Here is a 115,343-nt window from a genome sequence, read left to right as displayed (position 1 = left end):
CAAGACGATAGCTCTAAGAGTACTTTTGGAACAACACGTTTTCAAAAGCGCTTTGGGAGAACCTACACAAGGTTTGGTATAGATTATAGTATATCGCCAGTAAGTGAGCTTGTTAGTTACGAGGCTGAGTTTAGCCGCAACTTGGGCCGAGATTTACAAGCGGAACTTACTTTAACTGATTCACTTCGTAATAATATTCAATCGGCCGAATTAGGGCTCAATTGGCAAAGCGACAAGTTTAGTTTAACGAGTAACTTAAACTACAACAGTAACGATGATTGGCGGCTCGGTATTTATAGCCGTTTTAGCTTAGGTTTTGATGTTGAACACAATACATATTTTGTCTCTAAGCGCAGCTTAACTAACACGGGTAGCTTAATGTTACGCGTATTCTTAGATCAAAATAATAACGGTATTATGGATGATGATGAGCACGGCGTTGCCGGCGTAAAAGTAAAAGGCGTTCACAATTATCGTCAAGCAATTACAGACGAACACGGCGTTGCGCTATTAACTTCAATGCCAGCAAATCGTACAACAGATATAATACTTGATAGAAATAGTTTTGAAGATCCGTTTTTAATACCAGCTAACGAGGGTTTTTCTATTACCCCAAGGGCTGGTTTTGTAGAGTATATGGACTTCGCATTAAATAATGCCAGTGAAGTGGAGGGAGTTGTTTATCAACAAAAAGGTGATACAACACAGATCCAACCCTTTGCAAATATAGCGCTGTTGAATGAGAAAGGGGATCAAGTTGCACAAACTCAAGCAGCATATGATGGCTATTATTTATTTACAGACCTTAAACCGGGGCAGTATAAAGCAGTAATTGATGATGAATATAAACAACGCAAGCAGCTAAAAAACACTCAAAATATAACAGTTAATTTATCGCCTCAAGGAGATGTAGTAATGGGCGTTGATTTAACGTTAAAGGCGCTCAGTGCAACAACTGGAAGCATTGCCAATGCAGGAAGTTTTAGTTCGTTAAATATCTTAAAAATTTATTACCGTTTAATAGCACCACGAATAGAGCAGCAAGAAGCTTTTTATATGCATGATAAAGCTAAAAATAAATTTATTTTAGCCTTAGCGTACGCAACAAACAGTTCGCCAGAGCTTATTTCTGTATGCGACTCAGTAAAAGCGCAAGGATTAAAGTGTGTTGTTGAAACACATAAAATACTCCATTAAAGGAATTAGGATGAAAAGAGTTCAATGTATATTTTTAATCAGTGCAATGTTGCTAAGTTATGGTTGTGCGAATAATAAAGCAATTGATGGTAGTGCTACTCAGACCAACGTAACTGACGAAAAAAGCTACGTAAAAATAACAAAGCAAGAACTTGAAACTTTAAAAATAAGCTCCCAGCAGTGGCAAAATATGAAGCCAGAACTTGCGCGTTTATTACTTATTGAAGAAGACTTAAGCTTACTAATATTGCAACTCAATACAATTGCAAAAGAAAATGAGCAGAAAAACGCACCAGTAATAAAAGCAGAAATAGTTAATAGCAACACAATTAATTGCTCCAATTTACAAGTAACAAAACCAGTTGATCCTAAATTTGCTTTACAAGTGCTTTCAATAACGCAAAAAGAACAACTCTCTTTAGCTTTTAGGCAACTTCAAAAAAAGCTTCCTAGCTTACTAGGCGATAATTTTGTGATGAATGTTGAAACAATAAATGTAAAAGGAGTTATGTATAACCGCTTAAAGCTAGGCGCATACATAGACAAAAAAAACGCTATGGGTGACTGTCAAAAATTAAAGAGCCAAAATATAAATTGTTTAGTTAGTTATTACGTAGATCAGCCCTTTACCGCACAATAGCTAAGTCGGCATACAAATTGCTTCATCCTCAGTATGTTTTGAAGAGGATGGCAATTATGCGCCTTTTACTGCCTTTATTATTTTTAAATTTAGCTGCTTGTAACTTGGTGCCGCCGCCAGAACCAAGTGTGCCTACAGATGCACCTAAAGCAGCCATGGCTCCTTTTACGGTTAATGACTATGTAGTTAATTTAACGTCGCAACTTAACCACCTAAACGGAGCATTAAATGCTAATGCACGTGTTGGCGTTAGTAGCTTCTTTTATGCAGATGCACTAGATACAAAATTAGTGACAGGGCAAGCCTCAGGCTTAAGTCAGCAGATCCAAGAAAGTCTGCTTACACAATTTACTCAACTGGGTTATCACACCGTTGAGTACAGACTTGGGAATAACCTCTCTTTATCAGAAAACTCAGACAGTATTTTAAGTCGCGATTTAAGTAAATTACGTAATCGCCAAAATATTGACTTAGTTATCACAGGAACAGTGACTCGTCAGCAGCATGCATACATAGTTAATGCACGACTTGTGAATATAGAAAATAAACAGGTGCTCTCTGCGGGAAGTACCGAGATCCCAATTAATGTAATGTGGGGCAATGAGAAAATTCAGCAGCGTGACGGACTTTTATACCGAAGCGAATACTAATTTGGAGCACAAAATGAAAAACCTATTAATTACATTATGCTTACCACTGGGCTTTGGTTGCTCTCAAATACTAGGCACAATGAATACAGACACCGCAACACCACAAAGTGAGCAAAGCAACCAACTGGTGAGTAACCAACGCGACGTTGCAGCACCTGTTTCTGACGATAACTTATTTCAGTCAGGAATGGCTCCACAAGATAACTACACAAAAGCAACACCGCCAATGCGCAAAAATATTAACCATTATGTGCGCGGCATAATGCAAGACATGGTTGAAAACTTACAGTACGTAAGTGAACAAACACCGTTAGCTGTTTCGAGTTTTATTTTTTTAGATGAAGACTACAACGATGGTAGCTTACTAGGAAACCAAATTGCAGAAAGCTTCATGCATGAATTACACAGCTTTGGTGTACCCGTTATTGATTTTAAAACAACTGATTATATGCGTGTTACCTCAACAGGCGACTTTGTATTTAGTCGCGACTATTTAGAGCTAAATCAAGATCAAAACTTTAAGTATGTACTAGCCGGTACACTTGTAAACCATCAAGGTGGTGTACTTGTTAATGCACGTATTGTTGGGCTAGAAAGTAAGGCCGTGGTAGGTTCTGCACAAGGGTTTATTCCACAGTCGGTTGTTGATGCGCTTAATAGTAGCTATCGCACTGATGGCATAATGTTAAAACAAGCAAGCAAGTGAGATAATTATGTATAGTAAATTATTTAACCGCTTTATCATTTTTTTTACTTTAGTTAACTTAGCAGGTTGTGCCTTTACTCAAAATAATGAAAGTGCTGAAATGAATGCATCTTCAACCACACAAGTAAATTATGACTTAGCAAGCATGCTTAAAACAGCCGAGCAAAAATCAACTCAAGATAATGTTAACGGCAATCAATTTACACCACTTAAACACCATAAAACACTTGCTAACTATGTAGAGCAAATGGCGCTTGATTTGGTTGATACGCTTGAGTTTGAAAGTGATACCAACGCCAATATTAATATTGCCGTTACTACCTTGGTCGATCTTGATTCATCGCTTACTAAAAGTAATCAATTGGGTAATCAAATATCTGAGACGTTAATTCATCAGTTACAAAAGTTTGGTTATGGCGTGGTTGATTTTAAAACCACTCAAACAATAGATGTAAATAGTCGTGGTGATTTTGCTTTCTCGCGTGATATTGAAAAGCTTAGCGAAGATCAAATGGCGAGCCATGTATTAGCGGGTACATTAATTTATCGCAGTGATGCTGTTGTTGTAAATACACGTGTAATTAACGCGCATACAAAAAAAATTGTCGCGAGTAGTCGAAAACTAATCCCAATTTATGTACTAAATAAAGAAGATATATACTTATCAAGCAATTAAGTTCAGTTGTCGCTTGATATAAAAAACCAGATGCCGTTATAATTCACACTTCTAAGCACACAGCTTATTTGTGGCCTCTTAGTTAAATGGATATAACGGCCCCCTCCTAAGGGGCAGTTGCAAGTTCGATTCTTGCAGGGGCTACCAATAAAATCAATGAGTTATATTTTAACCTCCCTCCCTTATACTTTGTGTATATCGTATATGTAGTAGTGTTGCACTTTTTAATTGAAGGCGTTTAAAGCTTCTTGCTCGCATTTTTCACGCTCTGTAATCATGGCTTCAAAGTCAGTTTGAATTTGTGCTAGAACAGTTGGTGGGTTAAGTCGTTTGATTCTTTTAAATTGAATACTTTCTTCTTCATTATAGGCGAGTATTGCTAAAGTAATTTTTTCGCGTTCGATACCATTTGAAAATATTCCTTCGGTATCTAATTGTATGAGCACTTTCTCCATGGTTGTAAGCCATTGATGCCAATTATCCATTGCTTCTATATCTGATTGAAACAAATCAATGCTGTTTTCTAGTTTTTGACACTCTAGAGTTGTTTCATCAAAGTATTCGGAATAATCCTCAAGCGTGGGGTAGTCTTCTGGATTCCATTTAGCCATGTAAAAACTACTTACATCATTGCCGTACTCTTCTTCAAATACTTTTTTTAAATCCGATAAGGTATTAAACATTGGAAGTAGTGAGTAGCTACCTGTGTGGTAAAAGCCCATTACATAAAGATCGTTACCGTATTTTTGTATAATGTTTTTAAACGCTTTTTTGGTATCTTGATAAAGTGTTTTTTCGAAGTTTTTAGTATCTAACATGAGGTCATTATTTCTTTTATTATTACAGAAATTTATATGAAAAAGAGATCGATTAAAGCTCACTCTACTAAAATAAAATAACCAGAGCTATTATATGACTCTGGTTATTGTAAGTTAATATTAGCCATCACTTGTAATCGTATTGATTAGCTCACTAAGTACGGCTTCAGATTTACTTGTTTCTACTTGGCAAGTACCTGCATTTAAATGGCCACCACCGCCGTATTTAAGGCACAGTTCGCCAACATTCGTGTTTGAGCTGCGGTTAGTGATTGATTTACCAACGGCATAAACTACGTTTTGTTTTTTAAGGCCCCACATTTTATGAATCGAGATATTGCAGTCGGGGTACATTGCATAAATAACAAATCGGTTTGTGGCGTAAATTGTTTCTTCTTGGGTTAAATCAAGGACCACTAAGTTTTTATGGACGGTAGCGCATTGAGAAATTTGCTCTTTGGCTTTTTCGTTATGCTCGTTATATAAAGCAACACGTTCGGCTACGTCTTCCATTTGTAGGATTTCTTCGATGCTCTGATCTTTACACGCATCAATCAGTTTCATCATTAATTGGTAATTTGAAATTTTAAACTCGCGAAAACGGCCAAGTCCAGTTCGCGCATCCATAATAAAGTTCATTAAGACCCAATCGGTTGGGTTTAATATTTCGTCTTTTGAAAACTGAGCAGCATCGCCTTTATCTACCGCGTCCATCATTTCAACAGAAATATTTGGAAGTTTTTCAGCGCCGCCATAATAGTCATAAACTACGCGAGCTGCTGATGGGGCTTCTGGATCAATAATATGATTTTTTATGTCGCTTGAGTTACGAACGGTTTCGCTAAGGTGATGATCAAATGCGATGTGACAGCCTGCAACGTAGGGGAGGTTGGTCGTAATATCGTTTTCGGTAATGTCTATTTTGCCATCTTGCATGTCTTTTGGATGAACAAACAAAATATCGTCAATTAGGTCTAAGTCTTTAAGCAATACGGCACAAACTAAGCCATCAAAATCGCTGCGAGTGACTAGTCTAAATTTATTATTGGGCATAGCTATTCCATCTTTTTAATTGAATTACCAATTAAGTGTAACAGCTAAATTTTTTTTTGAGAGGTCAGCTTAAAAAAATTATAAAAAAAAGCCAAAACGTTAGTTTTGGCTTTTGCTAGCAAGTTTGTATGTGTGGCAAATAGTTTATGCGCCTGGGCCACATTCCATACATGAATTTACAATGTCTGGGCCAAATTTAAGTTTGGCGTTTAAATCGCGAAGGGCGGTACGTAACCCTTCTTCAATTACTGGGTGGTAAAATGGCATCTCAAGCATTTCTGGTACGGTCATTTTGTTTTGTACAGCCCATGCTAGTAAGTGAGCGATGTGTTCGGCTTGTGGGCCAATAAATTCTGCACCTAAAAATAAGCCTGTACCTTGCTCTGCATATACACGCATATGACCTTTGTTTTTAAGCATTACTCGGCTACGGCCTTGGTTTTCAAAGCTGACTTCGCCTACTTCAAAACAACCACATGGGCCTAAACGGTCGGTAATTTGCTTGTAGCTTTCGCCTACCATTGCTATTTGTGGGTCGCTAAATACAGCTGCAATTTTAGCTCTGCGCAGACCTATACGCACATCTGGGAAGCGCCCGGCATTTTGACCTGCAATAGCACCTTGGTCTGATGCTTCGTGTAACAATGGGAGCATGTTACTCGCATCGCCTGCTATAAATATGTTCGATTCACCACACTGCATTGTGTGTGTGTCTGCGTGCGGTACGCCGCGTTCATCAAGTTCAATGCCTGTGTTTTCAAGGCCTAGTTTATCTACGTTAGGTACTCGGCCTGTGGCTGCAAGTACGTAGTCAAACTGTTCGGTGTGTTTTTCACCTTGTTTGTCGGTGTAAGTTAGCTGTGCTTTGTCACCAACTTGCATCATGTCAGATACGTTTGAGTCGGTATCTACAAAAAATTCTTCAGCAAAAACAGTATTTGCATAGTCTTTTACTACTGGGTCTGTAAGTGGGCCAATTGCGCCGCCTACACCAAATAGTTTTACATTTACGCCTAGTCGGCTAAGTGCTTGGCCAATTTCAAGACCTATTACACCAGGGCCAAATACAGCGACTGATTCTGGTAGGTCATCCCAATCAAATACGTCGTCGTTTATAATAAGTTTGTCGCCAAAGTTATTAAATACGCCTGGGTACGAAGGGCGTGAACCGGTGGCAATTACAAAGCGTTTTGCTGTAATAATTGTGTGGTCGTCTATTTGTATGCGGTTTGTGTCTAAAAATTTAGCGTAACCACGAATTTTATCACCATCTGGTAATTCATCTACGGCTTCTACTACGAATCCTGCAAAACGATCTCGTTCACTTTTAACGCGTGCCATAACTGCTTTGCCATCAATGATAGGCTTTGAGCTATGAACACCAAATGCAGGTGCCATTTCAATTGCGTGTGCAGCTTCAGCGGCTGCAATCAATAACTTACTTGGCATACAACCAACACGTGCACATGTGGTGCCGTATGGGCCTGATTCGATCATTAATACATTTTGTGTGAACTGTTTAGCATTACGATAAGCACTTAAACCAGCAGTGCCTGCGCCTATAACAACAACATCGGTTTGCAATTCTTTCATAGTATTTTTTCCTCTAATAAATAGGGGCATAAAAGCCCCTATTTTTTACCTACTAACGTTAGGTATTTAATTTACTTATTAATTAAGCAAAGTATTTTTCTAAGTCGTCCGAACCACCGATGTGTTTACCACCAATGAATATTTGTGGAACAGTGTCACGACCAGATACAGCTTTTAAACTTGTTAGTGATGCGCCTGCACCCATAACAATCTCTTCATATGCGAAGCCTTTTTCTGCAAGAAGCTCTTTTGCTTTTTTACAGAAAGGACAGCCAGGTTTAGTAAAGATGCTTACTGGTTCTGGTTTAGCTTGCTTAGGGTTGATGTAATCAAGCATTGTGTCTGCATCAGATACTTCAAACGGGTCACCTGGTAAATCTGGTTCGATGAACATTTTGTCAATCACGCCATCTTTAACAAGCATAGAGTATCTCCAGCTGCGCTTACCAAAGCCTAGGTCGTTCTTGTCTACTAACATGCCCATGCCGTCAGTAAATTCGCCGTTGCCGTCTGGTAATAAAGTAATGTTTTGCGCTTCTTGATGTTCAGCCCATGCGTTCATTACAAAGGTATCGTTTACTGATAAACATACAATTTCGTCAACGCCGTTTTGCTTAAGTACGCCTGCTAATTCGTTGTAACGTGGTAAGTGAGTTGATGAACATGTTGGTGTGAATGCACCTGGTAGTGAAAACACTACAACAGTTTTACCTTTAAAAATGTCATCTGTTGTTACTGATTTCCAATCGTTATTTTGACGAGTTGCAAATGTAACACTTGGGATTGTTTGACCTTCGATATTGTTTAACATAGTTTTTGTTCCTCTTGATTTGTTGATAGCCATTATGGTGAATAATTAAATATAGTTCCAATCGTTTGTTTGTATTAAACTGATAGTTATAAACTATCACATAGAGCTGAATATGAACTTAAAAGATTTTGAATATGTAAAAGCAATAGCGCAATATAAACATTTTCGCAAAGCTGCCGATGCATGTTTTGTAAGCCAGCCTACATTAAGTGGTCAAGTAAAAAAACTCGAAAATGAGCTTGGCGTTACTTTGTTTGATCGCTCAACCAAGCAAGTTACCTTAACAGCAAAAGGTGAACGTTTGTTGACGCAAATAGAGATTATTTTAGAACAAACGCAAATACTCAAAGAACTTGCTGCTACTTCTAACGAGCCTCTACAAGGTAAATTAACTATTGGTATTATTCCTACCATTGCGCCTTACTTGTTGCCTGCGTTATTAACATCGATGAAAGCGGCATTTATTGATAGCCAGTTTTCGTTTATTGAGATGCAAACAGCAACAATTTTAGAAGCTTTAAACAAGGGTGAACTCGACTTTGCTATTTTAGCCGATGTGCCAGAGCTTATTAATTACCATACGGTTGCTTTATACAAAGAAGATTTTTTAGTGGCGGTATCACACGATAACGCGCTGTCTAAGCATAAAAAAGTAGCGCTGAGCGATCTTCAAGGATGCAGCCTATTAATGTTAAGTGATGGTCATTGCTTTAAAGATCAAGCCCAAAAGTTTTGTTTTTCTGCAGGAGTCGATGTATCTAACCAGTATAAAGGTAATAGTTTAGAAACATTATTAGCGTTAGTGGCCATGGATGACGGTATTACATTTGTACCAAAGTTGGCATGTACCGACCGTGTAGGGATTGATTACTTGCCTATATTCCCTAATCAGCAGCGTAATGTGGTGTTTGCATGCAGAAAGCATTATCCGCATTTATCTGGTGTAGAACAATTGGGCGAGTGGTTATCGGCTCACCCTAATTTAAAAGCTAAATTAACTAAAAAAGTTAATTAAATATTTAAAGGTTTTGGCTGATTATTTCTACAACATCGTTAATTTGCACGCCAGGTAGTGGTTTGTCATTAATACTGACAGCTACAGCAGTTTGCTGATAAAGCTGTTCTACACGGATTTTATTAAGTGTGGTAATAGTGTGCGGCATAACATTACCTGCGGCATCGGTTAAATAGTTATGGTGAGCAATGCTTAGCATCTGGCCTTTTTTCAAACCATGAGCTTTGCCTAAATTAATAACTATTTTGCTGTTTTCCATATGCATTATTTTACCTTGTGTAGGTAAACAAGCCATGGCAGCTTGAATGTCATAACTTACCGCTTGATTGATATCGGTTATGCTTTGCCCATAAGGCGATTGCCAAAACCTATCACTATTAACGTCAACTATGGCTGTTTTTTCAAATGGCCAAATTGCTTGAGTATGGTAACTATTTTGCCAAAGTTGCTCATAGGTAGTGCCATCAAACAGTGCAAACTCAATGTTGTAACTGCGCTCATACGCCTCGTCTTGCCAAAATGCATAATCGTTATTGAGTTTGTCGCTAGTCGAAAGGCTGGTTATTTGGCTAAGCAGAACATATTGAGCGTTACTTCGCGAAGATATTTCTTCTAATTGAGCGTTTGAATAGTCGTGCTGCTGCGAAAAGTACTTATCAACGCTTATTGCATTATTATAGTAAGCAATAGGTACTGCGCTCATTTTTGATTTTTGCAGGGAAGTAAAAATATTTTTGCTAATCGCTTTGCTTACGTCAAATATTTGACCCATTTTGGCGTGTTCACGATGAACAAGTTGGCTTTGTGTAACGGCCACAAACTTATTAAAACTATTTTGTGGGCATTGCTCTGTTTGAGAAAAAATATCGAGTCGTAATGTAACGGCAAATTTATTGTCGTATTTATTTTCGCTGACCAGTTCAATTTTTTGAATTTCGCCGTGGCTGCTAATTTTTAGCTGATCTTGCATTAACACGCCATCTACCAGGGTTTGTACAGAGCTAACCCGTGCGCCAGAGAACACTAACGCTTGTGTAATCGCATCTTTTATAGCGGCAGATTTAGCCGCGCTTGTATCACCATTTTGAACGTTCGCATGGCCCGTTGATTCATACCACTGCGCTTTAGTAAAAGTGGAGAACGTTAATAATGCCGTTGCACTTAACCCTGCAAATGCCAATGATAAAAACGACTTCATACTTTTACTCCAATTAAACGTTAGCTATTAACTAGGTAGAGCAAGGACTGTACCAATGTTATTTGGTAATTATTAGTAATGCTATAAATGGCATTAAACGTGCATATGTACTGCTAATTACTATACAAGGGCTAAATGCTATGCGAGCAATTTCATTACTTATTACACTTGGGTGTTTAACCTTAGGTGGTTGTAGCAGCGTTTTTGATAAGCATGTTGAATATAAATATGTAGAGCCAAATAATTACCCCGTTTTAAAAGCGATAGGGTATGCACCTATTAGCTTGCAAAAAGGCGCTAACGCGTCGCAAAAACAACTTATGGCCATTAAGGCTTCTAAGCTTGAAGCTTACCGCGAGCTTACTGAGCAAGTATATGGGCAAAAAATTACCGCAGGAACAACGGTGGAAGGTTCAATTGCTCAAGACGATTACTTAGAAAGTAAAGTGCAGGGGCTTATTAAAGGTGCACAAATAATTAAAACTTACGCGGTAGATGACACTTACGTGACCGAGCTTGAGCTTAATATGAAGCGTGTGCACGATTTATACATAGGTGAAGTAAAACCACGCGAAGTTAAAAAAGTAACTTATTACTAAATAACCCAGTTGATTAAAAAAGTTATTCAAAATATCTCATCCTCTTATATTGAGTGCTATGCTGTTGTTAGGATTAATTTTTAAGCAGATTGCGTAGTGCTCAACAGATGTATTTTATTGCCACTTATATTAACAGTGGCTCTGTAAATGGCGTTTAAGCCAACTCATTTAAATCCTAAATTATTTATATGGTGCAAAGCCAATTTGCGCTACCTATTACTGTTTTTTGTACTCTCTAGTGGTGTGCTTGCAAGCCGACTAACTATTCAATTTAATACCTTTATTGAGCTGATGGGTCAAAAATATGGACCTGCGCGAGCGGCTGTTGCACGTAACTGGCAAAGTATGTTGGTACAAACTCAAAACAAACCAGAGCAACAACAAATTCTTATTGTTAATGATTTTTTTGCGCGTAATTTACGCTACCAAACTGATATTTTGCTATGGAAACAAAACGATTATTGGGCAACCCCTTTAGAAACGTTAGGCAGAGGCCTAGGTGATTGTGAAGATTACGCAATAGCAAAGTATATAAGCTTGAGAGCCCTAGGGGTGAGTGACGACAAGTTACGCCTTATTTATGTAAAAGCAAAAATTGCGGGCACTAACAAAACGCAAGCACATATGGTGTTAGGTTATTTTGCTACACCAAACGCTCAGCCACTTATTTTAGACAGTTTAATAACAAAGGTTTTACCTGCTGCAAAACGTGTAGATTTAAGCCCTGTTTTTAGCTTTAACAGCCAAGGTTTATGGGCTAATAATTCAACCAAAAGTGTAGCCAGCCCAACAGCAAGACTTTCACGCTGGCGTAAAATTTTGGAGCAGACAACCAAAGAAGGAGTTATGTGGTAATGGCATCATTTTCCTTATCTAAGTATCTTAAAAAACGAAAAATAACACTCAGGCAAGAGCTGTGGATTGCATTATTAATTGTTATTTTTGTAGGCTTTATAAGTAGTGTTTTAATTAGCACTAATTCGGCTAAAAGTTATTTTTCGACCCAGCTGTACTTAAAAAATGTAGATAACGCCAGTTCACTCGCGTTAATGATCAGCCAATTAGACAAAGACCCTGTTGAGCTTGAATTATTAGTATCGGCCACATTTGATACCGGTCACTATAAGCGAATAGAACTACAAAACCCTAATGGTGAGGTGATTGTTAAACGCACGTTTACCGATGAACTCGAAGCGACGGCTCCGCAGTGGTTTAGAGCAATGTATGGATTAAATGTACAGCCAGGGGTTGGGCAAGTAAATGATGGTTGGCAGCAGTTTGGTACTTTGTTTATAGAAAGCCATAGTCAATATGCTGAGCAAGCCTTATGGGAAAGTGCGCTTAAATTATTTTTTAGTTTTTTAATTGTCGCTTTTTTTGCTTGTATAGTTAGTGCTTACTTTTTAAGTAGGATTTTAAAACCATTAGATGATGTTGTGTATCAGGCTAATGCATTTGGTGAAAAACGTTTTATTAAATCCACTGTTCCTCGTACATTTGAGTTTGCACGTTTAGTGCAGTCTATGAACCAATTATCTACCCGTTTTAGTCGTATTATTAAAGAAGATAGTAAACGTTTAGAAGAGCTTAGATTTAAATCGCAACACGATGAGCTAACTGGTTTAGCAAATAGAGAATACTTTGGTGCAACGCTTGAGGCTCACTTACAAAAATCGAAAGATCATGCCCATGGTGCTTTGTTTTTATTTAGGGTTGTAAACCTCGATCGCGTAAGTGAGGAAGTGGGACGAGTAGAAATGGTTAACTTTCTACGTCGATTTTCACAGATGTTGGTTAGCTTCTTAGAGAGCAACCAAGAACACTTTTCTGAAAATTACATTGCACGTATTTCTCACAGCGATTTTACAGTTTTATTTAGTGATATTGATGATATTCAAGCAATCAGTGAACGTATTTTATTGATGCATCAATCGTTTGTTGAAGAGTATAAAAACGTTAAGCTAGCGATACCTCACAGCTGTACTTATATTCAAAAAGACGACACGCGATTTGATGTATTAAAGCGTGCGGATGAACTTTTAAAATCATCGGGTAAACGATCTGATGTACAAGCAAAAGTAGCTCAAATCAAGCAGGAAAGTGAGCTGTTTGATAATGCAACTAGCTGGAAAAATGCCATAGAAAAGGCACTCAACAATAATAATTTAGAAATAAATACTTATCCAGTAACTAGCTTTACAGGGCAGGTAATGCAAAATCAATTAGGGTTGAGCCTAAAGCTTGGTGGGCAAGTATACCGTGCTAGTTACTACTACCAGTGGGCTAATCGATTAAAGTTATTAGCGCGTTTAGATTGGGGTTTAATTAAGGCGTTGGTGGCTCATTATAGTATTGAGCCACCAAGTGAACTGATTTCGGTTGAATTATCTGCTCAAACGTTACTTGATGATGCTGCACTTGCTTCGATTCTTACGTACCTTTCGGCGTTTCCTGATTTAGCCTCTAAAATTTGTTTTGATATTCGTGAAAGTATTGCCGTTAGCGAAATTGAGATATTTAAAGATTTTTGTGAGCAGGCTCGATGTATGGGCGCTAAGGTAGCATTAAAACGTGTGGGCCCTGAATTTACTAAAATTAATAAAATTCAGGAGTTTGGGCTTGAAATGATTAAGGTTGATAGCGTTTACGGACACAATATTAGTTACAGCCAAGATAACCAAACATTCTTGCGGGGAGTGTGTACGTTAGCGCATTCTATTGGCATTAAAGTGGTGGCTCAAGGTGTAACAAGCCAAGATGATATAGATACGCTTATTAACTTAGGTTTTGATGGGGTTATTAAAGAGTAAGTAATAGGCATTAACTGTGCGGTTAATGCCCTTTTACAACTAACATTAATTGAATACGGTCGCGAACTTTTAGCTTATTAAATATAGAGCTCATATGCTCTTTAATTGTGCGTTCTGTAATATTTAAAGATTCTGCAGCTTGCTTATTAGTTGCACCTGTTACAACAATATCGACTACTTGACGTTCTCGCTTTGTGAGTACATCAAGCTCGCATGTGCTCGCATATTTAAACGGTGTATTTGATAAAGCTCCTACTAAGTTAGATAGTAATTGCCCAGGTAACCATATTCCGCCAGCACAAATTGTCTCCAGTACTTGTTCAATAATTACTTTAGTAGCGAGTGCTTCTACGTACCCCCTAGCTCCTGCTTCAAGCGCACTTCTTAGTTGATTTATTTCTAGTTCGTTGGTCATAACTATAACCAGTAAACGTTGCTGAGAATACTTTTTAACAAGCTCAAGCCAATTAGGTGTGCCGGCCAAAACCCAAATAATACTTGATGCCGTGACTCTGTTTGGTTCTTTTGTGCATATTAAACAACCAGGAAACGCTGTATGCCAGTGTTTCGATTCAAATTCAGGCTGTGTAATAAAAATACTTTGGCGCATTACTTCTCCATTTATAAAATGTTTTAACGCTCTGTCATTGCTTGCGATGTAGCTCTAAGAACCGGTTTTAAAATATACTCAAGTACGGTTTTTTTACCGGTAATAATATCCACTTGAGTGGTCATTCCTGGAATAATAGTCAGCTCTTTTGAAAAATTATTTTTGGTGGTTTTTAGTTGCACCAAATAAAAGGTATTCTCGCGGTCATCTGTAATTGTATCGGCGCTAATATGTAATACTTCGGCTTCAAGGCCACCATATACGGCAAAGTCGTAGGCACTAAATTTTATCATTGCAGATTGACCAGGGCGTAAAAATGCAATGTCTTTAGGCGGGATTTTTGCCTCTACTACAAGTTGAGCGTCAAGCGGGACAATTTCCATAACATCACTACCTGGCTGTAAAATACCGCCAACTGTATTAACTAATAATCGTTGTACAGTGCCTTTAACAGGAGAGCGTATTTCAGTTTGAGTTACTTTATCGGCTAAGCCAGATTCAGTTTCTTTAATTGAATCTAGTCGCAGTAGCGCTTCGGAGAGTTCATTGTTCCAGCGGTTAATCATAACGAGCTCAACTTCGGTTACCTTATTTTTAGCTTCGTTAATGGCCGAAAGACTCCTATTTATAACTGCCTTGGTTCTGTTTATCTCGCCGTTTAAATCAACTATTTGACGCTCTAAACGAATAATATCTATATCCGAAATGGCACCGGTGCGTAACAATGGACGGGTCACTTTAAGCTCCCTGTTTGTTAAGTGTAGCGCACTGGTATGCTGCTGAAGTGCCGCTTTTGCTTCAATATAATCTTGGTGTCGCTGTTCTAGTTGGCGTTTGTGAATACTTACCTGTTGCTCCAACTCTTGGCTGTTACTCAAATAAAGAGAGCGTTCGTGTTGAACCACCTGAGGTGCATTTTTTATAACATCTTCGTTAAATACGAGCTCCTTTTTTTGAGTGAGCGCTCTGAGCCTCGCAACTTTTGCACTTAACGATTCAACCTTGGATTGATTTTCCCTAAAGCTAGAAATAAAGCGGGTAGGGTCTATTTTAATGAGTACATCACCCTCGTTTACTATTTGGCCTTCTCGGACATTTATTTTTTCGACCATACCACCATCATAAGATTGAATAAGCTGTAATTTATTAGAGGGAATAACACGACCCTCGCCACGAGCAACTTCATCTAAATTAGCAAAGCCAGACCACACAATGAGGCATATAAACGTTAAACAAATTAAATAAAGCAGTAACCTAGCGCTTGCTGGCTCTTGCTGCATTTTTTCCCACTGTGCATCTACTACCCAGTCTTGAGTATTTGGCGGTGAGATCCATCCTTTAAATAGTTTATTAAATACGGATGGCTTACCTTGTTTTCTTGCTTCTATTGCTTTGCTAACAGATTCAAAAGAGCGTTGTTCAAGTGGTTTTTTGTTATCACTCATGAGGCTTGCTCCACGGTTTTATTATTTAACGCCGCAATTACTTTTTGTTTTGGTCCATCAGCAACTACTTTTCCGTTATCTAAAACTATAATACGGTCAACAAGCTCGAGTAATGATGAGCGGTGAGTCACTACAATTAGGGTTTTATCTTTAGAATAATTTTTTAAATTGTTAATAATTTTACTTTCACTATTGTGATCTAGCGATGAGGTTGGCTCATCTAGTAATAGTATTGGTGGGTCGTTAATTATGGCTCTTGCCATACCTACAGCTTGGCGTTGCCCTCCTGATAATTGGCGGCCTTGCTCGCCTACTTGTAAATCAAATCCGTCTGGGTGCGAATTAATTAAATCAAATAATTGGCTTCGCTCACAGGCTTCAATAATTTGCTCGTCTTTGGCATGCCAAGCGCTTATCGTAAGGTTGTCTTTTAAGGTCCCATAAAACAGGGCTACGGTTTGCGGTACATAACCAATATTATGGCGAAGCTCTGCAGGGTCAATTTGATGTATATCGTTATTGTCCATCAAAATTGCTCCTGAACAGGGTTCATATAGCCCTAAGATAAGCTTTTCTAATGTACTTTTACCAGAGCCATTACGTCCTAAAATTGCGACTTTTTCACCGGCTTTAATTTTAAAACTAACGCCGTTGAGTGCATTATGAGATTCGTCAGAGTATTTAAAGCATACATCTTTAAATTCTATATCGCCCTTTAAAATAGGGTGTCTTAACCAATGCTTACCAGGTGGGCGCTCGACCTCTTTTTCCATAATCTCATTTAGTGATTGCATTGCTATTGCGGCATGATGATATTGCGCTAAAACAGCGGCTGACTGCCCAATAGGGCCCATAGCACGAGATGATAATAAGTAGGCTGCAATTAATCCGCCTTGAGTTAGCTCACCTTCAATAACGAGGTGTACGCCTATTATCATTATTATCACGCCTACACATTGCTGTATCCACGATGCTGTATTTGATATAGAGCTAGAAACGAGTCGACTTTGTGCGTTTACTTGCGCAATGTAAATGGTCGACTTTTCCCATACAGATTGTGTTTTACACTCTGAGTGAAAGCTTTTTACATCTTCAATATTGGTTAAACTTTCTACTAATACTGCATTTCGCATTGAGCTTGCTTTCATTGTTTGCTCTGAAAGGGCTTCAAGTTTGCGGTGTGCGGCTATAGCGTAAGCTAATAATATAAGTGCGCCCGCGATAATGGGTAAACTTAGAGGTACGCCAATAATGGCGATAACAATTAAATATAAAACTACGAATGGTAAGTCGACTAATGCGACAAGCGTTATGGAGCTAAAAAAGTTACGTACAGCTTCAAATGATTGAATATTGCTAGCAAAGGAGCCAGCTGATGATGGACGGTTTTTTAGTTTCATACCTAATACCCGCTCCATAATTACAGCCGATACTTTGACATCTATTCTGCTTGCAGCAAGCTCTACAAAATAGCCTCTTACTAAGCGTAAAACAAAGTCAGCAGTGAGTGCTATTAAAATACCAATGGCAAGTACCCAAAGGGTTTCTGTTGCATGGTTAGGCACTACGCGGTCATATACATTCATTACAAATAAAGGCATAGCAACCGACAAAAAGCCCAAAGCAATAGCTGAAATGATTACGTCTTTATAAAGTGAGCGGCATTCTTTAATTACTCCCCAAAACCATCCGTCTTTTGATAGTTTTTCAAGTACAGGTGTTCGCTCATCAAATGCAAATTCTGGTTGTGCATAAATAATTAAACCAACACTGTTGCCTGCTAATTCATCAATGCTTTGTTCGATAACTGATTCGGTAAGCTCTGGGTAAATTACACTCACCACCTGCTTATCGTAATCAATAGAATTAATAACACAGGCTTGATTGTCTTTTAAAATTAAGATGGCAGGCAGTAGTGCTGTATTAATTTTTTGTAGTGGCTTATTAACTACTTTCGATTTAAAGCCAATGCGCTTAGCTGCGCGCGAAAAACCTGATGGAGTAAGATTTCCATCAGTTAGAGGAAGTCCATTTAATAGTGCTTCTCTTGAAAACTCTTTATCATGATGGCGACATAAAACTGCTAGGCAGTCAACGAGTATGCCACCATGATCAAGTACATCGTTTAATTCCATAAACCATCCAATGTTATGTAGAACTGCATGCGGTTGTTACTACTAAACCTAAACTCGAGAAATAAATTTAGCTTAAATATTTCAAGCCGAGTTTAGGTTATTTACATAACGTTAATTGACTTAGCTATCAGTAATTACAGCTTCGATACGTCGATTCGCAGCATTCGCTCTTACTGATATTTCGTTTACTCGAGGTTGATCAATACCGTACCCGAACGATTTAACACGTTTTGGTTTTATATCGAATTGTTTAATTAGAATTTCAGCAACGGCAAACGCACGTTTTTCAGATAGTTTGCGGTTATATGTTCGATCTCCATCTAGAGATGCATGACCTCGTATTTCAACCTGCTTATTTGGGTTTTCTTTTAAAAAATCTGCAAGCCGACTAATTTCTTGAATATATTGAGACCTTACATCGCTTGAGTCAGCAGAAAAAGGGATACCAATCTCTATATTCGAGGTTGATGCGCTATAAATTGTACAGCCAGATAAATCAACATTAGTTGACAGCGGTGTACTCGGACAAGTGTCTTGCTCGTTTGGTACGCCGTCACCATCATCATCTAAAAAGTTACTTGGTGTAGTGTCGGTTTCCAACGGTATATCTAAGTACCTTGGCATAGCGGTTACACTCATGTAGGCATTATCTTGCTTCGCTTTTTTTTGTAGAAATGCCTTGCGGCTAAAGGTGGTTGCTACATCGTAACTCGGACAAATATTTTGTGCGTTATGCACAATAGGATCGTCAGTTAGCTCTTTTAATGTAGGGTATTTACCTGACATTACGTCAAGTGCTGGCAATAATTTCCCCATTTCTTTTAGCATAGTTAAAATAGCCGATTGGCGGTCGTATAGCGCAACTATGTATGAACGTGTTGATTGGAACGATTCGTTTTCGGCATCAAGCACGTCTAGTAGAGTTCGTTGGCCTATATCAAATTGATCTTTATATGCAATTTTAACTTTAGTTGATGATTCGCGGTGTTGATTAAGCGCTGGCAACTTTTGCTCTAGTATAGTGACGTTGTAGTAGGCAATTTGCAGACTTTGACGAATATCAATACAGGCTTGATCTCGTTGATATTTTGCAATGTTTATATCTTGATAAGCTTGTTCTAAATTAGCGCTATCTAGACCACCGTTATACAAGTTATAACTAATATCTATGCCGACTCGCGCTTCTGTTCTGGTTTCATTTTGACCAAGCTCATCTCTATCTTGGCTACCGTAGCGGGCAGATAAATCTACGTTAGGGTGAAAGGCCGCTTTTTGTGCTTTGGCGTTCGCTTTTTGCGCTTCAATATTATACAAAGAGGCATAAAACGAAGGGCTGTTTTTGTAGGCGACGTCTAGCGCTTGGTTAACCGAAATTGGTATATTGTTTTCATCAAGGTCAGCTTGCTTTATATCGTTCATAGGCAGCTCACCTACAACCCTTAGGTAGCGAGCGCTTACATCATGTAAATTTGAGTACTCCGTTAATACATTAGATTGCGCTAGAGATAAACGGCCACTAATTTGTTCTAGGTCTGCTGCGCGCGCTACACCGGCGCCTACGCTTTGCTCTATTTGTTGGTATACAGACTCGTGCTCTTGTAAATTAGCTTCTGCAAGTTGTACTAACTCTTTGAATTTTTGTACGTCAAGTAGTGCAATCGAGGCTTCAAGTGCTGTTTGTTCTGTTTGAGAAATAAGCTCAAAGTACCTAATAAGTTGAATACGTTTAAAACGGTCAACTGTATTCGATGTTCTAAAACCGTCATAAAGCATTTGAGTAACGCTTAATTCGGCTGTATTACGGTTATATTCTTCTTCAATACCGTAATTTCTTCTTTCATATCCTGCACTTGCTGATACATCAACACTTGGTAAATAACCTGAACGGGCAGCATCCACTCCATAAATAGAAGATTTAAAAGCATGCCATGCTTCTTGTACTTCAGGATTGTTTTCAATCGCTTTACTTGAAACGTAGGTAAGTGGCATTGCTGATTGTTCGTTTGCATGCACGTAGTTTGATAAAGTTACGGCTGTAATCGCTAATCCGATTAACATAGTCCCTTGGTGCTTTTTAAAAGTGTTTTTTATAATCATTTCTTCCTCTTAGATCCTGTTAAGACCAAAAATACTCTCTTAAATATTTAGTAAAGGAGTACTTATTTTGCAAGTAATCTTTTCGGGTAGCATAAAAAAAAATTTCTACCACTTTTTTGTTGATTTTTTATTTTTGAATTTTTCTTCTAAACCTGTACTTGAGTCCAGTATCTATGTGCTTTTTTTGTTCTACCTTTAACTTATTAGATTGTTATTTTAAAAAGTTTGAGGGTACCTAAATGGAAGCAAATCAACTTGTAGTTATTGATATTCAGGGTTCGGCGGGTGTTGTGTTAGATGATGGATCGGTAAGAGCCTTAAACGTGGGTGACATTATTACCGTAGGTGATTTAGTTGTTACTGCTATTAAGTCGTCGTTACAAATAGATGTGCAAGGTGAAACCTTATCTATACCCGCAAATCAAAAGGTAAAAATAACACCAGACCTATTAGCTAAAGAAGCAAGAGACGCTAGCGAAACAACTGTTTTTGATGAAAGTTTAGATGAAGCAATCGCAAGCTTAGGTACAGAACAAGACTCATCAACAGCAGCTAATTCAGACGTTACAGATTTTTTAGATGCATTAGAAGGTGATGGAGACCTTTTAGATAGCTTAGAAGCAACAGCTGCTGGTGGCGGCAACGCTGCTGGTGCAGATGGAGGCAGTTCGTTTGTACAGTTAACCCGAATTTCTGAAAGTGTTGATCCTAGTAGTGTTACTTTTGATTCATCTTTTGATCAAAGCGCTACTGAAGCTTTTAATTTAAGAGATACCTCTGATGGTATTGTGCCTGACGCAACTTCAGCTTCTATTTCACTTAATGAGCTGGGTGTTACCAATTCATCACAACCAACAATTACTGGTACGAGCGAAAACTTAATTGGCGAAACAGTTAATGTAACGGTAACTGATGTTGATGGAAATTCTCAAGTAGTTAGTGTTGTGATTGGCCCTGATGGTACCTTTGAAATAACCCTACCAACTCCAGTTGCGGATGGCCCTGTGACCGTTGTTGTTGAAGCAACAGATCCTGTTGGCAACCCTATAAACGACACTATTTCTATAGAAATTGATACAACACCTCCACTTATTGCTATTGATCCTGTTGCCGATTCTGCTTCGCAAACAGTGACAGTAACAGGGACTGTATCTGGGTTGAACACTGGGGATAATGTGTCAGTCACGTTAACGGATAGTGCAGGTACGGTACAAACAATTGTTACTCAGGTTGATGCGCTAGGAAATTGGGTTATTACTACTACCTCACCTTTATCTGAAGGAGAGTTTAACGTAAGCGCAGTGGCGATTGATGCCGCTGGAAATCAAGCTGTAGATCAAGCTTTAGCGAATGTAGATTTAACTGCTCCGGTAATCACAGTAAATGTAACTGATGAAACAAATAACGCGACACCACCACTTGTTGGAACAACAAATGGGGTTCCTGAAGGCACGCAAGTAACAATTACTGTTACAGATAGTGCAGGACAAATACAAACATTAACAGCAGTTACTCAAGCCGATGGAAGCTGGAGTGTAGAAGTTGGGACTCCTTTGCCTGAAGGTGATTTTACGGTTGATGCACAAGTAAGCGACAGTGTAGGAAACTTAGCATTAGCAAGTGATTCAGGAGTAGTTGATTTAACGGCGCCTACGGTACAAATTAATAATATTAACGACACTCAAGACACCACGCCAACTATTACAGGTAACGCGCAAGATGTACCTGCTGGCTCTATTATTAGTGTGGTTATTACCGATTTTGATGGTCAAACTCAAACATTATTAACCCAAACTAACGCTGATGGGGATTGGTCTATCGACGTAACTACGCCATTGGCTGAAGGGCAGTTTGAGGTTGATGCAAGTGTAAGTGATGCTGCAGGTAATCAAGCCCAAGCAAATAACCAAGGTGTTGTTGATTTAACAAACCCAGATATTACCGTTACCGCAATTGCTGATACTAACGATACTACACCAACATTTTTAGGTAGGGTGGAAGACGCTCCAGCGGGCTCTGTAATTACAGTATTAGTAACCGATATTAACGGTAGCGTACAAACTTTAACTACTTTATTAAATGAAGATGGCACATGGAGTGTTGATGCTAATGAAATCTTGCCAGGTGGTGAGTTTACCGCAACTGCGTCAGTAACCGATGTAGCAGGTAATGAGGCTACTGCGCAAACAAACGGCGAAATAACGTTTGCTTCTATTTCAATTCAAATCGATGCAATTGCTAATACTAACGATACCACTCCATTTTTAAGTGGTAACACCGGTAATGTGCCTGCAGGTACAACCATTACTTTAACTATTACGGCAAGCGATGGGAGTACATTTACATTACTTGCAGTGACGCAAGAAGATGGTTCGTGGTCTGCACAAGTAACAACTCCTCTGCCTGAGGGCGACTTTACTGTAGTTGCAGCGGTTATAGATGACTCGGGCAATGAGGCGCAAGCAAGTGCAGTAGGTAATGTTGATTTAACTATAAGCATTAATTTTATTATTGATACTAACGATACAACACCAACAATTAGCGGCTCTACACAAGACGTAGAACCTGGTGCGTTAGTAACCGTTACATTTACAGGAAGCGATGGCGTAGCAGAAACCGTGCAAGTAGTTACTGGTGCTGACGGAAGCTGGTCAGTTGAGGCAAGTAATGAATTAGTTGAAGGCCAGTTTAATGTGGTTGCAACTGTAACTGATGCTGCGGGTAATACAGCTTCTGCAAGCGAAACTGGAGAAATTGATTTAACAGATCCTGCAATCACGATTAATCCTATTGAGGATACGAATGATGTAACTCCATCAGTAAGTGGTAACGTAATTGATGTACCAGCAGGAACAGAAGTTACCTTAGTAATAACTGACAGTGAAGGCAATGAACAAACACTCACAACACTTACAAATGCCGATGGTACATATACAGCGGATATTATTGCAGATCTCAGTGAAGGGGATTTCACAGTAACAGCGAGTGTTAGTGATACTGCTGGCAATAGCAGTACTGCAACTGTTACAGGTACGGTTGATTTAACCGCACCAAGTGTGACTATTAACAATATTGCAGATACAAACGATACAACACCTACTCTTACCGGCTCTACCCAAGGATTAGCATCGGGCAGTGAAGTAACTTTAATTGTTACCGATAGTCTAGGAGCTGAGCAACAGTTAGTTACTACTATAAGTGCGGATGGTACTTGGAGTATTGAGATTCCAACTGCTTTAAGTGAGGGGGATTTTACAGTAACAGCTAATGTATCTGATAATGCGGGTAACGCAGCTCAAGATTCACAATTAGGCACAGTTGATACCACCCCTCCTTTAGTTGCAATAAATGACTTTGCTGATTCAAACGATACAACACCTACATTTAGCGGAACAACGAGTGATGTAGCTCCGGGTAGCCTTGTTAGTGTTTTAGTTACTGATGCAAATGGTGAGTCTCAAACATTGACGGCGGTTGTGTCAGAAGATGGAACTTGGCAAGTAGGTGCAACTCAAGCTATTGCTGAAGGCGACTTTACAATTACGGCAACAGTAACAGACGCTGCAGGTAATGAAGCAAGCGATACCGGTACTGGAACAATTGATTTATCAGCTCCAATTATAGCAATTAATGCAATCCCAGATAGCGCCGATACTACTCCAACAATTTCAGGTTCCGTACAAAATGTACCAGCCGGAACAACGGTTACGTTAACATTGACGGACGCTGGTGGTAATACACAAACAATTACAACACAAACGTTAGCTGATGGTACCTGGACAGCTGATGCTATTAATGAGTTAGTTGAAGGTGACTTTGGCGTTAATGCCATCGTTAGCGATGAGGCAGGTAATCAAAGTGAAACTTCAGCACAAGGAACTATCGATAATACCGCACCAACTATTACGATTGATGCACTCGCTGATAGCAATGATACAACACCGACAATTTCTGGCACTGCAACGGGCGAGCCAGAGGGCACCGTTGTTACTATTACCGTGACTGATGAAGCAGGTAACCCACAAACCATCACTACAGAAGTACTCGCTGACGGCACTTTCACTGTTGATGTACCAGATGAATTAAGCGAAGGCGAATACAGCGTAGACGTATCAATCACTGATACTGCTGGTAACGAAAGTACAGAAGTAACAACGGGTACTATTGATACCTCAGCTCCTGTTATTACGATTGATGCACTGGCAGATAGCAACGACACCACACCGACAATTTCTGGCACAGCAACAGGTGAGCCAGAGGGCACAGTTGTTACTATTACGGTAACTGATGACGCTGGTAATCCACAAATAATTACTACTGAAGTACAAGCCGATGGCACCTTTAGTGTTGATGTGCTGAACGAATTAAGTGAAGGTGAATTTACTGTTGAGGTATCGGTTACAGATACTGCGGGCAATGAAACCACAGCAACTACGACTGGCGAGGTTGATACTTTAGCACCGGTGATCACGATAGATGCACTGGCTGATAGTAACGACACTACCCCAACTATTTCAGGTACAGCAACGGGCGAGCCAGAAGGCACAGTTGTTACTATTACCGTGACTGATGAAGCAGGTAACCCACAAATCATTACCACTGAAGTACAAGCCGATGGCACCTTTAGTATTGATGTGCCGAACGAATTAAGTGAAGGTGAATTTACGGTTGAAGTATCGGTTACCGATACTGCAGGGAATGAAACTACCGCAACAACAACAGGCGAAGTTGATACTGCCGCGCCAACAGTTATTATTGACCCCGTAGGTGATACTAACAACACCACCCCAACTATTTCAGGCACCGCAACGGGTGAGCCAGAGGGCACGGTTGTTACTATTACCGTAACTGATGAAGCAGGTAATCCACAAACTATTACCACAGAAGTACAAGCCGATGGCACCTTTAGTGTTGATGTACCAAATGAATTAAGTGAAGGCGAATTTACCGTTGAAGTATCGGTTACCGATACCGCAGGTAATGAAACCACAGCAACAACAACAGGCGAAGTTGATACTGCCGCGCCAACAGTTATTATTGACCCCGTAGGTGATACTAACAACACCACCCCAACTATTTCAGGCACCGCAACGGGTGAGCCAGAGGGCACCGTTGTTACTATTACTGTAACTGATGAAGCAGGTAACCCACAAACTATTACTACTGAAGTACAAGCCGATGGCACCTTTAGTGTGGATGTACCGAACGAATTAAGTGAAGGCGAATTTACTGTTGAAGTATCGATTACTGATACCGCGGGTAATGAAACCACAGCCACAACAACGGGAGAAGTTGATACCACAGCGCCAATAGTTACTATTAATGCACTAGGCGATACGAGTGATACAACACCGACCATTTCAGGCACAGTTAGCGGGGAGCCTGCTGGTTCAACCATAACTTTAACAGTGACCGATGCTAATGGCGCAGTACAAATAATTTCAGCACAAGTAATTGCTGATGGAAGTTGGACTGCAGAAGTATCCGCGGCTTTAGCTGAAGGAAGCTACTCTGTAGATGCAAGTATTAGTGATAGCGCTGGTAATGAAGGCACAGCAAGTGCTTCAGGCACAATTGATACAAGCGCATTGACCATTACCATTGATATTATTGGCGAAACTAACGATCAAACACCTCAAATAAATGGTGATACTTTTAATGCACAAGCTGGCTCTCAAGTTGAAGTTCAGATCACTGACTCAGCGGGTGCAATAATTACTTTAACCACAGTTGTTGATGAAAACGGTCTTTGGAGTGTTACTCCGCCTGCAAATTTAGCTGAGGGCACCATTTTAATTAGTGCAACAGTAACAGACATAGGTGGTGGAACGGCTAATGCAGAGCTTGATGCTGTAATTGATATTACGCCTCCAACCATACAAGTAAATGAACTAGAAACAAGTAATGATACAACACCGGTTATTTCTGGTAACACAACAGACGTAGTTGCAGGCACAGTTATAAATTTAACGGTTACTGATTCTCAAGGGGTTGTTCGCACATTTAGCACTACAACGGATGTAGAAGGTAATTGGAGTGTTGAACTTTCTCAAGAGTTGGCCTCGGGCGATTATTCTGTAGAAGCTGAAGTATCTGATGCTGCAGGAAATAGCGCTTCAGATACGGCTACAGGTAACATAGATACATCAGGACCTAGCTTAACCGTTGACTTTGAAGCTGTAACCAACGACTCAACGCCTACTATTTCAGGCACTAGTGATGCAGACGTTGGTACCAGTATCACGGTTGTTATTACAGATGAAAATGGAGTTGAACAAACACTTAGCACCACAGTAGATGCAAATGGTAACTGGGAAGTAACTCCACAAACAGATTTAAATGAAGGTGATAACACCATCGAAGTGAGTGTATCTGACGAAGCAGGAAATACGACAACAGTTACAGATACAATTACGTTAGACACACAAGCGCCAATACTCACCATTCAAAACGTAGGCGATGTCAGCGATTTAACACCTGAGCTGCAGGGCACTAGTAATGAAATTGGCGGCACCGTAACACTGACCATCACCGACAGCCAAGGCGCTGAGCAAACCTTCACCACCACCGTTGAAAGTGATGGCCACTGGAATATTGAAATTCCAGGTGCCCTTGCACAAGGTGACTTTAGCGTTGTTGCCAGCATTACTGATGCTGCAGGCAACGACACCACGGCCAACAGTAGTGGTAATGTAGATACCATTACACCGGTTATCACCGTTGATGCACTGGGTTTAGGCAACGACAGCACCCCAGTTGTTAGTGGTACCTCAACAGAGCCTGAAGGCACCGTTGTGAATATTGTTATCACAGACAGTAACGGCGATGAAACACCAATTACAGCCACAGTCGATGCGAACGGCAACTGGCAAGCAATCAGCCCTGAATTACCAGAGGGCAGCTACAGTGTGCAAGCCAGCATTACCGATGCCGCAGGTAACACCGATAGTGCCGTGCAATCGGGCACCATTGATAGCCTCGCGCCAACGCTTGTGCTTGATACCGTGGGCGCAACGAACGATAGCACCCCGACTATCAGCGGAAGTACCAATGCGCCAGCGGGGACTGTTATTAGCATCAGCGTGAGTGATGGCACCACAACAGAAACGTTCACCGCGACAGTACAAGCTGATGGCAGCTGGTCAGCGGATGTACCGAATGCACTGAGCGATGGTGAGCTCACCATTGAAGCTAGCGTTAGTGATAACGCCGGTAATACCACTACATTAAGTGAAACCGCAACACTCAACACCACGGCCCCAAGCATTAGTATTAATGCATTGGTTGATACCAACGACACTACCCCAACCATTAATGGTACAAGCGATGCGGCAGATAACACCACCATTAGCTTAACGTTTGAAGACAGTGCAGGGAATATTACGACTGTTGATACGACGGTAACGGGTGGCGTCTGGAGCGTTGATGCACCAACTGATTTAGCCGAAGGTGAATACACGGTGACCGCAGAGGTAGACGATGGCCTAGGTAATATCGGCAGCGCCACCGAAACAGGTCAGATAGACTTAACCGCACCGAGCCTTGTTATTACCGACAACGGCGTAGGCAACGATACCACCCCAACTATTACCGGTACTAGCGATGCACCGCAAGGCAGTACGGTAACGGTTATAGTGACAGATACCAGTGGCACACCACAAACAATGAGCGCCACTGTACTTGCCAATGGCACGTGGTCAATCCCTGTACCGGTAGCACTTGCAGAAGGTGCATACACCATTAGCGCGAGTGTTGAAGACACCGCTGGTAATGAAGCCACCGCCACAGGCACTGGTGAAATAGATACCACCGCACCGACACTTGTACTTACCAGCTCAGGCTCAAGTAACGACATCACCCCGACACTCAGTGGCACAAGCGATGCCGTTGAAGGCACGGTTATTAACTTCACCGTAGTGGACGATCAAGGCAATACACAAACCTTCACCACCACTGTGGGTGCTGATGGCAACTTCTCAGTTGAAGTACCGATTGCACTGGCAGAAGGGCCGTACACGATCACCGCCAACATCAGCGATGTGGCAGGTAACAGCACCAACATTACAGGCATTGGCACCATTGATACCACAGCACCAAGTGTGAGTGTGGATGCGCCAGTACTCACCAACGACACCACACCAACTGTGACTGGCACCAGTGATGCACCTAACAGCACCATTACGGTTACATTTACAGACGCAGCAAATGCCACCCAAAGCATTGATGTACAAACCGATGCAAATGGTAACTGGAGTGCGACACCAACAGGTACATTAGCTGAAGGTAATTACAGCGTCAGCGCCAGCATTACCGATGCCGCAGGCAATACAGGCACGGGTACAGACAGTGGCGAAGTAGATGTTACACCACCAGATTTAGCGTTTACACCTACCTTCTTATTAGGTTCATTGGTGTTATTAAACGGTACCTCTGATTTACCGGCTGGCAGTGAAATTACCATTACCGAGCAACTGGTAGGCGGTGGCGTAGGACTAAGTTACACCACAACCACAGATGCCAATGGTAACTGGTCATTAACTGGTATCGACATCTCATTACTGAACTTAGGCTCCGTGATCGCAACAGCGACCGATGCAGCAGGTAATACCCGTACAATTAGCTCAGATGACTTTGATAATACACCGCCGACACTCACTGTTGATGTTGCAGCACAAAGCGACAGCAACACGCCAATCATAAGCGGTACAAGTGATGCGGGTGAAGGCGCGCAAGTCACTATTGTAGTGACCGATAGCGATGGTAATTCACAAACTATCACCGCCCTTGTGGATGCAAACGGTGATTGGATCGCCACTCCAACCACACCGCTAAGCGAAGGTGAAACGACCATTGAAGTAAGTGTGCGCGACAGTGTCGGCAATGAAACCACCGTGAGTGACACCACGACTATCGACACGCAAGCGCCACTACTCACCATTCAAAACGTAGGCGATGTCAGCGACTTAACACCAGAGCTTCAGGGCACCAGTAATGAAATTGGTGGCACCGTAACACTCACCATCACCGACAGCGAAGGTGCTGTGCAAACCCTTGAGACCCTAGTTGGCAGCGATGGTCACTGGAATATTGAAATTCCAGGTGCCCTTGCACAAGGTGACTTTAGCGTTGTTGCCAGCATTACTGATGCTGCAGGCAACGAGAGCACCGCGAGCAGCAGTGGCAACGTGGATACCATCACCCCGGTTGTGAGCGTGGATGCACTGGGCCTTGGCAATGACAGCACCCCAGTGATTAGTGGTACCTCAACAGAGCCTGCAGGCACGGTTATAAACATTGTTATTACCGACAGTAACGGTGATGAACACCCAATCACCGCTACTGTGGATGCAAACGGCGATTGGCAAGCAACCAGCCCTGAATTACCAGATGGAAGCTACATCGTGCAAGCCAGTATCACCGATGATGCAGGCAACACCGGCGGCGCGACACAAACGGGCAACCTAGATACCTTAGCGCCGACACTGACGTTAGACACAGTCGGTGCAACCAACGACAGCACCCCAACAATCAGCGGAAGCAGCAATGCGCCAGCGGGCACAGTGATAAACATCAGTGTAAGCGACGGCACCACAACAGAAACGTTTACCGCAACAGTGCAAGCCGATGGCAGCTGGTCAGCAGATGTACCGAACGCGTTAACTGATGGTCCATTAACTATTGAAGCAAGCGTCAGTGACAGTGCAGGCAACACCACCACGTTAAGTGAAACCGCAACACTCAACACCACAGCCCCAAGCATCAGTATTAATGCATTGGTTGATACCAACGACACCACCCCAACCATTAATGGTACAAGCGATGCGGCAGATAACACCACCATTAGCTTAACGTTTGAAGACAGTGCAGGGAATATTACGACTGTTGATACGACCGTAACGGGCGGTGTATGGAGCGTCGATGCTCCAAGCGTACTAGCCGAAGGCGAATATACTGTCACCGCAGAGGTAGACGATGGCCTAGGTAATATCGGCAGCGCCACCGAAACAGGCGAGATTGACTTAACCGCACCAAGCCTTGTTATTGCAGACAATGGTGTTAGCAATGACACGACACCGACTATCTCCGGTACAAGCGATGCGCCACAAGGCAGTGAAGTCACTATTATTGTGACAGACAGTGCCGGTGCACAGCAAACCATTACCGCGACAGTTGGCGGAAGTGGAGCGTGGTCAGTTCCTGTTACGACAGCCCTTGCAGAAGGTAACTTCACCGTAAGCGCAAGCGTGAGCGATGCCGCTGGCAACGACACCACCGCCACAGGCGCAGGAGAGCTGGATACAATTGCACCGACCCTCGTACTTACCAGCCCTGGTTCAAGTAATGACATCACCCCGACACTTAGCGGAACAAGCGATGCCGTTGAAGGCACGCTTATTAACTTCACGGTTGTGGACGATCAAGGTAATACACAAACCTTTACCACCACTGTGGATGCAGACGGCAACTTCTCTATAGAAGTACCGACTGCACTGGCAGAAGGGCCGTACACGATCACCGCCAATATCAGCGATGTGGCAGGTAACAGCACCGATATTACAGGCAATGGCACCATTGATACCACTGCACCAAGTGTGAGTGTGGATGCGCCAGTACTTACCAACGACAGCACGCCTACAGTGACAGGGACTAGTGATGCACCTAACAGCACCATCACGGTTACGTTTACAGATGCAGCAAATACCACTCAAAGCATTGATGTACAAACCGATGCTAATGGTAACTGGAGTGCGACACCAACAGGTACATTAGCTGAAGGTAATTACAATATCAGCGCCAGCATCACTGATGCTGCAGGCAACACAGGCACCGGCACGGACAGTGGCGAAGTAGACGTAACCCCGCCAGCACTTGCCTTTACACCAACGTTTGAACTTGGTTTATTAATTACCCTAAGCGGTACGTCTGACTTGCCCATTGGCAGTGAAATTACTATTACCGAGCAACTTGTTAACGGTGGTATTGGTGCAACATATACCACTACAACGGATGCGGATGGCAACTGGTCATTAGTCGGGTTGGATGTATCTTTACTTGATGTTGGCTCAGTGATCGCAACAGCGACCGATGCCGCAGGTAATACCCGTACAATTAGCTCAGATGACTTTGATAATACACCGCCGACACTCACTGTTGATGTTGCAGCACAAAGCGACAGCAATACACCAATCATAAGCGGCACAAGTGATGCGGGCGAGGGGGCACAAGTGACTATCGTGGTTACTGATAGCGCAGGCAACCCACAAACTATCACTGCGCTTGTGGGTGCGGATGGCAATTGGAGTGCCACTCCAACCACACCGCTGAGCGAAGGCGAAAGCACGATTGAAGTGAGTGTACGCGACAGTGTTGGCAACGAAACTACAGTGAGTGACACCACCACTATCGACACGCAAGCGCCACTACTCACCATTCAAAACGTGGGTGATGTCAGCGATTTAACACCAGAGCTTCAGGGCACCAGTAATGAGATTGGTGGGACAGTCACACTCACCATCACCGATAGCGAAGGCATCAATCAAACCCTTAGCACTGTTGTAGGCAGCGATGGTCACTGGGCAATCGAAGTATCGACAGCCCTTGCACAAGGTGACTTTAGCGTTGTTGCCAGCATTACCGATGCCGCAGGCAACGAGAGTACCGCAAACAGCAGTGGTAATGTGGATACCATTACACCGGTTGTCACCGTTGATGCACTGGGTTTAGGCAACGACAGCACCCCAGTTGTTAGTGGTACCTCAACAGAGCCTACAGGCACGGTTATAAACATTGTTATTACCGACAGTAACGGTGATGAACACCCAATCACCGCCACAGTGGATGCAAACGGTGACTGGCAAGCAACCAGCCCTGAATTACCGGATGGCAACTACACCGTGCAAGCCAGTATCACCGATGATGCAGGCAACACCGGCGGCGCTACACAAACAGGCAACTTAGATACCTTAGCGCCGACACTGACGTTAGACACAGTAGGCGCAACCAACGACAGCACGCCAACAATTAGCGGGACATCGAACGCGCCAGCAGGCACGGTTATAACGATTAACGTCACGGATGCAAATAATACAGAAACGTTCACTGCAACAGTGCAAGCCGATGGCAGCTGGTCAGCGGATGTACCGAACGCGCTAACTGATGGTCCACTCACTATCGAAGCAAGCGTCAGTGACAGTGCAGGCAACACCACCACGTTAAGTGAAGGCGCAACATTAGATACCAACGCACCGAGTATTAATATTGATGCATTAATGGATACAAATGATACAACGCCGAATGTGAGCGGTACCAGCAGTGCAGCAAATGGCACTATTATCACCGTCAGTTTCACGGACAGTAATGACATAACAAACACGGTACAAACAACTGTTACAGACGGTATCTGGAGTGTTGAAGCTCCTGTTGACTTAGCTGAAGGCAGTTATGAAGTTGAAGCGAGTGTTACAGATGGAAGCGGCAATACAAGTACAGCAACAGAAAATGGCGTAGTGGATACGACCATTCCTAATATTGCCGTAAATGATGTAACCGTGACTGATGACACAACACCTACGATCACCGGCACAGCGAATGCGCCACAAGGCAGCACCGTGAGCGTTGAAATCACCGACAGTAATAATATTACTCATACCGTAACGACCACATTAGGGGTTAATGGCACATGGAGCGTAGCAGCCACGCAAGTACTGGCTGAAGGCACCTTTACACTGAGCGCCAGTGTGAGCGATGCCGCAGGCAACGAAGCCACTGCCACAGGCACTGGTGAAATAGATACCATTGCACCGACACTTGTACTTACCAGTCCAGGCTCAAGTAGTGACATCACCCCAACACTCAGCGGAACAAGCGATGCGGTTGAAGGCACGGTTATTAACTTCACCGTTGTGGATGATTTAGGTAGCTCACAAACGTTCACCACCACTGTGGATGCCGATGGCAACTTCTCTATAGAAGTACCGACTGCACTGGCAGAAGGGCCGTACACGATCACCGCTAACATCAGCGATGTGGCAGGTAACAGCACCAACATTACAGGCAACGGCACCATTGATACCACAGCACCAAGTGTGAGTGTAGATGCGCCAGTATTAACAAATGACAGCACGCCAACAGTGACAGGCACCAGTGATGCACCTAATAGCACCATTACCGTTACGTTTACAGATGCAGCGAATGCTACTCAAAGCATTGATGTACAAACCGATGCTAATGGTAACTGGAGTGCGACACCAACAGGTACATTAGCTGAAGGTAATTACAGCGTCAGCGCCAGCATCACCGATGCCGCAGGCAACACAGGTACAGGTACATATACGGGCGAAGTAGACGTAACCCCGCCAGCACTTGCCTTTACACCAACGTTTGAGCTTGGTTTATTAATTACCCTAAGCGGCACCTCTGATTTGCCAGTAGGCAGTGAAATTACTATTACCGAGCAACTGGTAGGCGGTGGTATTGGTGCAACATATACCACTACAACAGATGCGGATGGCAACTGGTCATTAGTCGGATTAGATGTATCATTACTTGATGTTGGCTCAGTGATCGCAACAGCGACCGATGCCGCAGGTAATACCCGTACAATTAGCTCAGACGACTTTGATAATACACCACCGACACTCACTGTTGATGTTGCAGCACAAAGCGACAGCAACACGCCAATCATAAGCGGTACAAGTGATGCGGGCGAGGGGGCACAAGTGACTATCGTAGTGACCGACAGCGCAGGCAACCCGCAAACCATCACCGCCTTAGTGGATGCCAATGGCAACTGGAGCGCCACACCAGCGACACCATTAAGTGAAGGTGAAAGCACGATTGAAGTAAGTGTGCGCGATAGTGTCGGCAACGAAACCACCGTGAGTGATACCACCACCATCGACACACAAGCACCCACTTTAACCATTCAAAACGTAGGCGATGTTAGCGATTTAACACCTGAGCTGCAGGGCACCAGTAATGAAATTGGTGGCACTATTACACTCACCATCACCGACAGCGCAGGTGCTGTGCAAACGATTGAGACCCTAGTTGGCAGCGATGGTCACTGGAACATTGAAATTCCAGGTGCCCTTGCACAAGGTGACTTTACTGTAAGCGCGAGTATTACCGATGCGGCAGGCAATGAGAGCACAGCAAACAGCAGTGGTAATGTGGATACTATTACACCGGTTGTCACCGTTGATGCACTGGGTTTGGGTAACGACAGCACCCCAGTGATTAGTGGTACCTCAGCAGAGCCTGCAGGCACGGTTATAAACATTGTTATTACTGACAGTAACGGTGATGAACACCCAATCACCGCTACTGTGGATGCAAACGGTGATTGGCAAGCAACTAGCCCTGAATTACCAGATGGAAGCTACACCGTACAAGCCAGTATCACCGATGATGCAGGTAACACTGGCGGCGCCACACAAACTGGCAGCTTAGATACCTTAGCGCCGACACTGACGTTAGACACAATAGGTGCCACTAATAACAGCACACCAACAATTAGCGGGACATCGAACGCGCCAGTAGGCACGGTTATAACGATTAACGTCACGGATGCAAATAATACAGAAACGTTCACTGCAACAGTGCAAGCAGATGGCAGCTGGTCAGCGGATGTACCGAACGCGCTAACTGATGGTCCACTCACTATCGAAGCAAGCGTCAGTGACAGTGCAGGCAACACCACTACATTAAGTGAAAACGCAACACTCAACACCACGGCGCCAAGCATCAGTATTAATGTACTGGTTGACACCAATGACACCACGCCAGAAATTCGCGGGACAAGTGATGCAGCTGATGGCACAACCATTAGCTTAACGTTTGAAGACAGTGCAGGGAATATTACGACTGTTGATACGACCGTAACGGGTGGTGTATGGAGCGTCGATGCACCAATTGATTTAGCCGAAGGTGAATATACTGTCACCGCACAGGTAGATGATGGACTGGGCAATATTGGCAGCGCCACAGAGACAGGTCAGATCGACCTAACAGGTCCGAGCCTTGTTATTACCAACAACGGTGTAGGCAACGACACCACGCCAACGATTGCAGGTACCAGCGATGCATCGCAAGGCAGTACGGTAACGGTTATCGTGACCGATAGCAGCGGTGCAGCGCAAACAATGAGCGCCACCGTACTTGCTAATGGTACGTGGTCAATTCCTGTACCGGCAGCCATTGCAGAAGGTGGATACACCATCAGCGCAAGCGTGAGCGATGCAGCAGGCAATGACACCACCGCTACAGGCACCGGCGAAGTAGACACCACCGCACCTACACTTGTACTTACCAGCCCAGGCTCAAGCAACGACATCACCCCGACACTCAGTGGCACAAGCGATGCGGTTGAAGGCACGGTTATTAACTTCACCGTGGTGGACGATCAAGGTAATACACAAACCTTTACGACCACTGTGGATGCCGATGGCAACTTCTCTATAGAAGTACCGACTGCACTGGCAGAAGGGCCATACACGATCACCGCCAACATCAGCGATGCAGCAGGCAACAGCACCGATATTACAGGCAACGGCACCATTGATACCACAGCACCAAGTGTGAGTGTAGATGCGCCAGTATTAACAAACGACAGCACACCAACAGTAACGGGTAGCAGTGATGCACCTAACAGTACCATCACCGTTACGTTTACCGACGCTGCCAATTCAGTTCAGATCATTGATGTACAAACGGATATCAACGGTAACTGGAGCGCGACACCAACGACTGATTTAGCCGAAGGGAACTACAGCGTCAGCGCCAGCATCACCGATGCTGCAGGCAATACAGGCACGGGTACAGACACTGGCGAAGTCGATATAACCGCTCCGGATCTTGAAATTATTCCATCGTTTTTATTAGGTAATTTAGTTTCTCTTTCGGGGGATTCTGATTTACCGGGAGGCTCTGTAATCACTATTACAGAGTACCTAGTTGGTGGGTTAGTTGGCGCAACTTATACAGCGACAACAAATCCTGATGGTACGTGGGGGCTTGCAAACATAACAGTACCTTTACTAAGTCTTGCTTATGTAACTGCAACAGCAACTGATGCAGCAGGTAATATTGCATCAGTCAATACGCTTGATTTTGATAACGTAGCGCCAGAACTAACCGTTAGTGTTGATGCTTTATCGAATGATAGCACCCCAGTAATTACCGGCACCACCGATATGGGGCAAGGCACTGTAATTGACGTGACTGTTACCGATAGTGCAGGGCAAAGCCAAGAGTTTACTGCGATTGTTCAAGCCGATGGCAGTTGGGCAGCAGATGTACCAGCAGAGCTAGCGCAAGGTCAATACACCGTTGTTGCAGAGGTTAGAGACAGTGTTGGTAATTTAACAACGCAGCAGACTCAAGGTGAAATAGATAGCGTTGCTCCTACATTAATTGTGAACGAAGTTAACGCGACAATAGATACAACCCCTACAATTTCAGGCACGAGTAATGAGATTGGTGCTGATGTAACCATCCTTATCGGCGGGCAAACACTAACAGCAACAGTGGGTACTGATGGCAATTGGCAAGTAGATGTCCCCGTAGCACTTGTTGATGGTGATTATACGGCCCAAGTAAGTATTACCGATGACGCTAATAATACCAGCAGCACGACAATTGATTTAACAATTGATACCCAAGTACCTGTTATTGTACTTAATGACATAACTGTATTTAACACTGAGACACCAGTTATAAGTGGTACTTCAACTGAACCACAGGATACGGTGGTCGATATAGTTATTACAGATAGCAACGGTGATATACATACTTTAACCGCAATAGTTGATGCTAACGGCGATTGGCAAGTTACGGCGCCAAGCTTGCCAGATGGCAATTATGATGTAGAGGTAAGTATTACCGATGATGCTGGCAATCAAGGTGTGGATACAGGCTCGAGCTTTATTGATACTCAAGCACCAAGTATTACTATAAACGCATTAGGTACAATTAATGACAGCACGCCAACTATTTCAGGCACATCCAATGAACCTGAAAACACGAGTATTACAGTAACTGTGACCGATGGAGATAGTACCGAGATTTACACAACTGTTGTTGGTGCAGGTGGTGCTTGGACTGTAGATATTACAGATGCACTGACTGATGGTGAAGTTACAGTTTCTGCAAGTGTTACTGATGCCGCAGGGAATGAATCAGTTGCAAATAGTACCGCAACTTTAAATACCAATGCGCCTACAATTAATATTAATACAATGGTTGATACGAACGATCAAACACCAGCAATATCAGGCACAAGTAGTGCAATAGATAACTCGGTGATCACTGTCGTTATAACTGACGTTAATAACGTTTCACATACTGTAACTACGACGGTAGTAGGCGGTATTTGGAGTGTTGATGCGACAAGTATTCTTCCTGAAGGTGAGTTTACTGTTTCGGCAAGTGTGACTGAAGGAGGCTTAACGAGTAATACAACAGGTAGCGGTGTTATCGATTTAACCGCGCCAACGCTTAGTATTACTCCGCTTGTAACTTTAAATGATACAACGCCTACAATTTCAGGCACAACAACCGCACCGCAAGGCGCATTAGTTATTATTTTAATTACTGATAGCTTAGGTGCAGAGCAAACGGTTAATGCTACGGTTGGTGCAAATGGCACATGGTCAGTCGCTGCAAGTACAGAGTTGAGTGAGGGCGCTTACACGGTTTCAGCTTCAACCACAGATACTGCCGGTAACCCTGTAAACACAAGTACTACAGGGGTAGTTGATATAACTGCGCCAGTTGTAACTATTAGCGATATTGTTGGAAGTACTGATCTAACTCCAAGTATTTCTGGAAGTGTGACAGGTGCCAATGTGGGTGATGCTGTTGCAGTGGTATTCACTGATGCACAAGGTAATGAGCATACTGTAAATACAACAGTTCAAACTGGTGGTGTATGGTCTGTAGAGGCAACTAGCTCTCTATCACAAGGAGATTATTCAGTTGAAGTATTTGTTACTGACAGCGCGGGTAATACCGGGGACGCAACAAATACAGCAACCATTGATACAATTGCTCCTGAAATTAGTATTAATCAAAGTTCATTAATACTAACTCAAGATAGCACTCCATTGATTACAGGTACGTCTAACGAGGCAAATACAAACGTTATTGTTACCTTTACTGATTCTGCTGGAGTTTCTCATCAAATGACCGTTCAAACCGATGGCAATGGAGACTGGCAAGCGGCTGCTAATAATATTTTAGCTGACGGTGTTTACAGTGTTAGTGCAACTATTAGCGATGCTGCGGGCAATACTTCGGTCGACAATAAAACCGGTGGTGAGGTTGATACCGTGGGACCAGAGCTAACAATTGTGCCTTCGTTCCTATTAGGTCAGTTGGTTTCTTTATCTGGTACATCTGATTTGGGCGAAGGTAAAACCGTTACGGTTACTCTAGAGCTTGCAGGTGATTTACTCGATTTAACATACGATGTAACCACAGATGCAAATGGTGATTGGGAGCTATTAGGCCTAGCCGTTAATGTTATTGGCTTATCTGTTATTAAAGCTTCAGCTACTGATGAGGCAGGTAACACAACCACAGTAACCACTGCAGACGTAGATGCTTCAACCCCAGTACTAAATGCGGTAGTTGACTTTGCTACTGGTGAGGGCGATTTACCAATAATTAGTGGTACGACCGACCAAGCACCAGGCACTGAAGTGCTAGTTAAAGTGGTAGATAGCGAAAATGTAGTACAAGAGCTTACGGCTATAGTGCAAGCAGATAATACGTGGGCTGTGCAGGTTCCTCAATCATTAGCTGAGGGGACATTTAGCGTAACAGTTGACGTGTTAAGTGAGGTCGGTATTACTACCACGCAACTACTTACCGCAGTGGTGGATACAATATCGCCAACACTTGGCTTACAGGTTATTGGCACAACATCAGACTCCACGCCAATAATCCAAGGTACCAGTGATTTAATTAATGGTGTTGTTGAAATACAACTAGATGGCGGCACTGTACTAACTACTACAGTTGATGCTTTGGGAATATTTACACTTGAAGTTGATGCATTATCTGAAGGGCAACACGTTGCTAATGTGAGTATTACAGACGAAGCAGGTAATGTAGTAACTGATACGCTTGAATTTGTCGTTGATACGCTAGTACCAGTAGTTGGAATTTTACCATTGAGCATTAGCGATACCGATTTATTAACTATTTCAGGCACATCGGAAGAAGCACCAGGTACAGATATTGACGTAACAGTGGTTGATAGTAACGGTAATGAAACAGTATTTGATGCTGTAGTTGGTAGCGACGGCACGTGGTCTTTAGTAACAACTAGCTTATCAGATGGTGTATATGATGTGTATGCGAGTATTACTGATGCCGCAGGTAATACTGGGCAGTCAGCCATTGAACAAGTAACTATAGACACCATTCCACCAGCGTTAGAAATAGATGCATTAGGTGTACTTAATTCCCTAACACCAACAATTACTGGCTCTAGCGATGAGGAAGTAGGGAGTTTAATTACTGTAAATATCACTGACTCAACAGCCGCAGTACAAACAGTTACTACTACTGTTTTAGGAGATGGTACTTGGTCTGTCATTGCTCCTTTATTACCTGAAGGAGAAATTACAGTTGAGGCCATAAGTACCGATAGCGCTGGTAATACAACCACTGTAAATCAAATAGGTACTGTCAGTACAACCCTGCCAAGTTTGTTGATAAACCCAATAATTGATACAAGCGATACAACACCTACCATTAGCGGCACAACAGATGTATTAAATGGCAATGTAGAAGTCGTTATTACTGATAGCAGTGGTACCGCAACAACCTATAACACCACGGCTATAGCAGGTATATGGAGTTTAATACCTACAGTACCGTTAGCAGAGGGTGCTTTTACAGTCGATGCCACTGTTGAAAACTTGTCACTTACGAGTAGTACAAGTCTTGATGGCATTGTTGATTTAACACCACCAACAGTTGAAGTTGATCAATTACCTGTAACCAATAACCCGCTACCGACGATAACAGGTATAAGTGATGCACCAGCAGGTACCAATGTGAGTGTTGTTATTACTGATGCTAATAACGATTCACAAACTATTACCGCTCAAGTTGCAGGCAATGGCACATGGTCAGTAACAGCTACTACCGCACTGAGTGAAGGTAGTTTTAGCGCTACTGCGACAGTGAGTGACGCTGCAGGTAACTCATCAAGCGATACAATGGTGTCAAGCACAGACTACACTGCACCAACTATAGTGATAGACCCAATTACAGTAGGGCAAGATACAACGCCTACCATTACAGGCTCTGTAACCGGAAGCTATGCAGGTGCGGCTGTAATAGTTATGTTTACCGATTCTGCAGGTGCCACTCACAATGTTCAAACAACAGTTGAGCCTGATGGAACTTGGAGCGTGACCTCTACAGAAGTACTTCCTGAGGGTAACTACAGCGTTGATGTAAGCATTGCTGATGGTGCAGGTAATATCGGAGAAGGATCAGCAAGCAGTGCCGTTGATTCAGGAATCACAATCGATTCAGGATTGGTACTAACTATAGATCAAAACCCAGTTATAACAGGTACAGCCGCTCCTGGTGAGTCTGTAACTGTTACCTTTAGTGGCGCTACAGAGGCAACGGAAACAGTAACTGCTGATGCATCTGGTGAGTGGAGCGTAACAGCTAATACTACCTTAGCTGATGGGGCTTATACTGTAACAGCGGTAGCAACTGATACATCAGGTAATACAACTTCAAGCGGTAGTATATCTGGATTGGTTATTGATACTACACCACCTATAGTAAATGATTTTGAAGTTGATTATTTACTCGGTGGTATTACAGGACTTATAAAAATAGCTGTTATAGGTTTTCATGGCACTACAGATGCAGAGCCTGGTACCACAGTTACTTTAGATAACTCGCTACTATTAGGTATAAGCGTTGGAAACGAAACAACGAGAGTTCAAAGCGATGGAAGTTGGGCTTTCACAAGTGTAGATATAGATCTTTTGGCTTTAATAGGTAACGGCTTAAGAGATGTCAGAATTATATTTGAAGACGAAGTTGGTAATACCACAACTATTGATGGTGAAGGTACTGAAGTTGCTAGTATATCAACAGCAGGTTCAGCATCTAGCGACACAATCCCTGCATCATTTAGCGAAGAGTCGGCTCTAGGCGATACAATTCCTAATGAAGTTTCAAGCAACAACGTATTAAGTACTGAAACAATTGATTTAGGTAACTTGAGTGGTCTATCAACACCTGAGCAAACGGTGCAAATGAGTTCGGCAGAACCGCTTAATATTAATGACGTAATCATTAGCGAAGATGCAGAGCAGCTTATAGCGCTAAATACACTGGTTGAAGACGAAGGCTCTGCAATTGCTTATACCCCAGCCCAAAGCGGGGGAAGCATTGATACAGCAGCACCTGCGGTTGATGTACAAAATCAATCGGAGGAAATGATTAAACACTTAATTGAAAGTAGTAATAATCAAACGGATATTTAATATTAATAGAGCCCTCTTAATTATTTATTAAGGGGGCTACATTATTAAGAAAATTGATATTATTTATAACGAAATTTAAGAATAAAGGACATTAAAAAAGCCTTATTGATAAATCAATGAGGCTTTTTTAATGTAAAATTTTGGGCTTACGCTTTTAAATTACGAACCAGTTTACTCTCGGTATTTACAGACTTACCGGCTTGGTCGTAGGTCATTGACGTTGGTGCGCCAATTAATATCTCTTTTAATTGTTTAACACTAAGTTGCGCTTGACGGGCAGCATGAGCATTAACATTATTTTGTTTTTGGCATTGCGCAAGTTGAGTTTTAACTTGGCTTATTAGCTCAGATATTTCAGGATTTTGTGTATCGTTACTGGCAATTAGCTTACTTAGCTCTTTATCTAGAGTGCTTAGCTTAGTTAAAAAAGACATTTTTTGTTGGGTAATTTCTTTTAAACCAGCACCACGTCGTGAAGCAATAGCAGTAAGCTCGTCGTTTAATAGCGTATGCAAAGAATCTAAACAACTTACTTGTTGGTTTAGTTTTACGCTAATTAAACTATTATGATCAGCCATACACGTTAAACTCAAAATCAGCTAAGTTTTTAGCAAGCTTTTCACTGTCCACTTGATATTTACCTTCGGTTATTGCTTTTTTAAGCTCAGCAACTTTATCGCTATCAAAGCCAGACGATTGCTGTGCTTTATCTTGAAGCGTTTTTAATTGCTGCGCTTGCGGCGTCAAGCTTACAGAGTCACTTGCTGCTTTAGGCGAAGGTGTCTGCGTCGCTTGTGTATTTGCGTTATCTTTTTTTAAATCAACTTGTTGTTGCTTTGCATTTGTTAACGCATTAGCTTGTTGATTACTGCCATTAACTTGATTAACCATAATAATAAACCCGTATATTACCCAACTTATGCCATGTTATCGGCATATACGCAGGATACTTTAGTATAAATCTAAATTAAATATTCACCTGAACAGACTCTACACCATCTACTCTCGCATTTAAAACTTTACCTGACTTTTTGTTTTTTATTTGTATCTGTTCGCCCAAAGTACCGTCTTCTAAAGCAATACCTGTGGTTTTAATTCTAAGGCCTCTAAGGTTAGCGTAAATATTAACAGAGTCACCTTTACACACCATACAAATTTGGTTTAGTAATACTGGCATACCACTTCTAATATTTCGTTTACTTCTGCTGCCTATTAGCATTGTGGGGTCATCTAAGTACTGTATTCGTACAAAGTGAGTTGGTTTCATTTCAATACTTAAATGCGATTTAGTTATTACTTCACCGCGGGTTAAATTAGCAGTAGCAACAACAACTGGAGCCATTTCAACAACTCTTACATGAACATATTGAGCCCACGTTTGCGCATCATTGCACTTGGCTTGTAGGGTTACTTGGCGGTTAAATGGTGGCTCATCGGATGTTGATAATTCAAGCTCAGTATTACAGACACGATCAGGAATGCGACTATCTAAAGGCAGTGCACTTAATTGAATATTAGTATTTTGCAATGTACCAATCTGCTTAGCTATATAAGCAACGGCCATGTCCTGTAATAAATCTTTACTAAACACTTTAGCTTGCAAAGGGAATACAAAGCACAAGCTAGTAACAAAATAAAAAACACTGTATCTTCTGATTTTTTTTAACAAACTCATAATGTTTCGACTATGCTTATGGTTTCAAACAGGGTATAAATATTTTGCGTCAAAAAGTAGACGCACCCGCGATGTTATGTAGCTTTATAAATAGAAAGCAATTATCGTTCCGTATTATTTGTTTTCTTTAGGAGATTTGAATGGCAGGCATTTTAGACTCAGTAAACCAACGCACACAGTTGGTTGGGCAGAACCGCCTAGAATTACTTTTATTTAAGCTCAGAGGGCGTCAGCGTTTTGGTATTAATGTATTTAAAGTGAGAGAAGTGCTGCAATGCCCTCCACTAACAAGCATGCCAAAATCTAATCCGTATATTCGTGGTGTTGCACATATTCGTGGTCAAACTATTTCAGTAATTGATTTATCAATGGCTGTAGGTGGGCGCCCAATCGACAACATTAAAGACAGCTTCATAATTATTGCTGAATACAATCGCTCTGTGCAAGGGTTTTTAGTGGGCGGAGTTGAACGTATTGTAAATATGAATTGGGAAAAAATAATGCCACCGCCATCAGGTGCCGGACGTTATTCATATTTAACAGCAGTGACCGAAATCGAAAATGAATTAGTCGAAATTCTCGATGTAGAAAAAATTCTCAACGAAATTTGCCCAGTAAACACAGAAGTAAGTGCTGAAGTTGCACAAAGTGGCGATATTCAAAAAGATTTAGGCGAACGTATCGTATTTATTGCAGACGACTCTGCTGTTGCGCGTAATCAAGTTAAACGTGCCCTAGAGCCTTTAGGTGTGCAAACAGAGCTTGCCAAAAATGGTAAAGAAGCACTTATAAGATTAAAAGAAATAGCAGAGCTTGATTGTAAAAACGATATTACTGAGCGAGTAGCGTTACTTATCTCAGACGTTGAAATGCCAGAAATGGACGGCTATACCTTAACAGCTGAAATAAAAGCAGATCCCAAACTTGCACCTTTGCATGTTATTTTGCATACCTCTCTGAGTGGTGTTTTTAACCAGGCTATGATTGAAAAAGTCGGGGCAGATGACTTTATTGCTAAATTTAACCCAGACGAATTAGCAACAGCGGTTAAAAAGTGGGTTCATTGTGATTAACAAAAATAGGTGCTACTAACTTGAATAATAAAGATTTGCAGCAAAGTGAATACGACCAGTTTCGTTCGTTTTTAGAGCAGCAATGCGGCATTGTTTTAGGTGAAAACAAACAGTATTTAGTTAAAAGCCGACTTGCTCCGTTAATGACTCGATTTAATGTGGGATCTTTATCGGAGTTGGTTAGTAAAACTCTCGGGCCTCACGAGCGGCAATTAAGAGCCGCAGTGGTTGATGCAATGACCACAAACGAAACGTTGTGGTTTAGAGATCAATACCCGTTTGAGTTGCTCCAAAACAAGCTCTTCCCTGAGTTTAAAGACTTAAGAAGGCCTTTAAAAATTTGGTCTGCTGCCAGCTCATCAGGACAAGAACCCTATTCAATAGCTATGTCAGTAGCTGAATTTAATACTAAGCAACCTGGTGTGCTTCGTATGGGTGCACAAATTATTGGTACCGACATATCTAATACCATGCTTGATATGTGTAAAAATGCAGAATATGACGCGCTTGCACTTGCCAGAGGGTTATCTGCAGAGCGTCGTAAAAAGTTTTTTAAAGACAGCGGCAATGGTATGGCACAAGTAAACGATACAATAAAAAAACAAGTTAGTTTTAGGCACCTGAATTTGCTTGATTCTTACGCGTTAATGGGCAAATTTGATATTATTTTTTGCCGTAATGTACTTATTTACTTTGCGCCTGAAATAAAAGCTAAAATTATTAATCAGTTTGCACAAGCATTAAACCCAAAAGGGTACTTATTTTTAGGAGCGTCAGAGTCCCTAACTGGCCTAAGTACTGAATTTGATATGGTTAGATGCAACCCCGGTATCATTTACCAAAAGAAATAATTAAGCTAATTCATTTCCCTAAAACGACGCACCAAGCGTCGTTTTTCTATTTAGATACATAGTCTTATAAAAATATAACACTTCCTAATATTAATGGCTTATTTTTTGCTTTATTCATGGGTAAGTCAATTTTTTGGAGAAGGTTATGGCTATCAGTTTTGATAAAGCATTAGGTGTGCATCCGCAAGCCATGTTGATCCGTTCACAGCGAGCTGAATTAATTGCAACTAATATAGCTAACGCTGATACGCCTGGCTATAAAGCAAAAGATATTGATTTTGCCTCTGCATTAAAAGCGGCAAGGTCAACCCAGCAAAGCGGCAATACTATGGTAAGAACTAATGATAAACACATTGGTGGAGGTACTCATAGTATGGGAAGTTCAGAATCATTTCGTTTGCCAAATCAATCAGATACAGGTGATGGTAACTCGGTTGATATACAAGTGGAACGAAACTTGTATACACAGAATGCTATGGAGTATCAGGCCAGCTTGCAATTTTTAAGCGGCAAATTTAAAGGCCTGAATAAAGCTCTCGGTAGTCAAGGATAAAAATTATGAGTTTATATAATGTTTTCGATATTGCAGGTTCGGGTATGAGCGCACAAAACGTTCGCTTAAATACTACAGCTAGTAATATTTCTAATGCTAATACCATTAGTTCATCTCAAGACAAAACGTACCGAGCGCGCCAACCTGTATTTGCGGCTGAACTAACAAAGGCTTCAGCATCAGTAAGTAACCAACAGGGCTCCGCAGTTGGTGTGAAAGTTTTGGGCATTGTTGAAAGTAATGCACCATTACAAATTGAATATAACCCAAACCATCCAAGTGCGGATGAAAATGGCTATATCTATAAACCCAACGTCAATGTTGTAGAGGAGATGGCAAATATGATTTCTGCCTCTCGTTCTTACCAAACAAACGTGCAAGTTGCTGATGCAGCAAAGCAAATGCTAAGTAAAACACTGTTGCTAGGGCAGCGGTAACCGAGGGTAGGTTATGAGTAACGATATTAGTACATCTTCATCCTATTTAGACTCTATACGCTGGCAAGAATCGCAAGTAGCGACCAGTGATAATGAGAGTGATGCGTTAACACAAGAAGACTTTTTCTCTTTGTTAACTCAGCAATTATCGTTTCAAGATCCCAGTAACCCTGCGGATAACGATCAAATGATTGCTCAAATGACTAGTTTCACAATGGCGCAAGGCATCAGCGATTTAAATTCAAATTTTGATAGCTTAGCGTCTTCTATGACATCAAATTCAGCATTGCAAGCATCAACACTTGTTGGCAAGCAAGCTTTACTTGAGTCAAACACCCTGGATTTAAATGAAACGGGTGATGCCAGAGGCTCTGCAGTGGCAGAAGAAGCCGTTGATAACTTAAAAATTAAAGTGACAGATGCATCAGGTCAGCTAGTAAGAACTATTGATATGGGTTCTCAATCAGCAGGTGCAGTACGTTTTGCGTGGGATGGCAAAAATGAAGCCGGTGAGCGTTTACCTGAAGGTGAATACTCAGTAACCGCCGAAGGAAGTACTGACGGCGAATTTTCAAGCTTGCCCATTGCTACATTCAAGAACATTGAAAGCGTTAATATTAATGGCTCAAGTGGCATTATTATTAACACTAAAGAAGGTGCGGTTAGGCTGACAGATGTAGCAGAAATCGCGTAATGAATTTTAGTATTTTTCGCCTGCTAGCAGGCCACAGACTAACAGGTTAGAGGTGAATTATGAGCTTCAATATTGCATTAACCGGCCTTGCTGCCGCGCAAAAAGATTTAGACGTAACGGCAAATAATATTGCAAACGTTAATACCACAGGTTTTAAAGAGTCACGCGCTGAGTTTGCCGATGTTTACGCTTCATCAGTATTTAGCTCTGGTAAGACTAAAAATGGTGACGGTGTGCAAACAACCATGGTTGCGCAGCAGTTTCATCAAGGCTCACTACAATTTACAAATAACTCACTTGATTTAGCAATCACTGGTGAAGGTTATTTTGCGATGACCGACGATTTATCTTCGCAAGATTTAACATATACACGTGCAGGTGCATTTAAGCTTAACCAAGATAACTTTATGGTTGACGCAAAAGGTAACTTTTTACAAGCATTCCCAGTTGATTCATCTACAGGTGATACAACGTCGGTAAGTTTGAGCACAACTGATCCAATTCAAATCCCTGATTCGTCTGGTTCACCTCGCGCAACAGAAAATGTATTTTTGTCGTTTAACTTAGATGCAACGGCGGATCCAACAGGTCTAGATTTTGACCCTGCTTCTAGTGGTACTTATAACTCATCTACGTCAACAACGGTATATGATTCACTAGGTGAACCACATATTTTACAATACTTTTTTGCTAAAGAAGATGATGCCGCAGCAGGTGGTACAGATAACAGTTGGGAAGTATACGCAACACTCGATGGCAAAGTAGTTGATGGCACAACTGGTGGAGAACAAACAACGACACCTTATACACCACTAACTACCCTAGGTTTTAACTCAAGTGGTTTACCATCAACAACAGGTGGTGTGGCAAATACAAATACAACCACTTTTGATGAAATACTACTGCCAGCGGGTTCTGGTGCTGGTTTATCAACATTACTAGACAATGGTGCAACTTTCCCAGGTACTGGTATTGAGCTTAACTGGCGCGACGAAAATAACACGGCAGGACGTATCCCAACTCAGTATTCAAGTGGTTTTGAAGTAAAAGCACTCGATCAAGATGGTTCAACGGTAGGCCGTTTAGCCGGAATTGATATAGGCACAGACGGTAAAATTGTCGCTTCTTACAGTAATGGTGACTCAACATTTTTAGGCCAAGTGGCTATGGTACGTTTTCCAAATTCACAAGGGTTATCACAAGTGGGTGATACAAGCTGGAAGCAAAGTATTGATTCAGGTGAACCTGTAGCGGGTGAAGCTGGTTCGGGTACATTTGGTGGAATTAACTCATCAGCGCTTGAGCAATCAAATACAAACCTTACTAATGAACTAGTAGACTTAATTACTGCACAGCGTAATTACCAAGCAAACTCACGTGCGCTTGAAGTTAACTCAACTATTCAGCAAAGTATTTTGCAGATTCGATAAGCTAAACCCCATTAAATATATTAGGCTGCATTTTTGCAGCCTTTTTTATAAGTCCTCTTTGCAAGCCCTTCTAAATACCTCTCAATGTTGCGTCAAATTTAATCTGGCATCTATTTTGCATTTGTAAGTTCAGAGATTTTTTATGTGAGTCGATACTATGGACAAAATGGTCTACATTGCGGCCTCTGGCGCTAAGCAAAGCCTACAAGGGCTTGCTTTAAAAGCCAATAATTTGGCAAATGCAAATACAACGGGTTTTAAAGCTGACTTTGCGCAAGCACGTTCTATGCAAGCGTTTGGCGAAGGTTTGCCTACACGTGTATTTTCAATGCAAGAGCGTCCGGGTTCAAACATGGTATCGGGGGGCATTGTTCAAACCGGGCGAGACTTAGATATCGCGATGAGCGATAACGCATGGCTTGCAGTGCAAGATGCCTCCGGTAATGAAGCTTATACAAAAGTGGGTACGTTAAACATTACTGCTCAAGGCATGCTCGTAACCAGCCACGGTCGTCAAGTTATTGGCGAAGGGGGACCTGTTATTTTACCCGTTCCAGTCGAAAAAATAGGGTTTAGCCAAGATGGCGCTATTCAAGTTCGACCGCAAGGCGCTCCCGCTAACTTTTTAGAAGAAATAGACACGCTTAGAGTGGTAGAAGCAAATAGCTCACAGCTCGAAAAAGGTAACGATGGTTTATTTAGACCAAAAGCAAATGTAACAGTAGATACCTCTGCCAATGTAAAAGTTTTAAGTGGTTCGCTTGAAATGTCAAATGTGAACCCTGTTCACGAAATGGTCGACATGATAAGCCACCAGCGCCAATTTGAATTACAAGTGAAATTAATGAAAACAGCTGAAGAAATTGACGAGCGTCAAGATCAGTTATTACGCATAGTTTAACTTTAAAATGAGGACACGATTATGAATCCAGCATTGTGGATCAGTAAAACTGGGCTAGACGCTCAACAAACCGATATATCGGTTATCTCAAATAACTTAGCGAATGCGAGTACTGTAGGTTACAAAAAAAGCCGCGCTATATTTGAAGATTTACTTTATCAAAATATTAATCAACCAGGTGGTCGTTCATCGCAAGATACCGAAATGCCATCGGGCCTAATGCTAGGTGCGGGTGCTAAAGTTGTAGCTAACCAAAAAGAGTTTACGCAAGGCAACATGTTGACCACCGAAAACTCACTAGATTGGATGATTTCTGGTGAAGGTTTTTTTGAAGTACTGCAACCAGATGGCAATATTGCTTACTCGCGCAACGGTCAGTTTACTACTGATGGCGATGGCCGAATTGTAACATCGGGCGCTGGTTATGTTATTCAGCCAGAAATGAATGTACCTGATGATGCGCAATCAATTACGGTTTCGCAAGACGGCGAAGTATCTGTGCGTGTTGCAGGTCAAGCCGATAACGTGGTCATTGGTCAGCTGACTATTAGTGACTTTATTAATCCGTCGGGTCTTGAGCCAATCGGTCAAAATCTTTATACCGAAACCGCTGTAAGTGGTGCGCCGGTACAAGGTAACCCGGGTGTTGAAGGGTTAGGTAGCATTATTCAAGGCTCACTCGAAACTTCAAACGTAAATGTAACTGAAGAGCTAGTAAATCTAATAGAAACTCAGCGTATTTACGAAATGAACTCAAAAGTAATTTCGGCCGTTGACGAAATGATGAGTTATATCAATCAACAGCTTTAATAGAGTAGGGGGAATTATGCGTAATATTATTTTATTTACAGCGGGCACATTATTTTTAAGTGGCTGTATGTCTACGCAAAATAGTGAAGTAGTGCAGGACGACCCTTACTACGCACCTATGTACCCCGAGCCTATTTTAGAGCCGCTGGTAGCCACAGGTTCATTGTTTAATACTCATACATCAAACGACTTATATTCTGATAAAAAAGCGCTACGTACTGGCGATATAATTACGGTTAAATTGCAAGAGTCTACTCAAGCAACAAAAGCCGCTAAAACAGAAACAGACAAAGAAACCGACGCAAGCTTAGACCCCGTTATTGGATTAGGTGGTCTACCTGTAAATATAGGTGGCGATAGTATTCAGTTTGGTATTGGTAGTGATTCGTCGTTTACAGGCGATTCAAAATCAAACCAATCAAACAGCTTAGTGGGCGATATTTCGGTTAATGTAATGCGCGTTTTACCTAACGGTAATTTAGTTATACGCGGCGAAAAATGGCTAACGCTTAATACCGGCGAAGAGTTTATTCGTTTAGAAGGGCTAGTACGCCCTCAAGACGTAAGCGCCGATAATACGGTTGAATCAAATCGTATTGCTAATGCACGTATTCAATACTCAGGTAAAGGGCAAACGCAAGAAGCGCAAAGTCCTGGTTGGCTTACACGTTTCTTTAGCAGTTCGCTGTTTCCATTTTAGAGGGTAACAACATGAATAGCCTTAAAGCTTTATGTTTAGTTGTGTTATTAGGTTGGCAGTTTACTGCCAGTGCTGAGCGCATAAAAGATGTGTCTATGGTTGAAGGCGTACGCTCTAACCAATTAGTTGGTTATGGCTTAGTGGTTGGCTTGCCGGGCACTGGCGAGCAAAACTCATATACACAACAAAGTTTTAGAGGCATGTTGAACAGCTTTGGTATTACGCTACCTTCAACTCAAAGTCCTAAAATTAAAAATGTTGCCGCTGTTGCTGTGCATGCAGAATTACCCGCATTTAGAAAGCCCGGGCAAACAATAGATATTACGGTTTCTTCCATTGGTAGTGCAGGCAGTTTACGTGGTGGCACTTTATTACAAACTTTTTTAAAGGGTGTAGACGGTAACGTGTATGCAATTGCACAAGGTAGTTTAATTGTGGGAGGCCTAGGCGTAGAGGGCCTTGATGGAAGTAGAGTCGTAATTAATACTCCTACAGTTGGACGAATTCCCAATGGCGCAACAGTTGAACGCACCGTAGAAAGCCCGTTTATGCAAGGCGATTACATTACCTTCAACTTAAACCGCCCAGACTTTACAACGGCAAAACGCCTAGAAAAAACAATTAATGACTTAGTCGGCCCAAATAGCGCACAAGCAATTGATTCTGTTTCTATTCGTGTCATAGCACCACGCGATGCATCCCAGCGTGTATCGTACTTATCAACACTCGAAAACTTAGAATTTAAGCCAGCTGACATGGCCGCTAAAATTATAGTTAACTCGCGTACAGGTACTATTGTTATTGGTAAAAATGTAACCCTACAGCCTGCTGCAGTGACCCATGGCGGTTTAACAGTCACCATTGCTGAGCAGCAAAATGTAGTGCAGCCAAATCCGCTAGCAAACGGTGATACAGTTGTCACGCAGCAAAGTATTATTGATGTAAACCAAGACGACTCGCGCGCTTTTGTATTTAACCCAGGGGTAAGTCTTGACGATTTAGTTCGCGCAATTAACGAAGTAGGCGCAGCGCCTGGTGACTTAATGGCTATTTTAGAAGCGCTAAAAGAAGCGGGCGCAATTAATGGTCAGTTGATCGTTATTTAAAAACTAAAGCAAGTAACGTGTCACTCAAAGCTCTATATCTATTAAACAAAGATCTAGAGCTCTTTTATTTACAGTAACTTAAAATTATTATTTTTATCTTCCTTGTTTTATCGGTAGTGGCTCAATTTTTGCATTTTTAACTACATTATTCATTTTGTGTCAAAAAGCCGATGGAAACTAATCACCTCGATAAACAAAACTTTTTTGATTTAGGCAACTTAGATTCACTTCGTAAAGAAGCCTTAACGAGTGGCGATGCATCAACTGATGCTTCCAAAGCTGCGCTCAAAAAAGCGGCCGCACAATTTGAAGCTATTTTTACGCAAATGTTGCTCAAAGGAATGCGCAAAGCTAACGAAGCATTTGAAGATAAAGACAGTCCATTTAATTCAAGTGGCGTAAAGTTTTTTGAAGAAATGCACGATCAGCAACTTTCTACAGAGCTTTCATCAAATGGCTCGTTAGGCCTTGCCGATTTAATTGTTCAGCAGTTATCGCCTGAGTCTAAAAACTTTATGCCAGGCTCTGTGCTTAGAACAACCAACGATATTTTTAGCGATACGCAAGTCGGTTCCGCTCTTCCTCATGAGCAAAAAAATAAGCAACCCGATCTTATCGTTAAGAGTACTAAAGCCGATATTGCTGAGCCTAAAGTCGATACTGCAGAGTCTAAAACCGATAGCCCAACATTTAAAAATGCAGAAGAGTTTGTAAGTTCAGTGTGGGAACACGCTAAAACTGCAGCGCAAAAAATTGGTTTAAACCCAGCGGTAATGGTTGCACAAGCGGCACTTGAAACCGGTTGGGGTAAACACATTATTAATAAAAGTGACGGTGGCAGCTCAAATAACTTATTTAATATTAAGTCGGATAAAAGCTGGGAAGGCGATAAAGCAAGCAAAGTAACGCTTGAGTTTGAGCAAGGCACACCCGTTAAAAAACAAGCCAGCTTTAGAGCCTACGATTCAATTAAAGATAGCGTGAACGACTTTGTTGATTTTTTAACGCAAAACCCACGCTACAAAGAAGCATTACAAAATACAGCAAAACCAAATGACTTTTTAGATTCATTACAAAAAGCAGGTTATGCAACCGATCCAAATTATGCCAGCAAAATAAAAAAAGTGCTCAATAGCAGTCAGCTAAAAGACATTGCGGCAAACGTGATCCGCCAAGGAGTAGAGTAACATGTCGTTTAATTTATTAAACATTGCCAGTTCTGGGGTTAGAGCAAGCTCGGAGCTATTGCAAACGACAAGTAAAAATATTGCCAATGTAAATACCGTAGGCTACGTACGTGAGCGTACTGAATTTACCACTATGGTTGATAACCAAGTAGGGCGAGGCGAAACATACCGATTACTAAACGAGTTTGCTCAGTCACAGCTAAATCGTGACACCTCTAATAAATCGTTTTTCGATCAGTTTATTACTGAGGCAAATAGAGTTGATACTATTTTTTCTGAAGAGTCGAACAACCTTTCGACCGGAATTAACTCTTTATTTAATAACGTGCAAGAAGCGCTAAATCAACCGTCATCTACCGTTGCCCGCTCATTAGTAATGACAGATGCGCAAAGCTTAATTGATCAAATGGATAGGCTTTCGGGCATCGTGCTTGATCAAAAAAGTGTAGTGAACGAGCAGCTCGAAATATTTTCAGATGAAGCAAACTCACTAATTCAAAGTATTAGTACGCTAAATCAAAATATTGCGGCAGTTAATGGCACTAATAATGCCGCAGATGCAAGCTCTACCTATAACGAACGCGATAAAGCAATACGCGACTTATCAGAGCTAATAGACATAGAAACGCTTGATGGTCCAAATGGCGAAAAACTCGTTTTTATGGGCACAGGTGAAGCGGTTGTTATGCAAAATGGCGCATTTAACTTATTTTCGATGACGGGCGACCCCGATCCTAATTTTAAAGAATTCACGCTTGACGTTAATGGTGGCAAAGCAGTGCCGCTTGAAGTTGATGTAAGTAAACTTAAAGGCAAAATTGGCGGCTTACTCGCTTTTAGAGATGACATATTAGTCCCTGCTCAAAACCAAATTGGTCAAATGGGCTTAGCGATAGCCGACGCATTTAACGAGCAAAACAAATTGGGTATGGATGCAACAGGTCAGCTGGGTGGTAATATTTTTAATATTCCTACCGTTGGCGCTTATGCGTATCAAGCTAACACAGGTACTGCCGGTATGACTGCAACAGTAGAGCCAGGTAAGGGCAGTGAACTTCCTGCCAGTGACTTTATTATTACTTATACAGCTAATGCTAATGAAGTAAGTATTCAGCCTATAGATAACAAAGGGGATCCGCTGGGACAGCCTTCACTTGCTGATATATCGACAGGTGTTATTGATTCATCGACTATAACCTCAGGCGAATCATTTGGTCTTCAAGTAAATGTATCTGGGGCAGGTGTTGAGGGTGATCAGTTTCAAATAAAGCTTAATTCAGATGCCGCTTCAAGTATTACACTTGCAACAGGGCGCGCAGAAGATTTAGCACTAGCATCGCCTATTCGTACTGCTAACGATTTAAATAATATAGGTACCGCTACTATTTCAGCGGGAGAAGTAACAAGTGTTACCTCCGGTGGATTTACTTCAACACCAAGCTTAACAAACGGTGAAATAACGCTTGTTAAAACAGGTAATGCTAACGAATATCAAATTACAGATAATAGCGGAACGAGTACTTTTACTATTACGCCTCCTGCAAAAGGAATGTTATCGCAAGCGGGTGCTCCATTTGATACCTACGGATTCGATTTTGATATAGAAGGTACACCAGCAACAGGCGACACCTTTACACTTGAGTTTAACGAAGGCGGCTTTGATGATAACCGTAATGGTTTAAAATTAGCTGATTTACAAAATGGTGAGTTAGTCCGTTTAAATGTAGAAACAACAGCAACGGCCGACAACCATAAAACGTTCAACCAAGCTTATTCAGGATTAGTGAGTGATATAGGTGTTATAACTGGCCAAGCAATCACAAGCGGTAGTGCGTTTAATGCATTAGCAGAGCAGTCTGAGGCATGGTACGAGTCGTTATCGGGTGTAAACCTTGATGAAGAGGCCGCAAATTTACTGCGTTTTCAACAATCATACTCAGCATCAGCACAAGTTTTAGCAGCAGCTCAAGAAATTTTTGACACCTTATTAAATGCGGCGAGGTAATTATGCGTTTATCAAATAATTTAATGTACCAAAACAACATAAATAAAATACTCGACAACCAACAAGGTGTTGCAAATGCTCAAGAGCGAGTAACAACAGGTGAAAAGTATTTAACCACCTCAGAAGCGCCAGCTGCTATTTCGCAAGCTATGCTGTATTCAAATAAAATACAAACTAATGAGCAATACACTAAAAATATTGATCAGCTTAGTAATAGATTAAATAGTGAAGAAACTATATTAGAAAGTATTAACTATGCTATACAAAAAGCACAAACATTAACAATTCAAGCAGGTAACGGAGCATTAAGTAAGTCTGATTTAAGTTCTATAGCTTCAGAATTAGAAGGGATACAAAGTAGTATACTTGACCTAATGAATACCCGTTTAGAAGATGGGAAATTTATATTTTCAGGTTACCAAGACAATACGCAACCATATCAGTTTGACTCAGTTGCAGAAAAATACACTTATAATGGCGACCAAGGTCAGCACCAAATAACTATAGCTGAAGGTGTATCAATTAAATCAAGCGATAACGGCTTTGATACGTTTGAAAAGATTGATGCGCGGTTAAACGTACAATCTAACACGGCAAGTGTTTCAGGCTCTATTACAGCGGCAAGTGTATATGTTGACGGCCAAGCTGAGTTTGATAAATTTCATCAAGCAAATTACAACGCAGACCCAGCAGCTTCGGCAACAGCAAATACATATAGTGTATTAGTAAGCCCAGGTGCTACAGCAACAGATCCACAAACCTACGAAATATACCGAGACGGCGCAGCACTAACCCCCGCAGTAACTGGCGAAGTTAACGATGATACAATTGAATACGCAGGTATGACGATTGAATTAGAAGGCAGTGCGCCTGGACAACTAGATATTAGCCTTGAAAAACCAGGCAAAGAAAACGTACTTAATACACTACAAGCACTTATTGCAGGCCTTAACGATGGCACACTTGAAGGTGATGACTTTCAACAAGTACTTGCTGATGGAGTTGTACAACTGCAGAATGCTGGTGAACAAGTTGTATTTACCCAAGCAAATTTAGGCGGGCGGCTAAATGTAGTCGATAGAATTACAGCTTCAAACTTGTCGATTGACATACAAAATAAAAGTAATCGCTCTAACTTAGTAGAAGTTGATATGGTTGAAGCAATTAGCGAATTGACCAAGCAAGAAACTGCATTGCAAGCATCGCAGGCAACTTTTGGGCGTTTATCCAACCTTTCATTGTTTGATTATTTGTAAATTCCGTTATTAGAGTTATTAGCTTACTAAAGGTAATAACTTGCCTCCTCGCATATAAAAACAAGTGAAAGTGAGCGGCAAAAATATGTCACTTACTAATAACTCTCTTATGAAAGTATGTTTATTCAAATACATTCTACTGCCTTTCCGGATAAATCAATTAAAAACAATCACTTAATTTTTTTTTGTTAGTTGGCATGACTCATGCATTTAAACTAACAAAGATAAACTACAAATAGTGGTTCCTGCTTAAAGCATATAGAACCGCACCTTAACACTAGGAGATGGTAAAATGGCCTTAACAGTAAACTCAAATATTGCTTCGATAAACTCTCAAAGAAATTTAGCAAACTCGACGAATGACCTTAGTACTTCGTTTGAAAGATTATCATCAGGTTTGCGTGTAAACAGCGCAAAAGATGATGCCGCTGGTTTGCAAATTGGTTCTCGTTTAACTACTCAGGTAAATGGTTTAAATCAGGCTGCTAGAAATGCAAACGATGGTATATCAATATCACAGACTGCTGAAGGAGCTCTTGATGAAACAACAAGTATGTTGCAGCGTATGCGTGTTTTATCAATTCAATCAGCTAACGGCTCTAATAGCGATGATGATAGAGCTGCTCTACAGAAAGAATTTGTCCAATTACAGGAAGAAATGGACAGAATAGCTGAAACAACGACATTTGGTGGAGTAAACGTTCTAAATGGTACTTATTCTGCTGAGTTTCAGGTTGGTGCAGATGCAAACCAAACCATTTCAGTTTCAATTGCTACAAGTATGGGGGCTACAGGATTGGGAGTTAACGCTGACACTATCTCGACAGCGGCCGGAGCACAAACAGCGATTGATAGTATAGATGATGCATTAAAAATTGTTAATGATGTTAGGGCTGATTTAGGTGCCAAACAAAATCGTTTTAGTTCTACAATTCGAAATTTAAGTAATGTTGCAGAAAATGTATCAGCTTCTAGATCGCGCATTATGGATGCCGATTTTGCTGCGGAAAGTGCTAGTTTGGCTCGAAATCAAGTATTGCAACAAGCATCAAGTACTATACTTGCTCAGGCAAATCAGCAGCCTCAGATTGCATTATCATTATTACAGTAACCATTGTCTTCTAATTAAAGCTAGGTTTCACCTAGCTTTAAAGCTTTAGAAAATAAAAATGAAAAATAAAGCTAAAAAACATTAAAGTAAATAAATCTAGCGCCGATAACTTAATTGAATCAGGAATCACAGAGCAAAATACGTTTAACGTTAAGCTTGATTCCCATCTAGTTAAATTATTAGGAGGCTATCATGGCTTTAAGCGTAAATACAAATGTAATGTCATTAAACTCACAACGTAACTTATCAAACTCTACAAACGAATTATCTACGTCATTCCAACGTCTATCTTCTGGTTTACGTGTAAACAGCTCTGCTGACGATGCAGCTGGTTTACAAATAGGTTCTCGCTTAGAGTCTCAAATGAAAGGGTTAGACCAAGCTGGACGTAATGCAAATGATGGTATTTCAATAGCTCAAACTGCTGAGGGGGCATTGGAAGAAACAACAAACATGCTACAACGTATGCGTGTTTTATCAATTCAATCAGCTAACGGCTCTAATAGCGCTGATGATAGAGCAGCTCTTCAAAAAGAGTTTACTCAATTAAATGAAGAGATTACTCGAGTTGCAGATACTACAACGTTTGGTGGTGTAAATGTATTAAACGGTACGTTCACTGCTGATTTCCAAGTTGGAGCTGAAGCTAATCAAGTAATTGAAATAAAAATTAGTACTGATATGGATGCTGCGGGCTTAAAAACTACTTCACTTGTAATTAGTACGGCTTCGCAAGCTCAAGAAGCAATCACTGCTTTAGATGCATCTTTGAAAACAGTAAACGATATACGTGCAGACTTGGGTGCGAAACAGAATCGTTTCAGTTCTACAATTCGTAATTTGTCTAATGTATCTGAAAATGTATCTGCGTCACGATCTCGTATTATGGATGCTGACTTTGCAGCGGAAAGTGCCAGTCTTGCTCGAAACCAAGTATTACAGCAGGCATCAAGCTCTATGTTAGCGCAAGCTAACCAACAGCCACAGATTGCTTTGTCTCTTTTATAAAAAAGCTTATTTAAGAAAAGCTTTGTATACTGGAGACATCTGGTAGGCAAAGCTTTTTTTTTGGGAGAAATTAAATGGAGTCAAATAGCGCTGATTTAAACAAACAGAACTTAAATATCAATTTAACTTCTGTTTTAAGTGAAGGGCGGAAACTCACTTTAAATGCCAGTGATGAAAAATTAGAGCAAGAGGTTCAGGTTAGTTCTGGTGAACTTATTTCGGTACAAAGTTTGCATGAGTCAGTTCTAAAAATAGAATCACTCTCTCAACTTCAATCTAAACAGTTTGAGTTTAACATTCATGAAGAATCTAAAAAATCATTTGTTGTAGTGACCGACTCTGAGACAAATGAAATTATACGTCAAATACCAAGTGAAGAAGTGCTGGAGCTAGCAAGCAAAATAGATAAATTACAGGAAGAGATTTTTGGAACTTCGCTAGGTTTACTTTTTGACCAAGAAATTTAGGGGTTAAATTATGGCTAGTATTACATCTGCAGGGGTAGGTTCAGGTTTAGATCTTGAGTCTATAATTGAAGTAACTGTTCAAGCTGAAAGCGCAGTTAAGACAAATCAACTCAACGCTCGTGAAATAAATTACACAACAGAGCTTTCAGGTGTTGGAACTTTTAAAGCCGCCCTCGATACATTTAATGATGCACTTGCTAAACTTGGCGATGATGATACGTACAATTCTAGGCTTGTATCATTTGGTAATGGTGTAGAGGAGTCAGAGCAAGCATTTGAAGTAGAAGTAGGCAGCTCTATGCAATCTGGAGACTTTTCTGTCGAAGTGTTGCAATTAGCAAAGGGCTCTAAATTACAATCTGTAGCATTAGGAGCTTCCAATAGCACTATTGGAACTGGTAATTTAACGTTTAATGCAGGTGGTTCTGAATTTACAGTAAATATAGAAAGCGCAGATACCCTCGAAGATATAAGAAATAAAATAAATAAAGAGAGCGAAAACTTTGGTGTTAGTGCGAATATAGTAAATAGTGACTCTGGCGCAGTTTTAACATTTAGCTCTTCCATCTCTGGTGACGGTAATACACTTACAGTTACATCAGATGATGATTCACTTGCAGCCATAGCAACGAGCTCTCCTAGTGGTAGTTCAAGCATGATTATTCAACAACAATCACAGGATGCAAAGGCATTAATTAACGACCAGGCTATAAGTAGCTCCACTAATGAATTAAGTGATAAAATACAAGGTACTACAATAACTCTTAAATCAGTAACTACTCAACCCCAAGAGTTTAGTGTTTCTGTCGATGAAGATGTAGTAAAAGAGGGTTTGCAAGAGTTTGTTGATGCTTATAATGTTCTTAAAGGACAGTTAGATACAGTGTCAAATGCTTCATCTGGGTCTTTGGCATCAGACAGCACCGTTAGAACTGTGGAACAACAATTGCAAAGAATGTTTACTAATGATCTAGGTGGTACTACAGAGATACAGTCATTGTTAGAAATAGGTATTAACTTTAACCGTGAAGGTGAGATGGAAATATCATCATTAGGTATTGGCACATTACAAAGTGGTGAAGAGTTACTAAATAGTACGATCTCTGATAGGTATAGCTCATTACAAAGTTTTTTTAGCAGTGATGATGGTCTAGTAAATAAGGTCGATAGCTTAATTGAACTTTACACCGGTAGTGGTGGATCTTTATTAAAAAGAGAAGAAAGCCTTAATGTGTCTTTAGAAAAAGTTGAAACAGACAGAGAAACTTTGAGTGAAAGACTTATAAACCTTGAAGCATCACTACGAAGCCAGTATGCGTCTTTAGATAGCATAATTGCACAATACCAAACTTCTAGCTCTTATATATCAAGTATATTAACAAGTGTATCAAGTGATAATTAATAGGAATAATATGAACTTACGTGTAAACACCTATAAAAAAGCTCAAAAAGAACTTTCTCTTTCAGAAGCCAATCCTCATCAAGTTATTCAAATTTTGATGAGAGAGTTTTTAACTCAAGTATATCAGGCTAAAGTTTTTATTCAGCGTTCAGATATTGAGTCTAGAAATAATAGTATTAAAAAAGCAATTGGTATTATAGGTGGATTAAAAGGAGGATTAAATTTAAAGCAAGGTGGTGATATAGCTGATAACTTAAATGCTCTTTATGATTATTTAGTTATTAGATTATCAGAAGCGAATACACAAAATTCGATAGATATTTTAGATGAAATAAAGGAGCTGTTTTCGCCCATAAAAGAAGCTTGGGATGGTATTACAGAGGAAGACAAACAAAAAGGTTTTGCACTTTTAGAGCAAAGTGGTTTGTAAGTGGATAAGTCTCTCAATTATAAGGCGATGCAGCTTAGTGAGTGCCTAAAAAACTTACTTAAAGAAGAGTGCTCTATGATAAAGGCTGAAGACTATAGCGGTTTAGCAGAGGTTATCAAACAGAAAAACAACTTGTTAGCCGAATTACTTGAGCTATCCAGTAGTCTCGAACCAGAAAGTAAGGCGTTTGTCAGTAAGTTTATGGTGCAGTTCCAAGCAGAAACTCAAAAGCATTATGACTTGTTAGGTGATGAAAAAGTAAGGCTGCATATGTTACTTATCTCAATGCAAAAAAAGAAAAAACAGCTAAAAGCTTACTCAATAGTTAAGGAAGCGAGTAATTATGAATGACCTAACATTGGCTATAAATGAAAAGTTAGATGAACTTGAGCGCTATCAATCATTTTTACAGACACAGATTGAAAATAGAAAAAAATACGAGGCTAAATTAAAAGATTTTATAAGGCCTGATTTTGATTTAGAAAAAATGTTTCAATCTAATATGTTAGCTTTTGAGGCTATTTATCCTGATATTTACAATACTTTTTTAAATTATCAGCTCTCCCGCTTTGAGTTGCATATGGAAGACGGAAAAGTTAATGTTTATGACACTAAAGAAAAAATAAACCTATATAAACATGATATTTATCAAGATTCATATGTACAGTATTTAAGCTTTCAAGATAACCCAGTTGTGCTAACTAACAAGTTTTCTGTCCGCGAAAAAATCAGTGATGGATTTATTCATAGTCATTTTTTAAATGAGCTTGCTATTAATTTAAAACAGCAGAACGAGCAAAAGAAAAGTAATCGACTACCTAAGGTTTTGCCAACTTTAATGCTAATGGGAATAGGTTGCGGTTATCATATTCACTCTATCTTAAGTGACCATATAGTGAAAAAGCTCTATATTTATGAGCCTCATATTGATCTTCTTTATTTAAGCTTATTTTTAACTGATTGGTCGCACATTTTTGAGCAGCTTAATGTAAATAATACTGAATTGCATTTTAGCGTTGGTGAGTTTGATACTGAACTGGGTATTACAAAAGAGGTAGAGTCAGTATTTCAAAGGTTTGGCCGCTTTTTTTCAGGATACAGTTTTTTATATAAACACTATCATGACGATTACCTAGATCGTGTTGCAAAACAGCTATCGCAACAATTTGTTGGTAATATATTAGGGTTCGGGTTCTACGATGACTCAATACTAAGCATAGATAATTTTTCTAGAAATTTTAATGTGCCTTTTCTTAAAGCTGACGGTTTAGATGAGTTAAAGAATATTCCTGTATATCTAATTGCAAATGGGCCATCGCTAGATGCAGATATAAAATGGCTTATAGAGCATCAAGATAACGCAATTATTATAAGCTGTGGCACGGCACTCAGTGCTTTGCATCAATATGGATTAAAGCCAGACTTCCATTGTGAGATGGAACGTTGCCAGGTAACACATGATGTATTGACTTCTTTTTACGATAAAGAGTTTTTTAGTGGTATTACCCTTTTAGCTTTAAATACTGTTTTACCTTCTGTGTTTGCTATGTTTGAAGATAAAGTACAAGGTGTGAAGTGGGGGGAAGCGAGTAGTAAAATTTTTGTACAAGGTCTAGGGTCTCAAGAAAAACCGGCTTTACTAGTAAATTGTAATCCAACAGTAAGTAATTGTGCGTTGGCTTTCTGTGAAAAAATAGGTTTTACCGATATTACTCTATTTGGTGTTGATATGGGTTACAAATCCGAACAGCATCATTCTAAAAATAGTGTTTATTATGATGGAGAACAAGATTCAGGTTTGTATACGCATAAAGCAAAGCACAAATTAAAAAGCAATTTTGAATCAGGTATTTTCGTTGAAACAGATGAAATTTTTAAGTATTCTCACTCAGTACTTGAAAGAACCTTAGCGCAAAATAAACATCTACAGGTGAGAAACTGCAGTGATGGTGCATACATTGAAGGTACTGTGCCTACACGGACAAGCTCTTTGATTAGTAGTCCAATTGAAAATAAAAGCACACTTGTTGCGCATATTGTTCAAAATATCAAGAGTTCAGAAAATTACACTGATGATGCCTTTATTGCACTTCAAAACGATGTAACTTTGTTTATAGATCTATGTGATTTATACATTGAGCAACTGTCTAGTCGACCGACCTCTATTAAAGCGGTATTAGATACACTTGATGAGCAGCTTCATAGGCTTACAAGCTTTCATAATACCACTATCAGTTACTTTGATGAGTTGTTACGCGGCACACTTTTACACACTCACTCAATGTTAATAAATTCTTTGTATAGCGATAGCGACCAGGATGAACAGTTAGCAATAAATAACTATTACACTAGTGCGCAAATAGTTTGCAACTACCTTGAAGCTATAAAAGAAAATTATACTGCTAAGTTTAGTTAGCGCCACTTTAAGAGTTTAGTTTAGTTTTGTAAAATTGGTTACAGTTTTTGGGGCTTGCACCCAAAGTGCGACTCTTAGTTAGTGGTTTAAATAAAAAATTTAAACTCAGGTTATGCAAATTTTGAACTCTGTATTTAATTAAAAAACTAAAGTGCATTTAACCTAGTGTCTACCATTTGTAATTTACTTTGGTAGGCGAAGTAATCTTTACCTACAGATAATTAATATATTAATCGAAAAGTGTCTGTTTTTTGGCGTTTATGTCAAAAAACTGCCGCTATCACTTGCATCCATGCTGAACTGGCTTACAATTTAACTAATTATACAAATTAGTGAAAGTACGGCTCGCTAAATATGATCTTGATTTTAGATAATAATAACAACCGCGCAATAGGATTAAATGCTTCACTTGGCTTTATTGGTGAAGCTGCTCAACTATTAAGCGAAGACTGCTTTGAACAAGAATGCAAAAAATATCAGCAGCAAGAATGCATGATTATTTTAGGAGCGTTGCAATCACTTGACCACGAAAGCTTAATTAAACGCTATCCAACATTACCGTTTTTATTAATTGGCGAAACGCTAAAACCACTATTAAGTATAGCTAATGTGGTGGGGCTTATTTGCGAGCCATTTAATCACGAAGTGACAACTCAGTTACTTCACGACTGCCAGCAGTATCAGCGTATGCTGCCTAATGAGCATAAGCATACTAAACCGCATAAAATCTTTGATGGACTTGTTGGTGAAACAGAGGCCGTAAAAGATGTTCGCTTTTTAATTGAACAAGTGGCAAAAACCGATGCTAATGTTTTAATTTTAGGTGAATCAGGTACTGGTAAAGAAGTGGTTGCCCGTAATGTACACTTGCTTTCAAAGCGTATTAATGGACCGTTTGTACCTGTTAACTGTGGTGCTATTCCGGCTGAGCTGCTCGAAAGTGAACTATTTGGCCACGAAAAAGGCGCGTTTACTGGTGCTATATCGGCTCGTAAAGGGCGGTTTGAACTAGCTCAAGGTGGGACGCTATTTTTAGATGAAATAGGCGATATGCCACTGCAAATGCAAGTTAAGTTGCTGCGAGTATTGCAAGAACGCAGCTATGAACGTGTTGGTGGTACAAAGGCAATTCAGGCTGATGTACGTGTTATTGCGGCCACGCATCGTAACCTAGAAACAATGATTGAAGAGGGGAGTTTTAGGGAAGATTTATATTACCGCTTAAATGTATTTCCTATCGAAAACCCATCGCTGAGTGAACGTGCTGATGATATTCCGCTGCTTTTAAAAGAGTTAATGCGCCGTGTTAACGACCAAACAGGTTCTACCGCTAAGTTTACAGAGCGGGCAGTTGAGAGCTTAAAAGAACATGCTTGGCCTGGTAATATTCGTGAGCTTGCTAACTTAGTGGAACGTATGGTTATTATGTTTCCTGAAAAAGTGGTTGATATTCCCGATTTACCTAACAAATATCGTTACATTGAAGTTGAAGCCTACGAGCCAGAATACCCTGAAGAGTTAATGGAAAAAGACGCCTTTAACGACATATTTAGCACAGGCTTTAGCGATTACGAAAGTGAGCCAGACGCTGAGTTTAGCCAAACGGGTAGTGGGCTATTGCCAGATGATGGTATTGAACTTAAAGATTATTTAGCCGAACTTGAAATTAGCTTAATTACCCAAGCGTTAGAGCGCTATGATTACGTTGTAGCTCGAGCTGCAGAGATATTGGGTGTACGCAGAACAACACTCGTTGAGAAAATGAAAAAGTATAATCTTTCAAGAGATTAAGGTTTAAAAGCAGCTGTCGGTGTTTAGTTATAAATTGGCCAAACACAGTAGATAAATAACCCCTCGTTTTGTAGGTGCGGTTTTATACCGCACTTTACTTAAAAAATATTAGCAAGAGCGCGAAGTAAATTCGCACCTACACGGCTTTTACTTTTGTTGTTACGCTGAGCTTGCTCGCGTGAAAAACGAAGGTAAATGAGAAACCATAGTCAACTTACGCTTTACTTCTCTAAAGCGCAGCGTCTCTTAACCTCTTTGTGAACAAATCACTTTTATGGTTTTTAATCACTTACCGCTTAAAGCCTTAATAATTTCTTCTTTTCTAAAACACTCATTACTGTGATCGTTAACCATGCCGCAGGCCTGCATGTGAGCATAAACTGTTGTAGGCCCTAAAAACTTAAAGCCGCGTTTTTTTAAATCTTTAGCAAATGCGGTTGATGCCTCTGTAATTGCAGGATAATCCTCAACGTTATTCAAATTACTTATAATCGGCTTATTATCCACAAACTGCCATTGGTAGTTACTAAAGCTACCAAATTCTTTTTGTATTTCTATAAAGCACTTTGCGTTGTTAACAGTTGCCGCAATTTTTAAGCGATTGCGCACAATACCCTCATTAAGCATTAATCTCTCAACGTCATTGAGTGTGAATTGTGCCACTTTATCTACATCAAAATTAGCAAATGCTTTTTTGTAACCGCTACGCTTTTTTAAAATTGTGTACCAGCTTAAGCCGGCTTGCGCTGATTCAAGAGTGATAAATTCAAACAGCTTTGTATCATCATAAAGAGGGACGCCCCATTCTTCATCATGGTAAATAACGTAGTCGGGTTTAGTGGTGTCGAGCCACGGGCAACGGCACTTTATTTGCTCACTCATTATTATTCCTTTTTGTGTGCGTCATTTTTATGTCGCTCAAATTATTGATGTAACTTAATGATAAGTATGTAAATAAATTTTGGTATAAATCGTGCATTTAGACATGTATCTACATCAATTCGAGATTTGATTATGGCCCTTGCTAGCGTGCTAAAACCACAGTTTTTTTCTGCAAATCAGTATAACCCATGTTTACTTCAAGAGGAGTACATTGGTGAATTAAGCGATCTGCGCAAGCAAGCAAGTTGGCTTTCACATTTGGTTGATACCATGCCAGCAGGTGTGGTTGTACTTGATGGCAAAGGGTTGATTGCAAAAGCGAATCAAATAGCGATTGATATGCTTGGCGAGCCACTTGAAGGCGAACGCTGGTTTAATGTTATTCAGCGCTCTTTTAGGCCACATCAAGATGATGGTCACGAAGTGTCTTTAAAAGACGGGCGCCTAATAAAGCTTGATATTACCGCTTTAGCACCAGAGCCTGGGCAACTTATTTTAATGACGGATTTAACCGAAACTCGCCGTTTACAAAAACGTGTTGCACATATGCAGCGATTAAGCGCGCTGGGTAAAATGGTTGCGTCACTGGCGCATCAAGTACGTACGCCGCTCTCAGCCGCTATGCTGTACGCTGCTAATTTAGGGTCTAAGCGCTTACCCGAAGCATCTCGCGATAACTTTCAAACAAAGTTAATGTCGCGTTTAAAAGATTTAGAAACTCAAGTAAACGACATGCTGTTATTTGCTAAAAGTGGCGATCAGCAAGTTGTTGAGCAAGTTTCAATGCAGCAGCTGTTAACAGAAGTTAAAGCAGGTGCTGATGCGATGGTTGCACTTAATGAAAGTGAACTGGATGTAAGCTTACCAGAGCCAGATATACAAATAGTCGGTAATAAAACGGCATTGGCCAGTGCTATTCAAAATCTTGTGCACAATAGTATTCAAGTTATTGGCGGCGGTGCAAAAGTAAAAATTAGCGCACAAAGAGATTTAAAAGATTTAGATATGGTTCGTATTAGTGTGAGCGACAATGGCCCAGGTGTTGATTTAAGCCAAAGCGATAAAATTTTTGAACCATTTTTTACTACAAAAAGTCAGGGCACAGGTTTAGGGCTTGCTGTAGTGAGTTCGGTGGCTAGTGCGCACCAAGGCCGTGTTGATGTGACCAATAATACGCAGGGTGGTGCCTGCTTTAGCTTGTTACTGCCTATTAAGGCAACATCTAAACTAGAGGGTTCATTATGAGTAACACTATTTTAGTTGTCGAAGATGACGCAGGGCTTCGTGAAGCCTTAATAGATACCCTTGAAATGTCGGGTATTGAATGTGTTGCAGCCAACAGTGCTGAGCAAGCAATGTTACTGCTTAAAAAAGATCAATTTTCGCTTGTTGTAAGCGACGTGCAAATGGGCGCAATGAGTGGACTTGATTTACTACGCAGTATTAAATTAAACCACCCTGATTTACCTGTATTGATGATGACGGCGTACGCCACAATTGACGATGCGGTAGAAGCCATGCGCCTAGGTGCAATTGACTACATGGCTAAACCATTTGCACCTGAAGTGCTGTTAAATATGGTGAGCCGTTATTTGCCTGAAAAAGCAAAAGAAACCGACGGACCTATTGTTGCCGACCCAACTAGTATTCAATTATTGGAGCTTGCGAGTAAAGTAGCACGCTCTGATGCAAGTGTAATGGTACTTGGCCCAAGTGGTTCAGGTAAGGAAGTACTCGCTCGTTATATTCATGATAAGTCGAGTCGTTGTAATGAGCCTTTTGTAGCGATTAACTGCGCGGCTATTCCTGAAAACATGCTCGAAGCCACTTTATTTGGTTACGAAAAAGGGGCTTTTACAGGCGCGATTCAAGCATGTCCGGGTAAGTTTGAGCAAGCACAGGGCGGCACTATTTTACTTGATGAAATTACTGAGATGGACTTAGGGCTACAAGCTAAGCTGTTACGCGTACTGCAAGAGCGTGAAGTTGAGCGTTTAGGGGGTCGTAAAACAATTCAGCTCGATGTACGTATTTTGGCAACCAGTAATCGTGATTTAAAAGAAGCCGTGTCTGAAAATCAGTTTAGAGAAGATTTATATTACAGGCTTAATGTTTTTCCACTTATGTGGCGACCATTGTGCCAACGCCCTGGCGATATTATTGTATTGGCTAAGCATTTAATTGAGCGCCATATAAGTAAAAGCAAAGAGCCTATGGCGTATTTAGATAAAGCTGCCGAGCAAAAGTTACTGGCTCACGCGTGGCCTGGTAATGTGCGCGAGCTTGATAACGTTATACAGCGTGCACTTATACTGCGAAGTGGCGATACAATAAACGAGCATGCTATTTTTATCGAAAACTTAGTATCTAATAATTTTGTTATGGAGCCTTCATTGGCACCAGCGCAAACAGTATCGCCAACAGAATTAGCTCACGCAGATAAAGGCGTTGATAAAAGCACGCTAAGCTCCGCATATTATGATGAAAAATTGCATGCCGAGGATGAGCCTAAACAAGGTTTACTTGCGGCAGATACCGGTAGCTATAAAGATGAGCTTAAAGACAAAGAGCATCGCATTATTTTAGAAACCCTTGCACGTTGCCAAGGTAAGCGTAAAGACGTTGCCGAAACATTGGGCATAAGCCCGCGCACTCTACGTTATAAACTAGCGCAAATGCGCGATTTAGGTATTTCACTTCCTGCATAACCTCCTATAAACCCTAAGTTTGCAGTGCAAGCTTAGGGTCGTCAAAACTCTGACTAACACAAACTAAAGTTAACCTATTGTATTTTAATGATTAATTATTTGGCATGCTTTGTGCTTTATTACTTGTAAGAGTTCACTGCGTGTCAGAGATAAATTATGAAAATTCAAAACAGTGCTGTATTTCAAGAAATGCAATCAATGGCTTTAGAAGCCGGCCGTAATAATCAAATAAATAAATTGCCGACTCAAGTTCAACCTACTTCTACTTCCCAGTTTGGCGACATGCTAAGTGATGCACTAAATTCAGTGCACGGATTACAACAAGATGCCGCGCAAAAAGTAACAGCAGTTGAGATGGGTGATCGAAGTGTATCGCTTGCTGAAGCGATGATTGCTTCTCAAAAATCGTCAGTTGCTTTTGAGGCTACAGTACAGGTTCGTAATAAACTTGTTGAAGCTTATAAAGAAATCATGAACATGCCTGTTTAATTAGGTAGTGGAGAATTATTGTGGCGCAATCTAACCAATCTACAGACCTAGCACTTGCTGGTGGCGGTATTGACCAAAGTGGTGGTGATGATCAACAAGAACAAAAGTCAGGCTACTTAAGTGCTTTAAATGGTGTTGATGTATTGCGCCAAGTAACATTGGTTATAGCATTGGCTATTTGTTTAGCTATCGCGATTTTTATTATTATTTGGGCTCGTCAGCCAGATATGCGCCCGTTAGGCAAAATGCAAACTGAAGAGCTTATTCAAACGCTCGACTTTTTAGATGCGCAACAAATTGAATATCAACTAGATGGCAACGTTGTATCGGTTGATGAAAGCGAATACCAAAACATTAAGCTACTAATGACCCGCGAAGGGTTAGAGCAAGGGCCAGCGTCGGGCTCTGACATAATTATGCAAGATATGGGCTTTGGTGTAAGCCAACGCTTAGAGCGCGAACGCCTAAAACATGGTCGAGAACAGCAGTTAGCACGCACCATTGAAGAACTTAACAACATTACTCGCGCTAAAGTATTGTTAGCCATTCCTAAAGAAAACGTATTTGCCCGCAGAGAGAAAAAACCATCAGCAACTGTTGTATTAACGCTTAAGCGTGGCCGCTCACTTGACCGTGAAGAAGTAGATTCTGTTGTTGATATGATTGCTTCAGCAGTACAGGGTTTAGAGCCTATGCGAGTTACTGTTACCGATCAAAATGGTCGATTATTAAATTCAGGTTCGCAAAGCTCATTAGCAGCACGCTCTCGTAAAGAATACGATTTAGAACGTAAGCGCGAACAAGAGTATCTTGAAAAAATAGACAGTATTTTAATACCGGTTGTTGGGCTTGCAAACTATACAGCTCAAGTTGATTTGAGTATGGACTTTAGCTCGATTGAGGAAACTCAAAAGCGTTATAACCCAGACCTACCAGCGGTTAGAAGCGAAACCACATTTGAAGAAAATAACATTGGCGGCCTAGCTGTTGGTATTCCAGGTGCGCTTACAAATCAGCCACCGTTAAATTCGAACATTCCTGAGGTTGCGGGGCAAGGTGGTGCAGGCACAGCTACGTCACCAACACGCAGCCACAAAGAAGCCACACGTAATTATGAACTCGACACTACAATTTCTCATAAGCGCCAGCAAAGTGGTGTAATACGTAGGATAAGCGTATCAGTTGCTGTTGACTACATTGCTAAAGTGGGAGAAAACGGTGAAACAACCATGACTCCACGCTCGGTAGAGGCATTGTCAAATATTCGTCGCTTACTACAAGGTGGTGTAGGTTTTGATATGCAACGTGGTGATGCACTTGAAGTCGTAACAGTGCCGTTTGTACGTGAAGAAACAAATTTAGCAATAGAAGTGCCACTGTGGGAACAAGACTGGTTTATGAAAATAGCCCGCCTTGTATTAGGCGCCTTAGTTATCATTGTATTGATAATGGCAGTAGTAAAACCAATGCTTAAACGCTTAATTTACCCAGACGATACACTAGAAGAATACGACGAAGATGCATTAAGTTCAGGCGTAGATATTGGCGACAACACGCTTGATATGCTAAATAAAGACTTTGATTCTGCTTCGGTTGGTTTCTCAAGTGATGGTACACTGCAGTTACCGGATTTACATGGCGACGAAGATTTACTTAAAGCAATTCGTGCCCTTGTAGCTAACGAACCAGAACTATCATCACAAGTAGTCAAAGCGTGGTTAACAGAAGATGACTGATCAAGAACAAAAACAACTCCCGCCAGCCTTTGATGTTGATAAGCTAGATGGGGTAGATAAAGCCGCTATATTACTTTTGAGTTTATCAGAAGAAGATGCCGCGCAAATCCTTAAACACTTAGAACCTAAACAGGTGCAAAAAGTGGGTATGGCGATGGCTGGGTTACAGGACTTATCACAAGCTAAGATTAGCGCTGTACATAACTTGTTTATAGAACAAATTCAAAGCTTTAGTACCATTGGTTTTCAGTCAGAAGACTTTATTAAAAAAGCGCTTACAGCAGCCCTTGGTGAAGACAAAGCCGCTAGCCTTATTGACCAAATTGTTATGGGCTCAGGCGCTAAAGGCTTAGATTCATTAAAATGGATGGACTCTAAGCAGGTAGCGAATATTATTCGTAATGAGCATCCACAAATTCAAACCATTGTATTATCGTATTTAGAGCCAGAGCAGTCAGCTGAGATTATTGCTCAGTTCCCTGAAAAAGTGCGCTTAGATTTAACCATGCGTATTGCAAACCTTGAAGAAGTTCAGCCGGCAGCACTGCAAGAGCTAAACGAAATCATGGAAAAACAATTTGCCGGCCAAGCAGGTGCACAAGCCGCTAAAATGGGTGGCTTAAAAGCAGCTGCAGATATTATGAATTACCTAGATACCAATGTAGAAGGGCAGTTAATGGACTCTATTCGTGAACATGACGAAGAGATGTCGCAGCAAATTCAAGACTTAATGTTTGTGTTTGAAAACTTAATGGATGTTGAAGACCGTGGTATTCAAGCAATCCTACGAGAAGTACAACAAGACGTATTAATGAAAGCAATTAAAGGCACCGACGATGCCCTTAAAGATAAAATACTGGGCAATATGTCTAAGCGTGCAGCCGAAATGCTTGCTGATGATTTAGAAGCTATGGCACCGGTACGTATAAGCGAAGTAGAAGCGGCGCAAAAAGAGATTTTATCAACAGCGCGTCGTTTATCTGACTCAGGTGAAATTCAGCTGGGCGGCGGCGGTGGCGAGGAGTTCCTGTAAACTATGAGCAAACTCAAAGGACGCACACTTCGGGCTGATGAAGCAGATGAATTATTAAAAAACTGGGCTATTCCAGATGTAGCACCAGATGAGAGCAGCTTTGGCAATCGCTCTACGGCTTACGGCACACCGCTTAGTGAGTTGTACAAAAAAGAATTAGCCGAAGAAATGCCTATTGATGAGCCACAAGAACCAGAACTCCCTGCGCTTACCATGGTTGAGCTTGAACGCATTAGACAAGACGCGTACGAAGAAGGCCTTAAACAAGGTCATGAGCAAGGCTACATAGACGGCTTTGAAAAAGGCGTTGGCGAAGGTAAAGAAGCAGGCTACAAAGAAGGCTTAGAGCAAGGTAAAACACAAGGCCTTGAAGATGTAAAACCATTAATTGAAGAGCAGTTAACAAGTTTAAAAGCCATTTTAGAGGGGCTAACTGCACCGCTAGATAAAGTGGACGAACAAGCCGAGAAGCAATTAGTACAACTTGCTAGCATGTTAGCTGAAGCTGTTATTTATCAAGAAGTAAAAACATCGCCAGATGTGATTTTACATACGTTAAAGCAAAGTATTGATTCACTTAATGCGGAGCAAGAAAAAGTACGAATCCATTTAAACCCCGAAGACTTAGAACTCATAAAAGAGAGCTACGGCGAACAAACCATTATTGATAATAACTGGCAATTAATGGCAGAACCCACTCTTGAACGCGGTGGCTGTGAAGTTAAAACAGCGCAATCGTCACTCGACATGACCCTTAAAACACGTGTCAAAGAAACGTTGGATAGTTTTTTGCATAATAGTGGTATCTAACTATTTTATTGGCGTGTTATGTCAACTCAACGTGCACCTTTAAGCGAACGCTTATCTCAATATCAACAACATATTAAAACTCCAGCGCCTGCTGTGGCAGGTATTTTAACGCGTGTTGTTGGCCTTACCCTTGAGGCTAGAGGTTTACGTGCACCCGTTGGTAGCCAATGTAAAATAGAAACTATGAACGGCTTTGTAGACGCCGAAATAGTCGGTTTTAACGATCAAACTTTGTACTTAATGCCTAACGACCACATCTCTGGTGTATTACCTGGTGCGCGTGTTATTCCTCAAGTTAATAATTTAGGTTTGCCTGTAGGGATGAGTTTATTAGGCCGCGTGGTGGATGGTTTAGGGCGACCGCTAGATGGCTTGGGTAAAATTAATGCTGAGCATCATTTAAAGTTTGCGCAAAATACTATAAACCCGCTTTCAAGAAGACCAATCACTAAGCCTATGGATGTAGGTGTGCGCGCCATTAACTCGGTTATCACAGTAGGGCAAGGCCAGCGTATGGGCTTGTTTGCAGGCTCTGGTGTGGGTAAATCAGTACTACTGGGTATGATGACCCGAGGTAGCGAAGCCGATGTAATTGTTGTTGGTTTGGTGGGGGAGCGTGGCCGCGAAGTAAAAGAATTTATTGAAGAAATACTCGGTGTAGAAGGGCGCAAACGTTCAGTTGTTGTCGCAGCGCCTGCTGATTCATCACCACTTATGCGTTTAAAAGGCTGTGAGAGCGCCGTAACTATTGCAGAGTATTTTAGAGATCAGGGTTTAAACGTATTATTGTTACTCGATTCGGTAACGCGTTATGCAATGGCACAACGTGAAATTGCACTTGCTGTTGGCGAGCCGCCCGCTACAAAGGGTTATCCGCCTTCGGTGTTTGCTAAATTACCTGCGCTGGTGGAGCGTGCTGGTAATGGCGGTGAAGGGCAAGGTTCAATTACTGGCTTTTTTACGGTGTTGAGTGAAGGCGATGATATGCAAGACCCTATTGCTGATGCAGCGCGAGCTATATTAGATGGCCACATTGTACTATCGCGTGATTTAGCTGACAGTGGGCACTATCCCGCTATAGATATTGAAAAGTCGATTTCGCGTGTTATGCCTCAAGTTGTTTCTGAGCCGCATATGCAACAAGCCCGAGTGCTTAAACAAGTGTATTCAATGTATCAACAAAACAAAGACATGATTACTTTAGGCGCTTATCAAAAAGGGACCGATCAAATGCTCGACCAAGCTATAAATATGATGCCAAGAGTGAATGCATTCTTACAACAAGGTATGCGAGATGTCATTAGTTACGATGATGGTCTGCAAGGTCTTGCTCAGTTACTAGGACAAGCATAATGGCTAAAAACAAACTCGATTTATTGCTCAAAATTGAAAATGATAAAGAAGAAAATTTGCGCATGAGTTACTTACAAGCTAATCAAAACTTGCAATCGAATCAACAAAAGCTACAAGGTTTAAACAATTTCAGACTTGAATACTCTCAGCAGTTACACCTAAAAGGTAAGTCGGGTTTATCTAGTGCAGGGTTTGGTCAGTACCATGCTTTTATAGCTAAAATTGAAGAGGCAATTCGCCAACAAGCAAGTACCGTAAATACCGCTAAGCAAGTTGTTACTCAACGTAAAACTCTATGGCTTAAGCAGCAAATTAAAGCTAAAGCAGTTGCCAAACTAATCGAAAATCAAAAACTTAAAGCAAATGCGTTAATGGCTAAAAATGAGCAAAAAATGTTAGATGAATTCTCAGCTAATCAGTTTTTTCAACGTCGTAAAGCTTTGTAATTCAGGCACGTTAATTGCTTTGTTACTTAGTGGAATTCAACTTTTGGCGGTATGCGGTGGCATATTGCCGTAATGGTATTAGGTGATTTATGGCGATGAATAACATTTCGTTTTTAGTTTCTTCTGAAAAAGATTCACTGTTAGCTTTTAAAGACAATAGCTTAGCTAATGGCGAAGGAAATTTAGGCGATGAATTTTTAAGTCAGCTAAACGAAGCGCATAACTCTATGGAGCCTTTGCTTAAAGGCAATAAAAATCCCGATGCCGAAAACTCGATTGCCATACCTAAGCATAAACAGCCAGAAGAAAATGAAAATCTGAGCGTAAAGCTAGATGAAGTAACAACGGACGAAGTTACTTTTGTGTCTGTTGAGATGCTTGATCAAATTAATTCAGCACAAGCAATGAGCACGTCGGTCAATAAGCCGTTCGATGCAACTAACAGTTTAGAATCAGAAAATGCAGAGCTAGAAGCTACACTAGTAGAGAATACAGAATTACAAAGTACACCAATAATTGCATCAATTAATGCAAGTGATGAAGTATCGGCTAAAGAAGCGAATACAGCGAGTGTAGTGCAAAATCCAATTGCCACTAATGTAGACTCTAAAACGGCTAAATTAACTGATTCAAAAAGCGATAACTTGAGCACCCCACCTTTGAATTCGTTACCATTAAATGAAGGCAAGCATCGTAAAAGTGGTGTTGCTGAAGCTATTGAAGGGCCATTAAATTCTATAAATAAAAAGCCCGATGACAGCATTGGTCCTATATTAGAAAAATCTGAATTTGCATCAATGAGTTCTAAAGAGCAACTGGGACAAAATAAGTCTGCTGATAAAAATAATATAGTTTTGCCAACACTCACCGACAAAGCGGGCGTTACTCAGTCTTCTTTAGTCGCAACTGAAGCTGATAATAATACAGCAATAGATACGTTAATGACTAAAGATGCGAGCTTAATTAAAGCTAATAATGTTATTGCTAGTTTAACGCCTGAGCAGCGCTCACAACTTAACGCGCAAGTTAAGGTATTAGAAAATACTGATTCAACAAGTAACGCAACTAGTAGCACTTCAAATCTTAAGCAAATGCTTGCGCAATTTATTACTGATAATGAAAAAACGCAGAGCACGAGCACAAAACAATCTTTTAGCGCAGAAATCAATTCACTTAATACAACTGAAAAACAAAGCTTATTAACGCAATTAAACGCTTATATTAAAACAGAGCAGCCTAAAGGCGAGCAATTGGCAGTGCTTAAGCAAACAGTTAATGAATTAAAAGCTTCAATTGAAATAGGACTTGCCGATACCGCTAAGACAGACTCTAAAACGTTTGTAGCGTCAGAGACTCCTAATACAGTATATAATCCACAAAAGTTAAGCTTAAAGACATCGACAAACGAAGGGGCTGATTTAAATAAAGCTGTAACAACCTCAACTAAGGGTGATGATTTATTAAAATCACTTGAAGAATTACAAAAAGATGGCCTTAAAAAAATAACTGCAGAACAAACTCCTGCACGCGTAGCACAAGTATTTACGCAAATTACAGCTGCTTTAAATACTCAGCAAACGAGCACATTAAGCCAATACGACTCATTAAGTTACGAGCAGAGCTTACTTGATACCCAAATAATACAAACTCAACAATTACAAAGTACATCGCAAGTTAAGCAAGTAAGTATTGATCCTGGTGTAATGCAGGCAATTAATATTGTTAAAAGTGATGCAGCTAAATTACTGCAAGAGCGCGTTAGCTCAATGCTGAGCATTAATAACAAAGAAGCAGAAATTCGCCTAGATCCTCCCGAAATGGGCAGTATGCAAATACGTATTCGTAGCGATGCAGAACAAGCACATATAAACTTTGTAGTACAAAACCAGCAAGCCAAAGAAGCACTTGAACAATCAATGCCGCGCTTACGTGAAATGTTAGCGCAACAAGGATTAGAGCTTGGTGAAAGTACTATTTCTTATGGGCAATCAGGTGGTGAAACTGCCGAGCAGAGTGAGAGTGGACCTCAAGGTAATTTGGCTAATAATAAGTCAGTTAATGATGAAAACGACGAGCAAGCAAATAACACTGCACAAAGTTCTCGACAACAAACTTCATCATCAATAGATTACTATGCCTAAGTGCTGCTATTATAATAACTAAAACAAGCAAGTACCTTTGCGATTAAAGGAATCATGATGGCTGAAGAAACAAGTTTAGAAATTGAAGAAACCGGTAAAAGTAAAAAGAAACTAATAATAATCATAGTAGCTGTACTACTTATTGTAGGCGGTGCTGCAGGTTACTTTTTTATGTCGGGTTCGGATGCGCCAGTTGAAACCTTAGATGAAGAGACTGCGATGTCAGCAGATGCACCTTCTGCTGCAGTTGGTGATTCAGCTGAAATAGGCAGTGCTTTATATGTGTCAATGCCACGCCCATTTGTATTTAACGTGCCCGGTTCAAGTCGCGACAGAATTGTGCAAATTAAAGTACAGTTACTGGTACGTGGCGAAGTAAATGAAGAAACAGCTAAAAAACACATTCCATTAATAGAAGGTACGTTATTAAGTGTGTTTTCTACTACAACAGCCGATGAGTTAAGTACGAGCTCTGGTAAAGAAACACTTCGTTTTTCTGCACTTGAAAAGGTACAGGAAGCTTTAATGGATGTTGAAGGCAGCAAAGTAATTGAGCGGGTATTGTTTACCGGCTTTGTGATGCAATAAGGGGTTAGCGTGAGCGATTTATTATCCCAAGACGAAATTGATGCGCTATTACATGGCGTTGATGACGTTGAAGAGGAAGATATACACGACGGTGAAGATGGCGGAGGAGGTACGCTTCAGTACGATTTTTCTTCGCAAGATCGGATCGTACGTGGTCGTATGCCGACGCTGGAAATTGTTAATGAACGCTTTGCTCGTCATATGCGAATTAGCCTATTTAACATGATGCGCCGCACCGCAGAGGTGTCTATTAACGGCGTGCAAATGATTAAGTTTGGCGAGTATATTCATACTTTATTTGTTCCAACCAGTTTAAATATGGTGCGTTTTAGACCTTTAAAAGGCACTGGCCTGATTACCATGGAAGCACGACTTGTGTTTATTTTGGTAGATAACTTTTTTGGTGGTGACGGGCGTTATCATGCAAAAATCGAAGGCCGAGAATTTACGCCTACAGAGCGTCGTATTGTGCAAATGCTCCTTAAGATCATCTTTGAAGATTATAAAGAAGCATGGGCACCGGTTATGGATGTATCGTTTGAATACCTCGATTCTGAAGTAAACCCAGCTATGGCTAATATTGTAAGCCCAACTGAGGTTGTGGTTATTAGTTCTTTCCATATTGAGCTTGATGGTGGCGGTGGCGATTTTCATATTGCTTTACCTTACTCTATGCTTGAGCCAATTCGAGAGCTGTTAGATGCGGGTGTTCAGTCTGATACTGAAGATACCGATTTACGTTGGAGCAAAGCACTTCGAGACGAAATAATGGATGTAGAGGTTGATATGTCGACTCAGTTACTTGAAGTTGATTTAACCTTAAGGCAGATTATGGAACTCAAAGCCGGTGATATTATTCCGGTTGAAATGCCTGAGCATATAACCGTGTTTGTTGAAGAACTCCCTACATTTAGAGCTAAAATGGGTCGCTCTCGCGATAATGTTGCACTTCAAATTAGTGAAAAAATTAAACGACCTGATTCAGTTAAATCTGAGCTGCATGTATTTACCAAAGGCGGCAAGAAAATTGACTCAGATGCAGAATTAGCAGAACTAGAAGATGATTTACACCTCTCTGACGGTGTAGACTTAGACTGGTAATTGATTAAAAGGTTAAAAGTATGAGCGATGATCAAGACACAATGGATGAATGGGCAGCAGCATTAGCAGAAGCCGAAGCTCCAGATGATAGTAGCGAAGCACATGTTGCAGAGCTTGATGAGTTAAGTGATTCAAAACACGAAATGAGTGGCGATGAAAAACGAAAACTCGACACTATTTTAGATATCCCCGTTACTATTTCAATGGAAGTAGGACGCTCTAAAATTAATATTCGTAACTTATTGCAACTTAACCAAGGCTCTGTTGTTGAGCTTGACCGTGTTGCGGGCGAGCCGCTAGACGTGCTAGTTAATGGTACTTTGATAGCCCATGGTGAAGTAGTTGTAGTAAACGACAAGTTTGGTATTCGCTTAACTGACGTGATAAGCCAAGTAGAGCGGATCAAAAAACTACGATGAGCTTATTAGTTGCTTTAACGAGTTCCGTTTTTTCAAAAGCAGATGTGGCAACACCCACTGGAGATATACTCTCTATGGTGCTGTCGCTTGCTATGGTGCTAGTACTAATTATTGTGCTGGCATTTTTTGTTAAAAAGCTTAATCCAAATTTAGCAAACAGCGATGAATTTAAAGTAGTCAGAAGTCTACCTTTGGGTTCTCGCGAGCGTTTAATGGTTGTTGAGATAGATAATGCTCAGCATTTACTTGGTGTAACTCCCCACAGTATTAATTACTTACACAAGTTAGAAACCCCATTAAGTGAAAAAGAACTACCTGAACTCGCTAAACGATTTGGTAAACTTTTAAACCCGCAATCAAACCAAAATAAAAAGAATTAAACCTATGACAAAGTGGCTGCTTATTATTTTTGCCATGGTGTTTGTACCAAGTGTAAGCGCAGAAGGAATTGATGCGCTTACTATTACAACAAACGCTGATGGCACACAGGATTACTCAGTAACGTTACAAGTTTTAGCAATTATGACGGCGCTGAGTTTTATACCGGCTGCCATAATTATGATGACCTCCTTTACACGAATAATTGTTGTACTCGCCATTTTGCGCCAAGCAATTGGTTTGCAGCAAACACCGTCAAACCAAGTGTTATTAGGGATGTCGCTTTTTCTAAGTATTTTTATAATGTCGCCTATTTATCAGCAGGTAAACGAGCGAGCTATAGAACCTTACTTAAATGAGCAGGTTACTTCAGTACAAGCTTTAGAGCTGGCTAAAGAGCCAATGAAAGCATTTATGCTTTCACAAGTGCGTTTAAAAGATTTAGAAACGTTTGCTAAAATTGCCGGTTACGATCAGCTAGATTCGCCACAAGATACACCGTTAATAGTGCTTATACCCGCCTTTGTAACCAGCGAATTGCAAACCGCATTTATTATAGGGTTTATGTTTTTTATCCCATTTTTAATTGTTGATTTAGTGGTCGCCTCGGTATTAATGGCGATGGGTATGATGATGCTTTCACCCATGATTGTGTCCTTACCGTTTAAAATTATGTTATTTGTACTTGTAGACGGCTGGAGCTTAGTGATGGGTACCTTAGCCAAAAGCTTTGGTTTAGGGACTTAGTATGCAAAGCATTAACATGACCCAACAATAGGAGTACAACATGGAACCGGAAATTTTTGTTGATATCCTAAGTGACGCTCTTTTTTTAGTTATTAAGCTGGTGTCTGCAATTGTAGTCCCAGGCTTAATTATTGGTTTAGTTGTTGCCGTGTTTCAGGCTGCAACGTCTATCAATGAACAAACATTGAGCTTTTTACCTCGTTTATTAATTACCATTAGTGCGCTTATTGTGGGTGGGCATTGGCTTACTCAAGAGCTAATGGACTTTTTTACTCGCCTAGTATTACTTATTCCTGAAATTGCAGGTTAAGCGTGGAATACCCCTTTGCTGTCGTTATTCAATGGTTGAGCGATTTTTTGTTGCCGCTGGTACGCATTAGCTCAATGATTATGATTATGGCTGGTTTGGGGGCTAAAAATGTTCCTACACGTATAAAAATGGGTTTATCGGTTGTTGTAACTTTTGTTGTAGTTCCTGTTTTGCCCCCAGCTACATTCACTAATTTATTTTCGTTTGAGATGATTTTAGTCGTTATTCAACAAATGCTGATTGGTGTTGCTATTGGTTTTGCATCTATACTTTTATTAAATACTTTTGTGTTAGCAGGGCAAATACTCGCGATGCAAACCGGTTTAGGTTTTGCTTCGGTTATTGATCCTTCTAATGGCGCAAGCGTCCCAGCGGTTGGCCAGTTTTTCCTTATTTTGGCCACCTTGTTATTTTTTGCTTTTAACGGGCATTTAATGATGATTCAAATGGTAGTGCATAGTTTTCAAGTGCTACCCATTGATGGCACATGGTGGTCTGTAGATCATTACTGGGACATAGTGACCTGGGGCGGCTGGATGTTTACTACAGCACTTGTACTCTCACTTGCACCGCTTACCGCTATGCTCGTTATTAATATGTCGTTTGGTATTATGACGCGTGCAGCACCGCAATTAAATATTTTCTCTATTGGTTTTCCGTTTACCTTGGTAGCGGGACTTATTATTATTTGGGCGACACTAGGTAACTTTGTTTCTCAGTTTGAGTTTCAATGGTTAAAAATGGTTGAGCTAATGTGTACTTTAGTTGGTTGCTCACCTTAGGAGAAAGTCATGTCTGAAGACTCAGGACAAGAAAAAACAGAAGAACCCACATCCAAAAAGCTTGAAGAATCTAAAAAGAAAGGCCAAATAGCGCGCTCAAAAGAGCTAGGTACTATGTTTGTACTTATTTTTTCGGCTATATCGCTTTTGATGTATGGGCCAGAAATTGGCAAAGGTTTATACAATGTAATGGGCCGAACCCTTAGCTTAAACCGCAACGAAGCCTTTGATACCACTAAAATGTTTGCCGTATGGGGAGAGGTTGCAGACGCTTTAATGTTTCCTATGGCTATGTTTGTATTAATTATAGTTTTGGCTGCATTTATTGGTAATACGTTACTAGGTGGTTTTAATTTTAGCTGGGAAGCCGCTGCACCTAAAGCAAGTAAAATGTCGCCAATGAAAGGCTTTAAACGTATGTTTGGCCCGCAAGCGGCTATTGAGCTTGTAAAGTCACTTTTAAAATTTGGTTTGGTTGCAAGTTTTGCTATATTTTTAATTAATACTTATTTTGATGAAATACTACATTTAAGTTTAGAAAGTGCACCAGGTAATATTATCCATGCCTTAGAGATTTTAGGGTGGATGTTTTTAGGCCTTTCGTGCACTTTAATTATTATTGCCGCTATTGATGCGCCATTTCAAAGTTATAACCATAACAAACAACTTAAAATGACCATGCAAGAGATTAAAGATGAGTATAAAAACTCTGAAGGTGACCCACAAATAAAAGCGCGTATTAGGCAAACACAAAGGCAAATGTCGCAAAACCGTATGATGCAAGATGTCCCTGACGCTGATGTTATTGTTACCAACCCAACTCACTACTCTGTAGCATTAAAATACGATACAGAGCGCGCAGGTGCGCCAATAGTGCTTGCTAAGGGTATTGATGAAATGGCGATGCAAATTAGAAAAGTAGCAATAGGGAACGAAGTACCTATTTTAGAATCCCCCATGTTGACCCGAGCGCTTTACCATACGGCTGAAGTAGGAGAGCAAATACCCGATCAGCTATTTACTGCTGTAGCGCAAGTTTTAGCGTATGTATTTCAGCTTAAGCGCTTTAATAAAGGGCGTGGTAAACGTCCAACTAAGCTCAATAACAAGCTCCCAATCCCCGATGCCTACAAGTATTAAACAGTTAACTTAGTAACTTGGAATAGTTATTGCAAATTCTACGTAGTGTCAATTTTTTGAAATTGTAGAATTATGAGTTTTAAAGCGGTATTACAACAACTTAACAGAGACAAAAAAGACTATGCCAAAGGGGTAGGTACTCCTTTGCTTGTGCTTGCTGCCTTGGGAATGGTGATTTTACCGTTACCGCCATTTTTACTCGATATCCTTTTCTCGTTTAATATTGCCCTCGCATTAGTGGTTTTACTCGTGACTGTTTACACGATGAAGCCGGTTGAGTTTGGTATATTCCCCTCTGTATTACTAATCGCTACGATTATGCGCTTAGCGCTTAATGTTGCCAGCACTCGAGTTGTATTACTTGAAGGTCATAATGGTGGTGATTCTGCCGGCAAGGTAATTGAAGCGTTTGGCTCAGTTGTTATTGGTGGTAACTACGCTGTTGGTTTGGTCGTATTTTTAATCCTGATCATTATTAACTTTGTGGTAATTACTAAAGGTGCTGGGCGTATATCTGAGGTATCTGCACGTTTCACCCTTGATGCAATGCCGGGTAAACAAATGGCAATTGACGCCGATTTAAACGCAGGCTTTATCAGCGCAGAGCAAGCGCGTGACCGCCGCGAGGAAGTAACTCGCGAAGCCGATTTTTACGGCTCAATGGATGGTGCGAGTAAATTTGTAAAAGGCGATGCCATTGCAGGTATTGTTATATTAATCATAAATATTGTTGGTGGTTTATTTGTAGGTATGATTCAGCATAATTTGAGTTTTGGCAACGCAATGGAAGTATATACATTACTTACCATTGGCGATGGCTTAGTTGCTCAACTCCCTTCTTTACTGCTTTCAATTGGTACCGCGATTGTTGTAACACGTCAAAATGAGTCGCTCAATATGGGTGACCAATTTAAGAAACAACTAGGTAACGAAAAATCACTCTTTATTGCTTCAGGTATTTTGATCATCATGGGGTTAGTGCCTGGTATGCCGCATTTTGCTTTTTTAAGTTTAGGTGCGTTACTGGGTTATTTAGCTTACTACACACAGCAAACTAAGTTAAAAGCCGCTGCAGCAGAGGCCGAAGAAGCCGCCAGTGGCGGAAGCGCTGCAACAGGTATTGCCAATAAACAAGAGCAAAAAGAACTTGGTTGGGATGATGTTCAACAGGTTGACGTAATTGGCTTAGAAGTAGGCTATAGATTAATTCCGTTGGTAGATCAATCTCAAGGTGGTGAGCTACTTAATCGTATTAAAGGTGTACGTAAAAAGCTTTCTCAAGAACTTGGTTTTTTAGTACCACCTGTTCATATTCGCGATAATTTAGAGCTTGACCCTAATGCTTACAGAATAACGCTAATGGGTGTTTCAACCGGTGAAAGCGAACTTAAACATGGTGACGAGCTAGCGATTAACCCAGGGCAAGTATTTGGCCCAATTAAAGGGGTTGAAACTAAAGATCCTGCGTTTGGCCTTGATGCAGTATGGATCAAGCCAGATCAAAAAGATGAAGCGCAATCACTAGGTTATACCGTTGTAGATTCAGCCACGGTAGTTGCCACTCATATTAGCCAGTTATTAACTAACAGCGCGGCGTTGCTACTAGGGCATGAAGAAGTCCAAAACCTGCTTGATATGCTCGCTAAAAGCCACCCTCGCTTAGTAGAAGGGCTAGTACCAGATGTGTTGCCATTAACTGCAATTGTAAAAGTACTGCAAAATTTATTGAATGAAGGTGTAGCTATTCGCGATATGCGCTCAATTGTTCAAACCCTTGTTGAGTATGGCCCGCGTAGCCAAGACCCTGATGTATTAACGGCTGCAGTGCGTATTTCTCTGCGTAGGTTAATTGTTCAAGATGCGGTTGGTATGTCATCAGAAATCCCTGTCATAACCTTGGCACCTGAGTTGGAACAGATGTTGCATCAGTCATTACAAAATGCAGGCGATGAAGGTGCCGGTATTGAGCCTGGACTTGCAGAGCGACTTCAAGTGTCATTGACACAAGCGCATCAAAATCAAGAAATGGCCGGTGAACCTTCTATATTGCTAACGTCAGGAATGTTACGCACTGTGTTATCTCGTTTTGTTAAGTACACCATTCCAGGATTGAGAGTGATGTCTTATCAAGAGGTACCAGACGAAAGACAGATCAAGATTGTTAGCTCTGTAGGCCAACAATAAGATTTTAACAGGGGTTGAATCATGAAAATTAAACGTTTTTTTGCTAAAGATATGCGCACAGCACTTAAAGAAGTTAAAGATGAGTTAGGTGTTGATGCGGTTATTATGTCAAATAAGAAGCTGGCTAACGGTGTAGAAATTGTAGCGGCAGTTGATTATGACAAAGCAGCCCCTAAAGTAGCAGCGCAACCACAACGTACTGCAGAACCGCGCGCTCAAGCACCACAGCAAAGCATGCATAATTTTGTAAAACCAGAGCCTCAGCGTGCCAAACCAGAGCCGCAAGCAAAAGTGGCTGACAGCCTACAGGCTTTATTAGAGCGCCAATCACCGCGTCCTCGCTCCCCTGAACTTGCATCAATGTTTTCACAATCAGGTATTGATACTACCGATAACTATCAAGAACCAGCTATGGAACAGCGTACTAAAAATATGTTTGCTCCTGAAAATGCAGCGCCAGTTCGTCCACAAACTCAAGCGGATAGCTTAGGTTTTGATGATTTAGACAGCGACTTTGATGATTTAGATAGTCCAGTAACTGCTCGCCAACAAACACCCAATAATGAAAGCGAAGAAATGACAACAATGCGTGAAGAAATGAACGCAATTCGTCAATTACTTGAGCATCAAGTATCAGGCTTAATGCAGCAAGATATGGCGCGTCGCGATCCAACACGCGCTTGCATGGTTGACCGCTTAGTCGGTATGGGTATTGATAAAGAAGTAGCGCAACAAATGGCATGTTTTGTACCTGATGATGTATCTCGTAAGCAAGGCTGGAAAGCGTTGTTAACGATGGTCGAAGATCAAATGCAAACAACCAATAATGAAATACTTCGCCAAGGTGGTGTATATGCGTTAGTGGGTCCAACAGGTGTTGGTAAAACAACAACAGTTGCTAAGCTTGCAGCGTTAGGTGCACAAAAATATGGCGCTGATAAAGTGGCCTTAATAACCACTGATACATACAGAATTGGTGCTTATGAACAGCTTGCTACTTACGGCCGTATTATTGGTTGTGGTGTAAAGCAAGTTAAAGATGCTAATGAATTAGCTGAAGTTTTATATCATTTACGAAATAAACGTCTAGTATTAATTGATACAGCAGGTATGAGTCAGCGAGATTTACGTTTGACTGAGCAGTTAAACACGTTAATGCGTAACCAACGTGTGGATATTCGCAGCTACTTAGTACTAAGCGCGACGGCACAAATTAATGTATTACAAGAAACAGTACGTCACTTTAAAAAAGTACAGTTAAGTGGTTGTATTTTCACTAAGTTAGATGAATCATTAAGTTTGGGTGAGATTATTAGTATTGCGATTCAAAATCGCCTCCCAATAGGGTATCTTACTAACGGTCAACGAGTGCCAGAAGATATTCGTGTTGCAAATGCTGAGAAACTAGTGAAAAAGGCTGAGCAATTATATTTAAAAAGAACAAAAGCACAACATTCAAGGCACCAAGCAGTGGCGCCAAGTACAGTAGGGATGTATGATTAACACAGTATTAGATCAAGCAAGCGGCCTGCGCAAAATGAGTCAAAACAATAACAACGGCGTAAAAGTTATCGCTGTAACCGGTGGTAAAGGTGGGGTAGGGAAAACAAATGTTTCTCTAAATACCGCTATTGCACTAGGGCAACAAGGTAATAGAGTATTAGTGCTGGATGCTGACTTAGGTTTAGCAAACTGTGATGTGATGCTTGGTTTACGTGTAGAGCGCAATTTATCACACGTTTTGTCAGGTGAATGTGAGCTTGACGAGATTTTAGTTGAAGGCCCTGCTGGTATTAAAATTGTACCCGCTACATCGGGCTCGCAAAGTATGGTTGAACTATCGCCATCTGAGCATGCCGGGCTAATTCGTGCATTTAGCGAATTGAATACCGAATTTGATATTTTAATTGTAGATACAGCCGCTGGTATTTCAGACATGGTGCTAAGCTTCTCACGAGCAGCACAAGATGTAATGGTTGTAGTGTGCGATGAACCAACATCAATAACCGATGCTTACGCACTTATTAAAGTATTAAGCCGCGAGCACGGTGTTTATAAGTTCAAAATTGTTGCCAATATGGTCCGCAGTATGCGTGAAGGCACTGAATTATTTGCAAAACTATCTAAAGTTACCGATCGCTTTTTAGATGTTTCAATGGAGCTAGTAGCAACGGTTCCTTATGACGAAAATATGCGCAAAGCAACACGTCGCCAAAAGGTGATTGTTGAGCTCTTTCCAAGTTCGCCAGCCGCTCTCGCGTTTAAAGCGCTGGCGACAAAAGCAGTTAAATGGCCAATACCAAATCAACCATCTGGGCATTTAGAGTTTTTCATTGAGAAACTAGTAAACGGCTAATTATGACAACATTGGTGAATAGAGCTATGGGATATCAATCAACACAAAACTTAAATGTGATTGTTGAGAAACATGCATCACTTGTCAAAAAAGTGGCATGTCATCTAATTGCTCGATTACCACCTAGCGTTCAGCTTGATGATTTAATTCAATCAGGAATGATAGGTTTAATAGAAGCTTCAAAAAACTTTGATGCAACAAAAGGCGCAAGCTTTGAAACCTTTGCCGGTATTCGTATTCGCGGGGCTATGCTTGATGAAATGCGCCGTGGTGATTGGGCTCCTCGTTCAGTACACCGTAAAAGCCGACAAGTTGCAGAGGCAATTACTGGGCTCGAAAGCAGTCTGAATCGCGAACCAACAGATACAGAAGTTGCTGAAAAACTTGAAATTTCACTCAATGAGTACCATCATATTTTAAATGATGTTAATACCAGTAAAGTATTAGGCATAGAAGACCTTGGTGTAGATGAGGATGTTATTACTCCCGTAGGCCAAGATTTAGCGCTAGACAAACCTTTTAATAATGTTAAAAATGATCGGTTTAATGAGTCTTTGCTAAATGCAATAAAGTCATTACCAGAGCGTGATGCGATGGTACTTTCTTTATACTATAACGATGAAATGAATTTAAAAGAAATAGGACATATACTCGATGTAAGCGAATCGCGTGTAAGTCAGATACATGGTCAGGCGATGATTAAGCTTAAAGCTAAAATCAATGACTGGATAAACTAGTAGTAAGTAAACTAAGGTTAATACCTCACTGGGGGATGTTTTGGATAAAAACATGAAAATTCTTGTAGTTGATGATTTTTCAACGATGAGACGAATTATAAAAAACCTATTACGTGACTTAGGTTTCACTAACGTTCAAGAAGCTGATGACGGGTCTACAGCTTTGCCTATGTTACAAAATCAAGTGTTTGATTTTGTGGTTACAGATTGGAATATGCCGGGAATGCAAGGTATTGACCTTTTAAGAGCAATTCGTGCAGATGATAAGTTAAAACATATCCCTGTACTGATGGTAACGGCAGAAGCTAAAAAAGAACAAATAATAGCTGCAGCGCAAGCTGGCGTTAATGGTTATATTGTTAAGCCATTTACGGCTGGAACATTAAAAACTAAATTAGAAAAAGTATTTGAACGCTTAGGCTAATGATGGGGGAGAGGCTTATGTCAGCACCAGCTGCGCCTCAAATAACGTTAGAACAAGCTCGTCAACTCGTCATTTATTTAGAAAACGATGAGCAAGATAAAGCTAATCAGTTGATTTTAGAGACAGCTTCGCAAGAGCAGTCTAAATTATTTGCTGAAGTTGGGAAGTTGACTCGTCAACTGCACGAAGCACTTAAAAGCTTTGAGCTTGATACTCGCTTAACTAACATAACGACAGATGCGATTCCAGATGCTAAAAAGCGGCTTAATTATGTTATAGAAATGACAGAAAATGCGGCTAATAAAACAATGGATGCTGTTGAGGCTAGTTTACCTATAGCTCAGCAACTTGCAGATGAAATATCTCATATCAAACCGACATGGGATCGTTTAATGAGCCGGGAGATTGAGCTTGGTGAGTTTAAACAACTTTGCCATAGTATCGATAAGTTTATGAATAACTCTCATCATAAAACGGATGAGCTTCAAAGCTTAATGACAAATGTACTAATGGCTCAAGACTATCAAGACTTAACAGGTCAAGTTATTCGCCGTGTTATAGAACTTGTTAGAGAAGTAGAAGAAAGCTTACTTCATCTTTTAACAGCGTTTGCTGAACAAGATGACAGTGACAACACAGCGAATAAAGTAGAACAACAAAAAATAAAAGAACCAGTTGCCACACAAACTTTAGCAGGTCCTGAAGGCCCTATTATTGATAAAGAATCGCGTAATGATGTTGTGTCTGATCAAGATGAAGTCGATGATCTTTTATCAAGTTTGGGCTTCTAAGAGGAGAGTAACTGCATGTTTGAAGTCGATGAAGATATTTTACAAGACTTTCTTGTAGAGGCAGGAGAAATCCTAGAGCTTTTATCTGAACAGTTAGTTGAACTGGAAAATAATCCAGAAGATACCGAGTTACTAAATGCCATATTTAGAGGCTTTCACACTGTAAAAGGTGGTGCAGGCTTTTTAGCTATGACAGAACTTGTTGATGCTTGCCACGGCGCTGAAAACGTATTTGATTTACTACGTCAAGGCGTGCGAACGGTCAATTCAGAGTTAATGGATGTTATTTTACAAGCGCTCGACACCATTAATGAAATGTTCGCGACTATCCAAAATAGGGATAAGCCAGAACCAGCAGATCCTGAGTTACTTCAAACCCTCCATATTTTGGGCCTACCTCCAACAGAAGCCGAGCTTAATGGAGTCGCTTCAGAAACTGACGTTGAACAACCTCTTGACGAAGTAGTTGATACGCCAATAGCTGAGGACGAAGATCCATTTGCATTTGATGAAATGTTTAGTGGAACTCCTTCGGTTAGTGACGCTGAAATAAACGAAATCACTGAAGATGAATTTGAAAACTTACTTGATGAACTACACGGTAAAGGACAAGGTCCTGCAGTTGAAAAGCCAGTCGCAAGTAGTAGTGATTTTAATGGTGATATTACTGATGATGAATTTGACAGCTTATTAGACGAGTTACATGGAGTTGGCAGTTTTGGTGAGGTTGCGAGTAAAGCACCTGAGCAAAGTAATGCAGTTAAAGCACCTGTAGAACCAGCTAAATCATCGTCAAATACTGCTAATTCATCAGATGATGAAATTAGTGATGATGAATTTGAAGCGCTTCTTGATGAACTTCATGGTAAAGGCACTGCACCTAAATCAATAGAAAGCACTCCTGCTGTGAAACAGCCCAATATTCCAGCTAAACCAGCTGCAAAAGCGAGTGTGCCTGTAAAAAAACCAGAACCTGTAAAAGCACCCGTTTCTAAACCGGTAGAAAAACCGGTTGCTAAAGCAGCGCCAGTGACGCCTAAAAAATCAGCGCCACCGGCAGCAGAGACGACAGTTCGCGTAGATACAAAACGACTTGACCAAATTATGAATATGGTTGGTGAGTTAGTACTTGTGCGAAATCGTTTGGTTAGTTTAGCGACCAACTCAGACAGTGAAGCAATGGGTAAAGCAATCTCTAACTTAGATGTAGTGACTGCTGATATTCAAGGCGCGGTTATGCAAACGCGAATGCAACCAATTAAAAAGGTATTTGGTCGTTTCCCTCGCGTAGTACGCGATTTAGCACGCAGCTTAAACAAAGACATTGACTTACAACTTGTAGGTGAAGAAACCGATTTAGATAAAAACTTAGTGGAAGCACTAGCCGATCCGCTTGTGCATTTAGTTCGAAACTCAGTTGACCACGGTATTGAAATGCCAGCTGTTCGTGAGGCTGCCGGTAAGCCTAGAACAGGTAATGTTACTTTATCTGCGTCTCAGGAAGGCGACCATATTTTGTTGACCATTAAAGATGATGGCGCTGGTATGGATGCTGAGAAACTGAAAAAAATAGCAATTAGTAAAGGCGTACTCGACCACGATCAAGCGAGTCGACTTTCTGACACTGAAGCATACAACCTCATTTTTGCACCTGGCTTTTCAACAAAAGAAGAGATATCTGATATTTCAGGTCGTGGTGTTGGAATGGATGTGGTGAAAACTAAAATCACCCAATTAAACGGCTCTGTAAGTATTCAATCTGAGTTAGGCGTAGGTACCATTTTAGAGATAAAAGTACCACTTACCTTAGCCATATTACCGACCTTAATGGTAATTGTTGGCGCACAAACATTTGCGTTACCACTTGCGGGTGTTAGTGAAATATTCAACTTAGATTTAACGAAAACAAATGTGGTCGATGGGCAATTAACAATTATTGTGCGTAAAAAGGCAATACCGTTATTCTACCTCGAGCACTGGTTAGTTAAAGGCTCGGATCGTTCACAGCGAAAAGCAAAAGGCCATGTAGTTATTGTGCAAATTGGTACGCAGCAAATTGGTTTTGTTGTTGACTCATTAATTGGCCAAGAAGAAGTTGTAATTAAACCACTTGATGCGTTACTACAAGGTACCCCAGGTATGGCAGGCGCTACAATTACTTCAGATGGTGGCATTGCACTGATTTTAGACGTTCCAAACATGTTAAAACATTACGCAGGCTAATAATAAAGTAGGTATATATTTAATATATACCTACGCATAAATTTAATAAGAGAGCTAAATGGCCGTTAAAGTTTTAGTTGTTGATGATTCAAGCTTTTTTCGCCGCAGGGTAAGCGAAATCCTTGAGCAAGATAGCGATATACAAGTTATAGGCTTTGCTGTGAATGGCAGAGAAGCTGTTGAAAAAGCAGCTCAGCTACGTCCAGATATGATCACTATGGATGTCGAAATGCCTGTGCTTGATGGTATTAGCGCAGTTAAAGAGATAATGGCGAGTAATCCAACGCCTATCTTAATGTTTTCATCACTAACACGTGATGGCGCAACAGCAACGTTTGATGCGCTAGATGCTGGAGCAATGGATTTTTTACCGAAAAAATTTGAAGACATCGCTCGCAATAATGAAGACGCTATAAAGCTTTTACAAAATAAAGTGAAAGATATAGGGCGAAGACGTTTACCGCGAACGCTTAAATCTGCAACACCACCTAAGCCAGTAATATCAACTAAACCGATAACAAGCTCACTTTCGCAAAGAACAAACACACTAACGCCTTCGATAAAACAACCCGATAGAAGCTTTCAAAGAGCAGCACCTACAACACCGTCAGGTTCTAATGTTGCCTCAATGCGAGCAAGTGGAAAGCAATACCAGCTTGTAGCTATTGGCACTTCTACAGGTGGCCCTGTTGCACTACAAACTATACTGACTCAATTGCCAGCTAATTTTCCTCACCCTATTTTGCTTATTCAGCATATGCCTGCGGCTTTTACACCTGCATTCGCAGCGCGCTTAAATGGTCTGTGCCAAATAAAAGTGAAAGAAGCGCAACAAGGTGACCGCTTACAACCAGGAACGGCTTATCTAGCGCCTGGCGGACAGCAGATGATGGTAGAAGGGCGTGGTGCAAATAGAACTCTGCGCGTATTTGAAGATCATAGCGAGAGAATAAGTTATAAACCGAGTGTAGATGTAACTTTTGCCAGTGCAGCAAAAACGTATCAAGGCGATGTGCTTGCTATTGTTTTAACAGGCATGGGCGCTGATGGACGTGACGGTGCAAGAATGTTAAAGCAAACGGGTGCAACTATTTGGGCACAGGATGAGAAAAGCTGTGTTGTTTATGGAATGCCTCAAGCCATTGCTAATGCGGGGCTTTCGAGTGAAAGCTTAGCATTGAGCGATGTTGCAGCACGTATAAAGAGAGAGGTAGGTTGTGGATAAACTCTCAATATTTGGACTATTTGTAGCACTGGGTGCAATAGGTTTAGGTTACTCTTTAGAAGGCGGCGTTGTTTCTGCTTTATTTAATGGCCCTGCCCTTATTATTGTATTAGGCGGCACGCTTGGTGCTGTTATGTTGCAAACATCAGCAAGTACCTTTAAAAAAATGCTAAATATGAGTTCTTGGGTTTTTGTTGCGCCACAATATGATATTGAAGATGCAATAGATCAAGTTAAGCGATGGTCTCATAAGGCACGTCAAGAAGGTTACTTAGCGCTTGAAAACGAAGCGCTAGCTCACCCAGATGCATATGCAGCAAAAGGTTTAAGCTTGCTTGTAGATGGCTGCTCAGAGCAAAAACTACGTGACACGCTTGAAATTGATTTACTGCTAGAACGCGATCGCTTGCTTGAAGCCGCACGTGTTTATGAAGCGATGGGGGGCTACAGTCCTACCATTGGTATTTTAGGTGCTGTGCTTGGTTTAATACAGGCAATGTCGTTTATTACCGATCCACAAATGCTTGGTGCAGGCGTTGCAACGGCATTTATCGCGACTATTTATGGTGTTGGTTTAGCTAATTTATTGTTTTTACCTATGGCAAATAAGTTAAAACAGCGTGTAGAGCAAAAAATGCTTTACCATGAAATGCTTGCCGAAGGTGTGATTGCAATAAGCGTTGGCGAAAGCCCCGTAAATATAGAATTAAAGCTTGAAGCCTACCGTGTAGAGCGTCCTAATTTAGTGGACGAATAACATGCTACGCCGACGACTGCGTCACTCTGCTCCAAAAAATCAACATACAGAGCGTTGGCTTGTATCGTATGCCGATTACATGACCATTATGTTTGCTTTTTTTGTGGTGCTGTATGCGATAGCGATCAACAAAGAAGAACAATTTCAAATATTGTCAGACTCCCTTGAACACGTTTTTGATAAATCTGCCCGCCAGCACTCCCAGCAAGGTGAGGGCGTCAATGGTAATGGAATATTGACTGATAGAGTGACACCTGAACAAGAAGTTCTTTATGGTGAAAGTATTTTAAAAGAAGAACAAGGTCCAGAGTTACTCGATGGTCAAAGTGATACAAGTAACATACAACAAAAATATTTAGGTAAACCACTCGATAGCTTACTTACTAAACTGCAGTCAGCGCTTATTGATGAAATTCGTGATGGAGAAGCCAGCTTAGAGCTTAATCAAGATTGGCTGATTATAGAGCTAAGCTCAGGTATGTTATTTTCAAGTGGTAGCTCAGTTGCACACTCTAGGGCAAAACAAGTCGTCAAAATTGTTAAAGATATTATTGCTCCAGTAGATAACTATATTAGGGTGCGTGGCTATACTGATGATGAAAGTATTCGCAATGAAATATTTCGCTCAAATTGGGAACTCTCGGTTGCTAGAGCAACATCTATTTTAGTAGAGCTGGAAGCATTAGGTATTAATTCTGCCAGAATGGCGATAGAAGGTTATGGTCAATATTCACCTTTTGTAAGTAACGATACAGAACAAGGGCGAGCAGAAAATCGTAAAGTTGTTATTGCACTTTCTAAGTATGGTTTACCACCAATACAAGACATTAAAGGTGATGAACAAGCCGTCAAGCCAGTAGCGGAAGAGCCTGAAATTGAGCTTCCTTCAGATGACGATACAATAAAAATAATTCGTTTGCCTCATGGTGGTATTCGCATAACAACGCGCAATGAACAGTAATTAGGATGTAATGTGAAGATTTGGACTGTCGCAAATCAAAAAGGTGGTGTTGGTAAAACAACAACAGCAGTGAGCCTTGCTGGTATTTTAGCTTTGCAGGGTAAGCGTGTGTTGCTTATTGATACAGATCCTCATGCATCACTCACTTATTACTTTGGCATTGACTCAGAAGATTTGGAAGTCAGCGTATATGATATTTTTGCGCGTGGCACGAGCATGCAAAGTGAAGAGATACTTCAAGCTTTATGCCCATCAACACTTGAAAACCTAGATATTTTACCCGCAACAATGGCGATAGCCACGCTTGATAGAAGCATGGGAAATAAAATAGGTATGGGATTAATACTAAAAAAAGCGCTTGCAAAAATCAGTGAACATTACGATTATGCCATTTTAGATTGCCCCCCAGTTTTAGGGGTGTTAATGGTTAATGCGCTTGCAGCAAGTGAGCGAATTTTAGTGCCAGTGCAAACGGAATTTTTAGCACTGAAAGGGCTTGATAGAATGATGCGCACTATGGAATTAATGCAAACCTCTCAAGCGAAAGATTATCAATATACTATAATCCCTACTATGTATGATAAACGAACTAAAGCATCGTTAGAAGCATATAAAACACTGCAAAGTACGTATGGTGATAAAGTCTGGCCAGGTGTGATACCGGTAGATACTAAATTTAGAGATGCAAGCTTTGCGCAAAAAGTGCCTGTAGAGTATTGTCCTCGTTCGCGTGGTGTATACGCATATAAAGCACTGCTAGAATATTTAATTGAACAAGGTTAATGAATGAGTAAGCAATTATTTGCTAATGAAAAAGTAATGAAACAATACCTAGGGGCTTTGTTATGTGAAGACGAGCCTGTAGATAACCTTGAGCCAGTCGCAAAATTACTTGAGCAAATGCCACACGACTCGCAGCAAGAACATATTCATTTAAAACCAAAAGAACAGATAAAAGCGGCAGAAAAAATATTTGATCAAGACTTACTTAATTCTGAAATTAAGCCAATAGTTGAACCTATTTTTGAAGCCGAAAAAGTTAATAAAGCCATTGACGATGAAGTAATAGAGCCGATAAGTACGATTACAGAAGAACCAGAACCTCAGATTATAACCACCAGCCAATCTGACTATTTTGATGGTGAATTTCAGGCATTATTTTTTGAAGTTGCTGGTTTAACATTGGCTGTGCCATTAAAAGCATTAGGCGGTATACATCAATTAGGTGAAGTAAATCATTTATTTGGTAAGCCAAAGTGGTTTAAAGGCGTTATGCTCAACAGAGAAGAAAAGCTTAATGTTGTTGATACTGCTCGTTGGGTAATGCCAGAAAAGTATGATGATAAATTAGAGGCGTCTTTAGATTATCAGTATTTAATTACCTTAGGTGATAGCCAGTGGGGCTTATTAGCTGAAAAGTTGATAAATAACATTACATTGAGTAAAGAAGATGTAAAATGGCGTACAAATAAAAGTAAGCGCCCATGGCTTGCTGGTGTTATAAAAGAAAAAATGTGTGCTTTAATAGATGTAGATAATTTAAATATATTATTAGAGAAAGGCTTAGATAGCCGTCAGTAGTAATGACCATTACGGGGTAATAGCATGAATCAAGATAAATTACTGTCAGCAAATAAAAACGCAGATAATAATGATGAAATTTTACAGTGGGTTACGTTTAAGCTAGAGGAAGAAACCTACGGCGTAAATGTAATGCAAGTACAAGAAATACTTCGTTATACAGAGATAGCCCCTGTACCAGGTGCACCTTCTTACGTTATTGGTATTATTAACTTACGCGGTAACGTTGTAACTGTTATTGATACTCGTGCACGTTTTGGTTTGTTAGCTGCTGATGCAACCGATAATTCTCGTATATTAATTATTGAAGCTGAAGAGCAAGTTATCGGCATTTTAGCCGACAGCGTATCTGAAGTCGTTTATTTACGCAGCTCTGAGATCGATAGTGCACCAAATGTTGGTACTGAAGAAAGTGCTAAGTTTATTCAAGGCGTTTGTAATCGTGATAATGAGCTACTGATTTTAGTCGATTTAAACAAGTTACTCAGCGATGATGAATGGGATGAGTTAAGCGATATATAAGCTTTACCAAATAAATTATGCTGTTACTTAGTATAGCTATATCAGCGTTAGCGGTAGGACTTATATCGCTTGCGCTAATAATTGCATTAAAAAACAAACAAGTGAATGAAGTTAATGCTGTATTACAGCAGCTTAAAGATAGCTCAGAGCAAACTCATATTTTGCGAAGTGAAATTTCAGAGCTTAGAACAGGGCTTTTAAGTATTGGTAAGCGAGTGCTTGAGGTTGAGCAACAGAATCAAGATTTAATACAACAACAAGCTGCGCAAAAATACGATGACCCTGATGCTAAAATTTACTCTCGTGCAGTAAAAATGGTTGAGTTAGGTGCGGACCTCGATGAGGTGATACGCGAATGCGAATTACCGCGAGCAGAAGCCGAATTACTATTTTCACTACATAAACAAAAAGGCGCTTAGCGCCTTTTTAGTTATAAGCGTGTAAATAATCTCACGCTTTAATATTTAACTTACCTTGAAAGTCTTGCCAGCCTGGCGGAAATTGACCTCTTAATACATACGAAAACGCAATAAGCTCTGCAATTACATAATAAAGCTCTTTAGGGATTTCTTCCCCTAAGCTTAAATGCGACAACGTTTTAGCAAGCGCAGCATCTTCGTGGATCATAATTCCTTTTAATTTTGCCGCTGCAATTATTTCGTCAGCTAACTCACCAAACCCTTTTACACTTACAGTGGGTGTGTTGCCAGCTTCGTATAAAAGCCCAATGGCTGACTTATTAATAGGTGTATCACTCATTACTAAACCTTAATATTAATAATTGCATGAGATTTATAAAATGCCTGATTATTTGCATCGCCTCGCTTTAAGTTGAGCTCTCCAACTTGTAAACCGTGCTTAGCTAGTTTGGATCTTAAATTATCTAAGTGAGGGTGAGCAATTGCGCTTACTTCTTGGCTCGAGGCTAATAGCTGGCAATCGAGTGCTTTATCCATTAACTCAGCGGTAATCTGTAACTGCCCAATCTGTGCATAATCAAAGTTTAACCTGACAAACCATACATTTTTATCTTCTAATTTATCTGCGCTTGGCTTTTTATACTGCCCCAATGTTATTTCTGTTTGGGCGGCCTCAGGCGGCAATTTCATTGGTAATAAAAATTGTGCAAGCGGGTTTGTGTCTGGTTGTTGATTTGGTGTTGAAACACTTACTTGGGTAAGTGTGTTTTTAACGTGTACGATTTCGCTAGCCAATGCTTGAACTTGAGCTTGCTGCAGTTGCTCAAGTATTTTTGCTCCCGCGTTTCCTGTTTTAAAAGTAGGTATGAGTACTTGTAAAAGTGCATCTAAGCCAGTTTGGTTATTAAAGTTTATCGGTGTTACTGATTGGCTAATTATAGGGGCTGCTAAAATACTCACTGCAACTTGTTCAAGTCCTTTAGTGAAGCTACTTTGTAGTATATCACCCGTTAATTGAGATGGTTGTAAGGTGGCTAATACTTCACGCCGTATGGTCGCAGGGTTAATATTATTACTTGAGACCATGCGATTAAATGCTTGGTTAATTAAGCGAGTTAAATCGGGCGTTTCTTTTGTTGCTCTATTTGTAATGTCAGTAATTTGACTACTTAAAAGCTGTTTGTTACCAGCTAATCTATCCGTAGGGATTGTGGTATCAGGAAGCTTTAATAGTGTGCTTAATAGCTTTGCTTCTATTGGTTGTAGCATTTGACTACGAGAGGCAATATTAGATAACGGCTCTGCTAATGGGAGCATGTTTTTAATCGAGGCTGAGTTTGCACTGTTTTGATTGTTGCCGTTTATTACTGGTTGCACTGAAGAGGTTATTTGCCCTTTAGTAACAATTTCACTTGTAGGCTTAATTAACGTATCAACTTTACTGTTAGTACTAATATTCAGAGCACTCAATTGACTCGCGTTTAAATTACTTGGCTTAGCGCTCGCCACTCCATTTTGAGTAATATTATTTGGCGTTGGCGTGTTAGCTGTTGTTATATTTGTAGATGATTGCCAAACACTAACACTTCCTTTTATTTGCTGAGTTAATTGTACAAGTGGCGGAAGTCTTGAAAAGTGCTCTGGTAAAGTATTGCTCGTATTACTATTTAACGCAGTACTTACATTTTGGGTAATGTTAACTCTATTTAACGGTGATACTGTTAATTGCATAACTAAGCTCGGCCTTTGTATCGCAGATGATCCAGACGGCGGCATTAACTCAGATTTATTTGCTGCTGCAAAGGGCTTACTTTCAAAATATTTAACTGCATCATTAATTCGCGTTTTTAAATCACTAAAGCTATTTTGTAGCCACGACTTTATTGGGCTATCAGGTGTAAGCAGTGGGCTTGCTTTAATAGTGGACGCAGAAAAATGTATTTCAGGGACACTGCTTTTTTGAGCTAAAAGTAACTCGTTAAACGGTTTAGAAAATGAGTTATTAAGAGTTACTTTTATATTATTAGTATCGGTTTTAATAAGTAATTTATCAGCCTGATTTATTAAATTTACCTTAATGGGGGTGTTGGGTAGCTCACTAACTTGTTGATTAGTAATAGGCGTTGTAAACGAACCTGACTTTTGAGGATGAGTCAAAATAGCTAGTTTAGGTGTTGCTTGAAGTTGCGCACTAGGTAATAAGGCCACGAGTAATTTAGTAAGTTTAGTTTGGCTAAGTGGTTGCGTATGAATTGTATCTGCAAAGCGATTAATAACATTAAGCTGTGCGCCTTTGTTAGTCGTACTAACAACTACTTTTAAAGGCTGCTCAGTTAAAAGTAACTGCGCTACGTCTTTATTTATGGCAATACTGGCGTTAAGTTTATCAATTACTAATTTTGGGGTAGGGGACATAACCACCTGTAAATCCATTGGTTTGCTTTGTACCTCAGTGCCCGTGCTTACATAATTTAATAAACGCTGTAATTGTACTGGTTGATTTAAAGTAAGGGTTGTAGTGTTTGGCGTGATGTTGAGCTGTTTGCCATCGGGACTAAGTTGTATGTTAGCACTGGCTATCTTTTGTAAATTTTGAGGTGCGCTTGTAGTGCCAAGTCTTAATGTTTGCCAATGTTTATCAATAAATACATCAAGCGTAATCGAGTCTTTCGAAAATTGAATGTTTTTAGCCGCAAGTACCTCATTAGGTAATTGCGATAACTCATTGGTTTGAGGGTTTGTCGATTGATTGATAACCAATGAATTAGATAATGTTATTTGCGTTGGCGTATTCATTATTTTAAATCAAGTTTTCTCTATTTTAAGTGAATCGATTTTAAAGCAATATTCGTATTACCCTATCATTATGGTAGACTAACGCCTAATTTTTGGCAGAGAGAATCGTCATCTTGTTACACATTAAGTCCGTCACCTGCATCAAGCAAGATCGTTGTTTGTTTGCGGATCTTAATTTTAGCCTTAATAGCGGTCAAATCATGCAATTAGCGGGTCCTAATGGGGCTGGTAAAACATCGCTATTGCGTATTATCGCAGGCTTTTCTGTGCCTGATGAAGGAGCTGTTTTATTTCAAGAACAGCCTATATCTAAGTATTACGAAGAGTATGCCAGAGAACTACTCTTTATAGGCCACAAAACAGGTGTAAATACTCAGCTTAGTGCAGTTGAAAATGTTCGTCATTGGTTACAAATTAATGGCTACATAAACCAGCCTGACTTGTATCCCATTTTAGCGCAACTTGGCCTTGTTGGACTTGAAGATGTACCGGTTAGAATGTTATCTGCTGGACAACAAAGACGTGTAGCTTTGGTCAGGCTTTGGTTAAGTGATGCTAAATTATGGGTACTTGATGAGCCATTTACCGCGCTTGATAAAAGCGGTGTTGCCTTTTTACAGCAGCGATTTACCGAGCACTTACTAAACGGTGGAGCTATTTTGTTAACGACTCACCAAGACTTAACGACCCATTTTAGTAACTTGCAAACGGTTACACTGGAGTATCGTCACTAATGACTCGTCAACATTCTTATTGGTTGCTATTTAGTGCGGTATTTACCAAAGATGTAAAACTTGCGTTTCGCCAGCGCGCTGAAATTGTAAATCCTATTTTGTTCTTCTTAATTGTAATTTCATTATTTCCGTTAGCAATCGGGCCTGAGCCTGGTTTACTAGCGAGAATGGCACCGGGAATTATTTGGGTTGCCGCATTACTTTCTACCATGCTGGGCTTGGATAAACTGTTTAGAGATGATTTTAATGATGGCTCATTGGAGCAGTTAATTGCATCGTCTTACCCGTTATCGTTAACCGTACTTGCTAAAGTGGCTGCTCATTGGGTGGTGACAGGTTTACCGCTTGTATTAATGACCCCGCTATTTGCATTGTTGTTAAACCTAGAAAGTACGGCGTTAACAGCAACCGTTTTAACATTATTATTAGGCACACCATTATTGAGCTTTATTGGCGCAATAGGCGCTGGGCTTACTGTGGGATTACAAAAAGGGGGTATTTTGATGAGTTTACTCGTACTGCCTTTGTATATTCCTGTTTTGATTTTTGCAACGTCGGCTATCGATACCAGTACAATGTCACTGGATTATAGTGGGCAGCTTGCCATCCTTGGTGCAATGTTACTTATTGCTATTATAAGCGCACCAATTGCCATATCGTCAGCTTTAAAAGTGAGTGTAAGTTAATGTGGAAGTGGTTACATCCCTATGCTAAAGCAGAGCGTGCATACCAGTTATGCAATACGTTACTGCCATATTTTGCCGTAGTTACCGTAGTTAGTATGATTGTTGGATGGGTATGGGGGCTTGGTTTTGCACCTGCCGACTACCAACAAAAAGACAGCTACCGTATCATTTTTATTCATGTGCCTTCTGCCATTTTATCTATGGGGGCTTACTCATCAATGGCTATTGCAGCTGTTGTTGCACTTGTATGGCAACTACGAAATGCCGAACTTGCCGTTATTGCTATAGCGCCTGTTGGTGCTTGTATTACAGCTATAGCGCTTATTACTGGCGCTGCATGGGGTAAACCTATGTGGGGTGCTTGGTGGGTATGGGATGCGCGTTTAACGTCTGAACTTATTTTATTATTTTTATATCTTGGCGTGCTTTCGCTTTATCATGCATTTGAAGATAAGAAGTCAGCAGGGCGTGCAGCTTCTATTTTAGCAATTGTTGGCGTAATTAATTTACCTATTATTCATTACTCAGTTGAGTGGTGGAATACGCTACACCAAGGCGCAAGCATTACAAAACTAGACACTAAAGCAATAGACCCAAGTATGTTTTGGCCACTTATGGTTAATATTTTAGCCTTTGCTGCTTTTGTAGGAACAGTGACTTTAATTCGTCTTAAAAATGAAATTTTACAACGCGAAAAGCACCGACCGTGGGTGCGTTTGTTGTTAAATAAGGGGTAATTATGCAGTTTGACTCTTTTTCTGATTTTATTGCAATGGGAGGCTATGGGTTTTATATCTGGCTTTCTTTTGGTACATGCGCTCTTATTTTACTCGGTATTTTAGTGAACTCTTTAAGAGATACCAAACGTATTATGGCTTCAGTTGAGCAACAAATAATACGTGAAGCGCGAATTAAAAAAGCTAAACAGGAACAAGCCTCATGAATCCAAGACGTAAAAAGCGCCTATTGGTAATTATTGCCGTACTGTTTGGTATTGGTGGATCAATTGGTTTAGTGCTTTATGCACTTCAAGAAAATATTAATCTTTTTTATACGCCAAGCGAACTTATTGATGGCAAAGGGCCTAATAAAGAAAAACCATTCATTGGCCAAAAGCTACGTATTGGTGGCATGGTTGTACCAGGCACGGTTGAGCGTAATGAACAGAGCTTACAAGTAAGCTTTAAGCTAATTGATACAGGTCCATTAGTGACCGTGCGTTATCAAGGCATATTGCCAGACTTGTTTCGTGAGGGGCAAGGCATTGTAGCGCAGGGCGTATTAATCGAACCTAATGTTATTGAAGCATTTGAAGTGCTTGCAAAGCATGACGAAGAATATATGCCAGCAGAAGTTGCAGAGGCAGTTAAAGGTATTAAGCACGAAAAACCAAAATACAACTTAGATAGTGGTAATTAGCTATGATCCCAGAAATTGGTTATTTTTCTTTAACGCTTGCCATGGTGCTAAGCGTTTTACTGTGTATTTTTCCTCTTTGGGGCGCGCATACCGGTAATCTTCGATTAATGCGTGCAGCTCCCTCTTTAGCAATTGGGCAATTCGCTTTTGTTTTAATCTCTTTTGCAGCACTTATTTACGCCAGTGTAACGGATGATTTTACCGTATCGTATGTGGCATATCATTCAAGTAGTACGCTACCTTGGTATTACAAAATCACCTCTACATGGGGCGGCCATGAAGGCGCTATTTTACTGTGGTTAGTAATGCAAGCTGGTTGGACTGCCGTTGTTGCTGCGCGTTCTAAATCACTCCCTTGGGTGCTACGTGCCCGAGTATTGGGCGTACTTGGTTTTTTAGGTGTAGGTTTTATGATGTACACCTTACTACTTTCAAGCCCGTTTGAGCGCCTACTTCCTTATTTCCCGGTAGAAGGGCGTGATTTAAATCCGTTGCTTCAAGATCCGGGCATGATTATTCACCCGCCATTACTCTACATGGGTTATGTAGGGCTATCAGTTGCTTTCTCTTTTGCTATTGCTGCGCTATTAACTGGCAAGCTTGATAACACGTGGGCTAAATGGTCACGTCCTTGGACAATGACTGCGTGGGGCTTTTTAACACTAGGTATTACAATTGGTAGCTGGTGGGCATACTCAGAACTTGGCTGGGGTGGCTGGTGGTTTTGGGATCCAGTAGAAAACGCATCATTAATGCCATGGCTTGTTGCGACCGCATTACTGCACTCGTTAAGCGTAACTGAAAAACGCGGTGTGTTTAAATCGTGGACCGTATTACTTGCTATAGCAGCATTTTCATTGAGCTTATTAGGCACATTTATTGTGCGCTCGGGTATTATTGTATCGGTACATGCTTTTGCAACAGACCCTGATAGAGGCTTATTTATACTCGCCTTTTTAGGCATAGTTGTAGGTGGTGGCTTAGCGTTATATGCACTGCGTGTATCGCAAGTACATAGTGAAGGTCGATACAAGTTTGTATCACGCGAAGTGGCGTTATGGCTCAATAATATATTTTTAGTAGTTGCTACATTAATCGTATTGCTGGGTACTTTATTACCTATGGTTCATAAAGAAATGGGCTTGGGCAGTATTTCTATTGGCGAACCGTTTTTTAATAAGATGTTTGCAATAATTTTAGTGCCGTTTGCTATTTTGATGGGGATAGGGCCATTTTTACGCTGGAAGCAAAATAAATGGGCTTTCTTACAAAACAAAATATTAATGGGCGTATTAGCCAGTGTAGTGATTACCTGTGCTTGGTTGTTTTCAAGTTACGATTTAGTAAAACCACTTACGCTACTAGCCACTACGCTTGCGGTTTGGATTGCAATATCAACTGGGATCGACATTTATACTAAATCTGCTGTACACGGCACCTTAAAAGAAGGTTTAAAACGCTTAGGTGTAAGTTACTGGGCTATGGTGCTTGGGCATATTGGTATTTCGTTTGTTATTGCAGGTGTAACGCTTACATCAGCATATTCAGTTGAGCGTGACGTATCGATGAAACAAGGCGACACAGTTCAGCTTAACGAGTATGAATACCGCTTTGATGGTGTTAAAACTATTCGCGGGCCGAACTACAGTGGTCATGCTGGTGTTGTATCGGTGCTTAAAAACAATGAGCTAGTAACACGCTTACACGCCGAAAAGCGTAAGTATGATATTGGTATGCAGTTTATGACCGAGGCGGCAATAGATGCAGGCTTTACACGTGATTTATACTTAGCGTTAGGTGAGCAGTTGAGCCAAGGTGCATGGTCACTTCGCATTTATCATAAACCGTTTGTTCGTTGGATGTGGATTGGTGGTGTGCTTATTTCCCTAGCTGGATTTATGATTTTATTTGATAAACGCTACCGTACATCAGCTAAAACAGCGCGTAGAGCTGCATCGGAGAATGTTTTATGAACCGTAAAATTTTAGCTATTGCGCCGCTTTTAGTATTTGCTTTTGTGTGTGTATTTTTATACCAAGGCCTTTTTGCTAATCCTCGTGAAATTCAAACGGGTCGGTTAGGTCAAGAAATGCCAGCATTTAATCTACCTGATTTAATGCAAGACAATAAGCCGTGGACTAACGAGTCTTTAAAAGGCGAAGTTTACTTACTAAATGTATGGGGTACTTGGTGCCCAACATGTTTAGTTGAACTTGGTTATTTAACTAAGTTACGTGAGCAAGGCGTTAAAATTATTGGGCTTTATTACGTACAAGGTTACGACGCTGACTTTGATGGCCCTTTTGATATGCAATCACTTCGCAGTGAAGTGAGCGATATGCTACAACGTGCGGGTGACCCATATCAATTTAATATCTTGGATTTACATCGTACTTTGTCGTTGGATTTAGGTGTTTCGGGTGCGCCTGAAACATTTTTAGTCGATAAAAACGGCACTATTTTGTTGCATCACACGGGCGATATAAACCCGCGAGTATGGCGAGCCAAATTTGCGCCAATTATGCAGGAGCTTAAATAATGAAATGGTTACTACTTACGCTTAGCCTTTTTGTAAGCATCAGTGCGTTTGCAGAGCAAGATCGCTATCAATTTGATAACAACAAACAAGCAATATTGTTTGAAGAGCTAACTAAAGAGCTGCGCTGTCCTAAGTGTCAAAATCAAAACATTGCGGATTCTGACGCTGTTGTTGCTAAAGACTTGCGCGATAAAGTACTTGTATTGGTTAAAGAAGGTAAGAGCAAAGACGAAGTGATTGATTACATGATTGACCGCTTTGGCTATTTTGTTCATTACGACCCACCAGTTACACCAGCGACTTTAGTACTTTGGGTATTACCTGTATTAATTGTCATAGTCGGCTTTGGTTTTATTGTTATTCGCCAGCGAAAAGCATCAGTAAAACAAACGTGGAGCAGTGACGACGAAATGCTGTTAACGAAGCTAATTGAACAAAATAAACGTCAGGAGCAAAGTTAAATGATTTTAATGTGGGCGTGTTTTGCTTTACTCACACTGGTTGCTCTTGGGTTTGTGATGTTGCCTTTTTTAAAAAAAGAGCGCGTTCAAACAATTACTCATAACGCCAATGCTGAGCTAATTAGCATTTATGAGCAGCGTTTAGTTGATTTACAAACCGATTTAGATAATCAGCGTATTGATACCGTAAATCATGCAGAATCAATTATTGAATTAAAACGCCGTTTATTGAATGAGTTATCACCAGAAAAATCACTAAACAGCAAAGGTAATAATCGTATTTTTGCTTTAACTGGTGGCGCATTTGTTCTTGCTCTAACAGGTGTTTTTTATGGTTTAACGGGTAGCCAGCAGCAAATTTCGGCTTGGCATGATGCAATGGATAATTTAGCTGATTACGGCGAGCGTGCTGTAATGCAAAAAGGTGAGCCGCTTAGCCAAAATGAGCTGCAGGCTTTTGCATTGGCACTTCGTACAAAGCTTAGCCGCTCAGGTGATGACGAAGTCGCTTGGATGCTACTTGGACGAGTTGCTATGTCGCTTAATGAATTTGACATGGCGCAGCAGTCATTTGATAAAGCACTTCGTATGAATCCTGATAATATGCAGGTACTTATTAGTTACAGCCAAGTTTTATTGCTAGAAGGTAGCGAAGCTAATATGACCCGTGCGGCAGGTATGCTCTCAAAAGTACTAAAAGTAGAGCCTACCAATTTAGATGCAATTTCGTTATTAGCACTCATTGCTTATGAGCGTAAAGATTGGCCTCAAGCCAAAGCTGCATTTGAAGTTTTACTTGCGAGTATGGAAAAAAATGATTCTCGTTATAGCATGATCTCTGAGCGTATTGCTGATATAGAGAAGCAAATGCGAGCGGAAGGTTCTGTTATGCCAGTTACTACAACGGGTGCTATTGCAGTTACAGTCGACATTGCAAAAGAGCTTATAGATAAACAGCCAAAAGACGGTATCTTGTTTATATTTGCAAAAGCAGCAAGTGGTTCGCCAATGCCATTAGCTGCTGTTAAACTCGCTAAATATTCATTTCCAATTACAGTTGAGTTGAGTGATAGTAGTGCAATGGTTGCAGGGCTTAACTTATCTAGTGCAGAAAATATTATTATTTCGGCGCGTATTTCTATAGATGACTCGGTTATGCCAAGTTCTGGTGAGCTAGAAGGTCATTCAGAGTCGTTAAAGCGTGAAAGTGTAAGTGACTACCAACTTCAAATTGATACATTAATACCTTAAGGACGTTAGATGTTAAAACACAGTTTTACTTTTTTATGTTTATTGATACTAGCCGGGTGTGCTCAAGTACCACAAAGCAAAGTAGATGACAGAGATCCGCTGCAAAGTATTAATCGTCCGTTATACGACTTTAATATGGATGTACTGGATGCTTATTTATTGCGCCCAGTTGCTGTAGGTTATGTTGAAGTAACGCCTGTACCGGTAAGAAATGGTATTGTTAATTTCACAGGTAATATTACAGCACCTGTCGATATGATTAATGCGGGTTTGCAAGGTAAGCCGGGTAATGCAAGTGTGAGCTTAGCGCGTTTTTTAGTTAACTCTACGGTTGGTATTTTTGGTATTTTTGATGTTGCCAGTTCACTTGGTCTTGAAATTGTAGATGAAGACTTTGGACAAACGTTAGGTGTATGGGGCGTGGGTGATGGCGCTTATTTAATGCTACCTGGCATGGGTCCTACAACAGCACGTAACCTGACCGGTGATGTAGTCGACAACTTTGTATTACCTGAAGTTGCGCTAACGACTCCACAAACTATTCTAGTGTTTGTTTTAAAAGCGGTAGAAGCTCGTGCATCATTAATACCTCAAGAAGGGCTATTAAATGATTCACTTGATCCGTACTTATTTGTAAAAGATATCTACTTTCAGCGTCAAATTTATGAGCTGTACGATGGCAACCCACCTATAAAAGAAGAGCCAGCTGATTTTGATGAAGACTTTTTAGAAAGTTTATAATTGAAAAGCCACTCATAAAAACGCCAGCTAAATGCTGGCGTTTTTATTTGCTGTTTATATATTTATTTTTCGTTCACTACTAACTGCATTTGTTCATTAACCCAAGCTAGCGCTTCATGATAAGCATCGGGAACTTTTTCACCTAGATTTAGCTCTTTCGTTAGCTCGTTTGCAGCTGACCAGTTTGCTTGCTCGTAGTATTTAACTAAGTTTAAATATTTTGCTAGCAAGCCTTCATCGTTTAATAGCGCTGCTTTTATGTCATTAGAAAGTGGAAGCTTTTTCATCACGCTTTCCATGCTCTCATCCAAAATTGCATCCATTAGCGACATCATACCGGTTAAAAATGCCATGCCGGTATCTTTAAACTGCCCATGGGATATAGCGAGCAATTCAGCAAATCGAGCGCGCGTAAGCGATAGCCTTATTAGCTCTACAGGTTTGTCTGCTGATACTTGTGCTGCAAACAGTAGTGACAATAGCTTTTTAATTTCATTGGCGCCAAGCACTATAAGAGCTTGCTTAATGGTACTTATTTCTGCGCGTCTTGCAAATGCGGCAGAATTTGAATACCTAAGTAATTTATAAGATAGATTTACATCACGTTCAAACACATCAGTGATTTTCTTAAGATCCATATCAACACTTGATGTTTCGTAAAGCAATTCAGCTAATGCCATTTCTGAAGGTGGTAGAGCCTTACTTTGTACCATTTCAGGTTTTGAGAAGAAAAATCCTTGGAAATAATCAAACCCAAGCTCTAAAGCTTGTTGGTAAATTTCATAGGTTTCTACTTTTTCGGCAAGTAACTTAATATGTGAGTGCGGTTTTAAATCGTTAAGTACCGTTTTTATTGTATCTATATCGGATGCTAAAAAGTCTATTTTAATAATATCAATAAATGGGTAAAAATGACGCCATACAGGTTGATGAATGTAGTCATCAAGAGCAATAGTGTAACCTTTATCTTTTAAATCTTTAACGATAGCTAATAAACGCTTACCAGGCTGGATAGTTTCAAGTATTTCTACAACTATAGTGTCTTTACCTAGTAGTGTAGGGTAACCCTTTGATAGTGTTTCTAGGGTGAAGTTTATATAGGCAGGTTTATTGTCAGTTAAATCTTCTAAACCAAAATTAAACTGGCTACCCTCTATAAGTCGTGTTGTTGCTTCGTCACCATCTATATCGGGAAATACGTTATCAACGCCATCACGAAATAAAAGCTCATAACCGATAAGTTTTTTATCTCTATCTAAAATCGGTTGACGTGCAGCGTAAAAATACATAAACAGTTCCGTAAGAGTGATGTAATTGGGTATTGTAATAATATATGGCAAAAGATTCAAAATAGCATTACGTATATTTGCATGATTAATAAATTATCATTATAAATTAAGGTGTTTCTTCTATTTAATTCATTATATTTTACCAATTCGCTTTAAAATTATTCAACATGAGTATTTTTGTATCAGCTGGAAGCAACAAGTTGGAGATTTTATTGTTAGGCATGATATAGTCAGCGAGAATGGTTTTTATCCTAATAGTGTCTTTATTATAATATTTTAAGAGTCAATATTCGGATCAAGAGCCTGTTATTAATAATTATGCGGAGGCTAATTTGGAAACAGGAATGATTATTTCACTAGCATTATATTTTGTTGTAATGTTAGGTATCGGACTATATGCATATAAGCAATCTACTGGCGATGTATCAGGTTACATGTTAGGTGGACGAAATCTATCACCAAGTGTTGCTGCACTATCTGCAGGTGCATCTGACATGAGTGGCTGGATTTTAATGGGCCTACCTGGTGCGATGTTTGTTACTGGTTTTAGTAGTACATGGATAGCAATTGGTTTGGTGATTGGTGCTTGGTTAAATTACCTGTTAGTTGCACCTAGATTACGTGTGTACACTGAAAAAGCAAATGACTCTATAACAATCCCAGATTACTTCTCAAATCGCTTCAATGATAAGTCAAACTTATTACGTGTTGTATCTGCTGTTGTTATTATAGTCTTCTTTACTCTTTACACGTCATCTGGTGTTGTAGCCGGCGGAAAATTGTTTGAAAGCTCATTTGGTTTAAGTTATGAAGTGGGTTTATACATTACAACGGGTGTCGTTGTTTTATACACTTTGTTTGGTGGCTTTTTAGCGGTTAGCTTAACTGATTTCGTGCAAGGTTGTATTATGTTCATCGCGCTGATTCTAGTGCCTACCGTTGCATACTCTTTACTTGAACAACCTCTAGAATCTACTTTACATAGTGTAAATCCAGATATGCTTAACTGGATTGGAGCAGGCTCTGCATTAGGTATTATTTCTGCAATGGCATGGGGTTTAGGTTATTTTGGTCAACCACATATCATCGTTCGTTTTATGTCGGTACGTAGTGTTAAGGATATGCCTAAAGCTCGCCGTATTGGTATGACATGGATGATTGTTGCTGCCCTTGGTGCTGTTGGTACTGGTATATTTGGTGCTGCTTATACTTATGAAAATAATATTATAGTTGAAGATCCTGAAACGATTTTCCTAATTCTTTCTGAGTTATTGTTCCACCCACTTATTGCTGGCTTTTTACTAGCTGCAATTTTGGCTGCTATCATGAGTACTATCTCATCGCAATTGCTAGTAAGCTCAAGTTCATTGACTGAAGATTTATATAAAACATTTTTACGTAAAGATGCTAGCGACTTTGAATTAGTTACTGTTGGTCGAATTAGCGTTGCATTTGTTGCCCTGTTTGCAATTTATTTAGCGTACGATAGAGATAGCTCTATTTTAGACCTAGTAAGTAATGCATGGGCAGGCTTTGGTGCTGCTTTTGGACCACTTGTATTGTTTAGCCTTTATTGGAAACGTATGAATTTTGCTGGCGCCTTATCTGGTATGTTAGTAGGTGCGTTTACAGTGCTTGTTTGGATTTATGGTCCGTTTACTATTAATGGTGAAAGTTTAAGTAGCTTTATGTATGAAATAGTACCTGGCTTTATTTTAGCGAGTATCGCAATTGTTGTTGTTAGCTTAGTAACAAAAGAGCCAGAGCAAAACATCACTGCTTTATTTGATGAAGTAGAAAAAGAGCTTTAAATAGCAATTACTATTCATTTTAAAATGAGTAGTAAGTAATACCAATCCGCGATAATACTTAATCATTTTGCGGTGCTAAACGTGTTGCTACCGGCGTTAAAAAATTATCATTTAGAACAACTAAATATCAAATTTTTTGCCTAGCTATCAACACGTTTTTCCACCCTCAAAATAGATCACTTAATTAAGCGAATTGGTATAATAAAAAAGGGAGCAACTAAGTTGCTCCCTTTTTTATTTAGTTTGTCCCGTCCGAGGAGAGGACAATCTACGAGTTAACTTGCTTTTTTATCGTTGTTATCTTCAATTGATGCAACGTTATCTGACTTTTTACTTTTTGCTGGCGCTTTGGTAACAACTGGATCTTTGCCGCCCTTTAATATGGTCATAAAGTCATCTTTGCTTTTCGCTATTTCTAAAGCAAGTGATTCAATTTGTTGCTCACTAAGCGGTACGTCTACCTTTTCTAGCATTAGCTCAAGTGATTCTGCTATATCGAGCATCTTGTCATAAGCATCAGCTTCTTTTTTGGTAGTAAACGTCATACGCTCGACTCCGTTTCGTTCTACAACATATTTAACAACAACAGCCATGATTTCTCCTGCAAAATTGCTTGGCACCGTGGTTTGTAAAAACCATTAGATTACTGTTTTTATGTACAGTAATGGTTTGGGCGTAAATTTGCAAGCGCGAAGTATTAATTTTTAGGTGTCTTAAATTTGACAAAAAACGGTAACTTTACTTTAGTTAAGCAATCACTTGTTGTACCAGCTGCATTTTCAGGATTTCGGATCATAGTGATAATGCGTTTAGGTACACTTTAAATGATGAGCTTTTCAGTTCCTTACTTTTTGGTTTTCCTAAGCAACATTCAAAATTAAGAAAAGAAGAATAGGGACAAGTTTGATGAAAACGTTAAAAAATTTATTCATAATAAGCTTATTATGCTTACTACCTGCAACTACCGTATATGCACAATTATCGGAAGTAACTAAGCAAATGCCTCAAGTTGAGACAATTAGTATAAATAATGCTGATGCAGATATGCTTGCTAAGCTACCGGGTATAGGTAAGAAAAAAGCGCAGGCAATTGTGGATTACCGTGAAGAAAACGGCGAATTTAAAAGCGTTAGTGATTTATCGCAAGTTAAAGGAATTGGTAAAAAACTATTAGCCAAATTAGAGGGGAAAATTTCACTTTAATAGCAGTAGATAACAATCAGGGCGCTATGCGCCCTGATTAAATTGTTTTAATGCATCGCTTAAGTGTTTTTTAGCAAAGTTGATTTCAATAGGTGTTGTTAAAAGTGGGTAGCAAAGTCCGCCGAGTATCAAAAACGGGATTAATATCCAACCTTTAAATACCGTGAATATTAAAAATAGTGGACTTAGTAATATTAATTTAATAATACGCAGTAACACTTTATCAGTTGGCGATAACATACTTAAAGAAAGTGCTATTACGTCTTGGCGCTTGCGTACTTTTAGATGTTTAAGCTCATCTAATTGGCTTGAAAAAAATGTAAACATATCAAATCGACTTTTTAATTAATAAACGGCCAATAACTATAATAAATAGTGTTAGTGAGAAAATCCCAAATATAATTTCCATCCAAGCAGGCATGCTCAAACCAACAAACTGCCAATCTATATTTCCACAATCCCCGGTCGCCTGAAAAAAGCTAGGTATCCATTCATGTAACGGCATAAACGATGGGAAGTTTGGTTCAAACTCACAGCTAAATGCAAAAGGGTCTGTGGTGGTTTGCATATCAATATGCTCGCGAGCAATTAAATATCCCCAAACACTCGATACACCCCAAATTACATACGCTAATATACGAACTGCTTTGCTCTGTGGTTTAGTCGAACCTACGATTCCTGCGCCTAATAGACCCAGTACGGCTGTACGTTGATATATGCACATTATGCAAGGCGCCAATCCCATTTGGTATTGAAAGAAAAGGGCGGTCACTTCAAGTAAAAAAACGATAGCTGTAAATAAAAGCCACGGGGTACGTTGGGTGGGTAATTGGGCAAGCCAGTTCATAAAAATTCCGCGTTTAAATAAGACGTTAGATTATGACCTAGGATAATGTATGCGGCAACAAAAAGGAAAAAAAAGCTACCGAAGTCGCTTTTTATAAGATGAAATTATTGACCACTCAATGCAGCCTCAGCAGAGGCTACATGACGCTCTACTTAGTTCCCATTGATACATAAGCTTAGTTATATCGCTTACTTATACTACATTGGTACATTGCCTAATCAATTCTTTAAAGTTGCGGTTAGAACGCTCTGTTGCATAGGTGTTCCTTTTTAATGTACTTATGTGTTTTAAGTTGATTAAGCTAGGTATGGTGTAAATAAAAAATACCAATAATTACAATGTACCTACAATGAATATTGCTCTGTATATTTATACATTGTAGCGATATTAGAGAAACCTAAATTTTATTATTTATTAATCTTTAATTTCTACTCATTTGCTTATTAATATACCTGACTTTACTTGTTAGTTATGCTTCGTCTGGTACAATCAGTCAGTTATTCGTGTAAAACGATGAGTGTTGATTAATTCGAGTGGGAACTGGATGAGAATTTTTAAAGCGAAAAGCCCAGCAGGATTTGCTGAAGAATATATAGTTGAATCTATTTGGAACGGCGATTTCCCTCCAGGTTCAATTCTACCTGCCGAGCGAGAACTTTCAGAGTTAATTGGTGTAACAAGAACGACCTTGAGAGAAGTATTACAGCGTTTAGCACGTGATGGTTGGTTAACAATTCAGCATGGTAAACCAACAAAAGTAAATAACTTTTGGGAAACGTCTGGCTTAAATATTCTTGAAACACTAGCGCGCTTAGATGAAGACAAGATGCCAGAGCTGACAGATCAGCTTTTATCTGCACGTACTAATATTAGTGCTATTTATACACGTGCTGCAATTAAGTTAAATCCTGAACGTGTAATTGAAATTTTATCACAAAGTCATGAGCTAGAAGACACTGCGCAGGCATTTGCTGACTACGATTACAAAGTTCATCATGAATTAGCCGTTGCGGGTAATAACCGTATTTATGTATTAATACTCAACGGTTTTAGAGGCTTTTATTCAAAGATTGGTTGTCATTACTTCTCTGATGCTGGAACTCGTGAACTTGCTCGTCAGTTTTATAAAGATTTAACAATCTTGGCAGAAAATAAAGAGCATGATGGTGCTATTTCGATGATGCGTAAATACGGTCATCAAACAGGTGAGATTTGGCAAAAAATTCGAGGCGATATGCCCTCAGATATAATGGATTAAATTTAAACGAGAAACCTGCATTTGCAGGTTTTTTTGTAGCTGTAAAAATTAATACCGCATTATATGAATTTTTAAACAATTTAATGTATTAAGCTTTCTTCAGTAACGTCAAAAGTTCTATCTAATTACAACGCAATTTACACTTCAAAATAGACCTATTATTCAAGCAGATTAGTGCAAGTTGTAAGTGTTCGTTATTTTCGATTGCTCACATCGTTAAATGCGATTGTTCTTTTGTAGTGAATAACTCTAAAATGCCAATTAATTATATGTGTGCGCTATTGGTTTTTAATTTTTAGCGCCCATATAAGTACCAGCATTGCGAAAGCAATTGAAAACAAACTCAAAATATTTGGAGAATAAAATGGGTGTATTAGTAGGCCGCCAGGCACCAGACTTTACCGCTGCAGCTGTTCTTGGTAACGGTGAAATTGTAGATAGCTATAACCTTCATGAAACAATTAAAGGTAAAAAAGCAGTTATCTTCTTTTACCCACTAGATTTCACGTTTGTATGTCCTTCTGAACTTATTGCATTTGATAAGCGTTTTGAAGAGTTTCAAAAGCGTGGCGTAGAAGTAATTGGTGTTTCTATCGATTCACAATTCTCACATAACGCATGGCGTAACACTGCTGTTGCAGACGGCGGTATTGGTAAAGTTCAATACGCACTAGTTGCAGATGTTAAACACGAAATTTGTAAAGCGTATGACGTTGAGCATCCAGAAGCGGGTGTTGCATTTCGTGGTTCATTCTTAATCGACGAAGAAGGCAATGTACGTCACCAAGTAGTGAACGATTTACCACTAGGTCGTAACATTGACGAAATGCTTCGCATGGTTGACGCGCTAGCGTTCCACACTGAACACGGTGAAGTATGTCCTGCTGGTTGGACTGAAGGTAAAAAAGGTATGGACGCAAGTCCTGAAGGCGTTGCTAAGTTCTTATCTGAAAACGAAGGCGAGCTATAATTTAGCCCTTAGTTTTAAATAAAAAAACCGCCAATTGGCTAACACCGATCAGTTAAGGTATTTTTGATCGGTTGACCGATCTTTTGGTTGCTTCACAATACCCTTATCATCTTTTGATTATGAGGGTATTTTTATGCTTAGTCATTGGTTACTTGATACAGATATATTCGCCACTCCTGACTCTTTATCTACATTTCAGAAACATATCCCTCTTGAGTGGATTTCTAATGTGCTCGAGCAGACCGATAAAGCAAGTATTCGCAAACGTAAGTTACCTGCTGAGCTTGTCGTCTGGCTTATCATTGCAATGGGTCTTTTTCGCGACCGCTCTATTAGTGACGTTGTTGAGAAGTTAGATTTAACACTCACTGATACCCTGGGCGATACGGTTGCTCCAAGTGCTATTCCTCAAGCGAGACAGCGCCTGAGTAGCGACCCCCTCCAAGCCTTATTTCACCTATGTGCAGCCCGTTGGACACAAGAAGAAGATGCTGATGATACGTGGTATGGACTCCGGTTATTTTCTGTTGATGGAACGCAATTTCGTGCACCTGATACACCTGCTCTTGCTGAGCACTTTCACTATATTAAGCACAGTAAAAACCGTCATACAGAATATCCTATTGTACGCCTATGCGCCTTAAGCTCCTTGCGTAGCCGGTTGATACACCACGTTGCCTTCGGGCCCAGTTATCAAGGTGAGGTGAACTACGCAAAGCAGTTATTTGGTCATGTAAGTGATAACAGTCTAACTATTTTTGACCGATGTTATCTCAGCGCTGAGCTACTGATTAATTGGCGTAAGCAACACCCACAGTCGCACTGGATGGTCCCGATTAAAAGCAACACGCAATACACCGTCATTGAATCTTACTCTGAGCATGACTTCAAAGTAGAGATGAGTGTATCTGCGCATGCCAGAAAACAAGACCCTTCGCTTCCTGAGTGCTGGCAGGCCAGACTGGTTCTTTATCCTGAGCCAATGGGGCCTGGAAAAATAAAAGGTCTGCTGTGCTCTTTGGATGATAAACAGGCTTTTGGTGCACAGGCCATTCTTGATGTCTATTTCGAGCGCTGGGAAATTGAAAATAGCTATGGAGAAATAAAACACCAGATGCTTGAGGATAGTATTCTTTTGCGTAGTCAGACTGTGGATGGAGTCAATCAAGAGCTATGGGGTATATTGCTAGCCTACAATTTAATTCGAGTAGA

At 40.4% G+C, this 115,343-nt stretch carries 96 protein-coding genes and 1 tRNA gene (1 of these 97 running past the window's edge); 78 read left to right on the top strand and 19 right to left on the bottom strand.

All coding sequences use genetic code 11. The annotated features are described in order from the left end of the window. From L659_RS0106470 to L659_RS0106445, 6 genes are all read left to right on the top strand, one after another. On the top strand, window positions 1–1,197 hold the end of the coding sequence (locus tag L659_RS0106470; protein WP_225305789.1) for an MSCRAMM family adhesin SdrC. It extends 1,701 nt beyond the left edge of the window; only the last 1,197 of its 2,898 coding nucleotides appear in the window; the start codon falls outside the window, past its left edge; it ends in the stop codon at window positions 1,195–1,197. A 10-nt stretch (window positions 1,198–1,207) separates the two neighbouring features. After that, complete coding sequence (locus L659_RS0106465) at window positions 1,208–1,837, top strand: SPOR domain-containing protein (RefSeq protein ID WP_024589982.1); 630 nt, start codon at window positions 1,208–1,210, stop codon at window positions 1,835–1,837. A gap of 56 nt (window positions 1,838–1,893) precedes the next feature. Further along, entirely contained in the window at window positions 1,894–2,487 is a 594-nt protein-coding gene (locus L659_RS0106460) for a FlgO family outer membrane protein (RefSeq protein ID WP_007583140.1), read from the top strand. A gap of 13 nt (window positions 2,488–2,500) precedes the next feature. After that, window positions 2,501–3,193 carry a FlgO family outer membrane protein gene (locus tag L659_RS0106455; protein ID WP_024589981.1) on the top strand — a complete coding sequence of 231 codons (693 nt, stop codon included), beginning with the start codon at window positions 2,501–2,503 and terminating at the stop codon, window positions 3,191–3,193. Between the two features lie 7 nt (window positions 3,194–3,200). Then, window positions 3,201–3,869 carry a FlgO family outer membrane protein gene (locus tag L659_RS0106450; protein ID WP_024589980.1) on the top strand — a complete coding sequence of 223 codons (669 nt, stop codon included), beginning with the start codon at window positions 3,201–3,203 and terminating at the stop codon, window positions 3,867–3,869. Between the two features lie 72 nt (window positions 3,870–3,941). Beyond that, window positions 3,942–4,016 (top strand) — tRNA-Arg (locus tag L659_RS0106445). A 77-nt stretch (window positions 4,017–4,093) separates the two neighbouring features. Here L659_RS0106445 and L659_RS0106440 read toward each other — a convergent pair. The 4 genes from L659_RS0106440 to L659_RS0106425 form a co-directional block, all read right to left on the bottom strand. Then, window positions 4,094–4,687, bottom strand: coding sequence for a DUF4303 domain-containing protein (locus L659_RS0106440; RefSeq protein WP_024589979.1), 594 nt, complete (start codon window positions 4,685–4,687; stop codon window positions 4,094–4,096). A gap of 120 nt (window positions 4,688–4,807) precedes the next feature. After that, complete coding sequence (locus L659_RS0106435) at window positions 4,808–5,740, bottom strand: exopolyphosphatase (RefSeq protein WP_024589978.1); 933 nt, start codon at window positions 5,738–5,740, stop codon at window positions 4,808–4,810. Window positions 5,741–5,884: 144 nt separating this feature from the next. Next, window positions 5,885–7,333 (bottom strand): dihydrolipoyl dehydrogenase, encoded by a 1,449-nt coding sequence (locus L659_RS0106430; protein WP_024589977.1) that lies wholly within the window; start codon window positions 7,331–7,333, stop codon window positions 5,885–5,887. Between the two features lie 82 nt (window positions 7,334–7,415). After that, window positions 7,416–8,144, bottom strand: coding sequence for a glutathione peroxidase (locus L659_RS0106425; protein ID WP_010553231.1), 729 nt, complete (start codon window positions 8,142–8,144; stop codon window positions 7,416–7,418). Between the two features lie 112 nt (window positions 8,145–8,256). Between L659_RS0106425 and L659_RS0106420 the strand changes: the two genes are divergently transcribed. Continuing rightward, window positions 8,257–9,159, top strand: a complete 903-nt coding sequence (locus L659_RS0106420) for a LysR substrate-binding domain-containing protein (RefSeq protein ID WP_024589976.1) — start codon at window positions 8,257–8,259, stop codon at window positions 9,157–9,159. Window positions 9,160–9,163: 4 nt separating this feature from the next. Here L659_RS0106420 and L659_RS0106415 read toward each other — a convergent pair whose 3' ends face one another. Further along, window positions 9,164–10,357, bottom strand: coding sequence for a flagellar assembly protein FlgT (locus L659_RS0106415; protein ID WP_024589975.1), 1,194 nt, complete (start codon window positions 10,355–10,357; stop codon window positions 9,164–9,166). 140 nt (window positions 10,358–10,497) lie between these two features. On the opposite strand from L659_RS0106415, the gene L659_RS0106410 reads away from it, so the two are divergent. From L659_RS0106410 to L659_RS0106400, 3 genes are all read left to right on the top strand, one after another. Continuing rightward, on the top strand, window positions 10,498–10,956 hold the full coding sequence (locus L659_RS0106410) for an LPP20 family lipoprotein (RefSeq protein WP_008168853.1): 459 nt from the start codon (window positions 10,498–10,500) through the stop codon (window positions 10,954–10,956). A 147-nt stretch (window positions 10,957–11,103) separates the two neighbouring features. Continuing rightward, window positions 11,104–11,811, top strand: a complete 708-nt coding sequence (locus tag L659_RS0106405) for a transglutaminase-like cysteine peptidase (protein ID WP_024589974.1) — start codon at window positions 11,104–11,106, stop codon at window positions 11,809–11,811. After that, window positions 11,811–13,766, top strand: a complete 1,956-nt coding sequence (locus tag L659_RS0106400; RefSeq protein WP_024589973.1) for a bifunctional diguanylate cyclase/phosphodiesterase — start codon at window positions 11,811–11,813, stop codon at window positions 13,764–13,766. Before L659_RS0106405 ends, L659_RS0106400 begins: the two co-directional genes overlap by 1 nt. Window positions 13,767–13,788: 22 nt before the next feature. On the opposite strand, the gene L659_RS0106395 is transcribed toward L659_RS0106400, so the two are convergent. The 4 genes from L659_RS0106395 to L659_RS0106380 form a co-directional block, all read right to left on the bottom strand. Beyond that, window positions 13,789–14,376: a response regulator transcription factor gene (locus tag L659_RS0106395; RefSeq protein ID WP_024589972.1), complete on the bottom strand. Its 588-nt coding sequence runs from the start codon at window positions 14,374–14,376 to the stop codon at window positions 13,789–13,791. Between the two features lie 23 nt (window positions 14,377–14,399). Beyond that, window positions 14,400–15,821: an HlyD family type I secretion periplasmic adaptor subunit gene (locus L659_RS0106390; RefSeq protein ID WP_024589971.1), complete on the bottom strand. Its 1,422-nt coding sequence runs from the start codon at window positions 15,819–15,821 to the stop codon at window positions 14,400–14,402. Beyond that, window positions 15,818–17,956, bottom strand: a complete 2,139-nt coding sequence (locus L659_RS0106385; RefSeq protein ID WP_024589970.1) for a type I secretion system permease/ATPase — start codon at window positions 17,954–17,956, stop codon at window positions 15,818–15,820. Before L659_RS0106385 ends, L659_RS0106390 begins: the two co-directional genes overlap by 4 nt. A gap of 120 nt (window positions 17,957–18,076) precedes the next feature. Then, window positions 18,077–20,053 carry a TolC family outer membrane protein gene (locus tag L659_RS0106380; protein ID WP_024589969.1) on the bottom strand — a complete coding sequence of 659 codons (1,977 nt, stop codon included), beginning with the start codon at window positions 20,051–20,053 and terminating at the stop codon, window positions 18,077–18,079. Window positions 20,054–20,292: 239 nt separating this feature from the next. On the opposite strand from L659_RS0106380, the gene L659_RS0106375 reads away from it, so the two are divergent. Further along, window positions 20,293–41,580, top strand: a complete 21,288-nt coding sequence (locus tag L659_RS0106375) for an Ig-like domain-containing protein (protein WP_024589968.1) — start codon at window positions 20,293–20,295, stop codon at window positions 41,578–41,580. Window positions 41,581–41,726: 146 nt separating this feature from the next. Here L659_RS0106375 and flgN read toward each other — a convergent pair whose 3' ends face one another. The 3 genes from flgN to flgA form a co-directional block, all read right to left on the bottom strand. Next, window positions 41,727–42,158 (bottom strand): flagellar protein FlgN, encoded by a 432-nt coding sequence (gene flgN, locus L659_RS0106370; RefSeq protein WP_024589967.1) that lies wholly within the window; start codon window positions 42,156–42,158, stop codon window positions 41,727–41,729. Further along, on the bottom strand, window positions 42,151–42,471 hold the full coding sequence (gene flgM, locus L659_RS0106365) for a flagellar biosynthesis anti-sigma factor FlgM (protein WP_007581856.1): 321 nt from the start codon (window positions 42,469–42,471) through the stop codon (window positions 42,151–42,153). Before flgM ends, flgN begins: the two co-directional genes overlap by 8 nt. A gap of 76 nt (window positions 42,472–42,547) precedes the next feature. Beyond that, the gene (gene flgA, locus L659_RS0106360) at window positions 42,548–43,255 is read right to left on the bottom strand and encodes a flagellar basal body P-ring formation chaperone FlgA (RefSeq protein WP_024589966.1); all 708 of its coding nucleotides are present in this window, start codon (window positions 43,253–43,255) and stop codon (window positions 42,548–42,550) included. A 140-nt stretch (window positions 43,256–43,395) separates the two neighbouring features. Here flgA and L659_RS0106355 point away from each other — a divergent pair, with 140 nt between their 5' ends. From L659_RS0106355 to L659_RS0106255, 21 genes are all read left to right on the top strand, one after another. Continuing rightward, entirely contained in the window at window positions 43,396–44,328 is a 933-nt protein-coding gene (locus tag L659_RS0106355) for a chemotaxis protein CheV (RefSeq protein WP_007581858.1), read from the top strand. A gap of 20 nt (window positions 44,329–44,348) precedes the next feature. After that, window positions 44,349–45,179, top strand: a complete 831-nt coding sequence (locus tag L659_RS0106350) for a CheR family methyltransferase (RefSeq protein ID WP_007581859.1) — start codon at window positions 44,349–44,351, stop codon at window positions 45,177–45,179. 145 nt (window positions 45,180–45,324) lie between these two features. Continuing rightward, on the top strand, window positions 45,325–45,732 hold the full coding sequence (flgB, locus tag L659_RS0106345) for a flagellar basal body rod protein FlgB (RefSeq protein WP_002959431.1): 408 nt from the start codon (window positions 45,325–45,327) through the stop codon (window positions 45,730–45,732). A gap of 5 nt (window positions 45,733–45,737) precedes the next feature. After that, on the top strand, window positions 45,738–46,169 hold the full coding sequence (gene flgC / locus L659_RS0106340; protein ID WP_007581860.1) for a flagellar basal body rod protein FlgC: 432 nt from the start codon (window positions 45,738–45,740) through the stop codon (window positions 46,167–46,169). Window positions 46,170–46,182: 13 nt separating this feature from the next. Then, window positions 46,183–46,863, top strand: coding sequence for a flagellar hook assembly protein FlgD (locus L659_RS0106335; protein WP_007581861.1), 681 nt, complete (start codon window positions 46,183–46,185; stop codon window positions 46,861–46,863). A gap of 59 nt (window positions 46,864–46,922) precedes the next feature. Next, a complete protein-coding gene (gene flgE, locus L659_RS0106330; protein WP_024589965.1) occupies window positions 46,923–48,293 on the top strand; it encodes a flagellar hook protein FlgE in 1,371 nt (456 codons plus the stop codon). 157 nt (window positions 48,294–48,450) lie between these two features. Next, complete coding sequence (locus L659_RS0106325) at window positions 48,451–49,194, top strand: flagellar basal body rod protein FlgF (RefSeq protein ID WP_024589964.1); 744 nt, start codon at window positions 48,451–48,453, stop codon at window positions 49,192–49,194. 21 nt (window positions 49,195–49,215) lie between these two features. After that, on the top strand, window positions 49,216–50,004 hold the full coding sequence (gene flgG / locus L659_RS0106320) for a flagellar basal-body rod protein FlgG (RefSeq protein ID WP_002959420.1): 789 nt from the start codon (window positions 49,216–49,218) through the stop codon (window positions 50,002–50,004). A gap of 16 nt (window positions 50,005–50,020) precedes the next feature. Then, window positions 50,021–50,704 (top strand): flagellar basal body L-ring protein FlgH, encoded by a 684-nt coding sequence (gene flgH, locus L659_RS0106315; RefSeq protein WP_010553251.1) that lies wholly within the window; start codon window positions 50,021–50,023, stop codon window positions 50,702–50,704. Window positions 50,705–50,715: 11 nt separating this feature from the next. Beyond that, entirely contained in the window at window positions 50,716–51,810 is a 1,095-nt protein-coding gene (locus L659_RS0106310) for a flagellar basal body P-ring protein FlgI (RefSeq protein ID WP_024589963.1), read from the top strand. Between the two features lie 170 nt (window positions 51,811–51,980). After that, complete coding sequence (gene flgJ / locus L659_RS0106305) at window positions 51,981–52,997, top strand: flagellar assembly peptidoglycan hydrolase FlgJ (RefSeq protein ID WP_024589962.1); 1,017 nt, start codon at window positions 51,981–51,983, stop codon at window positions 52,995–52,997. Between the two features lies 1 nt (window position 52,998). Further along, a complete protein-coding gene (flgK, locus tag L659_RS0106300) occupies window positions 52,999–55,002 on the top strand; it encodes a flagellar hook-associated protein FlgK (RefSeq protein WP_024589961.1) in 2,004 nt (667 codons plus the stop codon). 2 nt (window positions 55,003–55,004) lie between these two features. Continuing rightward, complete coding sequence (flgL, locus tag L659_RS0106295) at window positions 55,005–56,258, top strand: flagellar hook-associated protein FlgL (protein ID WP_024589960.1); 1,254 nt, start codon at window positions 55,005–55,007, stop codon at window positions 56,256–56,258. Window positions 56,259–56,550: 292 nt separating this feature from the next. Then, the gene (locus L659_RS0106290) at window positions 56,551–57,369 is read left to right on the top strand and encodes a flagellin N-terminal helical domain-containing protein (protein ID WP_024589959.1); all 819 of its coding nucleotides are present in this window, start codon (window positions 56,551–56,553) and stop codon (window positions 57,367–57,369) included. A 192-nt stretch (window positions 57,370–57,561) separates the two neighbouring features. Further along, complete coding sequence (locus tag L659_RS0106285) at window positions 57,562–58,377, top strand: flagellin N-terminal helical domain-containing protein (protein ID WP_024589958.1); 816 nt, start codon at window positions 57,562–57,564, stop codon at window positions 58,375–58,377. A gap of 74 nt (window positions 58,378–58,451) precedes the next feature. Continuing rightward, on the top strand, window positions 58,452–58,844 hold the full coding sequence (locus L659_RS1000000123190) for a flagellar protein FlaG (RefSeq protein WP_024589957.1): 393 nt from the start codon (window positions 58,452–58,454) through the stop codon (window positions 58,842–58,844). Between the two features lie 10 nt (window positions 58,845–58,854). Then, complete coding sequence (gene fliD, locus L659_RS0106275) at window positions 58,855–60,246, top strand: flagellar filament capping protein FliD (protein WP_024589956.1); 1,392 nt, start codon at window positions 58,855–58,857, stop codon at window positions 60,244–60,246. 10 nt (window positions 60,247–60,256) lie between these two features. Next, window positions 60,257–60,676 carry a flagellar export chaperone FliS gene (gene fliS, locus L659_RS0106270; protein ID WP_024589955.1) on the top strand — a complete coding sequence of 140 codons (420 nt, stop codon included), beginning with the start codon at window positions 60,257–60,259 and terminating at the stop codon, window positions 60,674–60,676. Window positions 60,677–60,751: 75 nt separating this feature from the next. Beyond that, a complete protein-coding gene (locus tag L659_RS0106265) occupies window positions 60,752–61,027 on the top strand; it encodes a hypothetical protein (RefSeq protein WP_155945816.1) in 276 nt (91 codons plus the stop codon). Beyond that, window positions 61,020–63,092, top strand: a complete 2,073-nt coding sequence (locus L659_RS0106260; RefSeq protein ID WP_024589953.1) for a motility associated factor glycosyltransferase family protein — start codon at window positions 61,020–61,022, stop codon at window positions 63,090–63,092. Before L659_RS0106265 ends, L659_RS0106260 begins: the two co-directional genes overlap by 8 nt. Before the next feature lie 354 nt (window positions 63,093–63,446). Continuing rightward, the gene (locus L659_RS0106255) at window positions 63,447–64,883 is read left to right on the top strand and encodes a sigma-54 dependent transcriptional regulator (protein ID WP_007581875.1); all 1,437 of its coding nucleotides are present in this window, start codon (window positions 63,447–63,449) and stop codon (window positions 64,881–64,883) included. A gap of 285 nt (window positions 64,884–65,168) precedes the next feature. Here the strand turns inward: L659_RS0106255 and L659_RS0106250 are convergent, their stop codons facing one another. Then, complete coding sequence (locus L659_RS0106250) at window positions 65,169–65,765, bottom strand: DNA-3-methyladenine glycosylase I (RefSeq protein WP_024589952.1); 597 nt, start codon at window positions 65,763–65,765, stop codon at window positions 65,169–65,171. A gap of 132 nt (window positions 65,766–65,897) precedes the next feature. On the opposite strand from L659_RS0106250, the gene L659_RS0106245 reads away from it, so the two are divergent. The 31 genes from L659_RS0106245 to L659_RS0106095 all read left to right on the top strand — a co-directional run bounded on the left by L659_RS0106245 (window position 65,898) and on the right by L659_RS0106095 (window position 96,126). After that, entirely contained in the window at window positions 65,898–67,010 is a 1,113-nt protein-coding gene (locus tag L659_RS0106245) for a sensor histidine kinase (protein ID WP_007581877.1), read from the top strand. Further along, window positions 67,007–68,473: a sigma-54-dependent transcriptional regulator gene (locus L659_RS0106240; protein WP_024589951.1), complete on the top strand. Its 1,467-nt coding sequence runs from the start codon at window positions 67,007–67,009 to the stop codon at window positions 68,471–68,473. The genes L659_RS0106245 and L659_RS0106240 overlap by 4 nt, the downstream gene beginning before the upstream one ends. A gap of 156 nt (window positions 68,474–68,629) precedes the next feature. Next, the gene (gene fliE, locus L659_RS0106235) at window positions 68,630–68,962 is read left to right on the top strand and encodes a flagellar hook-basal body complex protein FliE (RefSeq protein WP_007581879.1); all 333 of its coding nucleotides are present in this window, start codon (window positions 68,630–68,632) and stop codon (window positions 68,960–68,962) included. 20 nt (window positions 68,963–68,982) lie between these two features. After that, window positions 68,983–70,698: a flagellar basal-body MS-ring/collar protein FliF gene (gene fliF, locus L659_RS0106230; protein WP_007581880.1), complete on the top strand. Its 1,716-nt coding sequence runs from the start codon at window positions 68,983–68,985 to the stop codon at window positions 70,696–70,698. Beyond that, a complete protein-coding gene (gene fliG / locus L659_RS0106225; protein WP_007581881.1) occupies window positions 70,691–71,731 on the top strand; it encodes a flagellar motor switch protein FliG in 1,041 nt (346 codons plus the stop codon). The genes fliF and fliG overlap by 8 nt, the downstream gene beginning before the upstream one ends. Before the next feature lie 3 nt (window positions 71,732–71,734). Continuing rightward, on the top strand, window positions 71,735–72,541 hold the full coding sequence (gene fliH / locus L659_RS0106220; RefSeq protein WP_024589950.1) for a flagellar assembly protein FliH: 807 nt from the start codon (window positions 71,735–71,737) through the stop codon (window positions 72,539–72,541). Window positions 72,542–72,559: 18 nt separating this feature from the next. Continuing rightward, a complete protein-coding gene (gene fliI, locus L659_RS0106215; protein ID WP_024589949.1) occupies window positions 72,560–73,894 on the top strand; it encodes a flagellar protein export ATPase FliI in 1,335 nt (444 codons plus the stop codon). Next, the gene (fliJ, locus tag L659_RS0106210) at window positions 73,894–74,340 is read left to right on the top strand and encodes a flagellar export protein FliJ (RefSeq protein ID WP_024589948.1); all 447 of its coding nucleotides are present in this window, start codon (window positions 73,894–73,896) and stop codon (window positions 74,338–74,340) included. The genes fliI and fliJ overlap by 1 nt, the downstream gene beginning before the upstream one ends. Window positions 74,341–74,429: 89 nt before the next feature. Next, window positions 74,430–76,481: a flagellar hook-length control protein FliK gene (locus L659_RS0106205; protein WP_029769837.1), complete on the top strand. Its 2,052-nt coding sequence runs from the start codon at window positions 74,430–74,432 to the stop codon at window positions 76,479–76,481. A gap of 57 nt (window positions 76,482–76,538) precedes the next feature. Further along, a complete protein-coding gene (gene fliL, locus L659_RS0106200; RefSeq protein WP_024589946.1) occupies window positions 76,539–77,069 on the top strand; it encodes a flagellar basal body-associated protein FliL in 531 nt (176 codons plus the stop codon). Between the two features lie 9 nt (window positions 77,070–77,078). Beyond that, a complete protein-coding gene (gene fliM, locus L659_RS0106195; RefSeq protein ID WP_024589945.1) occupies window positions 77,079–78,170 on the top strand; it encodes a flagellar motor switch protein FliM in 1,092 nt (363 codons plus the stop codon). A gap of 20 nt (window positions 78,171–78,190) precedes the next feature. Continuing rightward, entirely contained in the window at window positions 78,191–78,589 is a 399-nt protein-coding gene (gene fliN, locus L659_RS0106190; RefSeq protein ID WP_007585803.1) for a flagellar motor switch protein FliN, read from the top strand. Next, window positions 78,586–78,969 carry a flagellar biosynthetic protein FliO gene (fliO, locus tag L659_RS0106185; protein WP_024589944.1) on the top strand — a complete coding sequence of 128 codons (384 nt, stop codon included), beginning with the start codon at window positions 78,586–78,588 and terminating at the stop codon, window positions 78,967–78,969. Before fliN ends, fliO begins: the two co-directional genes overlap by 4 nt. Before the next feature lie 4 nt (window positions 78,970–78,973). Continuing rightward, window positions 78,974–79,714, top strand: a complete 741-nt coding sequence (gene fliP / locus L659_RS0106180; protein WP_007585804.1) for a flagellar type III secretion system pore protein FliP — start codon at window positions 78,974–78,976, stop codon at window positions 79,712–79,714. Between the two features lie 40 nt (window positions 79,715–79,754). Then, window positions 79,755–80,024 (top strand): flagellar biosynthesis protein FliQ, encoded by a 270-nt coding sequence (gene fliQ, locus L659_RS0106175; RefSeq protein WP_002959325.1) that lies wholly within the window; start codon window positions 79,755–79,757, stop codon window positions 80,022–80,024. A gap of 2 nt (window positions 80,025–80,026) precedes the next feature. Beyond that, on the top strand, window positions 80,027–80,806 hold the full coding sequence (fliR, locus tag L659_RS0106170; protein WP_024589943.1) for a flagellar biosynthetic protein FliR: 780 nt from the start codon (window positions 80,027–80,029) through the stop codon (window positions 80,804–80,806). A 9-nt stretch (window positions 80,807–80,815) separates the two neighbouring features. Continuing rightward, on the top strand, window positions 80,816–81,946 hold the full coding sequence (gene flhB / locus L659_RS0106165; RefSeq protein WP_007585806.1) for a flagellar biosynthesis protein FlhB: 1,131 nt from the start codon (window positions 80,816–80,818) through the stop codon (window positions 81,944–81,946). A gap of 72 nt (window positions 81,947–82,018) precedes the next feature. Continuing rightward, window positions 82,019–84,130 (top strand): flagellar biosynthesis protein FlhA, encoded by a 2,112-nt coding sequence (flhA, locus tag L659_RS0106160; RefSeq protein ID WP_010553901.1) that lies wholly within the window; start codon window positions 82,019–82,021, stop codon window positions 84,128–84,130. 21 nt (window positions 84,131–84,151) lie between these two features. Next, window positions 84,152–85,633, top strand: coding sequence for a flagellar biosynthesis protein FlhF (gene flhF, locus L659_RS0106155; protein WP_024589942.1), 1,482 nt, complete (start codon window positions 84,152–84,154; stop codon window positions 85,631–85,633). Then, entirely contained in the window at window positions 85,626–86,486 is an 861-nt protein-coding gene (locus tag L659_RS0106150) for a MinD/ParA family ATP-binding protein (protein ID WP_007585809.1), read from the top strand. The genes flhF and L659_RS0106150 overlap by 8 nt, the downstream gene beginning before the upstream one ends. 26 nt (window positions 86,487–86,512) lie before the next feature. Then, window positions 86,513–87,223 (top strand): RNA polymerase sigma factor FliA, encoded by a 711-nt coding sequence (locus tag L659_RS0106145; RefSeq protein ID WP_007585810.1) that lies wholly within the window; start codon window positions 86,513–86,515, stop codon window positions 87,221–87,223. A 40-nt stretch (window positions 87,224–87,263) separates the two neighbouring features. Continuing rightward, entirely contained in the window at window positions 87,264–87,647 is a 384-nt protein-coding gene (cheY, locus tag L659_RS0106140) for a chemotaxis response regulator CheY (RefSeq protein ID WP_008132609.1), read from the top strand. Between the two features lie 17 nt (window positions 87,648–87,664). Then, a complete protein-coding gene (locus L659_RS0106135; protein ID WP_007585814.1) occupies window positions 87,665–88,438 on the top strand; it encodes a protein phosphatase CheZ in 774 nt (257 codons plus the stop codon). Window positions 88,439–88,453: 15 nt separating this feature from the next. Next, window positions 88,454–90,661 carry a chemotaxis protein CheA gene (locus L659_RS0106130; RefSeq protein ID WP_024589940.1) on the top strand — a complete coding sequence of 736 codons (2,208 nt, stop codon included), beginning with the start codon at window positions 88,454–88,456 and terminating at the stop codon, window positions 90,659–90,661. Between the two features lie 58 nt (window positions 90,662–90,719). Then, entirely contained in the window at window positions 90,720–91,886 is a 1,167-nt protein-coding gene (locus L659_RS0106125) for a protein-glutamate methylesterase/protein-glutamine glutaminase (protein ID WP_024589939.1), read from the top strand. After that, on the top strand, window positions 91,879–92,643 hold the full coding sequence (locus L659_RS0106120) for a flagellar motor protein (protein ID WP_024589938.1): 765 nt from the start codon (window positions 91,879–91,881) through the stop codon (window positions 92,641–92,643). Before L659_RS0106125 ends, L659_RS0106120 begins: the two co-directional genes overlap by 8 nt. Before the next feature lies 1 nt (window position 92,644). After that, entirely contained in the window at window positions 92,645–93,604 is a 960-nt protein-coding gene (locus L659_RS0106115; RefSeq protein WP_024589937.1) for a flagellar motor protein MotB, read from the top strand. Window positions 93,605–93,616: 12 nt separating this feature from the next. Beyond that, window positions 93,617–94,387: a ParA family protein gene (locus tag L659_RS0106110; RefSeq protein WP_024589936.1), complete on the top strand. Its 771-nt coding sequence runs from the start codon at window positions 93,617–93,619 to the stop codon at window positions 94,385–94,387. Between the two features lie 3 nt (window positions 94,388–94,390). After that, a complete protein-coding gene (locus tag L659_RS0106105; RefSeq protein WP_007585828.1) occupies window positions 94,391–95,185 on the top strand; it encodes a chemotaxis protein CheW in 795 nt (264 codons plus the stop codon). Window positions 95,186–95,209: 24 nt separating this feature from the next. Continuing rightward, window positions 95,210–95,707 carry a chemotaxis protein CheW gene (locus tag L659_RS0106100; protein WP_002959294.1) on the top strand — a complete coding sequence of 166 codons (498 nt, stop codon included), beginning with the start codon at window positions 95,210–95,212 and terminating at the stop codon, window positions 95,705–95,707. Between the two features lie 17 nt (window positions 95,708–95,724). Beyond that, complete coding sequence (locus L659_RS0106095) at window positions 95,725–96,126, top strand: DUF2802 domain-containing protein (RefSeq protein ID WP_024589935.1); 402 nt, start codon at window positions 95,725–95,727, stop codon at window positions 96,124–96,126. Window positions 96,127–96,157: 31 nt separating this feature from the next. Here L659_RS0106095 and L659_RS0106090 read toward each other — a convergent pair whose 3' ends face one another. Continuing rightward, entirely contained in the window at window positions 96,158–96,466 is a 309-nt protein-coding gene (locus tag L659_RS0106090) for an EscU/YscU/HrcU family type III secretion system export apparatus switch protein (RefSeq protein ID WP_024589934.1), read from the bottom strand. Between the two features lie 2 nt (window positions 96,467–96,468). Beyond that, complete coding sequence (gene fliK, locus L659_RS0106085) at window positions 96,469–98,922, bottom strand: flagellar hook-length control protein FliK (protein WP_024589933.1); 2,454 nt, start codon at window positions 98,920–98,922, stop codon at window positions 96,469–96,471. A gap of 113 nt (window positions 98,923–99,035) precedes the next feature. Here fliK and ccmA point away from each other — a divergent pair, with 113 nt between their 5' ends. From ccmA to L659_RS0106035, 10 genes are read left to right on the top strand one after another with little or no spacing between them, the layout of a single operon-like run. Beyond that, window positions 99,036–99,656 carry a cytochrome c biogenesis heme-transporting ATPase CcmA gene (gene ccmA / locus L659_RS0106080; protein ID WP_096058052.1) on the top strand — a complete coding sequence of 207 codons (621 nt, stop codon included), beginning with the start codon at window positions 99,036–99,038 and terminating at the stop codon, window positions 99,654–99,656. Beyond that, the gene (ccmB, locus tag L659_RS0106075; protein ID WP_002959286.1) at window positions 99,656–100,342 is read left to right on the top strand and encodes a heme exporter protein CcmB; all 687 of its coding nucleotides are present in this window, start codon (window positions 99,656–99,658) and stop codon (window positions 100,340–100,342) included. Before ccmA ends, ccmB begins: the two co-directional genes overlap by 1 nt. Further along, a complete protein-coding gene (locus tag L659_RS0106070; RefSeq protein WP_007585844.1) occupies window positions 100,342–101,079 on the top strand; it encodes a heme ABC transporter permease in 738 nt (245 codons plus the stop codon). The genes ccmB and L659_RS0106070 overlap by 1 nt, the downstream gene beginning before the upstream one ends. Before the next feature lie 2 nt (window positions 101,080–101,081). Then, window positions 101,082–101,285, top strand: coding sequence for a heme exporter protein CcmD (gene ccmD / locus L659_RS0106065; RefSeq protein ID WP_007585846.1), 204 nt, complete (start codon window positions 101,082–101,084; stop codon window positions 101,283–101,285). Beyond that, window positions 101,282–101,761, top strand: a complete 480-nt coding sequence (gene ccmE, locus L659_RS0106060) for a cytochrome c maturation protein CcmE (protein ID WP_007585848.1) — start codon at window positions 101,282–101,284, stop codon at window positions 101,759–101,761. Before ccmD ends, ccmE begins: the two co-directional genes overlap by 4 nt. 2 nt (window positions 101,762–101,763) lie before the next feature. Beyond that, on the top strand, window positions 101,764–103,734 hold the full coding sequence (locus tag L659_RS0106055) for a heme lyase CcmF/NrfE family subunit (protein WP_024589932.1): 1,971 nt from the start codon (window positions 101,764–101,766) through the stop codon (window positions 103,732–103,734). Beyond that, a complete protein-coding gene (locus L659_RS0106050) occupies window positions 103,731–104,300 on the top strand; it encodes a redoxin family protein (protein WP_024589931.1) in 570 nt (189 codons plus the stop codon). Before L659_RS0106055 ends, L659_RS0106050 begins: the two co-directional genes overlap by 4 nt. After that, entirely contained in the window at window positions 104,300–104,761 is a 462-nt protein-coding gene (locus L659_RS0106045) for a cytochrome c-type biogenesis protein (protein ID WP_024589930.1), read from the top strand. Before L659_RS0106050 ends, L659_RS0106045 begins: the two co-directional genes overlap by 1 nt. Then, window positions 104,762–106,012, top strand: coding sequence for a c-type cytochrome biogenesis protein CcmI (ccmI, locus tag L659_RS0106040; protein ID WP_024589929.1), 1,251 nt, complete (start codon window positions 104,762–104,764; stop codon window positions 106,010–106,012). It begins immediately after the preceding gene. Between the two features lie 9 nt (window positions 106,013–106,021). Beyond that, the gene (locus L659_RS0106035; RefSeq protein ID WP_007585858.1) at window positions 106,022–106,753 is read left to right on the top strand and encodes an MlaA family lipoprotein; all 732 of its coding nucleotides are present in this window, start codon (window positions 106,022–106,024) and stop codon (window positions 106,751–106,753) included. A 62-nt stretch (window positions 106,754–106,815) separates the two neighbouring features. On the opposite strand, the gene L659_RS0106030 is transcribed toward L659_RS0106035, so the two are convergent. After that, a complete protein-coding gene (locus L659_RS0106030) occupies window positions 106,816–108,042 on the bottom strand; it encodes an EAL and HDOD domain-containing protein (protein WP_007584100.1) in 1,227 nt (408 codons plus the stop codon). A gap of 332 nt (window positions 108,043–108,374) precedes the next feature. Between L659_RS0106030 and putP the strand changes: the two genes are divergently transcribed. Then, on the top strand, window positions 108,375–109,853 hold the full coding sequence (putP, locus tag L659_RS0106025) for a sodium/proline symporter PutP (RefSeq protein ID WP_024589928.1): 1,479 nt from the start codon (window positions 108,375–108,377) through the stop codon (window positions 109,851–109,853). Between the two features lie 275 nt (window positions 109,854–110,128). On the opposite strand, the gene L659_RS0106020 is transcribed toward putP, so the two are convergent. Next, window positions 110,129–110,446 (bottom strand): YebG family protein, encoded by a 318-nt coding sequence (locus L659_RS0106020; protein ID WP_007584105.1) that lies wholly within the window; start codon window positions 110,444–110,446, stop codon window positions 110,129–110,131. A gap of 313 nt (window positions 110,447–110,759) precedes the next feature. Here L659_RS0106020 and L659_RS0106015 point away from each other — a divergent pair, with 313 nt between their 5' ends. Beyond that, the gene (locus L659_RS0106015; protein ID WP_024589927.1) at window positions 110,760–111,056 is read left to right on the top strand and encodes a ComEA family DNA-binding protein; all 297 of its coding nucleotides are present in this window, start codon (window positions 110,760–110,762) and stop codon (window positions 111,054–111,056) included. 24 nt (window positions 111,057–111,080) lie between these two features. Here L659_RS0106015 and L659_RS0106010 read toward each other — a convergent pair whose 3' ends face one another. Together L659_RS0106010 and dsbB are read right to left on the bottom strand one after the other, a co-directional pair. After that, window positions 111,081–111,383, bottom strand: a complete 303-nt coding sequence (locus tag L659_RS0106010; RefSeq protein WP_010553884.1) for a DUF6170 family protein — start codon at window positions 111,381–111,383, stop codon at window positions 111,081–111,083. 1 nt (window position 111,384) lies between these two features. Next, window positions 111,385–111,903, bottom strand: coding sequence for a disulfide bond formation protein DsbB (dsbB, locus tag L659_RS0106005; RefSeq protein WP_007584117.1), 519 nt, complete (start codon window positions 111,901–111,903; stop codon window positions 111,385–111,387). 544 nt (window positions 111,904–112,447) lie between these two features. Between dsbB and fadR the strand changes: the two genes are divergently transcribed. From fadR to L659_RS0105990, 3 genes are all read left to right on the top strand, one after another. Beyond that, window positions 112,448–113,161 carry a fatty acid metabolism transcriptional regulator FadR gene (fadR, locus tag L659_RS0106000; RefSeq protein WP_004335692.1) on the top strand — a complete coding sequence of 238 codons (714 nt, stop codon included), beginning with the start codon at window positions 112,448–112,450 and terminating at the stop codon, window positions 113,159–113,161. Window positions 113,162–113,525: 364 nt separating this feature from the next. Then, window positions 113,526–114,131: a peroxiredoxin gene (locus tag L659_RS0105995; RefSeq protein ID WP_007378637.1), complete on the top strand. Its 606-nt coding sequence runs from the start codon at window positions 113,526–113,528 to the stop codon at window positions 114,129–114,131. A 133-nt stretch (window positions 114,132–114,264) separates the two neighbouring features. Beyond that, on the top strand, window positions 114,265–115,343 hold a 1,079-nt coding region (locus L659_RS0105990), incomplete at its 3' end, for an IS4 family transposase (protein ID WP_024589926.1).

Source organism: Pseudoalteromonas sp. S8-8 (assembly GCF_000497875.1).
Classification (GTDB): Bacteria; Pseudomonadota; Gammaproteobacteria; order Enterobacterales; family Alteromonadaceae; genus Pseudoalteromonas; species Pseudoalteromonas arctica.
This window is presented reverse-complemented; position numbering and strand designations above follow the sequence as displayed.

What these genes read in the sequence shown, in the direction of transcription:
- L659_RS0106465 (WP_024589982.1), top strand. Translation starts at nt 1,208, where the DNA reads ATGAAAAGAGTTCAATGTATATTTTTAATCAGTGCAATGTTGCTAAGT.
- L659_RS0106460 (WP_007583140.1), top strand. Translation starts at nt 1,894, where the DNA reads ATGCGCCTTTTACTGCCTTTATTATTTTTAAATTTAGCTGCTTGTAAC.
- L659_RS0106455 (WP_024589981.1), top strand. Translation starts at nt 2,501, where the DNA reads ATGAAAAACCTATTAATTACATTATGCTTACCACTGGGCTTTGGTTGC.
- L659_RS0106450 (WP_024589980.1), top strand. Translation starts at nt 3,201, where the DNA reads ATGTATAGTAAATTATTTAACCGCTTTATCATTTTTTTTACTTTAGTT.
- L659_RS0106440 (WP_024589979.1), bottom strand. Translation starts at nt 4,687, where the DNA reads ATGTTAGATACTAAAAACTTCGAAAAAACACTTTATCAAGATACCAAA.
- L659_RS0106435 (WP_024589978.1), bottom strand. Translation starts at nt 5,740, where the DNA reads ATGCCCAATAATAAATTTAGACTAGTCACTCGCAGCGATTTTGATGGC.
- L659_RS0106430 (WP_024589977.1), bottom strand. Translation starts at nt 7,333, where the DNA reads ATGAAAGAATTGCAAACCGATGTTGTTGTTATAGGCGCAGGCACTGCT.
- L659_RS0106425 (WP_010553231.1), bottom strand. Translation starts at nt 8,144, where the DNA reads ATGTTAAACAATATCGAAGGTCAAACAATCCCAAGTGTTACATTTGCA.
- L659_RS0106420 (WP_024589976.1), top strand. Translation starts at nt 8,257, where the DNA reads ATGAACTTAAAAGATTTTGAATATGTAAAAGCAATAGCGCAATATAAA.
- L659_RS0106415 (WP_024589975.1), bottom strand. Translation starts at nt 10,357, where the DNA reads ATGAAGTCGTTTTTATCATTGGCATTTGCAGGGTTAAGTGCAACGGCA.
- L659_RS0106410 (WP_008168853.1), top strand. Translation starts at nt 10,498, where the DNA reads ATGCGAGCAATTTCATTACTTATTACACTTGGGTGTTTAACCTTAGGT.
- L659_RS0106405 (WP_024589974.1), top strand. Translation starts at nt 11,104, where the DNA reads ATGGCGTTTAAGCCAACTCATTTAAATCCTAAATTATTTATATGGTGC.
- L659_RS0106400 (WP_024589973.1), top strand. Translation starts at nt 11,811, where the DNA reads ATGGCATCATTTTCCTTATCTAAGTATCTTAAAAAACGAAAAATAACA.
- L659_RS0106395 (WP_024589972.1), bottom strand. Translation starts at nt 14,376, where the DNA reads ATGCGCCAAAGTATTTTTATTACACAGCCTGAATTTGAATCGAAACAC.
- L659_RS0106390 (WP_024589971.1), bottom strand. Translation starts at nt 15,821, where the DNA reads ATGAGTGATAACAAAAAACCACTTGAACAACGCTCTTTTGAATCTGTT.
- L659_RS0106385 (WP_024589970.1), bottom strand. Translation starts at nt 17,956, where the DNA reads ATGGAATTAAACGATGTACTTGATCATGGTGGCATACTCGTTGACTGC.
- L659_RS0106380 (WP_024589969.1), bottom strand. Translation starts at nt 20,053, where the DNA reads ATGATTATAAAAAACACTTTTAAAAAGCACCAAGGGACTATGTTAATC.
- L659_RS0106375 (WP_024589968.1), top strand. Translation starts at nt 20,293, where the DNA reads ATGGAAGCAAATCAACTTGTAGTTATTGATATTCAGGGTTCGGCGGGT.
- flgN (WP_024589967.1), bottom strand. Translation starts at nt 42,158, where the DNA reads ATGGCTGATCATAATAGTTTAATTAGCGTAAAACTAAACCAACAAGTA.
- flgM (WP_007581856.1), bottom strand. Translation starts at nt 42,471, where the DNA reads ATGGTTAATCAAGTTAATGGCAGTAATCAACAAGCTAATGCGTTAACA.
- flgA (WP_024589966.1), bottom strand. Translation starts at nt 43,255, where the DNA reads ATGAGTTTGTTAAAAAAAATCAGAAGATACAGTGTTTTTTATTTTGTT.
- L659_RS0106355 (WP_007581858.1), top strand. Translation starts at nt 43,396, where the DNA reads ATGGCAGGCATTTTAGACTCAGTAAACCAACGCACACAGTTGGTTGGG.
- flgB (WP_002959431.1), top strand. Translation starts at nt 45,325, where the DNA reads ATGGCTATCAGTTTTGATAAAGCATTAGGTGTGCATCCGCAAGCCATG.
- flgC (WP_007581860.1), top strand. Translation starts at nt 45,738, where the DNA reads ATGAGTTTATATAATGTTTTCGATATTGCAGGTTCGGGTATGAGCGCA.
- L659_RS0106335 (WP_007581861.1), top strand. Translation starts at nt 46,183, where the DNA reads ATGAGTAACGATATTAGTACATCTTCATCCTATTTAGACTCTATACGC.
- flgE (WP_024589965.1), top strand. Translation starts at nt 46,923, where the DNA reads ATGAGCTTCAATATTGCATTAACCGGCCTTGCTGCCGCGCAAAAAGAT.
- L659_RS0106325 (WP_024589964.1), top strand. Translation starts at nt 48,451, where the DNA reads ATGGACAAAATGGTCTACATTGCGGCCTCTGGCGCTAAGCAAAGCCTA.
- flgG (WP_002959420.1), top strand. Translation starts at nt 49,216, where the DNA reads ATGAATCCAGCATTGTGGATCAGTAAAACTGGGCTAGACGCTCAACAA.
- flgH (WP_010553251.1), top strand. Translation starts at nt 50,021, where the DNA reads ATGCGTAATATTATTTTATTTACAGCGGGCACATTATTTTTAAGTGGC.
- L659_RS0106310 (WP_024589963.1), top strand. Translation starts at nt 50,716, where the DNA reads ATGAATAGCCTTAAAGCTTTATGTTTAGTTGTGTTATTAGGTTGGCAG.
- flgJ (WP_024589962.1), top strand. Translation starts at nt 51,981, where the DNA reads ATGGAAACTAATCACCTCGATAAACAAAACTTTTTTGATTTAGGCAAC.
- flgK (WP_024589961.1), top strand. Translation starts at nt 52,999, where the DNA reads ATGTCGTTTAATTTATTAAACATTGCCAGTTCTGGGGTTAGAGCAAGC.
- flgL (WP_024589960.1), top strand. Translation starts at nt 55,005, where the DNA reads ATGCGTTTATCAAATAATTTAATGTACCAAAACAACATAAATAAAATA.
- L659_RS0106290 (WP_024589959.1), top strand. Translation starts at nt 56,551, where the DNA reads ATGGCCTTAACAGTAAACTCAAATATTGCTTCGATAAACTCTCAAAGA.
- L659_RS0106285 (WP_024589958.1), top strand. Translation starts at nt 57,562, where the DNA reads ATGGCTTTAAGCGTAAATACAAATGTAATGTCATTAAACTCACAACGT.
- L659_RS1000000123190 (WP_024589957.1), top strand. Translation starts at nt 58,452, where the DNA reads ATGGAGTCAAATAGCGCTGATTTAAACAAACAGAACTTAAATATCAAT.
- fliD (WP_024589956.1), top strand. Translation starts at nt 58,855, where the DNA reads ATGGCTAGTATTACATCTGCAGGGGTAGGTTCAGGTTTAGATCTTGAG.
- fliS (WP_024589955.1), top strand. Translation starts at nt 60,257, where the DNA reads ATGAACTTACGTGTAAACACCTATAAAAAAGCTCAAAAAGAACTTTCT.
- L659_RS0106265 (WP_155945816.1), top strand. Translation starts at nt 60,752, where the DNA reads ATGATAAAGGCTGAAGACTATAGCGGTTTAGCAGAGGTTATCAAACAG.
- L659_RS0106260 (WP_024589953.1), top strand. Translation starts at nt 61,020, where the DNA reads ATGAATGACCTAACATTGGCTATAAATGAAAAGTTAGATGAACTTGAG.
- L659_RS0106255 (WP_007581875.1), top strand. Translation starts at nt 63,447, where the DNA reads ATGATCTTGATTTTAGATAATAATAACAACCGCGCAATAGGATTAAAT.
- L659_RS0106250 (WP_024589952.1), bottom strand. Translation starts at nt 65,765, where the DNA reads ATGAGTGAGCAAATAAAGTGCCGTTGCCCGTGGCTCGACACCACTAAA.
- L659_RS0106245 (WP_007581877.1), top strand. Translation starts at nt 65,898, where the DNA reads ATGGCCCTTGCTAGCGTGCTAAAACCACAGTTTTTTTCTGCAAATCAG.
- L659_RS0106240 (WP_024589951.1), top strand. Translation starts at nt 67,007, where the DNA reads ATGAGTAACACTATTTTAGTTGTCGAAGATGACGCAGGGCTTCGTGAA.
- fliE (WP_007581879.1), top strand. Translation starts at nt 68,630, where the DNA reads ATGAAAATTCAAAACAGTGCTGTATTTCAAGAAATGCAATCAATGGCT.
- fliG (WP_007581881.1), top strand. Translation starts at nt 70,691, where the DNA reads ATGACTGATCAAGAACAAAAACAACTCCCGCCAGCCTTTGATGTTGAT.
- fliH (WP_024589950.1), top strand. Translation starts at nt 71,735, where the DNA reads ATGAGCAAACTCAAAGGACGCACACTTCGGGCTGATGAAGCAGATGAA.
- fliI (WP_024589949.1), top strand. Translation starts at nt 72,560, where the DNA reads ATGTCAACTCAACGTGCACCTTTAAGCGAACGCTTATCTCAATATCAA.
- fliJ (WP_024589948.1), top strand. Translation starts at nt 73,894, where the DNA reads ATGGCTAAAAACAAACTCGATTTATTGCTCAAAATTGAAAATGATAAA.
- L659_RS0106205 (WP_029769837.1), top strand. Translation starts at nt 74,430, where the DNA reads ATGGCGATGAATAACATTTCGTTTTTAGTTTCTTCTGAAAAAGATTCA.
- fliL (WP_024589946.1), top strand. Translation starts at nt 76,539, where the DNA reads ATGGCTGAAGAAACAAGTTTAGAAATTGAAGAAACCGGTAAAAGTAAA.
- fliN (WP_007585803.1), top strand. Translation starts at nt 78,191, where the DNA reads ATGAGCGATGATCAAGACACAATGGATGAATGGGCAGCAGCATTAGCA.
- fliO (WP_024589944.1), top strand. Translation starts at nt 78,586, where the DNA reads ATGAGCTTATTAGTTGCTTTAACGAGTTCCGTTTTTTCAAAAGCAGAT.
- fliP (WP_007585804.1), top strand. Translation starts at nt 78,974, where the DNA reads ATGACAAAGTGGCTGCTTATTATTTTTGCCATGGTGTTTGTACCAAGT.
- fliQ (WP_002959325.1), top strand. Translation starts at nt 79,755, where the DNA reads ATGGAACCGGAAATTTTTGTTGATATCCTAAGTGACGCTCTTTTTTTA.
- flhB (WP_007585806.1), top strand. Translation starts at nt 80,816, where the DNA reads ATGTCTGAAGACTCAGGACAAGAAAAAACAGAAGAACCCACATCCAAA.
- flhA (WP_010553901.1), top strand. Translation starts at nt 82,019, where the DNA reads ATGAGTTTTAAAGCGGTATTACAACAACTTAACAGAGACAAAAAAGAC.
- flhF (WP_024589942.1), top strand. Translation starts at nt 84,152, where the DNA reads ATGAAAATTAAACGTTTTTTTGCTAAAGATATGCGCACAGCACTTAAA.
- L659_RS0106150 (WP_007585809.1), top strand. Translation starts at nt 85,626, where the DNA reads ATGATTAACACAGTATTAGATCAAGCAAGCGGCCTGCGCAAAATGAGT.
- L659_RS0106145 (WP_007585810.1), top strand. Translation starts at nt 86,513, where the DNA reads ATGGGATATCAATCAACACAAAACTTAAATGTGATTGTTGAGAAACAT.
- L659_RS0106135 (WP_007585814.1), top strand. Translation starts at nt 87,665, where the DNA reads ATGTCAGCACCAGCTGCGCCTCAAATAACGTTAGAACAAGCTCGTCAA.
- L659_RS0106130 (WP_024589940.1), top strand. Translation starts at nt 88,454, where the DNA reads ATGTTTGAAGTCGATGAAGATATTTTACAAGACTTTCTTGTAGAGGCA.
- L659_RS0106125 (WP_024589939.1), top strand. Translation starts at nt 90,720, where the DNA reads ATGGCCGTTAAAGTTTTAGTTGTTGATGATTCAAGCTTTTTTCGCCGC.
- L659_RS0106115 (WP_024589937.1), top strand. Translation starts at nt 92,645, where the DNA reads ATGCTACGCCGACGACTGCGTCACTCTGCTCCAAAAAATCAACATACA.
- L659_RS0106105 (WP_007585828.1), top strand. Translation starts at nt 94,391, where the DNA reads ATGAGTAAGCAATTATTTGCTAATGAAAAAGTAATGAAACAATACCTA.
- L659_RS0106100 (WP_002959294.1), top strand. Translation starts at nt 95,210, where the DNA reads ATGAATCAAGATAAATTACTGTCAGCAAATAAAAACGCAGATAATAAT.
- L659_RS0106095 (WP_024589935.1), top strand. Translation starts at nt 95,725, where the DNA reads ATGCTGTTACTTAGTATAGCTATATCAGCGTTAGCGGTAGGACTTATA.
- L659_RS0106090 (WP_024589934.1), bottom strand. Translation starts at nt 96,466, where the DNA reads ATGAGTGATACACCTATTAATAAGTCAGCCATTGGGCTTTTATACGAA.
- fliK (WP_024589933.1), bottom strand. Translation starts at nt 98,922, where the DNA reads ATGAATACGCCAACGCAAATAACATTATCTAATTCATTGGTTATCAAT.
- ccmB (WP_002959286.1), top strand. Translation starts at nt 99,656, where the DNA reads ATGACTCGTCAACATTCTTATTGGTTGCTATTTAGTGCGGTATTTACC.
- L659_RS0106070 (WP_007585844.1), top strand. Translation starts at nt 100,342, where the DNA reads ATGTGGAAGTGGTTACATCCCTATGCTAAAGCAGAGCGTGCATACCAG.
- ccmD (WP_007585846.1), top strand. Translation starts at nt 101,082, where the DNA reads ATGCAGTTTGACTCTTTTTCTGATTTTATTGCAATGGGAGGCTATGGG.
- ccmE (WP_007585848.1), top strand. Translation starts at nt 101,282, where the DNA reads ATGAATCCAAGACGTAAAAAGCGCCTATTGGTAATTATTGCCGTACTG.
- L659_RS0106055 (WP_024589932.1), top strand. Translation starts at nt 101,764, where the DNA reads ATGATCCCAGAAATTGGTTATTTTTCTTTAACGCTTGCCATGGTGCTA.
- L659_RS0106050 (WP_024589931.1), top strand. Translation starts at nt 103,731, where the DNA reads ATGAACCGTAAAATTTTAGCTATTGCGCCGCTTTTAGTATTTGCTTTT.
- L659_RS0106045 (WP_024589930.1), top strand. Translation starts at nt 104,300, where the DNA reads ATGAAATGGTTACTACTTACGCTTAGCCTTTTTGTAAGCATCAGTGCG.
- ccmI (WP_024589929.1), top strand. Translation starts at nt 104,762, where the DNA reads ATGATTTTAATGTGGGCGTGTTTTGCTTTACTCACACTGGTTGCTCTT.
- L659_RS0106035 (WP_007585858.1), top strand. Translation starts at nt 106,022, where the DNA reads ATGTTAAAACACAGTTTTACTTTTTTATGTTTATTGATACTAGCCGGG.
- L659_RS0106030 (WP_007584100.1), bottom strand. Translation starts at nt 108,042, where the DNA reads ATGTATTTTTACGCTGCACGTCAACCGATTTTAGATAGAGATAAAAAA.
- L659_RS0106020 (WP_007584105.1), bottom strand. Translation starts at nt 110,446, where the DNA reads ATGGCTGTTGTTGTTAAATATGTTGTAGAACGAAACGGAGTCGAGCGT.
- L659_RS0106015 (WP_024589927.1), top strand. Translation starts at nt 110,760, where the DNA reads ATGAAAACGTTAAAAAATTTATTCATAATAAGCTTATTATGCTTACTA.
- L659_RS0106010 (WP_010553884.1), bottom strand. Translation starts at nt 111,383, where the DNA reads ATGTTTACATTTTTTTCAAGCCAATTAGATGAGCTTAAACATCTAAAA.
- dsbB (WP_007584117.1), bottom strand. Translation starts at nt 111,903, where the DNA reads ATGAACTGGCTTGCCCAATTACCCACCCAACGTACCCCGTGGCTTTTA.
- fadR (WP_004335692.1), top strand. Translation starts at nt 112,448, where the DNA reads ATGAGAATTTTTAAAGCGAAAAGCCCAGCAGGATTTGCTGAAGAATAT.
- L659_RS0105995 (WP_007378637.1), top strand. Translation starts at nt 113,526, where the DNA reads ATGGGTGTATTAGTAGGCCGCCAGGCACCAGACTTTACCGCTGCAGCT.